This window comes from Roseibium sp. R5 (genome assembly GCF_055755305.1).
This window is the reverse complement of the sequence record NZ_CM146910.1, coordinates 225534-340632: the sequence shown is the minus strand read 5'-3', so window position 1 is coordinate 340632 and position 115099 is coordinate 225534. Positions and strand designations below refer to the sequence as shown.

Below are 115099 nucleotides of genomic sequence, written 5' to 3'. Positions count from 1 at the left end.
GGGACGCTCCGGCCACCGCGGTTGTGCCCGAGACAAGAATGCGGTTGCCGATCCGATGGGCCCGGCAATATCCGGCAATCTCCTCCCAATCAGAGCCTGTCAGCACATGTGTTGCATCCGGACGGTGAGGTGCCGGGGCTGCCGCATGAGCACGCGGCATTTCTGACAGGTGATGACTGAGATCACCGGAGGCCGTTAGAAATGGCGGGCGGCGGTATTCATCGCCGCAGTCCCCCGGGACCGGTGTTGTCTGAGAAAACGCGGCGTCCAACTTTGCGTGGTCTTCTTCATCGAGGGCGAAGGAGAACAGCTTTGCATTGTCTGCCATATGCTCGCTTTCACCGAGCCGGGCACCGACAATCACACCAGCGACGGCCGGTTGCTCCAGAACCCAGCGTGTTGCCACGTTTGCAAGTGAGACGCCATGTTTTTGCGCTATTGAACTGGCTGCTTTCAATATCGCCTGAAATCCGTCCCAGCCACCGGCAGCGTCGATGAAGCGCTTGTACTTCATTTTCGACCAGTCGGTGATGTCTGCGGGTTCAGGTTTGCCGAGCCAGCGATCCGACAGGAAGCCGCCACAAAGCGTGCCGTAACCAAGCAACCGGACGTCTCTTTCCGCGCAGAGATCGGACAACGGGCCAAGCGCCCGGCGGTCGATCATGGAAAACGAAACCTGATTGCTGACGAGCGGTATGCCGTCTGAAAGGGCGAGGCGCAGGTGCGCGGCATCAAAATTGGTGACGCCGAGCGCCTTGATCAGGCCCTCGTCCTTCAGTTTTGTCATTTCATGAAGGGCGTCCAGCCAAGCCGGGTGTTCAAAACTCCACCAATGAAACTGTAGGAGATCAACGCAGTCCGTGCCCAGTCGGTCGAGCCGTTCCTGAACGCCTGCGCGCACGACGTCGGCTGTCATCGGGCCCGGTTCCGGACACCATTTGGTGAAGACCTGGGGGCGGTCCTGTCCATCATGGCGCGCGAGGAGACGGCCGGAGATGATCTCAGCGCTGCCATAGTGATCGGCCATGTCGAAGGTGGAAAACCCGGCCTTCAGATAGGCTTCCAGGTGATCCGCACCTTTTTCAGGGTCAAGTTCCGATCCATTCTTTTCGATATCGGCGACCTGCCAGAGGCCTGTCAAAACACGGCTGATTTCCAGGCCGTCAGCTAGTCTCTGGCGCGGCGGATGGAGGGTCATGACTGGATCCTTCAGGTTTCCGGCAGGAGCAGCTTGAAACTGCGTTCAATGTCCAGGGCGAGAGCCTTTTGAGCGGCTGCCCGGTCTTTGGCACGCAATGCTGCGATGATCTCTTCGTGATGGATGTGTTCCGGGATTTCCGATGCGGCCTTTTCCTGAACGACGAGGTTCAAAAAAGCTCCGTACTGGAGCCACAGCGCCTCGACGAGCGGCAGGATGACCCGGGAGCGGGACTGCCGGTAAAGGCTGAAATGAAATTCGTAGTTTTGGGTGAGATCCGGTAACTCGCCTTCAGGCCGCGACCGCGCAATGATCGCCGCGAGGGTGTCGATCGCTGCATCATCCATGTGGTCCATGGCTTCATCGAGCAGGATCGCCTCAAGAGCCAAACGTGCGGACTTCAGCTCACGCATGCGATCGGCATCGAAAGGCGGCACCTCCAGCGTCCGGCTCGGTGTATCCACCAAAGCCCCCTCAGCCACGAGACGGCGCACGGCTTCCCGCACCGGCGTCATTGAGGTGCCGAGCTGATCAGCCAGTGTGCGCAGGCTTACACTTTCGCCCGGTGCAAAAACGCCGCGCGTGAAAGCGTCACGCAACTCTTCATAGACGCTTTCCCTCAGTTTCGACTGATCGATCCTGGCAATCTTTGGCTCGCTCATCCCTGTGCCTTTGGCCACGTTGGCTTCTTGTCTTGACAATCCGGTTTTGAGACATGGTATAAAATATCACAGATCACAAGCAAGGCGCCAAAACAAAAAAGTGGGGAGCGCGGTGGCGGAAGATTTTGACGGGTCAGACCGTGCGGCAGCGGCAGAGGCTGGCGACGGCTTCTGGCTCTATGACTTGAAAGTCGAGACGGTTCTGGACGGTCGAACACCTGTGTGTCGGCATGTCGAAGGCGAGAGTTTCGCGGTCGAGGGGGAAGCGCTGGTGTTCAAAGAGGGGCAGCGGGTGTCCATGTACGCGCTCGCTGCCGTTTTGCCTCTCCTTCCTGCCAAACAACGCCCGACAAGTCCAAACGACTGGATGAGCACGGACGCGGAAGTTGCCTGTCCAGATCCGCATTGCGGCGGGCGGTTCCGGATCACGCGGACGAAAAAGCGTTGGTTCAGTCACTCTGAGACAACAGGATTGCCGGATCAACGCAGCACACCTTACTGGCAGAAAGAGAAGGCGGAATGACAGCTGAAACCGCAGACCTCCGGCCTGGGTATGCCATCTCCCGTGTTATCAAAGGTGGATGGCAACTTGCTGGCGATCATGGCCCGGTTGATCCATCTGCCGCCATTGCGGATATGGAAGCCTTTCTTGACGCCGGGATCACATCCTTCGACTGCGCAGATATTTACACCGGCGTGGAAGAGATGATCGGTAGCTTTGTTTCAGATGTCCGGAAGCGGCGCGGCGCTGAGATTGCGGATCGGGTGCAGGTTCACACCAAACTGGTGCCGGATCTGGAGAGGCTTGCCGAACTCACCGCAGACGAGGTGGAAGCCATTGTCGACCGCTCGCTCCAGCGCCTGCAAATCGATCGTCTGCATCTCGTGCAGTTCTACTGGTGGGATACGTCCATCGGTGCGCCGGTCAAGGCGATGGAGACGCTCAAGCGCTGTCAGGAAAAAGGCAAGATCGCCCATCTGGGGGTCACCAACTGGGACGTCAAGGAAACTGCGCCTTATCTGGATGCCGGGATCGATCTGGTCTCGACACAGGTGCAGTATTCCGTTCTGGACCGCCGAGCTGCCAAGGTCCTGGCGCCATGGGGAGCGGCTCATGATGTCCAGCTTCTATGTTATGGCACGTTGGCCGGCGGGTTCTTGACTGAAAACTGGCTTGGAAAACCGGACCCGGGCTTTCAGTTCGAAAACCGCTCCCTGATTAAATACCGCCTTATCATTGATGAATTTGGAACCTGGGACAGGTTTCAAACCCTGCTTCTTTTGCTCAATGACATTGGACGTCGTCACAACGTGACTTTGAGTTCGGTTGCGACCCGCTGGGTGTTGCAGCAGCCCCAGGTCGCAGCGGCCATTGTCGGCGCGCGCTATGCGCGCCACCTGCCAAAAACCCTGGAGGTTTTCCAGTTTGAGCTGGATGCAGAGGATCTCTCGCGCATTGACGCACTGCTGCAAACGGCGCCGGGCCCACAAGGTGACGTGTTTGGGCTGGAACGAGACCGGAACGGGCGTCATGGCCGGATCATGAAATACAATCTCAACACCCGCCCGGACGATGCCGTGTTGGGGGCGGTCAATGGGTGAGCCGATTCTAAGACTGGCGGACGTCTCACGCGCCTTCGGCGATTTTCTTGCTGTGGATGGAGTGTCGCTGGATATCCGGAGCGGGTCGATCACTGGTCTCATTGGCCCAAATGGTGCCGGTAAGTCGACACTTTTCAACGTCGTCGCCGGAGACCTTGCGCCAAGTGCCGGCCGGGTGGTGTTTGATGGTCAGGACATTTCGAGCCTTGCGCCGGAACGCCGTTTCGCCGCCGGTCTTGGCAGGACCTTTCAGATCCCGCGCCCTTTCAAACGTATGAGTGTTCTGGAAAATGTCATGCTTGCGCCGCTGGATCAAAGCGGTGAGGGGCTGCTGGCTCCGGTTTTTGGCCGTGCCCGGATCCGCCGGGAGGAAGCTGCCATTCGAAAGCGCGCTCTCGAGATGCTTGACTTCGTCACACTCCGTCCGCTCGCGGACCAGCCGGCCGGCAAGATATCGGGCGGTCAGATGAAACTGCTGGAATTGGCTCGTGTCCTGATGGGCGATCCGAAACTGATCCTCTTGGACGAACCGGCTGCAGGTGTGAACCCGGCACTCACGGAAGTTCTGATCGGAAAAATCGAAGAGCTCAACCGGTCTGGAAAAACCTTCCTCATCATTGAACACGATATGGATTTCGTAATGCGCCACTGCGATCCGGTCATCGCCCTTGCCGAGGGACGCGTGGTCTTTCAAGGTTCAGCAGAAGAAGCACAGTCCAATCCTGTTCTACTGGACGCATATCTTGGAGCGCCGGTCGATGCCTGATGCTGTGCTCTCCGTCGACAATTTGACTGCCGGCTACGTTCCGGATTTGCCGATCTTGCGGGATGTGTCCTTGACCGCCGAACGGGAAAAACTGACGGTCATAATCGGCCCCAACGGGGCCGGGAAGTCGACCTTGATCAAGGCAGTTATCGGCCTTTTACCGGTTTCCAGGGGAAGTATCACAGCCAACGGTCAAGACATTACGGGCCTATCTCCTGATCGCATGACAAGCGCGGGCATCGCATATGTTCCGCAAACGGACAATGTGTTCAGGACGCTGACAATCCGCCAGAACCTTGATCTGGCTTTGCAAAGACACGCGCACGCTGCGGAAAAACTCTCAGACCTCTACGAGCGGTTCCCGGTTCTCGCAGACAAGCAGCGGGATAAGGCGGGGTCTTTGTCCGGCGGGCAGCGGCAGTTCCTCGCTGTCGCCATGGCATTGGCAGCAGATCCAGTTTTGATCCTGATGGACGAACCATCGGCTGGCCTTTCACCCAAGGCCGCCGAAGAGGTGCTTGACCATGCCAAACAACTCACGAGCTTCGGCGTGACCATTTTGCTGGTTGAGCAGAACGTCAAACAGGCTCTGAAACGGGCCGATCATTGTTATGTGCTTGCCGAGGGCCGAAACCAGATTGACGGGCCCGCAACGGATCTCTTGCAGGATCCTGCGCTCGGCCGGATCTATCTGGGCGGGGAAAGGCGGGTGCCGGCATGATCCAGCATCTCGTCGACGGTATCCTGGTCGGATCGTTCCTCTCGCTTGGCGCCATTGGCTTGACGATGGCCATGCACATCCTGCGCTTCGCGAATTTCTCTCACGCCGAGCTTTTGTCGATCGGCGCTTACTGCGCTTTGGTTTTTGACAAGGTGTTTGAGAGCCTCTTGCCGGTTCTCGCGGAAAAAATCGGTCCGCTGTCCATGACAGGTGCACTCGCCATTTCGATCGTCTTGTCGATGGCAATCACCGGGCTGTCCGCTGTCCTGATCGACCGGTTCATTTTCCAGCGAGTGCGGCAGAAGGGTGAAGAGCTCTCCATGGTGTTTGCATCCTTTGGCATGGCGCTCATCATCCGCAATATCATCGGTCTGGTGTTTGGCCTGTCGGCGGAGCTTTATTCCAAGGACATTGCCTTCGCGATGATCCTCTCGCGGGATCCGTTGCTTCTGGTCAAACCGGATCAGGTTTTTGTGCTGATTGCGGCTTTGATCCTGATGTTTGCCCTTCACATTGTCTTGTCGCGGACAACATTTGGCTTTTCCCTGCGCGCGGTCGCCGAAAACCCGAGCCTTGCTCAGGTGCACGGGGTCAATCTCAAACGCATGATCGCGGCTGTCTGGATAATTGGCGGCGGGCTCGGTGCGGTTGCCGGGATCTTCTATGGTCTCAGCTACCAAATCACGCCCGTCATGGGCCGGGATCTCGTTCTGCCGATATTTGCTGCGACCATCGTCGGCGGGATCGGCAGCGTATATGGCGCGGTGCTTGGAGGATTTATTGTCGGCATAGCATCAAACCTCGCGTTGGTGATCCTGCCCTCCGGGTACAGCCCGTCGGTGCCCTTTTTGATGATCCTGGCTGTCCTTCTGGTGCGCCCCAACGGTTTGTTCGGGGAGGCGCGGGCATGATCGGCGTCATTTCTTATCTGGTGTTCTTTTCAACCGTTGCCGCGATCCTCGCGATTGCCGTTTTGGGATTGAACCTTCAATGGGGCAATACGGGCCTGTTCAACGGCGGTGTTGTTGCCTCCTTCGGGGCAGGAGCCTACGGAACACTGATCCTTGGTGGCACGCCTCAAAATGGGCATTTGGGTGGTTTCGAGCTCTTTTATCCGCTCGCGCTCCTTGGCGGCATGATGTTCGCCGGTGTGTTGGCCTGGGTGGTCGGCAAACTCACCTTGCGTCTCCGGCATGACTATCTCGCGATCGCAACGTTCGGGGTGGCCGTTGCCTTTGAAAACGTCATGCGCAACGCAACGGCCGTTACCGGTGGGGCTCAGGGGATCAGAGGGTTCGAACGGCCGCTTCAAAGCCTAATCGGGAGTGGCTTCACCTATAATGCGGTGTTCCTCATCGCCGTTCTGATTTGCCTCGCCCTCGTCTATGTCTTTCTGGAACGCCTTACGGTTTCCCCCTTCGGACGTTTGCTCCGGGCTATCCGGGAGGATGAAACCGCAGCCCGGTCTCTCGGCAAATCACCCGATAATGTGAGGCTTGCAGCCTTCGTCACCGGATCCGTGATTATCGGGTTGGCGGGTTCGCTCTATGGAACATTCTATGCCTTTGTCAGCCCGCAGGATGTTTTGCCGATCCTGACGTTTCAGATCTGGGCGATGCTGATTGTCGGCGGAGCCGGTAACAATAAGGGGGCAATGGCAGGAGCGTTTTTGATTTGGGGTTCCTGGACGTTCTCGGGCTGGGCCCTGTCCCGCTTTGCGCCCGTCGAGGTTCAACTTTACACCGGTTCGATCCAGTTCGTTCTGATCGGCATGGTGATCGTCGGCATGCTGCTTTGGAGACCACAAGGTCTGTTCCCCGAGCGGCTGGTCGTTTCGCAACCCGGAGGAGGAAGCCGGGGAAAGACACAAGCAGAGGGACTAACATGAAAAAAGCACTAGTTTTTGCCGCAGTTGCCGCGGGCATGACGACGCTGAGTACCGGCGTTCAGGCTCAGGACTGCACCACAAAAATCGGCGCCGCATTGCCGACATCCGTCGACTGGGGACGGCCAATTGCCGAAGTGGCGCAATTTGCCGTTGATCAGGTCAATGAAGCAGGCGGCGCTGGTGGCTGTACCATCGAGATGGTCTTACGGGACACCCAGGTGGATCCAAAAGTTGGCGTCGATGCAGCGAAGGCGCTTGTTGACCTTGAAGGCGTCAAGGTTCTGCTCGGTGCCGTCTCTTCTGGTGTTTCCATGCCGATCCTGACCTCGGTCACGGTGCCTGCAGGTGTCATGCAGATGTCCTGCTGCTCCTCATCAACGGCGTTCACCAAGCTGTCGGAGGAAGGCAAGACCAACGGGCTCTGGTTCCGGACCTTTGCAACCACCGGCGTGCAATCTGCAATGGGCGCGAAGGTGGCTGCAGATAAGGGCTGGAAGTCGGTCGCCATTCTCTACAAGAACGATGACTGGGGCCAGGACATGTCCCGTCTGATCGCAGCAGACTTCGCAGCCGCGGGCGTTGAAGTGACAGCCAACGTTGCGATCAATGATGCCCAACCGTCTTACCGTGCCGAAGTCACGGAAGCTTTGACCAGCCAGCCCGATGCGCTTTACCTCGCCCTGTATCCTACGGAAGGCAAGTCAGCGGTTCGCGAGTGGATTTCGCTTGGTGGAACACAGAACATGATCCTGGCGAACTCTCTGAAATCTGATGAGTTCCGGGACAGCGTCGGCCTGCAATATCTCGGAAACGCGCTCGGCACAGATACGGCTTCACCGCGGGTCGAGAGCGCGGATGCTTTCAAGGCTGCATATGAAGCGAAATTCGGATCACAGCCGAACGGCCCGGGTCTGGCAAACAGCTATGACGCAGCAATGATCGCCTTGCTTGCGATGGAAGCGGCCGGCAAGGATGCTTCCGGTGCCGACATCGCTGCAGCGGTTGGCAAGGTGACGGATCCGAATGGCACGGCGATCACTGCAGATACCGCCGGGTTCAAGGCCGCAAAAACCACGCTCGCGGAGGGCGGCACCGTGATGTACCAGGGCGCGACCGGGAATGTCCGCTTTGATGCCAATGGAGACGTCTCCGCACCGGCAGTCGTTTGGAAGTTCACCGACAGCGGAACGGAAGAAGTTGAATATCTGTCCCTGACCGAAGTGGATGCTTTCATTGCATCCTTGAAGAAATAAGGTTTTCCAAATGTAAAGTTCGAAGCCAGGCTGCCCGGTGCAGCCTGGCTTTTATTGATGCCGGTCTCGTCAAGTTGCCAATACGGTGTTCACTGCTGCTTTGGTTGCGCTCACGACTGTGTTGACCTCTGCCTGGTTTATGCAAAGCGGTGGCGCAAATCCGAGAATGTCGCCTTGCGGCATGGCTCGGGAAATGACGCCATGTTTCAAGAGCTCACCGGCAAGGGTTGGGCCGATCTTTCGCGCCGGGTCAAAGAATGTCCTTGAAGATCTGTCTTCGACAAACTCAATCGCCATAAGAAGGCCTTCGCCGCGAATATCGCCAACATTCGGGTGATCACCGAGGGTATCTTGAAGGGCAGCCTTCATGTAAGTGCCCATGGCTGTCGCATTTTTCACGAGGCCAAGCCTGTCCACCAGTTCCAAGTTTGCGATACCTGCCGCCGCTCCAATCGGATGCGCTGAATAGGTCCAGCCGTGGCCGATCGGTCCGTTTTCATCCGTGCCTTGCTCCAGAACTTTCCAGACCTTGTCGGACACAATGGAACCGGACAACGGAGCGTAAGCAGACGTTAGGCCCTTGGCGATCGTGATGATGTCAGCTTCGATGGTGTAGTGTTCAGAACCGAACATCGATCCAAGCCTGCCGAAGCCGGTGACGACTTCATCGGCAATCAAAAGAATGTCGTGTTTCTTCAAAATGGGCTGGATTGCCTCCCAATAGCCCTGCGGCGGCGGAACAAGTCCGCCAGTCCCGAGCGCGGGTTCGCCGATAAAAGCGGCAATCGTTTCCGGACCTTCCCGCTCAATCATGGCTTCCAGTTCTGAAGCACAATGGGCCACGAACTCCGCTTCGCTCATGGCTGTGTCGGGGCGGCGGAAATAATAAGGGGCCTCCGTGTGAAGGACTTGCGCCAGGGGCAGGTCAAACTTCTTGTGAAAGAGTTCCAGACCGGTCAGCGACCCTGTCATCAGGCCAGAGCCATGATACCCACGCCATCGCGATATGATCTTCTTCTTTTCTGGCCGGCCCAAGATATTGTTGTAATACCAGACCAGCTTGATGTTGGTCTCGTTGGCATCGGACCCGCCCAGACCGAAGTAAACCTTCGACATGTTGTCGGGTGCACGGTCGAGGATCATCTTGGACAACGTGATCGAGGCTTCCGTGCCGTGACCGACATAGGAATGGTAGTAGGCCAGCTTCTTGGCTTGCTCCGCAATTGCATCTGAGATTTCAGATCGGCCGTATCCAACGTTTACGCAGTAAAGTCCGGCAAACGCATCAAGCAGTTTGGTGCCGTTGCGGTCCTCGATATAGACCCCTGAACCGGTTTCTACGATCCGGCTTGGCGCTTCACCGCGCGCGTGTTGGGCGAGGTGTGTTGAGGGGTGAAAGAAGTTTTCACGATCCCATTGATCGAGCGTGTCGTTTCGCAGCATCTTAGTCCTCATTTCTTTGAAGTTTTACGCCCAGTCCCGGCAGACGTATTTGATGTCCATGAATTCGGCCATGCCCATGCGCGCTCCTTCGCGGCCAAGGCCGGATTGCTTCATCCCGCCAAAGGGAATGGGCGCACCGGTCACCTTGGTGCGGTTGATTGCAACCATCCCGAATTGGAGTTGCCGGCTCGCCCGGTAGATCCGGCGCGGATCGCTGGTGTGGACATAAGCAATCAGCCCGTAGTCGGTCGCATTCGCGCGGGCGATGACGTCGTCTTCATCGTCAAAGGGGCAGATCGCGGCGACCGGACCGAAAGTTTCTTCCCGCATGATTAGGGCGTTAGCCGGAACGTCCTTCAACACGGTTGGTTGGAAAAAGAGGTCTCCGGCAGGATGGCGTCCACCGCCACATAAGACTTCGGCGCCGTTCTTCAGTGCATCGGCAATATGTGCTTCCTGTTTTTGGATGGCACCCAAGTTCATCAAAGGGCCGATATCGGGATCCGTGATGCCAGGTCCGACGGAAAGCTGCTGCGTGCGCTCTGTGAAACCCTGGCAGAATGCGTCGTAGATGGGCCGTTCCACAAAGAACCGGTTGGCGCCAAGACAGTCTTGTCCGGATGTTGCGAATTTCGCTGTGATCGCTTCGTCAATTGCACGCTCAAGGTCGCAGTCGGTGAAGATCAGAAAGGGGGCATGTCCCCCAAGTTCCAGAACGAGTTTTTTGATCGTGTCTGCGCTTTGCCGATAGAGCAGCCGGCCGATTTCCGTTGACCCTGTGAAGGAAACGACCCGAACGCGGGTGTCGTCCATCCAGGCAGGGACAATCGTCTCCGGTTTCCCTGTGATCACGTTGAAGACCCCGGCCGGAAAGCCTGCCCGTTCAGCAAGCTCGGCCAAAGCGAGCGCGGAATAGGGTGTTTCACACGATGGGTGAACGAGGACTGTACACCCTGCGGCCAAAGCTGCCGCAGCTTTTCGCGTGATCATTGCGTGTGGGAAGTTCCAGGGCGTGATCAGCGCGGCAACACCGGCCGGTTCCATCCAGAGTTCCACTTCTGCATCCGGCAGATGAGATGTGATCCCTTCAATGTTTGGGCGTTTTGCTTCTTCTGCATAAAACTCCACAAAGGACGCACCATAGTCGATCTCACCACGTGCTTCCGACAGAGGCTTGCCCTGCTCCAGTGTCATGAGCTGAGCCAGATCTTCCTTGTTCTCGATGATCAGTTCAAACCAGCGGCGCAGAATGCGCGCGCGATCTTGCGGCAAAAGTGCAGCCCAACCCGGAAACGCTCTCGTTGCGGCGTCGACCACAGCGGCGCTATCTCCAGCGGTCAGCCGGGCAACATCCCCGATAACTGCTCCAGTTGCCGGATCGGACACCTCAAAAGCAGCGTTGTCCGCGCCTGCCACCCAGTGTCCATCGACATAGGAAAAGGAGCGCAAGAGGCGCATGTCGGCCAAATTCGCTGAAACTGGTTTGTGCTGCAGAGCTAGGGTCATCGTTCTGGTCTCCGATTGCGTGAGCAAACGTTAGGCGGAGACCGGCAGATGAAAGTTCTGTATTTGGATGACGCGCAGGACGATTTATCTGTTTGGCGCCGGATTGCTTACAGGATCGTCTTGCAAGAGGCTGTGCAAGGGGAGTTGGGTGCGGGTTTTCACCGGTTTTGTAACCACATAGGTGTAATAGCGCGCCAGCCCGGTTTTCCCAGCGAGGAGTGTGTCGATGAGCCGTTGGTAGCTGTCGATGTCTCTGGTGACGATGTTGAGGATGTAATCCAGGCCGCCGCCGATCGCCCAGCAAGCAACGATCTCATCATGTAGATCAACCATGCGTTCGAACTGTTGAAAGCTCTCAGACCGGTGGTCTTCCAGCTCAACGGTTACGAACACCTCGATATGCGGTGCCACTTGTTTGAGTGAGATCTCGGCGCGGTATCCTGAGATAATCCCGTGCTTTTCAAGGCGCTTCAGCCTCTCCCAAAGTGGGGTGGGCGAGAGATTGACACGCTTGGCAAGCTCGGCTTTGGAAAGCCGACCCTCCTTGGAAAGGGTGGAGAGGATTTTCAGATCGCGATCGTCAAGTTTTAAGCTCATGCAGTGACCATGAGCATGCAGTCAGTGCTTGTCAATTGTCATGAAAAAGATAAGCTTAAAATCATGACAATATGGAATGCTCTACCAAAGAAGTTTGATCGTCCTGCCTACCGGTCCCTGGCGGACTGGATCAGTGCAGCAATCAAACGCGGAGACCTGGCAGGCGGCGAAAAACTGCCGCCGCACAGGGACCTATCCTACAAGCTTGCAATCAGTGTTCAAACCGTGAGTCGGGCTTATGATCTTCTGATCCGCCGCGGGCTTGTCAAAGGTGAGGTTGGCCGGGGGACTTATGTAAACGCGCGGCCGGTGGAGACGTCGCCGCCGTATCTTCCGCATCTCATTGGGGATCAGCTTGTCGATTTCTCAAACTTGAAGCCGGTCACTGGTCAGTTGCACATGAATTGTATGCGCCGGGCTCTCAGTGGTCTTTCGAGCGATATTAGCGAAAGCGCACTGCTCTCCTTCCGGCCAGCAACCACCTTGCGGCCCTATATGCCGGCAGCCGTCTCCTGGTTGGAGCGGTGCGGGCTGACTTGTTCTTCAGATCAGATCATCATGACGAATGGCAGCAGTTCGGCCATGGCGATTGCCTTGATGACGGCTGTCGACGGCAGCGAGCTGATCGCGACCGACGCAGTCTGTCACTACCCGCTTTCTAGACTGTCGCAGTACATGAACTTCAACTTGGCCGGTCTGCCGGTGGACGAAGAGGGAATTCTTCCCGCCGCACTTGATGAGATGTGTCGTCAAAAGGCCGTTAAAACATTGTTCCTGTTGCCGAATGGCTTGGGGCCGATGGCCTTGACCATGGGCTTGCAGCGGCGTGAACAGCTGGTCTCACTCGCGCAGAAGTACGATCTTTTGATCATTGAAAACGACGCTTGGGGGCCTCTGCAGCCGCGCCGGTTACCGCCGATTGCAGCATTGGCTCCAGAGCGTACATTTTACTTCACCAGCTTCACGAAGTGCCTTTTGCCTGGCTTGCGGCATGGGTATCTGGTCGCGCCAGAGGCGTTTGCGTCCGCGGCCTCTAATCGTCACTTGGTGATGGACTGGATTGCAACTCCGTTCATGGCTGAATTGGCCGCCCGGTGGATTGAAGATGGAACGGCTGAAGAGTTGCTGTTCTGGCAGAAAACGGCCCTCAAGCGGCGCAACATGTTGGCGCATGAGCTTCTGGAAGGTGTGCCATTCAACAAAAGCCCAAACGGATTGCACATTTGGCTGCCATTGCCGGACGGATGGGGCGAAGACAGCTTCATTGAAGCTGCACGTCAAAAAGGGATTGTAGTTGCTCCGGGTTCCGCTTTTGCCTTGCCGGGGGCAGCCGCGGCCCCCGGAGTGCGGATCTGCTTGGGCAATATGGCGGAAGACCAGTTCATTTTCGGAATGCAGCAGCTCGCTGCGCTGTGTCACAGCAAACCGGAAGCGGAGGTCTTCGTGCTGTAACGAAGTAAAATGATCAAGCTAATATTGTCATGATTTAATGTTTCGATTGACCTGATATTTATTGCGCTTCACTCTCATTCCCTGAGAAACACGGGAGCGGATAGTTAACAGCAGCTGGCCTGCAGATCGTCCTCTCACTTGGATCAGGTGATCAGCGTGAACCATTGTATCGATCGGTTTGATTTTTTGGCGGCCGCGGAGCGGATCAAGCCGCACGTCCGGCGCACGCCCATGGTGCCCTCCGAGAGTTTGTCTGAGAGAGCCGACGTGCCGGTTTTCTTGAAGCTGGAACACCTTCAGACGACGGGAAGCTTCAAACTGCGGGGCGCGACCAATGCAATCTCAAAATTGACTGCGGACCAGCGCAAAAAAGGTGTCGTGTGTGTATCTACCGGAAACCACGGCCGAGGATTGGCTTATGCAGCTACGAAGGCAGGGATTTCCTGTACGATTTGCATGTCGCGCCTGGTTCCGCAAAACAAGGTCGATGCGATCGCGAAACTTGGAGCCGATATCCGGATAACTGGCGCGTCCCAGGATGAAGCTCAGCTGGAGGCGGACCGCCTGGTTCTCGAGGAGGGCCTCGTACTTCTGCCGCCGTTTGATCATCCAGACATTATCAGCGGTCAAGGAACACTCGGACTGGAAATTCTGGAAGAGGTCCCGGAGGTTCAGACCGTTCTTGTCCCCTTGTCGGGCGGCGGTTTGATCGCGGGTGTTGCCGCTGCACTGAAGGCTGCAAGGCCTTCGGTGAAAGTTGTTGGGCTGTCCATGGAGCGGGGCGCGGCGATGGCGGCTTCACTGACGGCAGGTCGCCCGGTTCAGGTTACCGAAGAGCCCAGCCTCGCAGATTCGCTCGGCGGCGGCATCGGTCTCGACAATCAGTTTACATTTGAAACCACCCGAGAACTGGTCGACGACATTGTTCTGCTCACGGAGGCCGAAATTGCAGCTGGAATACGTCATGCCTACTGGCAGGAGCGTCAAGTCGTTGAGGGCAGCGGCGCGGTTGGGATTGCTGGGTTTTTAGCCGGAAAAGTAAATCCAATAGGGCCCGTCGCTGTCCTGCTGACTGGCTGTAACATCGATATGAACCTGCACCACCGGGTCATCTCCGGAGAGGACGTTGATCTCGCGAACAGTGAGGAAGCTTGACCCATGCCGCAAATCACCATCCTGACCGAAACAGAGCTGCGCACGGCGGTTCCGCTTAACAACGACGCCGTTGAGCAGATCGAGCGGGCTTTCGCGGCCCTGGCAAGTGGAAAGGTCGAGATGCCGCCGATCCTTTCCATGGAAATTCCCGACTTCAACGGCGAAGTTGATGCTAAAACAGCCTATGTTCCGGGCCTCGATAGCTTTGCTCTGAAAGTATCTCCCGGCTTTTTCGACAATCCAAAGATTGGTCTGCCGAGCAATTCTGGTTTGATGATCTTGTTCTCGGCACGGACCGGGTTCGTCGAAGCCGTGATGCTTGACAATGGGTATCTGACAGAAGTTCGAACAGCTGCTGCCGGTGCAGTTGCCGCGAAACACTTGGCGCCGGAACAGGCATCAAGCGCTTGTATTGTAGGGGCTGGACTGCAGGCCAAACTGCAGCTGCAGGCTCTGTGCCTTGTGCGTCCGATCAAACACGCAGCAATTTGGGCGCGGGACGTATCCAAGGCGCGAGTAGCCGCAGACGAGTTGGCGTCCCGTCTGGAAATCGAAGTCTCGCTGGTTTCGGACCTTGCAGGCGCTGTCGAAGCTGCCGATGTGGTCGTCACCACGACCCCGAGCACCGAACCGCTCATTAAGGCCGAATGGTTGCGTGACGGACACCACATAACAGCCATGGGGTCGGACCAGCACACAAAGAATGAATTAGAGCCGGCCTGTCTGACCCGGGCCGATCTTTATGTGCCGGACCGGCAATCTCAAACCGAGTTGATGGGAGAACTGCGGTCAGCTTTGGCGGCAGGCGCTGTCAGTGCCGGGGCAATCTTTAGCGAACTCGGAGACATCGTTGTGGGGCAGGCGAGGGGGCGTGCGTCCGATGCAGACATCACGATCTGTGACCTTACTGGAACGGGGGTGCAGGACACGGCAATTGCAACATTCGCCCGCGCGCAGGCACTGTCGCTGCAAGCGGGAACGACAATCGACACATAATGAGCCGGAGATCGTTTGATGATTGAACTTACGCTTCGTTTTTCGAGAGACGAGTACCAGCGCCGTGTCGACAAGACCCGCAAGGCAATGGACGCCGCCGGGCTGGAGCTGCTGATCGTTTCTGACCCGTCCAATATGAACTGGCTGACCGGATACGACGGCTGGTCCTTCTATGTCCATCAGGCGGTGTTGCTGTCGTTGGACGGCGAGCCGGTCTGGTTCGGCCGGGGGCAAGACGCCAATGGGGCGCTGCGCACCTGTTTCATGGATCCTGCCAACATCATCGGGTATCCGGATCACTATGTTCAGTCCACGGAGCGGCATCCGATGGACTACCTGTCTGCGAAGATTGAGGAGCGAGGCTGGGCGAACCTGAGTATCGGCGTGGAAATGGACAATTACTATTTCTCCGCAGCCGCGTTTGCCTCGCTGCAAAGGCATCTGCCGAACGCCCGCTTTCAAGATGCCAATGCGCTGGTCAATTGGCAGCGGGCGGTCAAGTCTGCGCCGGAACTCGATTACATGCGTATGGCCGGGAAAAAGGTGGAGAAAATCCATGCCCGCATTCTGGAGAAGGCGGAGCCGGGTCTTCGCAAATGCGATCTTGTGGCCGACATCTATGATGCGGGCTTGCGTTACGATGCCCTCTTGGATGCTGGTGGGGACTATCCGGCCATTGTCCCGCTTGTGCCCTCGGGAAGTGACGCTGCTGCCCCTCATCTGACATGGGATGACCAGCCGATGAAGGCCGGTGAGGGAACCTTCTTTGAGGTCGCGGGCGTTCACAACCGGTACCATTGTCCGCTTTCGCGCACGCTTTACCTCGGAAAGCCGCCGCAAAAGTTCCTTGATGCGGAAAAGGCCGTGTTGGAGGGACTGGAAGCGGGGCTTGAAGTCGCAATGGCTGGAAATCGGTGCGAAGACATCGCCCATGCGTTTTTCCGGGTCTTGAAAAAACACGGCATCACCAAGGACAATCGCACTGGTTATCCGATCGGACTGTCCTATCCCCCGGATTGGGGCGAACGGACCATGTCACTGCGCAGCGGGGATACATCCGTTCTGGAAGAAAACATGACCTTCCATTTCATGACCGGCCTCTGGATGGAAGACTGGGGATTTGAGATCACGGAAAGCATCGTCATAGGCACGAACGAACCGGAGTGCCTCGCCAATGTGCCCCGGCGCTTGTTTGTGAAGGACTGATCGATGACCGGAAATCCGATCAGCCCGACTATTCCGTTTGATCAAGATGGCATTCATCACGGCTTCTTGCGTCTTCCCTACAGCCGGGACGACTCGGCCTGGGGATCTGTGATGATCCCGATTACGGTTGTGCGGAATGGTGATGGTCCGACCGCTCTTTTAACCGGTGGCAATCATGGCGATGAGTACGAGGGGCCGATTGCGCTCCAGGATTTGGCAGCAACCCTAAAACCGGAGGACATTCAGGGCCGGGTCATCATAGTTCCGGCCCTCAACCATCCGGCCTTCCTTGCTGGGTCGCGGACGTCGCCAATCGACAAGGGCAATCTCAACCGCTCCTTCCCAGGAAGGCCGGAGGGAACCGTCACCCAGAAGATTGCCCATTTCATCGATACAATTTTGATCCCGATGGCGGATATCGTGCTGGATTTTCATTCCGGCGGCAAGACGCTGGATTTTGTGCCCTTTGCAGCGGCTCACGTTCTAGACAACAAAGACCAGCAGGCCGCGTGTGTCGCCGCTATGCAATCGTTCAACGCGCCGTACTCCACGACCATGTTGGAAATCGACAGTGTTGGTATGCTCGACACGGCAGTCGAGCAAAAAGGCAAGGTGTTTGTCACGACCGAGCTTGGCGGAGGCGGCACAGCGACGGCGCGATCGATCGGCATCGCCAAGAAGGGCGCGCGCAATCTTCTAAAACATGCCGGCATCCTGTCGGGTGAGCTGGAGTTGAGCCCGACTATCACGCTCGACATGCCGGATGGAGATTGCTTCGTATTCTGCGGGCACAGCGGCATGATGGAGCTGGTCATTGACCTGGGAGACGAGATCGCGGAAGGCGACGTCATTGCACGGACCTGGCCTACGGAGCGCACTGGTGCCGCTCCGATCGAGTATCGGGCCAAACGATCTGGCATCCTGATGGCCCGTCATTTTCCAGGGTTGGTGAAGATGGGAGACTGCCTGGCGGTCGTTGCAAAGGTGGTCTAGGGCCGATCATGGGGATGCACTTCCATTGAACAGCCCCACGCTCTCTATTCCGCCGCTTGCGCCATCTCTGGAAACAAGCCGGCCAAGCCCTCTGATGATGCTTCGCAAATCCCGCGCTCAGTGATCAGTCCTGTCACAAGCCGGTTGGGCGTCACATCAAATGCCGGGTTTCCGCCGGACGTGCCATCCGGTGTGACTTGCACAACGCCAATCGCGCCTTGGTCCAATTTTCCCTGGATATGGGTTGTCTCGCGCTCAGAGCGTTCTTCGATCGGAATTTCGGACACGCCGTCGCTCACGCTCCAGTCGATCGTTGGAGAGGGGAGGGCCACATAGAACGGCACATTGTTGTCGCGAGCAGCCAGTGCCTTGAGATAAGTCCCGATTTTGTTGCACACATCCCCGCGCCGGGTTGTCCGGTCTGTGCCAACGATGACCATGTCGACGAGCCCATGCTGCATCAAATGACCGCCGGCATTGTCAGTGATATAGGTATGCGGAACGCCGTGGCTCCCGAGCTCCCACGATGTGAGCGCTCCCTGGTTCCGCGGTCGTGTCTCGTCGACCCATACATGCAGCGGAATACCTGCGTCATGGGCCTGATACATTGGGCTTGTCGCAGTTCCCCAGTCGACGGTAGCAATCCAGCCGGCGTTGCAGTGTGTGAGCAGTCGGACGGGCTCGCCATCCGGTTTGTTGGCGGCAATGTCGCGGATCAGCTTCAACCCGTTTTCACCGATACGGCGATTGATCTCGACATCTTCGTCGGAGATGTCATGGGCAAGCTGTAGGGCGGCTGCCGCGCGCGCTTCTACTGGAAGCGGTTTGAGCGCGGTTCGGCATCTGTTTAGCGCCCAACGCAGATTGATGGCAGTGGGTCGCGTCTTTTCCAGGAATGTCCAGGCGGCGTCCAGATTGGCGTCAGAGGGATCATTGGCCATAGCCAGTGCGACGCCGTAAGCAGCGGTTGCGCCGATGAGCGGCGCTCCCCGAACGCGCATTTCAACGATAGCATCAGCGAACTCTTGCATGGTGCGCACGGGTTGCGTTTTAAACTCATGCGGCAACCAGCGTTGGTCGATGATCTGAAGGCAGTTCAACTCCGCATCCCACCACAACGAGCGGTACTGTGTTCCATTGACCTTCATCCGAGTTCCCTCTTATCCGGTTTTGGCCCCTGTGTGTCCTTTAAAGACAGTATGGGCTCGCCGCTGCAAGATCCGCAAATTGCTATTGCTACCGCCTTTAGCCCGGCAGCGATCACGTCGCAAGAAGGTGCGATCGTGTATTGATGCCGCGCTGCAACATTTCTGCATTGCATAAAAAATGACCTTGCGCATAATGCGGGCATGAGGGGCGGGCTATCCATACTTGTCATCGATGACAACAAGATCCGCGCATCCATCATTGAAGAGGGATTGCGCGATGCAGGGCATGAGAAAGTCATTCTCGTGCATCAGATGGAGGGGCTTGTCCGGCAGATCGCGGACATCAACCCGGACGTCATCGTCATTGATCTGGAAAACCCCAACCGCGACCGGCTGGAACACATGTTCCAGGTATCGCGGGCTGTACAGCGTCCGATTGCAATGTTTGTCGACAAGGCCGACAGCCAATCGATTGAGGCGGCAGTTGATGCGGGTGTTTCCGCCTACATTGTTGATGGGTTGAAGCGGGAACGCGTCAAGCCGATCCTGGATATGGCCATCAGCCGTTTCCGCGCATTTTCAAAACTTACCCAGGATTTGGAAGATGCCCGCAACGAATTGGCGGACCGGAAGACCATCGACCGCGCCAAGGGCATTCTCATGAAGTCGAAAAATCTCACGGAACAGGAGGCCTATGACCTCCTGCGTAAGACGGCGATGAACCAAAGCCGGAAGATTATTGAAGTCGCGCAAAGTCTGGTGATTGCCAGCGGACTGCTGGGGGACTGATGAATGCAGAAAAAAACGAAACGCCAGGGAGGGGCGGCTATCGGGGAGAGCAGGAGATTATGGGCACCAAACTAACGCCGGTGATTGCCGGGTTCATACCGCTGCTCGACAGCGCTGTGTTGGTGGCGGCAAAGGAAAAGGGCTTTGCCGAACGAGAAGGCATTGCGCTCCAGCTGATCCGTGAAACGTCCTGGGCGAACATTCGTGACCGCCTGGCGGTCGGCCATTTTGACGTTGCCCACATGCTCGCGCCGATGCCAATCGCGGCAAGCCTCAACCTGACCAGTCTGGCGGTCCCCATGCTGGCTCCCATGGTACTTGGTCTCGGCGGCAACGCCATCACTGTCGCGGCTTCCATCTGGCGGCAAATGGCAGATCTTGGCGCTGACCCGGACGGCGATCCCGCTTCTACGGGTGTGGCGTTTGCAAAGGTTCTCTCTGCCCGCAAAGAGAGAGGCGAGAGTCGGCTGAGGTTCGGCGTTGTTCATCCTTTTTCAGGTCACGCCTACGAGCTCCGGTATTGGCTCGCAGCAGCCGGACTTGATCCGGATCTTGATGTCGAAATCTCCGTTGTGCCACCGCAGTTGATGGCCGATGCCCTCGCTGCAGGTCAATTGGACGGTTATTGCGTAGGTGAGCCTTGGAACACCGCGGCAGTTCAAGCCGGTACGGGCCGGATTGCGACGTACAAACAGGCGATTTGGCCTGACAGCCCGGAAAAAGTCCTTGGTGTCACTCGGAAATGGGCAAATGCCGAGCCGGACACCTTGTCTGCGTTAATGCGCGCAATCTCTGCCGCGGCCGACTGGTGTGCACAGTCTGATCATCTGACTGAACTCGCGCAGCTTCTCGCAGGCCCGACGTATATCGATTGTTCTCCTGACCTCTGCGTGCCAGCCCTTGGCGGAGATATGAAGCTGGGTCAAAATACTCACAAGAGCATACCGGACTTTCTAACGTTTTCCGGCGGACTGCGCGCAGCGCCGTCCCCCGCACAAGGTGTCTGGTTCTTCAGCCAGATGGTACGCTGGGGGCAAGCGGCGGCTGATCCGGAAGCGGAAAGACAGGCCGCGGAAATCTTTTCGCCTGACCTTTATGAGGATGCGCTCGGGATTGGGCCGATTGGGAAGCCGCAAACCATCCGCTTGTTCGATATGTCCGAAGTGTGAAACTCCGATTTGGTCATCTGCAATTCGGTATGATCAAGGGCGGTCCTGCCATTCAACGCATCCTGTTGCGCTGCACAAAAAAACATCACCTGCCTTCATTTTCAGCCAAAACATGTTGCGCTGCCAAAAGATCATCTCTGTTCCTTAGGTCCATGTGCCTTTGATAAATATGACAAAATTCCGAAATGTCGTGTTTGGCACGCTTCCTGCTCACCAATAACACGAGGCCGACGTTGGCCTAACGATATTGCGCCCATTGGTGGGCGTTCAGGCAAAGCCGCCGATTTGACTTGCAGGTTCCTCCTCCCAAGGCCCGCAGGATCAGTCGGCGGCTTTTTGTTTGACCTTCCAATGCTGCATTGCAGCGCAAAAAGAACTGCGAGGGACAGAACGTGACACTCAGAGATACACTCAAATTCACCCGGCGGGCCGCGCTCGGCACTTTGTTGGCTGCAACTGCATTGGTTCCGGCGACCGGCGCCATGGCTGAAATGCTCGATGTCGAAAAAGACGAGCTGACCTTCGGCTTCATCAAACTGACCGATATGGCACCGCTCGCTGTTGCTTATGAGCTTGGCTATTTTGAAGACGAAGGGCTCTTCGTCACGCTTGAGCCGCAAGCAAACTGGAAAGTACTGCTCGACCGCGTCATCACCGGCGAATTGGACGGGGCGCACATGTTGGCCGGACAGCCGCTGGCCGCCACAATCGGTTTCGGCACCAAGGCGCACATCGTCACGCCGTTCTCCATGGATCTCAACGGCAACGGCATCACCGTCTCCAACGAAATCTGGGAAATGATGAAGCCGAACATCCCGACAATGGATGATGGGCGTCCACAACACCCCATCAGCGCATCTGCTCTGAAGCCGGTCGTTGACAAGTTCATCGACGAAGGCAAGCCGTTCAACATGGGCATGGTCTTCCCGGTTTCCACGCACAATTACGAGCTGCGCTATTGGTTGGCAGCAGGCGATATCCACCCGGGCTTTTATTCTGAAAGCGATATCTCCGGTCAGATCATGGGTGAGGCCTTGCTGTCCGTGACACCGCCACCGCAGATGCCGGCAACTCTGGAAGCTGGAACCATCTATGGCTATTGCGTGGGTGAGCCTTGGAACCAGCAGGCTGTCTTTAAGGGCATTGGTGTACCGGTCATCACCGATTACCAGATCTGGAAGAACAATCCGGAAAAGGTCTTCGGCCTGACCAAAGAGTTCACGGAAGAAAACCCGAACACCACGCTCGCAATTACGAAAGCACTCATTCGTGCAGCCAAATGGCTCGACGAGAATGATAACGCCAACCGTATGGAAGCCGTCGAGATCCTGGCCCGCTCCGAATATGTTGGCGCAGATGCTGAGGTCATCGCCAACTCCATGACAGGCACCTTTGAATTCGAAAAAGGTGACAAAAGGGAAATCCCGGACTTCAACGTCTTCTACCGCTACTACGCGACGTATCCGTACTACTCCGATGCCGTCTGGTACCTGACCCAGATGCGCCGGTGGGGCCAGATCACAGAGCACAAGCCGGACAGCTGGTATGACGAAGTCGCCAAGTCCGTCTACCTGCCAGACACCTATCTGAAAGCAGCCCGCATGCTGGTCGAGGAAGGTCATGTGGCCGAGGAAGACTTCCCATGGGACAGCGACGGTTACCGTGCTCCGACCCCGGCAGCCGACATCATTGACGGCATTGCCTACGACGGAAAGCAGCCGAATGCCTACATCGACAGCCTGCCGATCGGCCTGAAAGGCAAGCAGGTAGTCGACGGGAACGAAGTGGTCGGCGGTTAATCCCCGACTGTGGGAGCGGCGGAATGCAGCCCGCCGCTCCACCTCCCCAACACCAGAATTCAGACGTTAAGGGACGCCACCGATGGCCAATGCCGATACAGCTAGCTCCCCGGACCTTGCCCGGGCCGCCCGCAAGGAAAAACTTTTTACTTCGATCAATAAGGCCGGTGGCTGGCTGGATGCGCTGGGCTTTTCCTGGCTGGTCCCGCTCCTGAAAATCGCCGCTGGTGACAGCCCGAAAGAACAGATGGGCGAGTTGAAGCGGGTGCTCGTGATCCCGCTGATCGGTATACTGGCGTTTCTTGCTATGTGGGCAGCGCTCGCACCGCAAGTCCAGACATCCCTTGGCGCTGTGCCAGGGCCAGCGCAAGTTTGGACCCAAACGGTCAATCTTTGGGAAGACCATGTTCGCGAACGTGAAAAGGCGGACGCCTTTTATGAACGGCAGGACGCCCGCAATGCTAAGTTTGCCGCAGAAGGCAAGACTGATCGGATCAAGCACCGGACCTACACGGGCAAACCGACCTATATCGACCAGATCGGCACCTCCCTGAAAACCGTCGGTCTAGGGTTTCTGATCGCGACCATCATCGCCGTGCCCCTCGGCATTGCCTCGGGCCTGTCGCGCACCTTCAATGGCGCAATCAATCCACTCATTCAGATCTTCAAACCGGTTTCGCCGCTCGCCTGGTTGCCGATTGTTACGATGATCGTCTCGGCGACCTATGCCAATCCGTATGACTGGTTGTCCAAATCCCTTCTGATTTCGGCGGTGACAGTCACGCTGTGCTCCATGTGGCCGACGCTGATCAACACTGCGCTCGGCGTTGCCTCTGTCGACAAGGACCTCATGAATGTCGGCCGCGTTTTGCAACTCCCGACCTGGAAGACCATCACCAAGCTGGTTCTGCCGTCCTCTCTACCGTTGATCTTCACCGGTCTGCGTTTGTCGCTGGGTGTGGGCTGGATGGTTCTGATCGCAGCTGAAATGCTTGCCCAGAATCCGGGTCTTGGCAAATTCGTCTGGGACGAGTTCCAGAACGGGTCCTCCCAGTCGCTTGCGAAAATCATGGTTGCTGTTCTGACCATTGGTCTCATAGGGTTCATGCTCGACCGGCTGATGTTCGCCCTGCAGCGCGCCTTTACATTCTCAGCCAACCGGTAAGGAGACCCTGATGTCCTTTTTGGAAATCTCCGGCGTCTCGAAGTCTTACGGTGAGGGCGTCAGCCGCACCGATGTTCTGGACGACATCAATCTCAAGGTCGACGACGGCGAGTTCATTGCCATCGTCGGGTTCTCGGGAACCGGCAAAACGACCCTTATCTCTCTGCTTGCAGGCCTGATCGAACCGGACACCGGCGGGATCATCTTCAAGGGGAAGGAGATTGACGGACCGAGCTCGGACCGGGGTGTCGTCTTTCAGTCCTACTCCCTGATGCCGTGGCTGTCGGTCACTGGAAACGTCGCCCTCGCGGTCGACAGTGTCTTCAAGAAGAAGAGCGCCAGGGAGCGTAAGGAAATCTGCGACAAATACATCGAGATGGTCGGTCTGGCCCACGCCAAGGACCGCAAGCCGGCGGAGCTTTCCGGCGGCATGCGCCAGCGTGTGGCGGTCGCCCGGGCTCTTGCCATGCAGCCCGAACTCCTGCTGCTCGATGAACCGCTGTCCGCGCTCGACGCCTTGACCCGCGCCAAGCTGCAAGATGAATTTGCAGCGATCTGCGAGCAAGAAAAGAAGACCATCGTTCTCATCACCAATGACGTGGATGAGGCGATCCTGCTGGCAGACCGGATTGTTCCATTGAAACCCGGAACGTCCGCCACGCTTGGGCCGGAATTCAAGGTTCCGTTCAAACGTCCGCGGGACCGCGGTGAGCTCAATCATAATGACGACTTCATCAAGCTTCGGGCAGACATTACCGAATATCTGATGGCGGTTGGGGCCGAACGCGGTGCTGATCTGGAACGCGACATTGTCCTGCCAAACATCGTTCCGATCACCCAACGACTTAAGTCGGATGACAAGCTGCCGGCCGTCTATGAAAAAGCTGCCGAGACACTGAAAGACGAGCGCTTCCTGGAGTTCTCCCAGCTCAAGAAGGTCTATCCGACACCGAAAGGCCCACTGACTGTTGTCGATGGCTTCGATCTGAAGATGAACAAGGGCGAGTTCATCACGCTGATCGGCCACTCCGGCTGCGGCAAGTCGACGGTTCTGTCCATGGTCGCAGGTCTCAATCCGATCACCGAAGGCGCCATCATCCTTGACGGCACGCACGTCACACAGGCAGGGCCCGACCGGGCGGTCGTGTTCCAAGCGCCGAGCCTGATGCCCTGGCTGACGGCTTATGAGAATGTCGCCCTTGGCGTCGACAAGGTCTATCCGGACGCATCCAAGCAGGAAAAGCGCGACGTCATCGAATATTACCTGTCCAAGGTCGGTCTCGCCGATGCCATGCAAAAGCCGGCAGTTGATCTGTCCAACGGCATGAAGCAGCGGGTCGGTATTGCCCGCGCCTTTGCACTGTCGCCAAAACTGCTCCTACTCGATGAACCTTTCGGCATGCTCGACAGCCTGACACGCTGGGAACTGCAGGATGTCCTGATGGATGTCTGGAAGCGCACCCAAGTGACGGCGATCTGCGTCACCCATGATGTCGATGAAGCGATCCTGCTCGCCGACCGGGTGGTGATGATGTCGAATGGCCCGAATGCACGGATCGGCAACATCATGGAAGTGGATCTACCACGCCCACGGTCGCGCAAGGAACTGTTGGCTCACCCGGATTACTACGCCTACCGCGAAGAACTTCTCGACTTCCTTGAAGCCTATGAGGGCGGTGCGGATCCGAGTGAAGACCAACTCGAATCCATCCAGGAAAAACGTGCTGCGCGCATGGCCCGTCAAAAGGCCGCGATCGAAGCAGCGGAATGAAAGGGGGATGGCAACCATGACGAAACAAAAGCTTGTCATCATCGGCAACGGCATGGCGCCGGGCCGGATGCTGGAGCACCTGTTTGATCAGGACAAGGACGCCTATGACGTCACGATCTTCAATGCCGAACCACGGGTGAACTACAACCGGTTGATGCTGTCCCCGGTCCTCTCCGGTGAGAAGTCCTATGAAGACATCATCACCCATGGCGACGACTGGTACACTGAGCATGGCGTGACCCTGCACAAGTCGGCCCGCGTTTCAGAGATCGACCGTTCTGCCAAAACCGTCACATCGGAAAACGGCATCACAGTCGACTACGACAAGCTGGTTATTGCAACCGGATCCAACCCGTTCATCATCCCGCTGCCGGGCAAGGACCTCAATGGCGTCCTCACCTATCGCGACCTTGATGATGTCGATCAGATGCTGGATGCCGCAAAGGGCGGTGGCCGCGCTGTTGTGATCGGTGGCGGGCTGCTTGGTCTTGAAGCCGCAGCCGGTCTGAAGATGCAGGGCATGGAGGTCACGGTCCTTCACCTGATGCCGACGCTGATGGAACGCCAGCTCGATCCGGCTGCCGGCTTCCTGTTAGAGGAAGAATTCAAGCGCCGTGGCATTGATGTGCGCACCAAAGCCAACAGCCACGAGATCGTCGATGACGGTGCCGGGAACGTCAAAGGTATCCGGCTGGATGACGGAACTGAGATCGAAGCCAGCATCGTTGTGATGGCGGTTGGCATTCGCCCGTCAGCCGATCTTGCAAAGACGGCCGGACTGGATGTGAACCGCGGCATTCTCGTTGACGACACCATGCGCACAGCCGACCCGGATATTTATGCCCTCGGCGAATGCGTGGAGCACAATGGCCAGTGCTACGGCCTGGTTGCCCCGCTTTACGAGATGGCCGAGGTCATAGCGGACAATCTCCTTGGTGGCGCCTCCGAGTACTCTGGCTCGGTGACGGCAACAAAACTGAAAGTCACCGGCGTCGATCTTTATTCGGCTGGCGATTTTGCCGAAGGCGAAGGCCGTGAGGAAATCGTTTTACGTGATGCGTGCGCCGGGGTCTACAAGCGCCTCGTTTTGAAGGACAACAAGATCATTGGCGCGGTGCTTTACGGCGAGACAGCCGATGGCCCGTGGTTCTTCGATCTTTTGAAAAAACAATCAGATGTCTCGGAAATGCGGGAGACACTGATCTTCGGCCAGGCGTATCAGGGGGGCGCCCCACTGGACCCTACGGCGGCCGTTGCAGCCTTGCCGGATGATGCGGAAATCTGCGGCTGCAACGGCGTGTGTAAATCAAAAATCGTAGGCGCGATCACTGACAAGGGCCTAACCACCCTTGATGACGTTCGTGCCCACACCAAGGCTTCGGCATCCTGCGGAACCTGCACCGGATTGGTCGAACAATTGATGCAGGTGACCCTTGGCGAGGCATACAATCCGTCCGCTGTCACGCCGATGTGCGGCTGCACCCACCTCGGGCATTCGGATGTCCGCCGGCTGATCAAGTCCAAGGGATTGAAAACCATCCCCGCCGTGATGCAGGAACTGGAATGGACCTCTTCCGGCGGCTGCGCCAAATGCCGCCCAGCGCTGAACTACTATCTCGTCAGCGACTGGCCGGATGAATATGCGGACGACTATCAGTCCCGATTCATCAACGAACGCGTCCACGCGAACATCCAGAAGGACGGGACCTATTCCGTTGTGCCGCGCATGTGGGGTGGGATGACCTCCTCCAAGGAGCTGCGCGCGATTGCCGATGTCGTCGACAAGTTTAACATTCCCGCGGTGAAGTGCACCGGCGGCCAGCGCATCGACATGCTTGGCATCAAGAAAGAAGACCTGCCCGCCGTCTGGGCTGATCTTGGTAAGGCCGGTTTTGTCTCCGGGCAGGCCTATGCGAAAGGCCTTCGGACCGTGAAGACCTGCGTCGGAACGGACTGGTGCCGGTTCGGAACCCAGGACTCCACCGGGCTCGGCATCCGGATCGAGAAGTTCATGTGGGGCTCCTGGACACCGGCCAAACTGAAGCTGGCTGTCTCCGGGTGCCCGCGCAACTGCGCCGAAGCAACCTGCAAGGACATCGGTGTTGTCTGTGTCGACAGCGGCTTCGAGATCCACTTCGCAGGCGCGGCTGGGCTGGACATCAAGGGCACGGAAGTCCTCGGCCTCGTCAAGACGGAAGATGAGGCGCTCGAATACATCGTTGCGCTCACGCAAATGTACCGCGAGCAGGGCCACTATCTGGAGCGGATCTACAAATGGGCCAAACGCATTGGCTATGACGAAATCCGCCGTCAGATCATGGACGATCCTGACAAGCGCAGAGCTTACTTTGACCGTTTCGTCTTCTCCCAGAAATTCGCCCAGGTCGATCCGTGGTCGGAGCGCGTCTCCGGCAAGGACAAGCACGAGTTCAAGCCGATGGCAGTACTCACCCGGGAGGCGGCGGAATGAACGCGGAACTGAAGAATTGGGTCGCGATCGGCGACCTGACAGACATCCCGCGCGAAGGCGCCCGGGTGGTGAAAACCGATGCCGGCTGCATTGCTGTGTTCCGCACTGTTGATGACGAAGTCTTCGCACTGGACGACCGCTGCCCGCACAAGGGCGGGCCGCTCAGCCAGGGCATTGTCCATGGCACGTCGGTCACCTGTCCCTTGCACAACTGGGTGTTTGACCTGGCAACCGGTCTTGCAACGGGTGCCGATGAAGGCGCTGTCCCGGTGACGGCCGCTAGAGTCGAGGGCGGCAAGGTGCTCCTTGCCGCCGACGATCTGGCACGCCGGTTGGCAAGCTGACCGCGTCCATCCAATCAAAATTCGAGGAAAGCCCAAGGAGCCGCGCCCGATGACCGGCACATCAAAAGAAAAAACGGTCAAGACCACCTGCCCTTATTGCGGGGTTGGGTGCGGGGTGCTGGCAACTGTTAGAGAAGACGGATCGGTGGGAATTGCCGGTGATCCGGATCATCCGGCCAACTACGGCCGGTTGTGCTCAAAGGGTTCAGCGCTGGGGGAAACTCTATCGCTGGATGACCGGCTGCTTTATCCGGAAATCGGCGGCAAACGGTCCGATTGGGGCAGCGCGCTCACCCTTGTTGCCCGCAAATTCTCTGAAGCCATCGGAGATCACGGGCCGGACAGCGTTGCGTTTTATGTCTCCGGCCAGATCCTGACCGAGGACTATTACGTTGCCAACAAGCTGATGAAAGGCTTCATCGGATCTGCCAACATCGATACGAATTCAAGGCTCTGCATGGCCTCGTCCGTTGCCGGTCACAGGCGCGCGTTCGGCAGCGACACCGTTCCGGGAACCTATGAGGATCTTGAAACCTGCGATCTTCTGATCCTAGTCGGATCCAATCTTGCCTGGTGTCACCCGGTTCTCTTCCAGCGTGTCGAAGCGGCAAAGGCAAACAATCCGAACATGCGGGTCGTTGTCATCGATCCGCGCGAAACGGCAACCTGCGCCATCGCCGATCTGCACCTTGGCTTGAAGCCCGACACGGATGTTGCGCTGTTCAATGGCCTGCTGGCCTTCCTTGCCGAAACAGAAGCCCTGGATCGTAGCTATATCGCGGCCCATACGAACGGCTTTGAAGAGACACTCGCGGCGGCTGGTCCGTGTGAAATCAACCGGATTTCAGATGAAACCGGCCTGACGCCCCATGACATCGCGACCTTCTACACACTGGTGGCGCGGACGGAAAAGACGGTCACCCTCTACAGCCAGGGCGTCAACCAATCGGTCGTCGGGACAGATAAGGTCAATGCGATCATCAACACGCACTTGGCAACCGGTCGGATCGGCAAACCGGGAATGGGCCCGTTCTCGGCAACGGGCCAGCCGAATGCCATGGGCGGACGCGAGGTCGGCGGTCTCGCCAACATGCTTGCCGCCCATATGGCGATCGAGAACCCGGGGCACCGCGCGCTCGTGCAAGACTTCTGGCAGAGCCCGGTCATTGCATCAAAACAGGGGTTGAAAGCGGTTGACCTTTTCCAGGCGGCAAGGGACGGCAAGATCAAGGCGCTCTGGATCATGGCAACCAATCCGGTCGACAGCCTGCCGGACGCCGATGGGGTCGCCGAAGCGCTCAAGACCTGCCCGTTTGTGGTCGTCTCCGATGTAACCCGGGCAGCCGATACCGTCGCCTATGCCGATGTTCTTCTGCCTGCCGCTGCGTGGGGCGAGAAGGACGGTACCGTAACCAATTCCGAGCGGCGGATTTCACGGCAAAAGAAGTTCCTGGACCTCCCCGGTGAGACGAAACCCGACTGGTGGCAACTGGCTGAAGTTGCGCGCCGGATGGGGTTTGAAGGCGCGTTTCAATACGATGGTCCGGACGCTGTTTTCCGCGAACACGCGGCACTGTCCAATGCCGGAAACAACGGCTCACGGGATTTCGACATCAGTGCCCTGAAAGACATCTCGGCGGCCGAATTCGACGATCTGGAGCCCGTCCAGTGGCCGCAGGGCGGGGCAACCGTGCGCAATGGCGAAACGCGATTCTTTGCCAAGGGCGGTTTTTTCACACCGAACGGCAAGGCGAATTTCATTGCAGTCTCTCACAAGGACCCGCGCAAGCGCGAACGGCGGTTCCCGCTGGTTCTGAACACCGGCCGGATTCGCGATCACTGGCACACCATGACGAGGACAGGCAAAACGCCGCGCTTGTCTTCGCATATTGCTGAGCCTTTCGCCGAACTCCACCCGCAAGATGCACGGGAAGCCGGGATTACGGCGGCCGATCTGATTGAAGTCAAAAGCCCACACGGGTCTGCCGTTGTCCGGGCGCAGATCACCGATCGGGCCCAGAAAAGATCTTTGTTCGTGCCGATGCACTGGACCGATCAGGTGAGCTCCAGAGGTCGTATTGATGCCGTGGTGGCGCCGGAAACAGATCCGGTGTCCGGACAACCCGGTTCCAAATTCACACCCGTTGCCATCCGCAAACTGGAGTTTGCCTGGCATGGCTTCGCTGTCTTGCGAGACAAGCCGGATCAGCTCGATGCCGGATATTGGGCGATTGCACCGACGGAAGGCGGCTGGCGCATCGAACTGGCGGGCGACAGGTCCACCAATCCCGAAAAACTTGCTGGCCGCCTCCTTCCTGAAGACACAGAATTCCTGCGGTTTGAAGACGGCACAACGGGCGCGCTCAGGATCGCGGGCTGGACCGGCGCAAACCTTGCCGGAGCGTTTTTCTTTGCCCCTGATCCCGTCGCTGTTTCCCGTCCGTGGGCCTCTGGGTTGTTGACCGCTGAAACGTCCACCAAAGATCAAAGATTCCGGGTTCTTGCGGGCCGTCCACCGGCTGACCTTCCCGACAAGGGCGCAATCGTCTGTTCTTGTTTTCAAGTCGGCAGCTCGGAAATTGCCGCAGAAGCAGCCAAAGGCGCAACCACTGTCAAGGCCATCGGCGCTTGCCTGAAAGCCGGGACCAATTGCGGGTCTTGCCGCTCTGAAATCCAGACCCTGCTCGACGCTGTTGCCAAGGAGACACGTGAAGATGCCGACATCGCGCAAGCCAGCTGAACTGCGCCCCAAACGGCATGCGGCAAGGGTCGAGCCTTTGGCGAGCCTGCCGTTGTTCTTTCCGCTTGAAGGCCGCAAGGTGGTTCTCGCCGGAGGAACGGACGCAGCCGCCTGGAAGGCCGAACTTCTGGCCGCCAGCGGGGCTGAGGTGCACGTCTTTGCCGAAGAGCTCAGCGAGGTTTTTCAAACGCTTCTGGAGCGGGGCAGCGTGAAGGGCCGCTTTGTTCACCATGCCCGTCCGTGGAGCACGGACGTGATTTCAGGGGCAGCGCTTGCCATCGCCGATGCCCCCTCGGACGGCGCGGCACAGGCCTTTTATTGCGCCGCCAAGGCCGCAGGCGTTCCGGTCAACGTCATCGACAATCCGCCGTTTTGCGAGTTCCAGTTCGGCTCCATCGTCAACCGCTCACCGGTCGTCATCGGCATCTCGACAAATGGCGTCGCTCCGATCCTTGGTCAGGCGATCCGGCGGCGGATTGAAACGCTCTTGCCAACCTCGCTTCAGGACTGGGCAGCGCTTGCGGGCCGGATCCGGGCCCGCGTTCTGGAAAACCTCGCACCGGGAGCAGAGCGCCGCCGGTTCTGGGAACGGTTCACCGACATGGCCTTTTCCGGAAAGGCTGCCGAAGAAGAGGCCACAAGCCGTGATCTGGAAGACGTTTTCGGCGAAGCCGCTCACGTTGGCCAGGGCCGCGTGACATTGGTCGGTGCCGGACCAGGCGATGCGGAAAACCTGACCTTGAAGGCCATGCGCGCGCTTCAATCTGCGGATGTGATCCTGTTTGACGATCTGGTCGACGACAGTGTTCTGGAACTCGCGCGCCGTGAAGCCAAACGCATGCTGGTCGGCAAGCGCGGCGGACGGGAAAGCTGCCATCAGGAAGACATCAACGACATGATGGTGTCGCTTGCCGGTCAGGGCAAACACGTCGTCCGGCTGAAATCCGGCGATCCGATGATTTTCGGACGGGCGGGCGAAGAGCTGACAAGGCTGGCTGAGGAAGGCATTCCGGCGAGCGTTGTTCCCGGCATTACCGCAGCCTCTGCGATGGCCGCCGAACTTGGCGTCTCGTTGACCCACCGTGATCACGCTCAGGCCGTCCGTTTTGTAACGGCACATTCGCGTCAGGGCGAGCTCCCCGACACGGTCGATTGGAACGGGCTTGCCGATCCTGCAACAACCACTGTTTTTTACATGGGGCGCCGCATGGCAAGCCGGATCAGCGAGCGGTTGATTTCTGAAGGCCGCAAGCCGAACACGCCCGTCCGGGTGATGGCCAATGTTTCCCGGCAGAATTCAGCCAGCTGGTCAGGCGCATTGTCAGACCTCGCTGACGGAGTGGAGAGCTTGGCAACAGACGGCCCGGTATTGATTGCGGTCGGCGAAGTCTTTGCCAACGTTGGACAAACAGCCGAAGCAGCGCTGTATCATGAGATGGAACCCCGGGCGGCTGCTGCCAACTGAGTGGCCCTTAACTCATCTACAACGCTTGACTTTTGAGGCCTGCGAACACCCGGTCGATGACTCAGCCCTTCCCGTTTGAAAGGAAAGGTTCTAGCTTGGGCATCAGCCGGGGCGGCGGAACTGAGTTGCTCTTGGCTTTCAAGTCATTATCGATCCAGAAGGTCTCAGAGGCGGTTCATGACGCAGCTCCCAAATTCCCTTGAAGCCCGTGATGTTGCGGTTCAGCTTCATTCCTATGCAGATGCCCGGAAGCAAGAAGAGACCGGGTCACTTGTGATCGAAAAGGGCGAGGGGATTTACGTCACCGACATCAACGGCAAGCGCTACATTGAAGGCATGGCTGGACTTTGGAGTGTTGCCGTCGGTTTCGGCGAAAAGCGTTTGGTCGATGCTGCCGCCCGCCAGATGGAAAAGCTGCCCTACTACCACACATTTACTTATAAGACGCACGGACCGTCGATCGAGCTTGCCGAAAAACTGATCGAGATGGCGCCGGTGCCGATGTCCAAGGTCTACTTCACAAATTCCGGGTCCGAGGCCAATGACACGGCGCTGAAACTGATCTGGTACCGGTCAAATGCGCTGCGCCAGCCGGAGCGCAAAAAGGTAATCTCGCGGATGCGCGGATATCATGGCGTGACGATTGCGTCGGCCAGTCTGACCGGTCTTCCAAACAACCACCGCTCTTTTGATTTGCCCCTGCCGCAAGTCCTGCACACAACGAGCCCGCATTACCGCAGCCAGAAGAAAGACGGTGAAAGCGAGGCGGATTTTGCAAAGCGCTGTGCCCAGGATCTGGAAGATCTGATCCTCGCTGAAGGCCCTGAGACAATCGCGGCCTTCTTTGCAGAACCCGTCATGGGGGCGGGCGGTGTGATCGTTCCGCCGGACGGGTATTGGGAGGCGGTTCAGCCTGTTCTGAAAAAATACGGCATACTGTTTGTCGCCGACGAGGTCATTTGCGGGTTTGGCCGGACCGGAAACATGTTCGGGACCCAGACCTACAATCTGCAGCCTGACATCATGACCCTGTCGAAGGCGTTGTCATCCTCGTATCAGCCGATCTCGGCGCTCTTAATCAATGACAACGTCTATCAGCCGATTGCGGACGAGTCGCACAAGATTGGTGTCCTTGGTCATGGTTATACCGGTAGCGGGCATCCTGTTGCGGCAGCGGTTGCCCTGGAAAACCTGAAGATCATTGAAGAGCGCGATCTCGTTGGCAACGTGCGCACGATGGCGCCACTTTTTCAAAAGCGACTCGCCGGTCTGGCGCAAAACCCGCTGGTGGCTGAAACCCGGGGGATCGGGCTCATCGGTGCGGCAGAGCTTTATCACGAGGCGTTGGCGGAGACGCCCGGTGCCTTGGGCGCCCGGACAAATGCGGTGTTTCTCGAAAAGGGCCTGATCTCGCGTAACATGCTGGACGCCATGGCGTTCTGCCCGCCGTTGATCATCACCGAAAATCAGATCAATGAGATGTTCGACATTGCGGAGGACAGCCTCCAGGCGGCAGCGCTTCTATGACCGATTGGTCGATTGTCGGCACGATCAGCGGCACATCGGCCGACGGCATTGATCTGGCTGAGATCAAAACCGACGGACACCAGGTGAATGCGTTTGGCCCAGCTGAGACCATCAGATACCAGCCGGAAACGCGAATGCGTGTTCTGGAGGCTGCGGCGAAGAAAGGAACGGGCCGTGAGAATTGGCCGAACTTGGCTCGTGCCGTGACCGAAGACCATGTCGAGGTTGTTGGGGCATTTCTTGGGAAACACGCTTTGGTGCCCGACGCTGTCGTCTTTCATGGCCAGACCGTGTGGCACGATCCGGACGCAGGTGAGACCGTTCAGCTCGGTGACCCGCAACTGCTGGCGGACATCTTGAAGGTCCCTGTGATCGGCGACGTTCGTTTGGCGGATATGGCAGCTGGCGGTCAAGGCGCACCGCTTGTTCCGGTCTATCATCAGGCGCTCGCGCGATCTCTTGTCGGCGGTGAGCAGGAACCGATCTGCTTTTTGAACATCGGCGGTGTGTCCAATCTCACATTTATAGATGGCGATACCCTGCACGCATTCGACATTGGGCCGGGAAATGCGCTGCTGGATGATTGGATCCGGCGGCATGGGGCTGGTGACTATGATGCTGGTGGTGAGATTTCGGCAAAAGGCAAAGTTTCGGAAGACCGCCTTGCTGATGCTCTATCCCATCCGTTTTTGTCGGAGGCTGGACCAAAGTCATTGGATCGATATAGCTTTTCCGGAGATTTCGTTGAAGGATTGAGCCTTGAAGACGGCGCGGCAACACTTTTGGCGTTCACGGTCGGCACCATCTCAATGGCAGAAACACTTTTGCCAAAACGTGTAAAATCGTGGCTGGTCTGTGGTGGCGGGCGCCATAATCCCGTGTTACTCCGCCGATTACAGGATGAGCTGTCCGGTGACGTCGTTTCGGCGGATGTCTACAACATTGATGGCGATGCGCTTGAAGCACAGGCGATGGCGTTTTTGGGCGCGCGGTGGCTGGCCGGATTGCCGACAACCTTCCCGGAAACGACCGGAGCCAGTGGCCCGGTGATTGGCGGACGGCTCTACCACCCCGGAGAGTAAGTTCCGCTTTTCAAGAGGTTTTGGAGGCATCGTGAAGACAATCACGGAACCCGCGCGCGAAATTGACGTCATTCATGAAACCGATGTTCTAGTGGTGGGCTCTGGCCCGGGCGGCCTGTCTGCTGCACTTGGCGCCGCGCGCGCCGGCGTTGATGTGACGCTTGTGGAGCGTTTCGGCTGTTTGGGCGGAAACATCACGGCAGTGGGTGTCGAGGGCTTTGCCTGGTACCGTCACGAGAAGACCGTTGATACGGAGGGTGTCGGCCGAGAATTCGAAAGCCGTGCGCGCGAAGCCGGTGCAACTACCCCGGAACCGCAATCGGACAGCGACGCGATCGATGCTGAGGGCTTCAAGCTGGTCGCCGATAATTTGGTCGAGGAAGCCGGTATCCGGCCGATGATGCATCGTGCCTTTGCGGCTCCGATCATGGATGGCAACGAGATCAAGGGCATCATTACCGAAAGCAAGGCCGGCCGCGAGGCGATCCTCGCAAAGCGCGTGATTGATGCAACCGGCGATGCCGACATTGCCTACCGCGCCGGCGCTGAGACACAAAAAACGCCGGTTGAGGAAATGCAGGCGGCCTCCGTCATGTTTTCCATGAACGGTGTCGACAAGAAAAAGTTCATGGAGGCGGTCAAGGCCGATCCGCACACCTACAAGGACTGGGAAAGCGGCGAATGGACGGTGGAAACCACCGGCAAGGAGGACAAGATGTTCTCGCCATTCCTGAAGAAGCCGTTCAGGCAGGCTCTGGAAGCGGGCATCATTCCGGCTCATCTGCAGACCATTTCCGGGACCTGGGGCGCTGTCTATGACAGCGGTGATCTGACTTATCTCAACCTGGTGCACTTGCCGGAGTGTGACGGGACCGATCCGGATTCCATGACGCGCAACGAGATCGAGGGCCGCCGTCAGGCCATGCTTGCGGTTCAAGCTCTGAAGCGCTATCAGCCGGGCTGTGAAGACGCTAAGCTTCGGAATTTCGGGATGACCATCGGTATTCGGGACACCCGCAAGATCGGGGCTGTCTATGACATGACCGGCCACGATGTTCGCGAGCAGGGCCGGTTTGATGACAGCGTCGGCATCTTCCCGGAATTCATCGACGGCTACGGCATCCTGATCCTGCCGACCACGGGCCGCTATTTCCAGTTGCCGTACCGCACGATGGTGCCGAAGGGTGTCAAGAACCTGCTCGTTGCCGGGCGGGCTACCGGAGGCGACAAAGTCAGCCATGCGGCCACGCGGAACATGATGTGCTGCACGGTCACCGGTCAGGGCGCGGGCGTTGCCGCGGCAATTTCCGTGAAACACGGCATCGACCTGGATGCGATGGATATTTCCCTGCTGCAAACCGAATTGAAGCGTCAGGGCGTCCGGCTGCACTGAGCCCGATTCCAAAACGCCCAGTGCTCTCCTGTGCTGTCCCGGCCTCGCGCCGGGACCACAAAGCCATGGCCCCGGTTCAAGACCGGGGCAGCGCGTTTCATTCACACAGCGCGTTTCCGTGTTCTGCCGACCATCGTGCTTGGCATAAGCGCTTCCGCAGGCTATCAGATTTGGCATGAACGGATCTGAAATCTATCACCGGCTGATCGGCCTCATCGAAGAACGCACGCTCAAGCCGGGCGACCGGTTGCGCGAAGCCGATCTTGCCGAGAGTTTCGGTGTGTCCCGTACGCCGATCCGCGAGGGATTGAAGCGGCTTGAAGCGCAAGGCCTTGCCGTACATGAACCCAACCGGGGGATGGTGATCCCGACGCTCGATCACAACCAGATCAATGAAGTCTATTTCATGCGGGAGGTTCTTGAGGGAACAGCCGCGGGCCTTGCGGCAAAACACGCCTCGAAACCGGAAATCGAAATCCTTCAGGATTTGGTGGATGCGGACCGTAAACGGGTCACCGATACGGACAGCCTTGTCCGGTCAAACCGGGAGTTTCACAGGCGCCTGTGCCTTGCCTCGCACAACCGCTATCTCGTCGATCAGATCGAGCATTTGCGCCTGTCCCTGATACTCATGGCAGGAACAACGCTCGACACACCGGAGCGCCGTGAAACGGCTGTCGAAGAGCATGCGGCTGTTGTGACCGCCATTGCCGACGGCAACTCCGAGGCTGCTGAAGCTGCTGCCCGGCTCCACATCGCCCACGCCCACAAAACCCGTCTGCAGCAAATTTAGCGGCCTTTGGTCTTTGCGCTGACCTTCTCTGCAATGGATTGTTAGCGTGCGGATAACTTCAAGGAAGTTTGCCGTTTTGCACACTTGCGGTGAAGGTCTGTTTGTCCGCTCTGACTTTTTTCAGTGTATCGGTCATCGCATGCGCGGCCGTGTTATATTTGCCGCTCCATAGAATGATTTCAGCAATCACCGGCGCCAAATCGCGGGCCTTCTGCGTCAGCTGATAGACAAAGCTGCGCCGGTTTTCCGGATCCTGGTGTTTTATCACCATGCCGTTTTCTTCCAGATGTTTCAGCCGCTGGGCCAGAATATTTGTGGAAATACTCTCCCATCCATCCAGCAACTCGCCATAAGTTTGCGCCCCTTTAATGGCCATGTCGCGGATGATGAGCAGGGTCCATTGATCTCCGAAAACGTTCAGCCCAAACGCGATTGGACAGCCGGAGTCATATTTTTCGGAGTTTTTAGTCATGTGAAAAAAAGTAGCTAAAAAACTTGCAAAAAGCAAGTTAATCGCGCATATGGGATAACTTGCAAAAAGCAAGTGAATATGGAGGGCGAAATGAAAGCAGGAAATCAGCAGGACGAACCTATGGCTGAAACCGGGCTATCGCGGAGGGAAATGATCGTCGGGTCTGCAGCAACCGCTGTGGCCGCAAGCATGCAACCATCAATTACAATCGCGCAGGAGATTTCGAATATGACGCCAAAGGCATTTGTTTACACGGAAGTCGCGATCTCGGTCCCATTTGCCGATGCTCCGTGGCAAAAAATCAATGACGCCATTCGCGAGCAACCGGGTTTCTTGAACAAGACCTGGCTGCAAGGGCATTCGACCCAAACCATTGGCGGCTTTTATGCTTTCGACAGTATCGGCAATGCGAGAAAATTTGTGACCGGATACTTCCCGACAGAACCCCGATCGTTTGGGGTTGCGCACAACACCCGGATCTTCGACGCAGCTGTTGTGGAAGATGCCAGCCTTGATCTTGGCGCGGTGCATTTCGGTGGTTCCAGAGAACGCAAACCCGGCGCGTTCGTTTACACTGAACTTCAATTCTCCAAGCCGTTTGAGGAGTTTGACTGGCGGGCCCGGAACGGGGCGTTGAAGCAAGTCACGGGTCTGCAAAACAAGGTTTGGCTCAGTGGTTTTCAGACTAATACGCTTGGCGGTTTTGACGCATTCGAAACACAGGATCAAGCATTGGATTTCGCGATCAATCAGTTCCCTGAAACGGCGGCAGACGTGGGTTGCGCGTTTTACACAAGGGTGTTTGATGCCGCGATTACTGAGCAAGCCAGTCGCGAGATGAACTCACCGTACTACTTAGGATAAAGTATTCGGGAGTTTTATCAAAAACACCCAAAGATGCTCGAAAACAAAAAGAGCGATCAGCTTTGGGCGTGAAACCGTTTCAGGTTTAACGCCCGCTGATATAATCGCGCCGGGTCCGTCTGCTCCACGCCTTACCTGATTTCTTGCACTGAAATCACAGGCTTCAATGCATAAACCTGGGGCACTGGAGTTTGTTGAGCGCACCATGCATTGAAACCAGCGACCAGTTCAGCATTCCACGATGTTGACCGCCAGACCGCCTTTGGATGTTTCCTTGTATTGCTCCATCATGTCCATGCCGGTTTGGCGCATCGTCTCGATACAGCCATCAAGGGGAACAAAGTGCGAGCCGTCGCCGCGCAAAGCCAATGAAGCCGCCGTTACGGCTTTTACCGCGCCGAGTGCGTTGCGCTCGATGCATGGCACCTGGACGAGGCCGGCAATCGGGTCGCAGGTCATGCCCAGATGGTGTTCCAGGGCAATTTCAGCCGCATTTTCGATTTGCTCATTGGTGCCACCTAGTGCTGCGCAGAGCCCCGCTGCGGCCATGGCGGACGCTGAGCCGACTTCACCCTGGCAACCGACTTCGGCACCAGAGATCGAGGCATTCGACTTGATGATGCCGCCAATCGCTGCAGCTGTGAGCAGAAACGTGCGAATGCCATTGGCGTCCGCGTCGGGGCAATGGTCAAGATAGTAGCGGGTGACCGCCGGAATGACGCCAGCAGCGCCATTGGTCGGGGCCGTGACAACCCGCCCTCCGGCGGCGTTTTCTTCGTTGACTGCCATGGCATAGACACCCAGCCAGTCGACGACATTGTGTTCAAACGGAGGGTTTGAGCGGCCTTCTTTGAGAAGCTTTTGATAGATGTCAGCAGCCCGTCGCTTCACCTTCAAACCGCCTGGAAGGATGCCGGACTGAGTGATGCCGCGATTGATACAAGCGTCCATTGCAGACCAGAGTTTGTCGATGCCTGCCTCGACCTCTTCCTTTGTTTTGTCTGCACATTCATTCTGCAGTTTCATCTCCGCAATGCTCAGGCCATGTTCCTGGCCCATCTCCAGCATTTGTTTGGCGGAGGCGAACGGGAAGGGAACTTCCTGCCGGGCGAGCTCATTGACCGGTTCGTTGGTTGTCTTGCGTAGTTCTGCTTCGCTGGCGACGAAGCCACCACCGATAGAATAAAAGACAAAACTGTCGAGTACCGAGCCGTCGCTGCTAAGAAGATGAAAGGTCATGCCATTCGCATGGAGCGGCAACGAGGGGCCGTAGTCAAAGATCACGTCCTTTTCCGGATGGAACGGAAGGTCAAAGAGACCGTCGATCCGCAAGCGCTTATCTGAAGCCAGTTTCTCCAGCATCGGTTCGACTTGATCCGGGTCCAGCGTGTCCGGAGTTGCGCCCAACAATCCAAGGCACACCGCCTTGTCGGTGGCGTGTCCCTTTCCGGTGAATGCCAAAGACCCATGAAGCGTTACCGTGATCCGTGACGCCGACCGGCATACGGTCGGGTTGGCCCTCAGACGATCAACGTAGCGGTGAACCGCTACCATCGGTCCGACAGTGTGTGAACTGGAGGGGCCGATACCGATCTTGAAAATATCAAAAACGCTGATGAACATCGTTACAGAGTGCTCTTACCTTTGCCGGGAACCGGTTGTGTGACAGATGAGGCGCAAACTATCAGGTCTCACCGCCCAAAATGGCAGTATAACGAGCAATTCTGTGTTGATTGCGACATTTTCGAAACGACTGATTTTCCTGTGAACATCGGCTTGGGGAAACAGTTGTTCCGTTAGTTGCCCTTTGATAGCGTGCGGCTCCCAACAAATCACACCAACTGGTATAAGAGATCCATATGCAATCCCAGCACCCTTCTGACAAAAATGACGTCCTTCGCAAGAAGAAGGATGCATTCAAGATACCGGAAGGCGTGATCTACCTGGATGGGAATTCGCTTGGTGTCCTGCCGAAAAATGTCCCGGCCCGGCTTGCCGAAGTTGTCGAGCAGGAATGGGGAACGAGCCTCATCAAGTCCTGGAACGAATACAGCTGGTTCGATCTGCCACTGCGGGTCGGAGATCGAATTGGCCGGCTGATCGGCGCGCCTGAAGGCTCAGTTGTGGCGTGCGACAGCACTTCTGTAAATGTGTTCAAGGTGCTCGCAGCGGCTCTCTCTCTCCGGCCGGACCGGAAGGTGATCCTGTCCGACAACGGGAACTTTCCAACAGATCTCTATGTGGCGTCCGGCTTGTCCGAGTTGCTCGACAAAGGTCACGAGTTGAGGGTCGTCGCGCCCGAAGACATTGACGGCGCTATAACCGAAGAGGTCGCGGTTGTTATGCTGACGCAGGTCGACTACCGGACGGGCCGTTTGCACGACATGGCTGCGTTGACGGAAAAGGCTCACCAAGCGGGTGCGCTCGCGATTTGGGACCTGGCGCATTCAGCAGGTGCGATCCCAGTCGATCTGGAAGAGGCAAAAGCGGACTTTGCCATTGGATGCGGGTACAAATACCTCAATGGAGGACCTGGGGCACCAGCGTTTCTTTATGTGGCTGAAGGTCATCAGGACAAAGTGACATCCCCGGTCACGGGTTGGATGGGGCACGAGGCTCCATTTGCTTTCGATCTCGATTATCGCGCCGTCCAAGGTGTGAACCGCATGACGGTTGGAACGCCGGCGATCCTGTCGCTGTCCAGCCTTTATGCCGCTTTGGACGTCTTTGAAGATGTCGACATGGCTGACATCCGGAAGAAGTCCATCTCCTTGAGCGAATTGTTTATCAAGGAGGTAGAGGAGAAATGTCCGCAGCTGACACTGGCGAGCCCGCGCGATCCGGAGACCCGCGGCAGTCAGGTCTCGTTCCGATTTGAGGAGGGGTATGCTGCCATGCAGGCGTTGATTGCGCGTGGCGTGATTGGCGATTTCCGGGCACCGGATGTGATGCGTTTCGGCTTCACGCCGCTTTACCTGTCTCATCAGGACGTGGTCGACGCCGTTGCGATCCTTGCGGACATCCTTGAGACGGGAAGCTGGGACCGCCCGGAATTCAAGAGGCGGGCAAAAGTCACTTAGTCGGTATGTGCGCCTGACTTTCCAGGAAGCCCAAGAACCGGTCCTCCGGGACCGGTTTTGAATAGAGGTAGCCTTGGAACCGGTCGCAGCCGTTTTCTGTTAGCCAGTCTCTTTGTTCGACCGTCTCAACGCCTTCGGCGACCACGGTGGCGCCCAATGCGTCTGCAAGGGAGAGGATCAGTTTCACGATCGCCCCACCGTTCGAGATGTCATTGATGAACATCCTGTCGATTTTAATACCGTCGATCGGATAGTTATAGAGATATGCAAGGTTCGAATAGCCGGTGCCGAAATCGTCAATGACGATGCTGTAACCGATGATCTTGAGTTCGTTCAACGCGGTAAGTGCGTCCGGGATCTCGCCTAGAACGACATTCTCCGTAATCTCCAGGATGATTTTCGTAGGATCGCAGCCATAAATATCCGGCAAATCCATCATGAGCGCGGTGAATTCCGGATCGGACAACTGCCAGGGCGAGACATTCATTGAGATCGAGATGTCAAACCCGCGTTGCTGGAACCGAGTTTGTGCCTGCGCGACGCTCCTGCAGACCCACGCGCCGATCCGATTGATCAAGCCGGTGTCTTCGGCAAGCGGAATGAACTGATCCGGTGGAACAAGACCTTTTTCTGGGTGAAGCCAGCGGATCAACGCTTCGGCGGATACAGTTTCGCTGGAGGCGGTCAACGCGATCGGTTGGAAGTAGAGCGCGAACTCATCCTCTTCGATCGCTCGTTCCATATCTTTTTTCAGTGCAAGATTTTCATCCCGCCGGAGCCGCATCGCGTCATGAAAGCGGACGCATTTCTCCTTAGAGTCCTGCTTGGCCTGATAAAGGGCCAAATCTGCGTTCCGGATCAGGTTGTCGATAGAGCGGCCGTCCTCTGGATAATGTGAGTAGCCGATACTCAGACTCACACTGCGCGGGTGACCATCGATCATCTGCTGATAACTGAAGCTTCCGAGCAACGATTTGCCGAACCAGCCCGGACCTTCGGCCTCCGGGTCCTCAAGGTGACAGATGAGAAATTCATCGCCGCCCAGGCGAGCAACGATGTCCTGAGGACCTGCAATCTCTTTCAGACGGTTACCAACAAGCTGCAGCAAGGCGTCCCCGGCGGCGTGGCCCATCGTGTCATTGATGGCTTTGAAGTCGTCCAGGTCGACGAGATATAATGTAGCCGTCAAACCCTTTGTCGCCGCATCGGCGAGCAACTTTGACAAACGCTCAGTCAAATAGGTGCGGTTCGATAGTCCGGTGAGGGCATCATGGCTCGCCAGATACTGGGCCCGCTCCTTTGTTTCATGAAGCTCGGTAACGTCTATCTCACTGACTAGGTAAGCTGGCTGGCTGGTAACCGCATCGCTGCAAGGACGTACAGTCAGTTCATGCCATCGGTCGCCCTGGCTAGTGCGCACAAGCGCGACGAGGCGTGCATTCCGTTCTTTATCCAACCGCTCCTTAAGGTGCAGGATGTCTGCCGGATTTTGAAATTGCTGATAGAAGTTCGTTTCAAGATCCACGCAAGCAGCCCGTGCTGCTGTGTTCCGGTAAAGTGGAGAGCCGTCTTTCGTAAAGAGCGAGATCATCACGGTGGTGTGCATCAACGCTTCGGCGCTTCGAAGGGTTTCTGGCTGTTGTTCGTGATGGTCGCGCGCTTCGCACAGCATTGCCATGCGCCCGTCGTTTAGGATGATGCCACTTAGAGTGACCTGAAGAACCCGGGCTTTTCCTTTGGGATAAAGTGTCCAGATCTCGGAAACACTCACGTCCTTCTGAGTGAAGTCCTGCCGGTATTGTTTCAGCCGTTGGTCCACGGAATGAGACATGTCGGATGCCATATCTCTGGCCCGTAACTCTTCCAGACTTGGCGCGCCAGTGATTTCCAAAGCCTTTTTGTTGGCCCAAATTATTCTTTTTTCGTCGAAATCAAATATCCAAACACCGGTGTCAAGCCGGTCATAGATGCTTGTAATCAGGCGGGCATCGAACCTGAGATCGGTGATTGCTATTCCGGCATGTTCAGACTCATCTGTGGAGTGCCGCACAATCTTTTGGAGTTTAAGTTGATCGGACAGGGTCATTCTCCACGCCATGCATACGCATTGCAAACATCGTCCAACTCGACAGTTTAACCACCTGCAATCTAGGATTTAAAAACCAACATCCGCAGGACTGACAATGTCTCAAACCGGATGAGAGATGGCTTCTTGCTAAGCGGCTGTTCCTAATGGATGTATTTAATAATAGGTAAGAGTGGTGAAAATTCTCCTAACTCCATGATGTTAAATCGCAAAAAACAGTGTGCATGATTGGCGTTGTATCTGCACTAGTTGTGTTGACCGCAATTGAGCGTGCTTATCCTTGTTTTCCCGAACACTAGCCTCGGTCGCTGGTTTTTCGTTTTCCAGCAGATGCTTCTCGCTAAACGCGTATTCTCAAGACGGCAAAGGACCGTGGTGCTGCGGCTTGACAGCCCAGCGATTTCCCATCCAGGATTTGTATGAAACAATTGGGTCTCGGCTTTGCTATTTGATTTACGCCTGTTTGCTCTGTTCCCGCTGTCATATCTTTTGACTTGGCGTTGAATACGGATCAGCTGTACCAAAACGCCTCGATAATCGGAAAAACTTGCCTTTTCTGGTGCAAAGTGCGGTTTTTATGAGTTGATTGATCTGTCAATGAAGCTAGAAGGATTGGGGCCGCGCCAAGGAAGTATGGCGGCGGATCCTTTCGTGGATCTTGCGCGACAATCAAAGCGGCCAAAGGAAAATAAGAAAGACCGCTTGGGGGGCGGCGAGGAGCTTTGATGCTGGAGCTAGATCAGCTCGTAATGGATTTTAGTGGGTTTCGGGCGGTGAACGGCTGCTCGTTTCGGGTGGAAGAAGGCAGTATCACCGGTCTGATTGGCCCAAACGGTGCAGGTAAGACCACCCTGTTCAATCTGATCGCAGGTGCGCTGCAGCCTACAAGCGGCACGATCCGTTTTCTGGGCGAAGATGTGACGCCATTGGCCAGCCATGAACTGTTTCACAAGGGGCTGGTACGCACGTTCCAGATACCCCACGAGTTTCACAAACTTACAGCGCTTGAAAACCTGATGATGGTCCCGCCGTCGCAGCCGGGAGAAAGCTTGTTTTCGAACTGGTTGTCCTGGGGCAAGGTGAAGTCGACAGAAGCGCTGGTTGAGAAACGGGCCTACGAAACACTCGATTTCCTCGAGCTTTCTCATATCGCGCACGAGCCGGCAGGAAACCTGTCGGGCGGCCAGAAGAAGCTTCTTGAGCTTGGTCGGACAATGATGACCGACGCAAAGCTGGTTTTGCTTGACGAACCAGCCGCTGGTGTGAACCGGACCTTGCTGCGCAAACTAGAAAGCAAGATCGAGCTTTTGAACAAGGAGCGCGGTTACACATTCATCCTGATCGAACATGATATGGAAATGATTGAAAAGCTCTGCGATCCCGTGGTCTGTATGGCAGAGGGCAAAGTGCTGATCGAAGGTGATTTCCAGACAGTGCGTTCCAACCCGCAGGTTCTGGAAGCGTATCTTGGTGAGACGACAGGAGATGCCGCATGACAGCTCTCCTCTCAATGGAGGCCATCACTGGCGGTTACGGTGATGCCAATATCCTTGAAGACGTCTCGATGCATGTGATGGCGGATGAAATCGTCGTCATTGTTGGCCCGAATGGTGCCGGCAAATCGACGGCGATGAAATCGGTGTTCGGCCTGCTCAACATCCGCGGCGGTAAAATGATGTTCGATGGTGATGACATCACCGGATGGGCGCCTAACCGCATTGTTCAGCGCGGGATCTGCTATGTGCCTCAGGTGGACAACATCTTCCGCGAGATGTCGATCCATGAAAACCTGGAAATGGGCGGGTTCTTGAAAAAAGGCGACCTCTCGGCCGCTTATGATCGCGTGTATGCGCTGTTCCCCGACTTGAAGGAACGCAGCAAGACGATGGCGGGCAGCTTGTCCGGCGGCCAACGGCAAATGGTTGCGATGGGCCGGGCATTGATGCTGGATCCAAAGCTCCTGCTGTTGGATGAGCCGACCGCAGGTCTCTCTCCGAAATACATGGAGCAGATCTTTCAGATCTGCCGCGACGTCCGGGACACGGGTGTTGCCATTCTGCTCGTGGAGCAGCATGCAAAACAAGCGCTGGCATTTGCCAATCGTGGCTATGTGCTGGCAGCCGGTAAAAACCGTCATGAAGGCTCAGGGGCCGATTTGCTGGCTGACCGCGAGGTCGCCGAGATGTTCCTGGGGGGCTGAGCGGTATGGATTTGTTTGAACTTCTAAACTTTTACGTCATTCCAGGCATCGTGCTCGGATCGATCTATGCGCTTGGCGCGGTCGGAATCACGTTGATCTTCGCGATCCTGCGCTATGCGCACCTGGCGCACGGCGATTTGGCAACACTTGGTGCTTTCATAGCTTTGGCAGTGGTCACCACTCTTGGCGTGTCGCCGCTCGCAGCATTGCCTGTCGCGATCATCGCAACTGCCGCCGTGGCCGTTGGCATCGACAAGGTGTTTTATGACCACCTGAGAGAGCGCCCAAAGATCGTCACGGTGATGGCATCGCTCGGCATTGCGCTCATGATCCGGGCGGTTGTCCAGGTCGTCTGGGGTGTTGATACGGAAACCTATTCGCGCGGCATTGTCCGACCGGAAAACTACTTCGGTCTTCGGATCCGGGACCGCGAGATCTACACAGTGATCGCAATGCTGGCGCTGGTCGGCGTCCTCCATGTATTCTTGACCCAGTCCAAATGGGGCAAGGCCATGCGGGCCATGTCCGACAACCCGAACCTTGCGCTGCTGTCAGGGATCGACAACCGTAAGGTCATCATCCTGACATGGGTGATTGCCGGTGGTTTGTGCGCTGCCTCGGGCTTCTTCCTCGGACTGAACACTGAGCTGAAGTCCATGATGGGTTGGCACATGCTTCTGCCCATGTTCGCAGCGGCCATTCTTGGCGGTGTTGGACGGGTTGAGGGGGCTGTTCTTGGTGGTCTGATCGTCGGCATTGCCGAAGAGCTTTCCGTGCTGGTCATCCCGAGTGAGTATAAGGCTGCGATGGCCTTTGCGATCTTGTTGTTCATGCTGCTTGTGCGCCCGACCGGGTTGCTCAAGGGCAAGGTTCTTTAAGGGGAGGGCACAAGATGGAATTTCTGGGTCTTGTAAATTACGCTCTCTTCATGGCGATTTTCATTGCTATCTACGCCCTTTTGGCACTCGGCTTAAACATCCAGTGGGGCTTTGCCGGTCTGTTCAATGCCGGTATTGCGGGTTTCTTTGCCGTTGGGGCCTACACCTCGGCGATCCTGACAACAGAAGCCGTAGACGGCCGGATCGGCGGGTTCGATCTTCACTTTGTCATCGGTTGGATCGGAGCCATGATCGCTGCGGCGCTGGTGGCTTGGCCGATTGGGAAAATCTGTCTGCGCTTCCGTTCTGATTATCTCGCGATTGCCTCTATTGGGATTGCTGAAATCATCCGTCTGGTAATCAAGTCGGAACCGGCGCTGACCAACGGCGCGCGCGGCATTCCAGGGATCCCGCGGCCGATGAGTGACATTGGTTATATGGAATCTCAGGTCGCTTATCTCATCATCGTTCTGGCAGTCTTGATTGCCGCGTATGTGCTGGTCGAGCGTCAGTTCAACGCGCCATGGGGCCGGATGATGCGCGCGATCCGGGACAATGAAGATGCCGCCAAGGCGATGGGTAAGGATGTGGAATTCCGCCGCCTGGAAGCCTTTATCTTTGGCGCAGCGCTTATGGGGCTGGGGGGAGCACTGTTTGCGCACTTCAACCGCTCTATCACACCTGAGGCCATTGATCCGATGGTCGCAACCTTCTTGGTTTGGATCATGTTGATCCTCGGCGGGTCCGGCAACAACCGCGGCGCCATCCTGGGTGCAGCGGTGGTTTGGATCATCTGGTCGGTGTCCGAGATTGCAACAGATCGCCTGCCGCATGAATATGCGATCCAGGCCAAATATATCCGCTTGTTCCTCATTGGCTTGATGCTGCAGCTGGTGCTGCGGTTCCGGCCGGAGGGGCTGCTTCCAGAGCCGCTCAGGGGCGACCAGCGGAGTGCAAAAGGCGGTGCGGACCGCTAGGCCCGCGCCAGGGTGGCGCAACCCTAACGGGTTGTGCTACCCAAGACGTTCAAAAGACCCGGCAAAGACCGGTTAATGAGGAGGTACTTTCATGAAAACCAAGCTTCTGACGCTTGCTGCTGGCCTGATGACGGCAACAGCACTTGCCACCGTTCCGGCGAAAGCCGATGTGAAGATCGGCCTGATCGGCGGTGTCTCCGGCCCGATCGCAGCGATGGCTCCGGCCATGATCGACGCAGCGCAACTGGCTGTTCAGCAGGTCAACGAGCAGGGCGGTATCGGCGATGGCGAAAAGCTCGTCGGTGTTGTCGGCGATAGCGCGTGTAACCCGCAAGGCGGCACGGACGCTGCGACCAAAGCTGTCAATATCGAAGGCGTTGCTGGTATCGTTGGTCCGCATTGCTCCGGCGCCGTTCTGGCAGCAGCCGGTTCCGTCACCATTCCGGCTGGCGTAACCTTGGTCACACCGTCCGGTACGTCCCCGGAAATCACAAACCTTGAAGACAACGACTCGGTTTTCCGGACCGTTCCGTCTGATGACTACCAGGGCCGTGCACTGGCGCGTACTCTGAAAGACATGGGCTATGGCAAGGTTGCGGTTGCTTATCTCAACAACGATTACGGCACGGGTCTCGCAAACGCATTCAAGACCGAGTACGTCGATGCGCTCGGCGGTGAGATCACACAGTTCGCAGCGCACGAAGAAGGCAAAGCGTCCTACCGTTCAAACCTTGCTGAGCTTGCCAAGGGCGGCGCCGACACGCTGGTCATCTTCGACTACGGTGACGGCACTGGCCTCACCATCCTGCGTCAGGCTCTGGAAAACGGTTTCTTTGAAAAGTTCGTTGGCGGCGACGGCATGAAGTCCGACGCAGTCATCAATGAGCTTGGTGCAGAGAACCTCGCAAACTTTGTCTCTTCTTCTCCGGTCGGTGAAAAGTCTGACTCTCTGGACATCTTCAACGAAGCCTTCAAAGGCGTTGGTGGTGATCCGGACGCGATCTTTGCAAACACTTCCTATGATGCAGCTTTCTTGCTGGCACTGGCATTGGAAAAAACCGGTGGCAAAAAAGAAGGCGTTGGTGCTGCTCTGAGAGAAGTCTCCAACGGTGAAGGCGAAGCGATCCGTCCAGGTGAGTGGCAGAAAGCAAAAGAGCTGATCGCTGCTGGTACCGCGATCGACTATAAAGGCGCTGCTGGCGACCATAACTTCGACGCAAAGGGCGATGTTCCGGGCACCTTTGCTCTCTTTGAAGTTGGCGCTGACGGTTTCGAAGTTGTGTCCGAAATGAACTAAGCTTCTTCTTTTGAGAAGTGAGTTTTGTAAGCCGGCGGTCCGAAAGGGCCGCCGGTTTCGTTTGGACTCTGGTAAGCGAGAGTAAACGCTGTATAACCGCCGCTATGCGTGATCTGGATGTTCTTGTGCTCGGTGGCGGTGCCGCCGGATTGATGTGTGCGATTGAGGCGGCCAAGCGGGGCCGTCAAGTATTGGTCCTAGACCATGCCAAGCGGCCGGCAGACAAGATCAGGATCTCCGGCGGCGGCCGCTGCAATTTCACCAACCTGCATTGCTCACCGGCCAATTTCCTTTCCCAAAATCCGAGGTTCTGCGTCTCGGCCCTGAAACGCTACACCCAGCAGGATTTCTTGGGACTTGTCGAAAAACACCGGATCTCCTGGCATGAGAAAACGCTGGGTCAGCTTTTTTGCGACAACTCCGCCAAAGACATCATCCAGATGCTTTTGTCCGAGTTGGAGGCAGCTGGCGGTGTTTTGCAGTTGGAAACCTCAATCTCGGCCGTGAGCAAACCGGATGACCGCTTTTCCGTTGCAACATCGAAAGGCCCGATGCGGGCCAAGTCTCTTGTTGTCGCAACCGGAGGGCCGTCGATCCCGAAGATGGGCGCGACCGGATTTGGATATGACCTCGCCCGGCAATTCAGTCATGATGTCATTGCGCCACGCGCAGCGCTGGTGCCGCTGACATTTTCCGACGCCAACAAGGATTTGTGCGCTCGTCTGTCAGGCGTCTCGGTTGATGCAGAAGTCAGTTTCAAACAGACCACGTTCCGCGAAGGGCTGCTGTTTACCCATCGTGGTTTGTCCGGTCCGTCCATCTTGCAGATTTCATCCTATTGGGAAGAAGGCAGGCCGATCTCTGTGAACCTTCTTCCCGGGACGGATGTGTTTGACGTACTTCGATCACTGCGATCAGCGACCCCGAAACAGGATCTCAAAACCGGGTTGACCCAGTTGTTGCCATCCCGTCTGGTCGACGAACTGTCGCAGGCGTTTCAGTTGAAGGGCCGTTTGGCGGATTTGTCGGACAAGGTTTTGCGCCGCTGTTCAGAGCAGCTCAACCGCTGGCAGCTGACACCTGTTGGCACGGAAGGTTACCGGACCGCCGAAGTGACGCTGGGCGGTGTGAACACAAAAGAACTCTCCTCCAAAACCATGGAAAGCGCGAAAGTTCCCGGGCTTTATTTCATTGGCGAAGTGGTTGATGTGACAGGGCATCTCGGTGGCTTTAACTTTCAGTGGGCCTGGTCGTCCGGGCACGCGGCCGGTCAATTCGTCTAGATCTCAAAGTGCTTAACCAGCACAATATTCCGCATTGCACCATTTCTTGATGACCGTGCCTCATTTCTTGCTATAGTCGCCTGAAAGGGAGGGGCTCTTGAAGCGTGTGACGATCCATGATGTGGCTGAAGCGGCGGGTGTTAGCTTGGCTACGGTCGATCGGGTTTTGAACACGCGGCCCGGTGTGCGCAAGGCGACAATTGAAAAGGTTCGCCAGGCTGTTGAGAGACTGAACTATCAGCCGGATGTCTTTGCAGCGGGCCTCGCCAAGAAAAGCGCCTACCGGCTGCATTTCCTGATCCCGAACGGACCGAATGCCTTCATGGAAGACCTGACCCGGGAAGCCAGGGCGCATGCACGGTCCATGAGTGGCGCGCGTATGCAGGTGCATGTCGAGCCGATTGACGCCTTCGATGGTCACAGGGTGACCGGGACACTCGCCGTTCTCGACAAATCCGTTTGTGATGGTGTCGCCGTGGTCGCGCCCGCGTTTCCGGAGGTGCGCGCGGCTATTGATCGTTTGCAGGACCGCGGCGTCCCAGTCGTGACACTGGTGTCCGATCATCCGGCCTCCGCCCGGCAGCACTTCGTCGGCATCAACAATGTTGCTGCTGGCCGGACGGCTGGTCGGTTGATTGGGCGGTTTTTGTCGAAGGAGCCTGGAAAGATCGCGTTGATTGCCGGCTCTCTTGGGCTAAGAGACCACGCTGATCGATACACTGGCTGCCGGGAAGTGATTGACACTGAGTATCCGCATCTAGAGGTCTTGAAGGTGCGCGAAGGCCGGGACGACAATCGGAGAAACGAAGATGTGGTGCGCAAACTGCTCTCCGAACATCCGGACCTTTCTGCGGTCTACAACATCGGCGCAGGCAACAGGGGCGTGATTGCAGCAATCCGGGACAACGGCCGTGCGGACGATATTGTCTTTGTCGGCCATGAACTCACGCCTTACACCCGCCAGGCGCTTCGGGATGGAATTTTGGATGCCGTCATTGCTCAGGATCCTGGTCACGAAATCAGAAGCGCGATCCGGGTGCTCAAGGCACTTTGCGATGGGGTGCCGATCATCGAAGATCAGGAGCGCATTGGTATTGATGTTTTTCTCAAGGAAAATCTGCCGGAAGACGTTTAACTGGCTGCACGACTGAGCGGTCGAGTACATGAGGTGTCCCTGATTGCGGGAAATTTGCCATAGAAACCGCAAAACTTGGCCATTACACTCCAAATTTAGGATTGACCTTTTCAGTCCGCAGCCGCATATCTAACCCATGCGTTTGACACAACAGACAAACTATGCCGTCCGCGCACTTATGTATTGCGCGGTAAATCCGGACAAGCCGAGCCGGGTTGCAGATATTGCAGCCAGCTTTGAGATGTCCGAGACGCACCTGTTCAAGATCATGAAGGTGCTGGTCGATGCCAATTTGATCCGGACCATTCGTGGCCGGAACGGCGGTGTTATGCTGGCCCGCCCTGCGGAAGATATCTCTGTCGGCGAGGTTGTTCGGGCGGCAGAAGAGAGTTTTCTCCTTGCCGAATGCTTCGACTCAGGCCGAAAAGACTGTCCTTTGATTATGTCTTGCGGCTTCAATGGACTGTTGCATGAGGCGCTCGAGGCCTTTATGGAAGTGCTCGATGCAAAGTCCATTGCGGATCTCTCTGAAGACCGGTTTGGCATGCGCACGCTTCTAAACATCGAATCTACTGAACGTCCGGTCGCAGCGAACGCCTGATCATTTTCGACCTGCTTCAAACAAATAAAGCCGCCCAAAGGGCGGCTTTATTTGTCTGTTCTGTCGGTTTCCCTTTTGAACAAAGCCTAGCTGGCTGACCGCTGAGGGAGAGGAGAGGGCGGTTGGCTTGCCGGCATTTGGCACCCTGTCGAGACAGGGGACCTGTCTTCGAAGAACCAGAGGACGCGATTTCCAGTTCCTTTCCGATCAGGCATTGCCTTCATAGGAAAACTTGAGTATGAGTGTCAAGTATAAAGTGGAGTTAAAAACTCAGCTTATAAGAATCATTTCGAGACAGCGCTGATTTTGGCGAAAAACAGCGCAACTGATCACTCACCAAGAGATGGATGATAGCCATGACGCCTTCGACAAACAGCCGCAAACAACGTTTGTCCCTTTCCATGCCGGGCGCCCGGCCGGCATATACGAAGGTTCCGGTATCGAAGGGAAAACCGCAGCTCAAATCCGATGACCTGTTCAGTGGCACCCGGGAGATAAACATTCTCCACAATGACGACACCTATCGGTTGACCATTACGAAACAGGGTAAACTGATACTGACGAAATGATCTTAGTTCACCGCCATATCGTGTGTCGGGGCTGAGTAGATCGCGACGGGGCTACCGACGCCGCGTAACTCATGATCTCCCATCGGATCAAGGGCAGATTGTAACCCGGTCGGCAAGGCCGACCGGACTGGGTCGGTCAGGAGAAGCGTTTTTCCAAGCGGTTTGCAAAGTGATTCCACACGGCTTGTTTCATTTACGGCGCGGCCAATCACGGTAAAGTCGAGCCGCTCTTCGCCGCCAACATTTCCGAAAAACACCTCACCCATGTGAAGGCCAATCCCGATCTTAAGGGGATGCCAAACGGCTGGATCGGGGAGGCCTTCCGGAGGCGTTTCGTTGAATTCATCAATCGCTGACAGGACTGCCCGTGCCGCCTTGACCGCAGCGTCTGCCGCCGCTTCCCGGCCCAGGGCCTTTTGATCGAAAACCGCGAGAACGCCGTCCCCCATGAACTTCAGAATTTCTCCCCCGTGCGCCAGTACGGAGGTTGATACCCGGTCAAAATAGGCGTTGAGAATGGCGGTTACTTCAGGTCCGCTCATCCTATCGGCGAGTTGGGTGAAACCGCGCATGTCGCTCATGAAGACAACAGCATCGATTGCCTCGCCATCACCGCGTTTGATCTCACCGTCCAAGACCCGTTGACCGGCAATCGGCCCAAGATAGGTATCGGCGACGTTCCGGGCGATGCGCTGAACAATATGCCGTTCAACATGCAGCGCGAACAGTTCGATGACGGACCGTATCCGCTCTTTATCGCCATCTTGAAAACCGCCCTTGCGCGTGGTCGCGAGGGTCATGGCGTTATTCATGGCCCCGGCTGCGCTGAGGGGTATGGCGACGTAATTCGTGTAGCCCTGTTCAGCCAATTCCGTCATGATTGGAAAAGCGTTGAGACCCTCATCGGTCTCAAGATCCACTTTTACGAACTCCCCCTCTGCCATCACCTTGTACAGCGGGTTACGCGTAAAGGCTTCATGCTGGATGGCATTGGCATCTGCAGCGATTTCATCGCAAAAACCGTCAAGCGCGCTCCAGAACCAGGAAAACCCGATCACACGCGGGTGCAGGGTGCCAACATGGAGAGTGGCCCGGTCAATTCCGAGATTGGCTGCATGGCAACGCCACATGAACTCCTCGTACATCAACATCACGTCCTTGATGCTGGTCGCGTCATTCAAAAGCCAGCTTTTAACATCTTCGAGCGTCTGGTCAGACGGTGCGCAGGTTGCCCCCCGGCTGGAGCGGGCCAAAAGTTGTACACTCGCAGCATACGTTCTAGGAGAGGGATCGAGGGCGTGACGGGTCATGAATATCCGGTTGGTTCAAAGGCGGTGTCTATTATCTGGACGGTTTTGCTGGAAATTCAATTGGCAACAGACGCGCCTGCTGGCGGTCGAAACAAAAACTCCCCGTTCATTAAGAACGGGGAGCACACTGATTGAACAAAGCGTCGTCTGATTAGAAAGCGGCTTCGACACCACCCATTTCAACATAAACGCTTTTGATCTGGCTGTAATACTCGATCGCCGCGTGACCGTTTTCACGGCCCATACCGGATTTCTTGTAGCCGCCAAACGGCATTTCGATCGGTGTCAGATTGTAGGTATTGATCCAGCATGTGCCCGCCTGCAGTTGATCAATTACCCGATGCGCGCGTTGGATGTCTTTTGTAAAGACCCCTGCGGCCAGACCGAATTCGGTATCGTTGGCGCGGGCAATGACATCGTCTTCATTGTCAAAATCGAGAACGCTGAGCACCGGCCCGAAGATTTCTTCTTGTGCAATCCGCATGTCGTCCTTGACGTCGGCAAAGACGGTGGGTTGGACGAAATATCCGTCCGGAAGGCTTTCGACTTTGGCCGCGCCGCCACCGCAGACAAGACGTGCCCCTTCATCTTGACCGATCCGCATGTAGGACAGCACTTTATCGAGCTGTGCCTTGGAGACGAGCGGGCCGATGCTGGTCGCTTCATCCAGCGGATCACCGAGGACTGCATCGCCGGTTCTTTCGGCAAGACGTTTCAGGAATTGTTCCTTGATGGCGGTATGCACAAAAACGCGCGTACCGTTGGAGCAGATCTGGCCGGTTGAATAGAAATTCGCGTTGATCGCAGCTGATATCGCGTTTTCGATATCCGCGTCATCAAAGATGATCAGCGGTGACTTGCCACCGAGTTCGAGCGTTGTCTTCTTAAGGTACTCACCGGCGAGAGCTGCCACCTTTGCACCTGTCGGAACAGAGCCGGTCAGCGAGACTTTTGCAATATCCGGATGGGCCACCATCTTGGCGCCAACGTCGCCAAACCCCTGAATGACGTTGAAAACGCCGGCCGGAAGACCGGCTTCCGTCAACGCTTCAGCCAGCTTGAGAGCGCTGAGCGGTGTGACTTCGGATGGCTTGAAGATCATCGCGTTGCCGCAGACGAGGGCGGGTGCTGCTTTCCAGCACGCGATCTGGATCGGGTAGTTCCACGCGCCGATCCCGAAGCAAATGCCAAGCGGTTCGCGCTTTGTATAGGCAAAAGATCCGCCGAGATCGATATGTTCACCGGTGAGCGTTGCCGCGAGCCCGCCATAATACTCGAGGCAGTCAGCACCTGAGGCTGCGTCCGCGATTAGGGTTTCCTGAAGCGGTTTGCCGGTGTCCAGCGTCTCCAAAACCGAAAGCTCATGGTTCTTTTCCCGAAGGATCTCGGCTGCCTTGCGCAGGACACGGCCACGTTCTGCCGGAGGCGTTGCGGCCCAGACCTTCTGGCCTTCCTTGGCTGCGGAAATGGCTGCTGCGATGATGGCATCATCTGCAGGATGGATCTTTGCGATGACCTCGCCTGTTGCCGGGTAGAGGGAGTCAAAGGGCGTTCCGCTCTGGCTTTCCGTGTAGGCTCCGCCGATGTAATGGGACGCTTTCGGTTGGGCGCGCATGAAGGGCTCCTGCTTGTCGTGTCTTGGGTCCGGTTCGTACCGGATATGCGTTAGCGCTGGCTGGTTTCCCAAGCCGGGTTGATCCAGGGTTCCTGATTGGACGCAGGAAGCGGCGTCTTGCCAAGGATATGGTCAGATGCTTTCTCGCCGACCATCAGGGATGGCCCGTTCAGATTTCCATTGGTGATCTGCGGGAAGATGGAGCTGTCCGCAACACGCAATCCCTCCACGCCGATCACCCGGCATTCCGGGTCCACCACGGCCATTGGGTCATCTTTGGCTCCCATTTTACAGGTGCAGCTCGGATGATAGGCGCTTTCGACGTGTTCCTTGATGAAGGCGTTCAGGTCTTCGTCGGTCTGAACATGATCTCCAGGCTGGATTTCCTTGCCGCGGTAAGGCGCAAAGGCCTCCTGGCCGAAGATTTCGCGGGTCAGGCGGATGCAGGTGCGGAAGTCATCCCAGTCCTCTTCATGAGACATGTAGTTGAAAAGAATCGAAGGTTTCGAGCGCGGATCATTCGAGGTCAGACGGATCCGGCCGCGCGACTTGGATCGCATTGGCCCGACATGTGCCTGGAAACCGTGTCCTTCGGCTGCAGCTTTACCGTCATACCGGACGGCAAACGGCAGGAAATGGTACTGGATGTCCGGGTACTTCACACCCGCCTTGGACCGGATGAAGGCGCAGCTTTCAAACTGGTTGGACGCGCCAAGGCCATTCTTGAAGAACAGCCACTGGGCGCCGATTACGGCTTTGGAAATCAGGTTCCAATGTTTGTAGAGCGTGATTGGTTGGGTGCAGGCCTGTTGGAGGTAAAGCTCCAAATGGTCTTGCAGATTAGCACCGACGCCTGGACGGTCTGCAACCACATCGATGCCTAGTTCAGACAGGTGATCCGCAGGACCAATGCCGGATTGCATGAGGATCTTTGGAGAGTTAATCGCCGAGGCCGACAGCACAACCTCGCGAGCCGCATGGGCGATTTGGATTTCGCCCCCGACTTCAAACTCTACGCCCGTCGCCCGGCCGTTTTCGATTATGACCTTCCGGACGAAAGCGCCCTTGATGAGATCGAGATTTCCGCGGTTCAGAGCGGGCTTTAGATAGGCATTTGCAGCGGACCAGCGGCGGCCCTTGTGGACCGTCATTTCCATATCGGCGAAACCTTCCTGGCGTTCACCATTGTAGTCTTCGGTCACACCATAGCCGGCCTGTTCGCCGGCATCTTTGAATGCCCGGAAAAGCGGGTTCCATTTGCTGCCACGCTGGATGTGCATCGGGCCATCGGTGCCGCGCCAGCCGTCTTGGCCGCCGTGGCTGGTTTCCATCCGCTTGTAGTAGGGAAGGACATGACGATAGCCCCAACCTGCGGCACCCATTTCCTCCCATGTATCAAAGTCGCAGGCATGGCCACGCACGTAGACCATTCCATTGATCGAGGAGGAGCCGCCGATCACTTTACCGCGCGGTGTTGCGAGGCGCCGGCCATCCAGATGCGGCTCCGGCTCGCTCTCAAAACCCCAATCATAAAGGGACATGTTCATCGGATAGGAGAGGGCTGCGGGCATCTGAATGAAGGGGCCCGCGTCGGTTCCACCAAATTCCAGAACGAGAACACGGTCCTGCGGATCTTCGGACAGGCGGCTGGCGAGGGCGCACCCGGCCGATCCGGCACCAACGATGATGAAGTCGAACTGGTTCGTCATGACAAGTCTCCGGGCCGCGTCACTGAAACGGGCGCTGTGCGGTCGCGGCCGCAATCTGTGTTTCAACGTAGTCTTCAACCAAGGCGATGGCCGCCTGGCGGTCGGTTCTGCTGTCACTGAGCGCCTGGCGGATCCAGACGCCGTCAATCATGGAGGCGGTTCCCTCCGCAAGGCGAAGAGCATCTTCGCGCGGAACAAACGCCTTGAAGTTGTGCGTCAGGTTGGATGCAAGCCGCGCCGCGTAGATTTTTAACAGGCGCCGGTTGCTCGTTGTGGTGCGGGATTGAACATAAAAAGCCAGCCATGCAGCAATGACCGCAGGTTGAAACTGGTCCACGGCAAAGTTGCCCGCGATGATCGCCGATATGCGTTCCCTTGGCGTTGACGCCTTGCTCAGGCCTTCCTGAATTTCACGCCCCAACTCGGTAAGCAAGTGCCGCATCGTGGCTGCAAGTAATTGATCTTTCGAGCCAAAGTAATGATGGACAAGGCCGCCCGAAACACCGGCGCGCTTGGCGATTTGCGCCATCGTGACGTCGCTGTAACCGCGCTCATGAATAGCATCAACGGTTGCATTTATAAGGCTCCGGCGCCGCTCTTCTTCCATCCCGACTTTGGGCATTGTGCTCTCCAGATTTTCCTAATTCCTATTTTTAATTGATCGATCAATCAATGAAAACTTGCAAAATTCTCTCTAGAGTGTTTCCATTTCGGACATACCGGCTGCTAAGAGAGAGATGGCTCGGCAGAAATGCGGAGCCGCGAAGAAAAATTCAAGCGGCTGAGACCAGAGACTGAACTAAAAAGGGGAACTTCAAATATGAAACTCACAACCAAACTTGTAAGCGGTCTGGCTCTCGGATTGATGATGACCGGAACTTCCCTGGCCGCCGAGCCGGAGAGCTGCAAGACCGTTCGCTTCTCTGATGTTGGTTGGACCGATATCACCGCAACCACTGCGGCTACCACCGTTGTTCTCGATGCGTTGGGCTATGACACTGAGATCAAGATCCTGTCGGTTCCGGTAACCTACGCATCTTTGAAGAACAAGGACATCGACATTTTCCTCGGCAACTGGATGCCGACCATGGAAGGCGACATCAAGGCATACCGCGAAGACGGCTCTGTCGAAACCGTCCGTGCCAACCTTGAAGGCGCCAAGTATACGCTCGCCGTTCCGCAATACACCTACGATAAGGGCCTGAAGAGCTTCCAGGATATTGCGAAGTTCAAGGACGATCTGGATGGCAAGATCTACGGCATCGAGCCGGGCAATGATGGCAACCGTCTGATCATTGGCATGATCGACGAGAACCTGTTTGGCCTGGAAGGTTTTGAAGTCGTCGAGTCCTCTGAACAAGGCATGCTGGCGCAGGTGTCCCGCGCTGAAAAGCGTGACAAGGACATCGTCTTCCTGGGCTGGGAACCGCACCCGATGAATGCCAACTTTGACATGGCTTACCTCGAAGGTGGCGATGAAATCTTTGGCCCGAACTACGGTGGTGCAACGGTCTATACCAACGTGCGGGCCGGCTACACCAGCGAGTGCGCCAATGTCGGCAAGCTGCTCAACAATCTCGAGTTCTCTCTTGCGATGGAGAACGAGATCATGGGCGCAATCCTGAACGATGGTGAAGATCCGCAAAAAGCAGCCAAGGCATGGCTGAAAGCGCATCCTGCAACGTTCGAAGCTTGGCTTGACGGTGTCACCACATTCGACGGCGGAGAATCCATTGCTGCTGTCAAAGGCGACCTTGGTCTTTAACACCTGACAAACAGGCGCCGTGTCTCTCAGACCCGGCGCCTTTTCTTTGTCTGACACTTGAAAGTGGAGCGTCAGGTTGAACTGGCTGACAGATTACAAATTGCCGATTGGGCCATGGGCGCGGACCATGGTCGATTGGCTCACCGACAACGCCTATTGGGTGTTCGACGGCATCTCTGTGTTTTTGGAGACGCTGATCGACGGCATCTTGTGGCTGTTGCAAACCCCGCACCCGCTGGTCATCGTGGCACTTGCTGCAGGTGCGGGATATGCGGTTCACCGGAAGATCTCATTGGCGGCGTTCATAGCTGTTTCCCTGATGTTGATCATCAATCAAGGCTATTGGGAAGAAACCACAGAAACACTCGCCTTGGTGATTGCGGCCTCCGTGGTCTGTATGGCTGTCGGCATTCCCATTGGCGTGTATGGTGCGCATAATCCGCGGTTTTTTGCAGCCCTGCGGCCGGTCCTCGACCTCATGCAGACGATCCCGACATTCGTGTATCTGATCCCGGCCCTAATCCTGTTTGGGCTTGGCATGGTGCCAGGTTTGATCGCAACGGTGATTTTCGCTATTCCAGCCCCGATCCGGCTGACGCAGCTGGGTGTTTCCTCGACACCAACAGCCCTTCTTGAAGCTGGGGAAGCGTTTGGGGCGACGAAGTCGCAGCTGCTCTGGAAAATCGAGCTGCCATATGCTCTGCCGCAGATCATGGCCGGCTTGACGCAGACCATCATGCTGTCCCTGTCGATGGTCGTGATCGCTGCACTTGTGGGCGCTGACGGTCTCGGCGTGCCGACACTTCGCGCACTCAATACGGTGAACATCGCGCAAGGCTTTGAAGTCGGGGTTTGTATCGTCCTGATCGCGATTGTTCTAGACCGGTTTTTCCGTAAGGAAGAAGGAGGCAAATCATGAGTGCGTCTGAGAACACACCGGTTGTTTCCTTTAAGGATGTCGACATCGTTTTTGGCAACAATCCGCAATCGGCCTTACCTTTGATCGATGCTGGCAAGACACGGCAGGAGATCCAGAAGGAAACGGGTCAGATCCTGGGTGTTGCCGGAGCAACCTTCGACATTTTCGAGGGCGAAGTCATCGTTCTGATGGGTTTGTCCGGGTCTGGGAAGTCGACTCTCCTGCGCGGTGTGAATGGATTGAACCCCGTCATTCGGGGGGAAGTGCAGGTCCATGACGGTGAGCGTTACATAAATCCCGAGACATGTTCGGAAGCTGAATTGCGTCAGCTGCGCCGCAGCCGGATCGGCATGGTCTTTCAGCAGTTCGGTTTGCTGCCTTGGCGTACCGTCTCTGAAAACGTCGGATTTGGTTTGGAGCTTGCCGGTGTTGCGCAAAAAGACCGCGACGCGAAGGTGAAAGAGCAGCTCAAGCTCGTTGGTCTTGCCGGGTGGGGTGAAAAATACGTCCATGAACTGTCGGGCGGCATGCAGCAACGCGTCGGCTTGGCCCGGGCGTTCGCAACCGATGCCCCCCTTCTTCTGATGGATGAACCGTTCTCGGCTCTTGACCCGCTCATCCGCGACAAGTTGCAAGACGAACTTCTGGATCTTCAGAAGGAACTCAACCGGACCATCATATTCGTTAGCCACGATCTCGACGAGGCGGCGAAGATCGGATCTCGCATCGCAATCATGGAGGGGGGACGGGTCATCCAGCTCGGCACGTCGCAAGAGATCGTGAAGAAGCCGGCAACGCCCTATGTGGCCGATTTCGTAAGCCACATGAACCCGCTCAATGTTCTCCGGGCGCGCGATATTATGGTGCCGCCGGGAAGCATTCCCGGATCTATGGCCAATGCACCGACCTGCAAGGCCGACACGACCATCCGCGAGGTGGCACGTTTGAAGAAAGACAGCACGGAGCCGGTCGTCGTCCAGCGTGACGGCGCCGTAGTCGGTGTGATCGGTGAAAACGAGCTGCTTGAGTGTATGCTCTAGATTATTCTGCGTTCGGGCGAACGCCCGCAGATCTGGAACCAAAAACGGGGCCTGTTGGCCCCGTTTTCATGTTTGAGATTCGGCGCGATATCGCTGCCTGAAACTTAAAAAACCTCAGAGGAGTTCCAGCTGAGCTGCCTGTTTGCCGCGGCCGCGACGGTCATCTTCGGCAACGAAAGAAATCTTTGCGCCTTCAACCGGTGTTCCAAGACCTGCCTGTTCAAACGCCGTAACATGGACGAAAACGTCCTTGCCACCGCTTTCCGGGGTAATGAAGCCGAAGCCACGGTCGTGATTGAAGAATTTAATGGTGCCGTTCTCGCGCATGGAGAAGCCTTTCCGTAGTTTGTGCAGGCAGCCGTTCCTGGGGAACCGAGCCGATAAACGAGAAGTCAAAAAAGAAACGGAAAGCTTGGCAGTTCAGAGCAGCACCCAAAAGGATGCTGCCGAAGGCAGTCTCACCGGGTCTAGTATCATGTCCCGTACAACGCAACTTGCGCCGATATTTCAAATGTAAGGGCGTCGGTAGCCGCCGACAAGGGAAAGAAGCCAGTTATTCTCAAACGGACTTTTGGGTGCCGCAACATGCTCGGACTGTGAGCGAGTTTGGAGACTGACTGGATCAGCAAAACGGAAACCGCAGGGCTGTGATTGTGGTCACATCGCCAGAAACCGGCCCGGTCTAAGGTAACTTCATCAACTGAGGTGGAAGCGTAAGGCCTCAGGAGCTTGAAGGAGCAAGACCATGTTCAAGACTATTGTTACGACTTCCGCCGCAGTGACGATCGCCGCTGGTGCTATGATCTTCGCTGGTTCAAACACCGCTCAGGCCGGTAACGGTTGGGGCGTCGCCGCCGGGGTTGCCGGCGGCTTCGCAGCTGGTGCCCTTGTAGGGTCCGCGCTCTCGCAGCCCCGATATGCCGGGCCTCCAACCTATTATTATGCACCGCGCCGCGTGTATCGCCCGGCCCCGGTCGTGACCTATCGCCCATCCCCCTGGAGTAATGCGTGGTACAATTACTGCAGCAGCAAATACCGGTCTTTCAATCCGCGTACCGGTTACTACCTCGCATATTCCGGCAACTACCGGTTCTGCCGTTAACAGTTATAAGCTGGGCGCAATCACCAGCAGCCCCGTAGACTGGTTCGCCAATCTGCGGGGCTTATAATATGCGCATATTCAGGCGCCAGATTGCCTCTTCGCTGCACGCATGACAGTCTCAAGCTGATTGAGAAACCGGGACCGGTCTTGCTTGGTGAAGCTGGGGCCGCTCTCACGGATCTCACCGATTTCTCTAAGGTGCGTGTTGAGATCCCGCATGGCAAGCCGCATCCCGATGGCATCCTCGCGAAATGGTTTGCCGTTCGGCGATAAGACCTGCGCCCCGGTCTTCACGCAGCGAGCTGCCAGCGGAACATCTGCGGTGATGACGACGTCTCCGGGACCAGAGTGGTCCGCGATCCAGTTGTCGGCTTCGTCCGGTCCTTCGGGAACCACGACCCTTTCAATGAGATCTCCATCAGGCAGCCGCATCCAGCTGTTCGACACGAACACGATCCTGACTTTGTGGCGCTCTCCGACCCGGATTGTCTCGTCTTTGACCGGGCAGGCATCCGCGTCGACATAAAGAACGGTCATGTTCCAGGGGCCTCCGGTGACCTTGAGGTGAGATAGGTGGTGATCCCGTTGGCGGCTGCCAATCCCGACGCGAAACAGGCCTGCAGAAGATAACCGCCGGTTGGGGCTTCCCAGTCAAGCATTTCACCGGAGATAAACACCCCCGGCATTTTGCGCAGCATGAGATGTGGATCGACTTCCGCCAAGGCCACTCCGCCTGCAGAGGAAATGGCGCGGTCGATATCGTATGTGGCGGTACAGGTCACCGGAACGGTCTTGATCCGTGTTGCCAAATCTCCGGGGGCTTCCGGGAGGGGGCCACTTTCCCTGATGAGCGCCTGTTCTACCGGCTGCAAGCCGACCGTCTTTCTCAGAAATGTCGACATGGACTGCTTGCCCTGCGGGCGCCCGAGTTTTTCTTGCAACGCCTGATGAGTGAGTTGGGGGCGCAGATCGATCGAAATAGGCGCGGTCCCAGATTGATTGAGCTGCGTCCTGATCTCGGCAGACAAGGCGTAGATTGCCCCGCCTTCAAGGCCTTTTTCGGAAAGGATAGATTCACCCAGAACCGAATGCGGTCCGCAGGTAACTTTAATCCGTTTTAGCGGGTGCCCGGCAAACCGTTGTTGGATGAATGCGCTCCACGACACTTCAAATCCGCAATTGGCAGGTTGAAAGTCAACCAACTCAACCCCGGCGTCGCGCAAAACGGGAACCCAGGCAGCATCAGACCCAAGTTTCGGCCAGCTCGCCCCGCCAAGGGCTAGCAAGACTGCGCGGGCCGGCATTGGTGATGGTGCCTCGTTGTCTCTTGAAATCAACGCATTGCCATCTTGGGAGAACCCGCGAAACGCAGAGCGGGTGAGGAGGCGGACACCGCTGTCGTCCAAACGCCGAAGCCACGCACGCAGAAGCGGGGACGCTTTCATGGACTTAGGAAAGACACGGCCACTCGTCCCAACAAAGGTCTCTTGACCGAGCCCTTCGCACCAATCGATCAGGGCTTTGGGCGGAAAATCGGAGATAAGAGGTTTGATAAAGTTTTCGGCCTCGCGATACCGGCTGACAAACGTTTCCAACGCTTCGCTGTGGGTCAAATTCAGTCCGCCGCGTCCAGCCATGAGAAATTTCCGGGCCGGCGATGGCATTCGGTCCACCACAACGACGTCATACCCCTCGGCAGACAGGTGTTCGGCTGCAAACAGGCCAGCTGGACCAGCTCCGATGATCAATGCATCTATCATGCGGGCCTTATAATCCGAATGTATTTCTAAAAACCAGAACCGATTGATAAAGGCTCAAGTTGTAAAAGTTGAATTCGGTGTTCAATCTCAAGAATTTATTATTTGTCTTGTGAAATGCTTTCGGGAACGAACAGGTTATTTTTGTGGGTCGAGGTATTTGTTTAGGCACTAGGAGAGCGCACTTGGTGATGAAACGAGAAGAGATAATTGTCGTCGTGGATCCCGATGTCTCCGTGCAATCGGCCATGACAAAACTGTTCTCAGAGCATCACGCGCTTTCTTGTTTTTCAGACGCCGAAGCTGCGATCGAGTTTCTCAAAAAGCATCCTGCAACAGCGGTTGTCTTTTCTTGTTATAATTTCCCTGAATACGATGGCGTTGCTTTTTTAAGTGAATGTGCAGTCGTGGCGCCGCAAGCGGCCCGGATCATGCTCACACGTGAGGGATCGAAGGACGTTATCAAGAAGGCGCTCAATGAGGGCCACGCGTTCATGTATCTTGAGAAGCCCTGCCAAAGAGCGGAAATCATATCCGCTCTTGAGGCCGGCCTCTCTCATCATCGGCAATTGGCAAAAGAGCGGGCTCTGCTCGAGCGGACCTTATCGGGGTCAGTCAAAATGCTGATCGAAATGCTGTCCGTGTTCCACCCGGAAGCGTTTCGACGCACCCCGATCATTCGCCAGCAAGCGGTCCGGCTTGCCAAGGAGATCGGGCTTAAAAAGACATGGGAATTGGAAATGGCCGTGATGCTGTCGCCGCTAGGCGAAGCCATGTTGCCCAAGGAGATCCTGTCCCGGTACCGGGCAGCCCGAAACCTCAGCGATGAGGAGCGGTCCATTTTGGCAAAGGCCCCGGAACAGACGCGCGATCTGCTTCAAAACATCCCGCAGCTCGAGCGTGTGGCCGATTACCTTTATTTATCAGCCTGCGGCTATGACGGCTCCGGGTTCCCGGAAAACGGCCCGGAGGGCGACAAGATCCCGCTGGTGTCCAGGATCCTAAAGCTGCTCACCGACTTGTGGTACGCATCCCCTGAGGGGGGACCGGATGCTGCAGCTTTTGACGCGTTGATGATCAACTGGCGGCAATATGATCCGCGGCTTCTGGAATTGGCCAAAGAGATCCTTTTGAAAGAAAAGCCTGCGGAACAGAAAACTCTCTTTCAGCATTGCTACATCCGTTCACTCCGGCCCGGGGATATCCTTGTCGATGATGTGCGGACTGAAACATCTTTTGAGTTGGTTCTGGCCCGCGGGCATCTGCTCACCCCGACGATGATCCGGCGGTTGGAACACTTCAACAAAACCTCCGGTGTGCGGCAGCCGATCCGTGTGAGGCGATCCAAAGCAGCTGAACCGGTCCTCAACGAAACCGCTTGAAGCTATTTTCGGTTGGTCTTTTTCAACAGCTCGGCTTCATAGGCCTTGGCGACACGCAGAAAACGGCCGTGCGCATAGTTCATTGCCAGAATGAAGCCCCACCAGCCGTAATTGCGGTACTTCCGGACAAAATAACCTTTGCAGAAGCTGACCGGAAATTCGGTTAAGAGCCGGTATCTCGGTATTTTCCGGCCCCGGTCAAGCATGTCCTGAACCTGCATATCCGAATAGCGGTTGTATTTGCCGACGCTGAATTCCAGTGACCTGTCGGACCGGTGGGCCATGATACCTTTAAGGTCACCTACGGTAGCACCTTCCTGCGGCCGGACGGTGTCGTGAACGGTAGAGTCCGAAAAGCGACCCTTGCGGCGGTCATAAAGCCGGATTTGATTGTAGCCGTAGGCCCAAGGCGCCGGTTCCGTTTCATGGGGAAACGTATCCCGGATCATGATCCGCCATGCATCTGCATCCAGGTAACTCTGATCATCGAACTTAGCCCGGATCTCGGTCGCAAGTTCGGGTGTGATTTCCTCATCCGCGTCCAGGTTAAGCAGCCAATCGTTGCGGCATTGGTCTTCGCCGAAGCGTTTTTGCAGGCCATAGCCCTGCCACTTATGAAACACGACCCTTGCACCAAGGGCTTCGGCAACCGGCACCGTCTCATCTTCCGAGCCGCTGTCAATCACGATGACTTCATCGACCCAGTCGACAACGCTTTTGATTGCAGCCGAGATCCGGTCCGCCTCATTTTTCGCGATGATGAATGCGGACAATGGAAGGCGTTGGGTCATTGGATATCCGGGGTCGTTGCGCCTGCAATCCGGAACACATCCGGCGCGCTGTTTTAGCTGTGCTCGAATGGATTTTGAAGAGGTAACAGAGCCCGCTCTTTCAAAACGCTGAATTTGGAAACTGGAGGTGTAAGGGCAACACATTCGTGGCTGTAAAAAAATAGCCCCGCAAGGCGGGGCCAAAAATCAAATCAAAAAAGGACCAAAACAGTCATTTGCTCTGAACGAGACCGTAGATACTCAACTTCTGTGACAAACAAATGACCCGGCGGATACGGCTTTGGCATCCTGCAGGTAAAGCAGATTGGAGCGTTCCGTATTGGGATATCTAATATGTAATAAATATCTGAAATATATTATGAAAAATAATTTGAATGACGTTTAGGTCAATTTCTTCTTGCAAAGCAACATCGAAGCTGGGAGTGTAAGGCCAAATTGAAAGGCTCGGTCACCTTGTTAGCGCAGTTCGGAACACGAATTGAGCAACATGATCGCGCAGAGCTTTCGGGTTTGGAGGAAATGTCATGACTGCTGCAATGGTTGGATGGGCACATCTGCCTTTCGGGAAACACGCTGACGAAACAGTTGAAAGCATGATCGTGAAAGCGGCGACGGACGCCATTCACGATGCGGGCATTTCACCTGAAGACGTCGACGAGATTGTTCTTGGTCACTTCAACGCCGGGTTTTCCGCGCAGGATTTCACCGCCGCACTTGTCCTGCAGGCCAATCCCGCGCTCCGTTTCACCCCGGCTACACGGGTTGAAAACGCCTGTGCGACCGGTTCTGCTGCTGTCCATCAGGGCGTCCGCGCGGTGTCGTCCGGAGCAGCGCGGTTTGTGCTCGTCGTCGGTGTGGAGCAAATGACGACCACGCCGGGGCCGGAAATCGGCAAGAACCTTCTGAAGGCGTCTTACTTGAAAGAGGATGGCGACACACCGGCAGGATTTGCGGGTGTCTTCGGCAAAATCGCGGATTCCTACTTTCAGAAATACGGCGATCAGTCCGATGCTTTGGCAAAGATTGCTGCCAAGAACCACAAGAACGGTGTGGGCAACCCTTATGCGCAGATGCGCAAGGATTTGGGCTATGAGTTCTGCCGGGATGAGAGCGAGAAAAACCCGTTTGTGGCAGGCCCGCTGAAGCGGACCGATTGTTCGCTCGTCTCAGATGGCGCTGCGGCAATGGTCCTGACAGATCCGGCGACGGCGCTTGGCATGAAAAAGGCCGTTGCCTTCCGCGGTCTCGCCCATGTGCAGGACTTCTTGCCGATGTCGAAGCGCGACATCCTAAAATTCGAAGGTTGTTCAAAGGCCTGGGGGCAAGCACTTGGAGACGCAAACCTTGCGATTGACGATCTTTCATTTGTCGAGACCCACGACTGCTTCACCATTGCCGAGTTGATCGAATACGAGGCGATGGGACTGACCAAAGAGGGCGAAGGCTCACGCGCTGTTCTTGAGGGCTGGACGGAAATGGACGGCAAATTGCCGGTCAACCCGTCCGGCGGTCTGAAGGCCAAAGGCCACCCGATTGGCGCTACGGGCGTTTCCATGCATGTTTTGACGGCCATGCAGCTGACCGGGACGGCTGGCGATATCCAAGTGAAAAACGCGGAGCTCGGCGGTATCTTCAACATGGGCGGCGCAGCTGTCGCCAACTATGTCTCGATCCTTCAGTCAATGAAATAAGCCAAACATTTTTGTTGGACCGAACAAGCCGGCTAAGCGCCGGCTTGTTTTGTTTCTACTAGGCGCATACCCCGCCATGCTTTAGCCGAAGGCCCTCTTGCGTCGCCCTCGAACGCATGATTTGACCAACACATGAGAAAACCACAAAAAGGCGCGGTTGCCGCGGGTCATACTCTCACAGCTGAAGCTGGTGCAGAGATGCTGCGCGAAGGCGGAAGTGCCGTTGATGCCGCCATAGCCGCTTTGGCCATGGCCTGTGTTTGCGAACCGGTTCTTGCGTCTCCTGGTGGTGGTGGTTTTGCCATGATCCGGGATGGGAACACGGGAAAAACACAGCTCCTCGATTTCTTCACGCAAATGCCGCTTGAAAAGCGCGGTAACGCTGAGGATGGATTTCAGACGATCGAGGCTGATTTCGGACCGACCAAACAGACCTTCCATATTGGTCCGGCCACCGTGGCCACGCCCGGATTTCTGGATGGTCTTGATGCCTTAGCAAACCGAGGTGCACGCCTCACGCATCAAGAGCATTTTGCCCCGGCTATTGAGGCTGCCTCTTCCGGCTTCAATCTGACCGTATATCAATCGTATCTGTCCACCGTTGTTGCGCCTATCCTGATGGCAACAGAAGCCTCCCGCGCCTTGTTCGCGCCGGTAGGTCAGCTTCAAAGTGCAGGCGAAACCTTCGTCAATCCCGGGCTTGCCGAGACGTTCCGGGTTCTAGGCCAAACCAGCTGGCGCGACAGCAAAATAGCTGAAGCGCTGCTGGAAGAGCAGGCGGCCAACGGACATCTTTCCGAGGCAGATCTTTCGGCTTACCAGGTTGAAGAGCGGGAGCCGCTCGCTTTGAACGTGGGCGAAGCGCGCGTGTTTTTAAACCCGCTCCCAGCTGCCAGCGGCACTTTGATCCAATATGCTCTTCAACATCTCGGCGAATGTACGCCGGTGTCCCTCGCAACTGCGTTGAACGCTGCAGATGAAGCGCGCGTCTCAGCGCGGGGTGATCTCAGCGCACTCTTGAAGCACCCTTTGCGTCAGAACGGAACCACACACATTTCGGCTGTCGATGCAGACGGGAATGCGTGTTCGGTGACGGTCTCCAACGGAACTGGAAGTGGTGAGATCGTCAACGGGTTCGGCTTCATGCTGAACAACATCCTGGGCGAGGAGGATGTGAACCCTGGAGGGTCCGTTGGGTGGCCGGTGAATACCCGCCCGGCCTCCATGATGTGCCCGACACTTCTGGAGGTGCCGGATGGACGATTGATTGCGCTGGGTTCCGGCGGCTCAAGCCGTATCAGGTCGGCTATTTTCCAAGCCGTAGCGCGGCTGAGTTTTGGTGGCGCGACGCTGCTGCAAGCTGTTCAAATGCCACGTCTTCATATCGAGAACGGTCACCTGGATGTCGAAGCTGGATTGGAACAGTGTCAACTGGAAGACCTGATAGACGCGTTTTCAGATCACCGCATTTGGACGGAGCCAAACATGTTCTTCGGCGGCGTGCATGCGGTTCAAAAAACTGGAAACGGAGAGTTTGAAGGCATTGGTGATCGCCGCCGGGAAGGCTCTGCAGTCATAGTGGACTGAGTGGCTGTCCAACCGCCCAAGAGCCGGAAAATTCCGGCGCTCGAGCGCAATCCGTCGCCGTTACTGAATGGCCGCCATGGCGCGGCTGAAGCCGGTCAGCGGAACGTCGATCTTCTGGCGCTGGTTGGCTGAAGCGGCAAAGTCGATTTGCAGCTGCGCTCCGGCCTTCATCGCTTCAATCATGGCATCGGTTGCCGGGGCGCTGATATAGCAACCACGTTGATCGCATGTGCTGATGGTCATGTCGCCAATCTGTGTGCCATCAACGGTTAGTTTCACCTTTCCAGGTAGGTAAAACCCGAGCGGAGCCTGCATCTGGAAGACTGGCGCGGCGTTGTTCCCCGGATAGATGATATCTACCTTGAACAGAAGCTGACCGCTTTCCTTCACGCGAAGGCTCTGGCTGGCCTCGCACGTCAACGCCTCTGCGGACCGCGAGGCACCGGCACATCTTGTTTGCCAGAGTTCACCCTGCTCAGCCTGCTGGGCATGGATCGGCGCTCCCTGCAGAAGCACGATGGTGAGGGCCGCGGTAAGCGAAAGCGAAAAGCGCATGATTTTACTCACAGATTGGCGATTGGTTGGTCTTGGGAGAAGAAAACCGGCAAGTGCGGCGGGCTGAAATTGGCAGCCTCACTTGACCCTATAGCTCGTTTTTTCGACTCATTTGTTAGCCTGAAACGGGACTCAATTCCTAGCCCCCAGACCGGAAATTCCGACTGTCACAATCGATCGGCATCCATTGAATTAGGAAGGTGGCCGAGCTTTCTGCAGTAAAGCCATGCCCGAAGCCCGATCGGCGTATTTGGACAGTCCAATGAATGCGCGCATCGCCGAAGCGGCAAATCAGGAAAATCTTTTCCGCTATCCCCTTCGGCTTTGAAATCCCGTACCCGGCGCTTCTCTTCGCCACCCCTTACATTCAGGTCATCAAATTGGGATTGGAGACCCTTGCTGATGGCAAGCCGCAGATCACAGACAGAAAAAGCACGCAAAAAGCCGGAAGACCGGCTGGATGTCTTCCCGGCCTTCATGAAGGTCGCAGGCAGGCGTGTAGTCGTTGTCGGACACGGCGGCGAAGCTGCTGCCAAGGTGCGCCTTCTGGGCGAAACCAATGCGGAAATCGTTGTGGTCGGACAGGACGTAGATCACGAACTGCAATCCGCCGTCGATTTGTTCTCCGCGACCCATATCGCCGAAGACTTCAAGCCAAGACATCTGACCGATGCCGCCATGGTTTTCTCCGCAAGGGAAGACTGGGATTTGGACAAGGCTGTCATTGATGCGGCCCGGATCATGGGCGTACCGGCGAACGCGGTCGATAAGCCTGAAATCTGCGATTTTTACACCGGCGCACTCGTCAACCGGGCACCGATTGCCGTGGCGATCACATCTACCGGCGTCGGACCGGTTCTGGCGCGCCATATCCGTTCACGGATCGAAGGTATGCTGCCGCGCTCGACCGGCGCGCTTGCAAGGCTTGCCGAGAGTTTCCGTGATGCGGCGTCAAAAGTCATCTCCGACGGCAACCTGCGACGGAATTTTTGGGCCCGGTTTTTCTCCGGCTCAGTCGCAACCAATCTTTATGCGGGTAAGGCAGATGTTGCGCGTGCCGAAGCGCAGCGCCTGTTGAACAGCATGGCCGTTGAGCCGGGGTTTGTGTGGCTGGTGGGTGCCGGGCCTGGAGCTGAGGATCTTCTCACGCTTCGGGCTCAGCGCCTCCTGCAGGAAGCCGACGTCATTGTCCATGATGCCTTGGTCCCGGCCGATGTGGTGGCCATGGGGCGTCGGGATGCGGAACGGATTTCCGTCGGCAAGCGCAAGGGCGCCCACTCCGTGCCGCAATCCGAAATCTGCGATTTGCTGGTGAAGCTCGGATCGGAAGGCCTCAAAGTTGTCCGTCTGAAAGCCGGGGACCCGATGATCTTTGGCCGGGCGGCAGAAGAAATGGAGGCGCTCCGCGCCGGCGGGATCGGCTTTGAAATCGTTCCCGGTGTGACAGCAGCCTTTGCCGCCGCAGCCTCGGCGCAGATCCCGCTGACGTTGCGCGGTGTGGCCTCCAACCTGGTTTTTGCAACCGGCCACAATGCGAAGTCGGAAACACTGCCTGATTGGGCAGGTCTCGCACTGAAGGGCGCAACCATTGCTGTCTACATGGGGCGGACCGTTGCAGCGTCCGTCGCGGACCGTCTCATTGGCGCGGGCATGACCCCATCCACCCCCGTTGCGGTCATCGAGAATGCAGCGCATCCCGATGAACGTCAGTTTGCCGGTGATCTGTCAGAGCTTGCGGTCCTGTCGAACCGCGCTGAGATCGATGGCCCGGTTTTGATCGTGATTGGCGAGGCCGTTGGCCATGCCGCCCTTGAACAGGCCGAACCGCTTGCGCCGCAGTTTGTGCGCGCTGTTGCTGCGGCTTGAGGAGAGAAGTTTATGAAAGTGATTACAGCCAATCGCCTTCTGGATGGCGATGTCGTCTGGCTCGGAGAAAACGATGTTTGGGTCGAGCGTGTCACGCTGGCTCGAACCTTTGACGGCAAGGATGTTGTTGCCGAGGGCCTTTCCATTGGCGCAGCGGCAGAAAAAGACCAGAAGGTCGTCGGAGTGTACGAGATGGATGTGACCATTGAAGACGGCGCCATTGTCCCCGTGCGCTTGCGCGAACGTATCCGGGCGAAAGGTCCGACCACCCATCCCCAATTCGGAAAACAGGCTCAGGCCGTTTCCGCCTGACATGAGCACACGTGGCGGGCAGCGCCAGATCGAGCAGCGCCCGGCAGGAGAGACAGATGTACCGTTACGATGAATTTGACGCGAGTTTCGTCAACCAGCGCACCGAACAGTTCAAGGACCAGGTCCGCCGCCGCATGGCCGGCGAATTGTCTGAGGACGAGTTCAAGCCGCTGCGCCTGATGAACGGCCTTTACCTGCAGCTTCATACCTACATGCTGCGTGTTGCCATTCCCTATGGCACGCTGAACGGTCGGCAGATGCGCAAGCTGGCGCATATTGCCCGGACCTATGACAAGGGCTATGGCCACTTCACCACACGCCAAAACATCCAGTTCAATTGGCCGAAACTTGAGGACACTCCGAAAATCCTCGAAGAGCTGGCGGAAGTGGAGATGCACGCCATCCAAACCTCCGGGAACTGCATTCGGAACGTGACGGCAGATCATTTCGCCGGTGCTGCAGCCGACGAGATCGCAGATCCGCGTCCTTATGCGGAAATCTTGCGTCAGTGGTCATCGCTTCACCCGGAGTTTTCGTTCTTGCCGCGCAAGTTCAAGATCGCCATCACAGGCGCGCCGAACGACCGCGCGGCTGTTCAGGTGCATGACATCGGTCTGCAGTTGACCCGCAACGAGGCCGGTGAGATCGGCTTTGAGGTGTTTGTTGGCGGCGGCCTCGGCCGGACACCGATGATCGGCCGCAAGGTCCGCGACTTCCTTCCCGAAGAAGACCTGCTTGCCTATTCCGAAGCAATCTTGCGCGTTTACAACCGCTACGGCCGTCGGGACAACAAGTACAAGGCGCGGATCAAGATCCTTGTGCATGAAACCGGCCTGGAAGACCTGAAGGCGGATATCGAAGGCGAATTTGAAAAGATTCGCTACGGTGTTCTTCGTCTGCCGGACGAAGAAGTGCGCCGGATCGAAGCTTACTTCGCGCCGCCTCCGCTTGAGGTCGGGTCAGACATCTCGGCCAAGGTCGAAGTGCGCCGTGAGACGGACGCCGCCTTTGCACAGTTCCTTGCGCACAATCTCAATCCGCACCGCGTGCCGGGTTACACATCTGTGACCCTGTCGATGAAGCCGATCGGTGGCATCCCGGGCGACGCGTCCGATGCGCAAATGGATGTGATTGCGGATCTTGCCGAACGGTATGGACAGGATGAAATCCGGATCTCCCATGAGCAGAACGTAATCCTGCCGCATGTGAAACTGGATGACCTTCCGGCACTGTTCGACCAGTTGGTCGCAGCGGACATTGCCGAAGGCAACGCCGGGCTGATCACCGACATCATTGCCTGCCCGGGCATGGATTACTGCGCGCTTGCAACGGCACGCTCAATCCCTGTGGCTCAACGGATTTCCGAACGCTTCGGCACAGCTGAGCGTCAGGCCGAAATCGGTGAGCTGAAGATCAAGATTTCAGGCTGCATCAACGCCTGTGGGCACCACCATGTTGGTCACATCGGCATTCTCGGTCTGGAGAAAAAGGGCGAGGAATTCTACCAGGTCACGCTTGGCGGATCGGCGAACGAGAACGCATCCATCGGTGAAATCGTTGGCCGCGGGTTCTCCTCCGAAGAGGTCGTCGACGCGATCGAGACACTGGTCGACACCTATCTTGGACTTCGGTCCGGCAAGGACGAAACCTTCCTGGATGCATACCGCCGGGTCGGGGAGGCGCCGTTCAAGGAGGCCCTTTATGGCGCTGCATGAGACCTTCAGCCTCGGTGTTGATCCGGAACTCGGACTTCAGGCGGAAATTGCCGCGCTGAACGCCCAGTTCGAGGATGCCGTTGCGCAGGACATCCTTCAGGCGTCCATACGGCACCAATTCGCCGGGGAAATCGCTATGGTGTCCAGCTTTGGCGCAGATTCCGCGGTGCTCTTGCACATGGTTTCGCAGGTGGATCCATCCACGCCGGTTTTGTTCGTCGATACGGTGAAGCTGTTTCCGGCGACAATCCTTTACCGGGATGAGTTGGTTGCCAAGCTTGGCTTCACCGATGTGCGGACGTTCAAGCCATCCAAGGATGACCTTGCCGAAAAAGACCCTGCCGGCATGCTCTGGATGAGCGATACGGATGCATGTTGCCACATTCGCAAGGTGGTGCCGCTCGAGCGCGCGTTGCATGGTTTTGAAGCCTGGATTTCGGGGCGGAAACGCCATCAGAGCTCGACACGGTCTGAGCTGGATGTCTTCGAGATCGATGCCGGGCGGGTCAAGATCAATCCGCTCGCCGACTGGTCTGCGGCTGACATCCTGGACTATGCAAAGAGCCACGACCTGCCGCCGCACCCGCTTGTCGCCGAAGGCTATCCGTCCATCGGTTGCTTGCCCTGCACAAGCAAGGTGGCGCCGGGCGAAGATCCACGCGCGGGCCGCTGGCGCGGTCAGGACAAGACAGAGTGCGGCATTCATTGGCCGACCCATGGCAAGGAAATTGACGGCAGCGGCATTTGAGCTGCATCGCTGAGAGAGTTTGAGGACGCTTAGAAATGGCAACGATCTACAAAGACGGTGAATTCGTCGAGGAAACCTGGGTCAGGGCAGACAGTGAAACCGGTCCGGCTGCGGACGGGGGTTTGCTGGTCCCGGTGTCGCTGTTCCTTGAAGCGCCGGAAGCATACCTGAGCCGCGCCGGGAAAACGGCGTTGCTGGTCGAGGCCGGGGAAAAAGTCGGACTTGCCGCCGAATATCTGGACAGGTTTGCCTATGTCGCGGTGGCTTTTCCGAGCTTCGCCGATGGCCGTGGGTTCTCCACCGCCCGAGACCTGCGGGAGCACCTGAACTATCAGGGCGATATCCGTGCGGTCGGCAGCTATATTCTGGATCAGGTGCCGCTCGCCCGCCGTTGCGGCGTCTCAAGCTTTGAGATTTCCAAGCCAGAAGTTCTGAAAGCCCTGAAAGCTGGAGAATGGCCGGAAGTCACCAAGTACCTACAACCGGCTTTCGGCTCGATCGAAGAAATCCCGGAAGGCACCCGGCCTTGGGCCCGCCGCTCGCACCGGGATGTAGCCATCGCGGCGGAGTAGAGCGGCACCATCAAGTTGGAACCGACGGGCGGTAACATACCTTCAAATCAGGAGGGGTCTGGGTTTCGCAGCTGATGCCGTAGGATCGCCCCGATAACATCGGAGTAGTCATCTGTCCAAGGCAGCGTTCCACCGGAAGTCACCTTGTCCCAACGTGGATCGCTTGATAATGGCCCCAGTTGCTCGTCGGTTCTGGCTAAAACTACCGTTTTTGCCGGAAATATCTTTCTAGCGCGTTCAGTTTTGTCTCTCTCAAACTGAGCAGATCGGATTGCCAGTCCCTCTTGTTCGGCGATTGCCGCCAGAATCGATTCTAGCTCTAAATGACGGTTAGAGATATGCATGGCCAAAAGGCCATTGGGTGCCAGTTTGGAAAAATAGAGATTTAGCGCTTCGAGCGTCATCAGGTGAACTGGGATTGAGTCTGATGAAAATGCATCAATTAGCAAAAAATCAAAGTGCTGATCAGGCTCATGAGCAAGTGTAAGTCTCGCATCTCCTAGAATCTGTCGAGCATCCGGTGCGCAATCAGTAATGAATCTGAAGTATGAAGGGTTCGAGGCAATATCAATAACTGTTTTATCAATTTCAAATACAGTCCAACGCTCCTTCGACTTACTATGGCATAAGAAACTTCCGGTCCCGAGTCCGACAATGGCCCCCCGATTGATTTGACCGCCTAATTTTTTCCTTACAGCCTGCAGGACTTCGGCCATTTCTCCCGAGTGGTGGTAGTATGATAGTGCTTCGGGCGTGCCTTCGCCCACTTCAGACGCGAATGCCGATTTATGCGTTACACCGTGAACGGTTGTTCCATGAAGCATAAGGCGATATTGGCCATCCGAAGCAGAATTGACCTTAATCACGCCGAAAAACGATCGTTCGGAATATATGTTGTTGCCCAAGTGCAGACTAGTGATGGCAAGGGGTATCGCGGCAATAAGTAGCGAAAGTGCAGCAGACTGAGATCGTAATTGAACAAACGCAGCGAAGGTCACCATACCAATCAAGAGCACAAGGACGTGGGAGCGCTTCAATAAGGTGGAACTGATTTCAGACTGGAGTGCGAAAGAAAGCAAGGCTGCTAGGCCAATTCCAATCACAAGCCCTGCAAAAAGAGACTTTCCACTCGTCTTCCGCTTGTAGGGCAGCAAGAATATGACTGCCAACATAAGTAGTGGGAACTCTGCTACCCAGTCAAAAACGCGCGGAGCTATGAGACCCGCAAAGACGCCGCCGATAACACCGCCTAGAGACATCCAAAAATAAAAAGATGTCAGCTGCCTTACATCGGGACGACGACTATAAAGTAGGGTGTGACAGAACAAAGCTGCCAAGAAAAAACAAAGAAGAGTTAGGATCAGAGAGCCAACTATATTGGGTGTTGGAGTGAAAAAAATCACAAACGTCGCTATGATCAAAACCCACGGAAATACGTTTGACAAGAATTTTAAAGAAATTGGAGGTGATTGCCGAAAGGAAAGTACAAATGTCAATAAGAAAAGTGAAAGGGGAATAACCCATAAGAATGGTGCAGAAGCTAAGTCGATCGAAATAAAAGCGGTGACTGCAACTGTGAGGCCAGACGGTATCGCCGCGATGCCGACGATGAGTGCTTTTTGAACCACCGTCAAATTTTCTAAAGGTTGACTGCAGTTTGCCTGTTCAGGCAGAGAGCGAAAAGCCATGCTTGTCGGATTTAACCGCGGAAGCAAGTAGCTTGAGCACAGTAATATCCCAAAAAGAAGTATTGTATAGCCGCCAGCCCATAAGATAGCCTGATTTTTTAAAGTAAAATTTGGTTCTATCAGCAATATATAGATATAGAGCGAAAAAAAGCTTCCAATGTTGCTTGCTCCGTACAAGAAATACGGATCTTTAGCATGCGGGTGGCCCGACTTCGAGAACCATGCTTGGAGAAGCGGAGCGTTCGCTGCCACTGCGAAAAACGGTACGCCAATTGACGCGCCAAACAGACCGATCAACCAGAATTCTTGACCTGATTCTGGCGGCGTTTCCCAACCGTTTGTTATGCCGAGGGGAAGAAAGAGGAAGGCAGACGTAAGAACCAATGCGTGTATTGCAACCGCGTATTGAATGCCAACATAACGGGTGAGTAAATGCGCATAGGCATACCCGAGCAAGAGTACACTTTGAAAAAATATCATCGCCACAGACCAAACGCCGGGCGAGCCGCCAAGTTTCGGCAAAACAAGTTTTGAGAAGTACGGCTGAATGGCAAACAGAAGTAAGGCGCTCACGAACAATGTGACTGCGAAAATCGGGAGAACGATCAACGGAGTTTGGTTTTTTGAAGAATTTTCGTCAGAAAATCTATCGAACGGCAATGACATTGAATGGTGATCTCCTTATCGCCAACAATGCGTAGCGAAAATTCTTTAACATTCGTTCAGCAAAATTGAGACCGATCGGAATTTAGTATCTGAATGTTCTGAAGCATCTCAATCGGGGGCAGCGACTGGAACGGTGGGTTGTCACCGGGAGCTTGTGGGCAGTCCGATGGGTTTGGGGCACATTGATGCGGATCAAACATTAATTGGGAGTAGCAGATTCATCCGCGCTTCAGGACAATGAGTTTGCAACAGCTGAGGACGATCATGGCTTGAAATGGTTAATGACGTGGCATAGAGCGAAAAGCCAGCAGACTAAGACAATCATCTCAAGCCCTGATGGCCGTGGGTTCTCGACGGCCCGCGACCCGCGGGAGCACCTGAACTATCAGGGCGATATCCGTGCGGTGGGCAGCTACATTCTCGACCAAGTGCCGCTCGCCCGTCGTTGCGGCGTCTCAAGCTTTGAGATTTCCAAGCCAGAAGTTCTGAAAGCTCTGAAAGCTGGAGAATGGCCGGAAGTCACCAAATACCTGCAACCGGCTTTCGGCTCGATCGAAGAAATCCCGGAAGGCACCCGGCCCTGGGCCCGCCGCTCGCACCGCGACGTAGCCATCGCGGCGGAATAGCGGCGTGAACATTGAGCACTGATAAAAGAGACCGGGTCAGCGCTGCTGCCCCGGTCTTTTTATTCATTCAAAGCTCGCCTTAAAGGCTGCGCCGATCTCGGCTATGGCCTTGTTCCGGGCTTGGAACTCTGCCTCATTTTCGGTGACATAAACGGCAAGAGCGACGGGCGTGTGGTTGGGCGGCCAGATGATCGCAATGTTGCCGCGGGAACCATAGGCTCCGGCACCTGTCTTGTCCCCGATGCGCCAGTCATGCGGCAGGCCTGCACGGAGCGTAGCATCTCCGACCTTGTTCGCCTCTAACCATTCCATCAGGTGTTTGCGGGACGATGCACTCAACTCATCCGAAAACAGAACCTTGTAGAGAGACTGCGCTGCTGCCACTGGTGTGGTGGTATCGCGTGGGTCTCCCGGAGTTCCTTCGTTCAAGCTCGGCTCATAGCGGTCCAGGCGGGTGACGTCATCGCCTATGGAGCGCATGTAGGTCGTCACCCCGATCGGACCGCCAAGTTCCTCCAGAATGATATTCGCAGATGTGTTGTCGCTGATCGTGATGGTCGCCTCGCAGTGATCGGCGAGAGTCATATCCGCTGTGTTGATATGTTTTTCGGTGACCGGTGAATAAGAGACGATCATATCGCTGGTGATTATGGTGGGTTGATCGAGACTGCTCTGCTTCTTGTCGACCCGGTTCAGCAGTGCCGCGCAGGCGAAGGCCTTCATGGTGCTATTCATTGGGAACCGATCGTCGCCATTGTAGTTCCAGTTCAGCTCGCTGGCCGGATCGAAGACGGCAACGCCAATACGGGTGTTCAAACGGCTTTCAATCGCCTTGGCAGCTTTGGCAAGAGGCGCCGGATCGAACTCTGGTCCACCGGAATACGCTGATCCTTGAAAAGCCAGAAACAAAGCAGCTGCGCCCAACGTGAGCGCTTTGGGAAACGTCATGAGAAGTGTCCATTCGTTTTCAATGATGGGGCTCCAGCCGCGGTCCTGAAGCAATGCCGATCGGTAGAGAAGACTATGATCGCAGCTCAAGGGATCGACAAATGATGGTTTCTCTGGTTAGGCATGAGAAAAACTTAGCCTTGGATAAGCCTTCATGAATATTTCGCAATTGCCGTTGAACGCTCTTCGGGCGTTTGAAGCGTCTGCTCGCCTTGGAAGTTTCACAAAGGCGGGCATGGAACTGCGGGTATCCCAGACTGCTGTCAGCCATCAGGTAAAGTCGCTTGAGGCAATTCTGGGTGTGTCGCTGTTTGACAGATTGCCACGGGGCGTCGTGTTGACAGATGAAGGCCAGACACTTCTACCAGTTCTAAGCGATGCCTTTGGCCGAATGAGTGCAACGCTTAGCCGCTTTGAACATGGCAATTTTCAAGAGGTGCTCACGATCGGCGTGGTATCTACTTTCGCTTATGGCTGGCTGATTGATCGGCTCTTTGATTTTTCGCAGGCTTTTCCCGATGTCGATGTGAGGCTGAAGACCAACAACAACCGGGCCGATTTTCTTGAAGATGGCCTCGACTACTTTATCCGGTTTGGAGATGGGGCCTGGCACAGCACCAATGCGGTTCAGTTGATGAATGCGCCTTTGTCTCCGGTTTGCGCACCTTCAATGGCGGAAGCCCTAAAGTCACCCGCTGACCTAAAGGCTGCTCCGCTCTTGCGGTCGTACAGGTTAGATGAATGGAGCCGGTGGTTTGAGGCGGTAAAGGTCGAACCGCCGAGTATTAGAGGTTGGATGTTTGATTCATCGGTGACAATGGCTGCCGCTGCTGCGAAAGGCGCAGGTGTTGCGCTTGTACCCGTGACGATGTTTCGGGAGGAGTTGGAGACGGGCCGGCTAAACCAGCCATTCCCGCAAACAGTATCGCTTGGCCGCTACTGGTTGACCTGGTTGAAATCCCGCAATGAAACGCTGGCGATGCGTCAGTTTAGGGATTGGATCGAAGAGCAGGCTTCAGCTACCTGAAGCCTGCCCGATGGTGTCACCCCATCCACCCGTCGCGCTTCAATATGCGGTAGGTATCGTTCAGCGTTTTTTCGGCTGTTGCGACAAGATGATCCGCCTCTTCGTGGGACAGCACCAAAGGCGGTGAAATGATCATGCTGTCACGAACGGCGCGCATCACCATCCCATGCTCAAACGAAACATCGCGGCACAACGTGCCGGGCACGCCGACATCTGAGAACTTCTTGGTCGGGTTCTTTTTGTCCGGCACCAATTCCAGAGCGCCGACCAAACCGGTCATGCGCGCTTCGCCAACAAGTTCATGCTCGCCGAGTTTCAGCCAACGTTCCTTTAGGTGCGGACCAATATCGGTCTTCACCCGGTCCACCAGTCCTTCGCGTTCAATGATTTCCAAATTTGCGAGCGCAGCTGCAGCGCAGACCGGATGTCCGGAATAGGTATAGCCGTGGTTGAAGTCATCACCGGCCAGCATCAAGCCTTCGACGACGCGGTCAGAAACCAGAACACCACCCATCGGCAAATAGCCGGAGGTGAGCCCTTTGGCGATCGGCATCAGATCTGGCTTTACGCCGTAGTAGGAGGATCCGAACCATTCTCCCAAACGGCCGAAGCCGCAAATGACCTCATCCGACACAAACAGTATGTCGCGTTCCTCAAGGATGCGCTTGATCTCAGGCCAGTAGGTTTCCGGCGGGATGATAACGCCGCCCGCACCCTGAATGGGTTCTGCAATGAAGGCCGCGACCCTGTCCTCGCCAATCTGATCTATGGCTTCCTCAAGTTTGCGGGCCACATGAACGCCGAAGTCTTCGGGGCTCATGTCCTGTCCTTCGCCAAACCAGTAGGGCTGGTCGATGTGATGGACACCTGAAACGGGCAGATCCCCTTGTGCGTGCATGGCTTTCATACCGCCAAGGCTGGTGCCAGCGAGGGTCGAACCGTGATAGCCGTTCCATCGGCCGATGATCACCTTTTTGTCCGGCTTGCCCATCTTGTCCCAATAGGTGCGCACCATGCGGAACACAGTGTCGTTCGCTTCCGAGCCGGACGAGCAATAGAACACGGTGTTGATGTGATCGGGAGCAAGCTTGGCGAGTTTTTCCGACAAAGCGATTGCAGGTGGGTGGGTCGTCTTGAAGAAAGTGTTGTAATAAGCCAACTCGTTCATTTGTTTGGTGACGGCCTCGGTGATTTCCGAGCGGCCGTGTCCGACCTGCACGCACCAAAGCCCGGCCATGCCATCGAGGATCTTGTTGCCGTTGGAATCCGTCAACCAGACACCATCTGCGCTGGTGATCACCCGGCTGCCTTCGGCGTTCAGAGACTTCATGTCCGAAAACGGGTGCCAATGGTGTGCGGCGTCCAGTTCCTGAAGCGCCTTGGTCGGATAGATGTTGGAATGGGCAGTCATAGAAGGATGCTCCGGAAGAAGGCCAATCACACGTTCAGCAGAAGGTATTCCCGCTCCCACGGGCTGATTACCGACATGAAGGTTTCGAATTCTTCGTATTTGATGGCGCGGTAAGTGGCGACGAACTTCTCTCCGAAAACCTCGATCATGTCTTCCGAGTTTTCGAACAAGGTAAGGGCTTCCGGCAATCCGCGCGGCAGGGATTTGGTGAGCTCGGTGCAATCATCCATGCGCGGGGCATCGGGTTTCAGACCCTTGACGATCCCGAGATAGCCGCAGGCCAGAGACGCAGCGATTGCAAGGTAGGGGTTTGCGTCGGAGCCGGGGATACGATTTTCCAGGCGCCGCGCATCCGGACTTGAATACGGCACGCGCAGCCCGACCGTCCGATTGTCATAGCCCCAGTACACGTTGACCGGCGAGGTCGAGGTCTTTGAGAATCGGCGGTAGGAATTCACGAAGGGTGCCATGATTGGGGTGACTTGCGGCAGATACACCTGATGCCCGGCAATGAAGGACAGGAACGCCTCCGTTTCCATGCCGTTCTCGCCGGCAAAGATGTTCTGACCGGTTTCCTTGTCGATCACCGATTGGTGGATGTGCATCGCCGACCCGGGTTGGTTCGACATCGGTTTGGACATGAAGGTCGCATACATCTCATGCCGCAGCGCGGCTTCGCGGATGGTGCGTTTAAACAGGAAGACCTGATCTGCGAGCTCCAGAGGATTGCCGTGACGCAGATTGATTTCCATCTGCGCAGCGCCTTCCTCATGGATCATCGTGTCGATTTCCAGTCCCTGCTGTTCGGACAGGTCATAGATGTCGTCGATCAAGTCGTCGAATTCGTTGAGGGCCGAAATCGAATAGGATTGACGGCCGACCTCCGGACGGCCGGAGCGGCCTGTTGGCGGTTCCAGCGGATAGTCGGGATCGGTGTTGGGACGGACCAAATAGAACTCGATCTCGGGGGCAACAACCGGCTGCCAGCCTTTGTCTTCATAAAGTTTCAGAATGCGCTTCAGGACATTTCGCGGCGCCGTCTCCACGGGCGCACCTTCCCGCGTGTAGGCATCGTGAATGAGCTGTGCCGTCGGATCGCTTTCCCAAGGGACTGTTGTCAGAGTCGAATAATCGGCCCGGAAATAGAGGTCGCCGTCAGTCGGGTTGTGCTGGAAGCGCTCGTCGTCCTCCGGATAGTCGCCGGAGATCGTCTGCGCAAAGATCGAGGCAGGCATGGTCATGACAGGGCCGGAAAAGAATTTTTCCGTGGGCATCATCTTGCCTCGGGCAACGCCCGCCAGGTCCGGAACGATACACTCGATATCCTGAATGTTCCGATGGTTGAGCCAATCCCGCGCGGCATCAACGTTTGAAACACCGCGGAGACTTTCATCCTTGTGCGGGGTCGAATTGGCAGGTGGGGTATCAGTCACGCGAGGCTCCAGAAATTCTTGTCTGTGATCGGCGGAACCGAACAGCTGTAAAAATCACGAATTGGCCGCTGTTCAATGTCTATCTAAATGCCGTCAGGACTATTTTGTGATCACAAAATGACACAAGGTTGAGCCGGGATCAACTGGGCTCTTCGCCTTGGAGAATTTCCCGGCCAAGGAGGCCCATGCCATCAGCGATGTCTGCCGTGATCGCTTCTCTCAATGCTGAGGCGTCTTGCATCTCGATCGCATGAATGGCGGCCTTGTGCTGGTCGATCAAATTCACCGTGCCAACCCGCCCGTAGACGGTGCGCATGAAGGGGGCGAACTGGAGCCAGAGACTATCGATCAGCGGCAACAAAACACGGGAGCCGGACGCTCGGTAGATATGGAAGTGAAAGGCGTGGTTCAGCCGCATATAGGCTTCCGCATCGCCAGAACTCAGCCGCACGTCAATGTCGTCATCAATGCGCCTCAGTTCTGCAATGTCGTCGGAATTGAGGTAGGGCATGGCGCGGATGGCCAGTTCCGGCTCGAGCATGAGACGGGCCATCAACACCTCGTCAAACCGTTCTGGCGTCATGTCCGGAACCTGGATGCGCCCATTGGGTTTGACTTCAAGAGCGTTTTCAGCAGCCAGCCGTTGAAGCACCTCGCGCACCGGCATCGGGCTGACCCCGAGCTCTGCTGCAAGACCCCGCAGCGTTACCGCCTTTCCTGGAATAAATCGTCCGGTCAGCAGGCCAGATCGCACAGCGATATCCACTTGATCGCGGGTTGCGCTGCGCGCTGAAGCGGTCGTTTGGGTCTTCTCAGGACCTGCATTGAGTGCGGAGCGCCGGACCGGCAATAGTGATATCCTTCTATGTCGGATTTGCGAATTCATCGCGATTGTCTTGACAGTCTATCTAGAAAGTGATCACATTTTTTTCGATATCGCAATCATAAGCTGGTGGTCCAAAGAACCAACAAGGCCAGCAGAAACACAGGACGTAAATGAACGAGCTTCCTCACCAGATTCTGGAACATCCGGCGGAACCCGGTTGGAAGTCGGCTTTTGAAGCCTTTTTGGAAGAACACCCAGACTTGGATACACTCGAAGTTGTTCTTCCGGATACGAACGGGGTTCTACGCGGTAAATGGCTGCCCGGAAAAGCGCTGGCGAAAGTCTTCGAAGGCGGTGTCGCGTTTCCTTATTCCCTGTTCGGGCTGGACGTGTGGGGCCGGGAAGTCGAAGCGACCGGTATGCACCTGGAAACTGGCGACAAGGATGGTGTTTGCTGGCCGATCCCGGAATCTCTAAAGCTCGTTCCGTGGGCGGATCGGAAGACTGCTCAGGTGCTGTTGTCGATGTACGACCGCGATGGTGAACCTTTCCTCGCTGATCCGCGGCATGTTCTTGAAAACACCGTGGCGCAGATGAAGGAAGAGTTCGGCGTCACAGCCACATGTGCCTTTGAGCTGGAGTTTTATCTTTTCGAGGAAAGTGACGGGGATTGGACCGAGCAGCCAAAGCCCCTGTTCTCGACCCATCTCGGTCCGGCGCGGCAAAACATGTATGCGCTGTCTGATCTGGAAGCGTTGCTGCCTGTTGTTGATGACCTGCGAAAGGCATGCGAGGCGCAAGGCATTCCGGCAGACGCTGCTGTGTCGGAGGCCGCACCTGGACAGTTTGAATTGAACTTGCATCATCGAAACAACCCGCTTTTGGCTGCCGATGATGTCGTGCTTCTTCGCCGCCTTGTCGCCGGCGTTGCTCGAAAACATGAACTTAAAGCGTCCTTCATGGCCAAGCCGTTTGTGGAATGGCCCGGCAATGGCATGCATGTTCACGTCTCTATGGAAGATGACAACGGCAACTTGTTTGCAGATCCAGAACATGGCCGCGAGAGGCTCGGATATGCGATCAATGGCTTGTTGAAGACGATGCCGGAAGCTCTGTTGCTCTTCATTTCAACATTCAACGGGTTCCGGCGCATGCAACCGGGATCCTACGCCCCGGCATCAATCTGCTGGGGGTTTGACAACCGTTCTGTGGCTCTAAGGGTTCCCGCTTCTTCTCCAGAGGCCGCACGCGTGGAGCACCGGATTGCAGGCGCGGATGCCAATCCATATCTGGTTCTCACCGGGATCCTTGCAGGCATGATGGAGGGGCTGCGTCTGAAGAAAGATCCACCAGCGGCAGTAACGGGCAATGCGTATGAAAAGCGCAAAAAACGCCTGACGCCTTGGATGGACGAAGCCATTGATGCGTTTGAGGCTTCCAAATTGATGAAGAAGGCGGTCGGTCCTGAAATGCACAAAGTGCTGACGGAAATCAAACGGGAAGAATTGAACGAGTTCGGCCGTGAAATTTCCTCACTCGAACGACAGACATATCTGTAGGCAAACCGGAAAACGAACATAAGCTAAGCAGGCTTGCCCAAAATCGACTCTGGACAAAAATACCGTGCGTGGCAAAGTTCGCGTCAAACCACTGGGAACCGCAAACGGTTACCGCCGTTTGTAAAAAGATGACGGTCAACGTCCTCCGAAACAAAACAGGGGAACATGAATATGAAACTCAAGACTATGCTTCTCGCCCTAACTTCGCTCAGTGTGCTGGGTGGGGCGGCACTGGCACAAGACCGCACGGTCAATGTCTACAACTGGTCAGACTATATTGATGAGTCGATTCTGGAAGACTTCACCAAGGAAACCGGCATCAACGTTGTCTATGATGTGTTTGACTCCAACGAAGTGCTTGAGACCAAGCTTCTGGCTGGAGGTACCGGGTATGATGTTGTGGTCCCGACCGGCACGTTCCTGTCGCGCCAAATCCAGGCAGGTGTCTTCGACAAACTCGACAAATCCAAGCTGAGCAATATCGGAAATATGTGGTCCGATATCGAAGCGCGGGTTTCCAAATACGACCCGGACAACGCCTATTCCATCAACTACATGTGGGGCACAACCGGCCTTGGATACAATGTCGAGAAGGTAAAGGCTGCACTTGGCGAAGACGCACCGGTTGACAGCTGGGACCTGTTGTTCAAGCCGGAAAATGCCGCAAAACTCCAAGAATGCGGTATCCATGTTCTTGATGCGCCGACCGAATTGTTCCCGGCTGCGCTGAACTATCTTGGACTGGACCCGGACAGCAAGGACACCGGCGAAATTGAAAAAGCGACCGAGCTTTTGAAATCGGTACGGCCCTATGTCCAGAAGTTCCATTCCTCGGAGTACATCAACGCGCTTGCAAATGGTGACATCTGCCTGGCCGTCGGTTGGTCTGGCGACGTTCTGCAGGCCCGTGACCGCGCAGCAGAGGCCGACAATGGCGTAACCGTGGAATACGCCATTCCGAAGGAAGGCGCACTGATGTGGTTCGACCAGATGGCGATCCCGGCAGACGCAAAAAACAAAGAGGAAGCGCATGAATTCCTGAACTACATCATGCGCCCGGATGTGATGGCGAAGGCCTCGAACTACGTCTACTACGCAAACGGCAACAAGGCCTCTCAAGAAATGCTGAATGACGATGTCATCGGCGATCCGGCGATTTATCCGCCGGCAGAAGCTGTCGAAAACCTCTACACCGTGACGTCGTACCCGCCGAAGGTAAACCGCGTTGTGACACGGTCCTGGACCTCTGTGAAAAGCGGACAGTAACCCAAGACAACCACCGGACGGCATTTGCTGTCCGGTGGACTTTTTGTGTCTTAGTTATTCGTGGGGTGGGGGCTACCTTGGCTAAAAAGACGATCGGACCAGTGCGCCGCGAATTTGTTCCCTGGGAAGATCCAGAACAAAAGCCGTTTATCGAATTTCGCAATGTTACCAAGAAGTTTGGTGACTTTATCGCGGTCAACAATCTCTCACTCAAGATCTACAAGCGGGAGTTTTTTGCGCTCCTTGGCGGGTCCGGCTGCGGCAAAACCACGTTGATGCGCATGCTCGCCGGGTTCGAGACGCCCACCTCCGGTGAGATCTTTCTGGATGGCCAGGATTTGTCCGGCATTCCGCCGTTCCGGCGGCCATCCAATATGATGTTCCAGTCCTATGCGCTTTTCCCGCATATGAGCGTTGAGAAGAACATTGCGTTCGGCCTGGAGCAGGACAATCTACCGAAATCGGAAATTGATGATCGGGTCGCCGAGATGCTGCGGCTGACCAAGCTTGAGCAATTCGCCAAGCGCAAGCCTCACCAGTTGTCCGGCGGTCAGCGGCAACGTGTTGCTCTGGCTCGGTCTCTCGCAAAACGCCCTAAGGTCTTGCTGCTCGATGAACCATTGGGCGCGCTGGATCGCAAGCTGCGCGAAGAAACGCAGTTTGAGCTCATGGCGCTGCAGGAAGATTTGAAAATGACCTTCTTGATCGTAACGCACGATCAGGAAGAAGCAATGACGGTCGCCGACCGGATCGCTGTCATGGATCGCGGTGAACTTGTTCAGGTGGCAACACCCTCAGAGATTTATGAAGCGCCGAACTCCAAGTTTGTTGCCGACTTTATCGGCGATGTGAACTTGATCGAGGCGAAGGTTCTGGAGAAGGCCGATAACGGGACGCGTATGCAGGCGGTTGTTGGTGACTTTGCCATTGATACGGAGCAGACAACGGCCGCTTCTGTCGGAGATACAGTCTGGTACGCCATTCGACCGGAAAAGGTTCGGATTGCGCAGGGGCAGCCAGAAGGTTCGGTGACCAATCAGATTGGTGGGATCGTTTGGGACATCGCCTATCTTGGCGACGTTTCCATCTTCCATGCGAAGGTTGGTGAAGACGATCACGACATTTTACGTGCCACCAAGGCCAACATTTCGCGCATGGTCGAAAACCCGATTACATGGGATGAAAATGTTGTCCTGACATTTGACCGGGATGCCGGTGTAATCCTGACTGGATGAGGAGGGCGGCATGAGCAAAGCGGCATCTAAATCCAAACGGGGTCTCGGCGGCTGGGGGTTAATTGCAGTTCCTTATTTCTGGCTGCTGATTTTCTTCCTCGCCCCGTTTCTGATCGTCTTCAAGATTTCCCTGTCACAAGTCGCGGTTGCGATCCCGCCTTATTTTCCAACGTTCGATTTGGCCGAAGGCTGGCAGGCTTTTTGGGAAGGACTTAGCGAGCTCTCCCTGGAGAACTATGTCTGGCTGACGGAAGATGCCCTTTACTGGAAGTCTTACGTCTCCTCGGTCTACATTGCCGCGGTTTCCACACTCATAACCCTTCTGATCGGCTACCCGATTGCTTACGGTATGGCGCGGAGCCCGGAAGCTTGGCGGCCGACCCTTTTGATGCTGGTGATCCTGCCGTTTTGGACTAGCTTTCTCATTCGCGTCTATGCCTGGATCGGCATTCTCAAAAACGAAGGTCTTCTCAATCAGTTCCTGATGATGCTGGGCCTGATTGACGAGCCGCTGGTGATCTTGAACACCAATGCCGCAGTCTATATCGGCATCGTATACTCCTACCTGCCGTTCCTGGTGCTGCCGCTTTACGCCAGCCTTGAAAAGCTGGATGGCAGTTTGTTGGAAGCCGCAGAAGACCTTGGCTGCCCGCCATGGAAAGCCTTCTGGAAGATCACTGTTCCCTTGTCGCTTCCAGGTGTTATCGCGGGCTGTTTTCTTGTGTTCATTCCAGCGGTTGGTGAGTTCGTGATCCCGGACCTTCTCGGCGGATCGGAAACCCTAATGATCGGCAAGACGCTGTGGGTGGAGTTCTTTAACAACCGCGATTGGCCGGTATCTTCTGCAGTCGCAGTGATCCTCTTGCTGATCCTCGTGATCCCGATCGTTCTTTTCCAGAACCAGCAGCAGAAAATGGCGGAGAAGAACCAATGACGCGCGGCCCTTCCTGGTTCAATGTGACGTCGATCGTCCTCGGCTTTTCGTTTCTATACCTGCCGATCGTGTTGCTGGTCATCTATTCGTTCAACGAAAGCCGGCTGGTGACGGTCTGGGGCGGATTTTCCACCAAGTGGTATGTGGAACTCCTCCAGAACGATCAGTTGCTGGATGCTGCGTGGGTGACGCTGCGTGTTGCTTTTGTTTCGGCATCTGTCGCGACGGTGCTCGGCACGATGGCCGCATTGGTCTTGGTGCGTTCAGGGCGGTTTATGGGGCGCTCAATGTTTTCGGGCATGATCTTCGCCCCGCTTGTAATGCCGGAGGTGATCCTCGGGTTGTCGCTGTTGCTTCTGTTTGTGGCGATGGATCAGGCGCGCGGGTTTTGGACAGTGATCATAGCGCACACCACGTTTGCCATGTGCTACGTGGCCGTGGTCGTGCAATCGCGGTTGGTTGGGTTCGACAAATCCGTTGAAGAAGCAGCTGAAGATCTCGGGTGCCCGCCGGTCAAAACGTTCTTCCTGATCACGCTGCCGATCATCCTGCCCGGTGTCATTGCAGGCTGGATGCTGGCATTCACCCTGTCCCTGGATGATCTCGTCATTGCGAGCTTCACCACCGGGCCTGGTGCAACCACCTTGCCGATGAAAATCTATTCCCAGGTCCGCCTTGGTGTTACGCCGGAAATCAATGCGGTTTGTACGATCCTGGTCGTGCTTGTCTCGATCGGTGTGATTGCAGCGTCCATTGCCACCAAGCGGCAGCAGGTGCAAAGGGAACGCGATGAACGGGCTGCCTTCGGCGCGGACGGCTGAGGTTTATGCGCGCGGCGGGCGGAACAGGTAAATCACCAGCCAAACCGGCACCACGATAAACGCGCCGAGGATCATGTTTGGGATCGCCCAGTCCCGGAACTCCAGCATGTAAATCCACAATTGGATCGGGCTGAGGCCGATGGAGCCGAGCACATCTTCAGCCGTGATGTTGATGAACGACAATCCGGCGCCGACCAGCAGCGAAATCACCGCAATCTTAAAAAGGGTCGACAGGAATTGATACAAGGCGCCAGCGTCTTTCGTCGATAATCTTCGTTTGACCGTTAAGGAATTACATACCATATCCGGATCGGCACAAAACCATATCCATGGGTCAAGATGCTGTTCGCATACGACAATCCGCAAATAGGGTAAACCTTGGGATCTGAATGAGGGTTCATGTTTTTCGCTGCGATGCATCATTGCCCCTTGACCGAAGGAAAACTTGCAGCGAATGTGCCGCCGACGTGCGTTACGACACCAAACGGGAGTGAAAAATGAACAAAGTCTACCCGGACGCAAAGGCTGCCCTTGAGGGCCTGACCTTTGACGGAATGACTGTGATGGCCGGTGGCTTCGGCCTTTGCGGGATTCCGGAGAACCTTATTGTGGCTCTGCGGGAATCCGGCGCCCAAAACATCACCGCGATCTCCAACAATGCCGGCGTGGATGATTTCGGTCTGGGCTTGCTGCTGCAAACCCGCCAGATCAAGAAAATGGTGTCGTCCTATGTGGGCGAGAACGCAACCTTCGAAAAGCAGTACCTCAACGGCGAGCTGGAGCTCGAGTTCAACCCGCAAGGGACACTTGCCGAGCGCATCCGCGCTGGCGGTGCCGGCATCCCGGGTTTCTACACCAAGACCGGAGTGGGCACGCTGATTGCCGACGGCAAGGAGCACAAGGACTTCGACGGCGAGACCTACATCATGGAGACCGGTCTTGTGTCCGACGTGTCCCTGGTCAAAGCCTGGAAAGCCGACAAGGAAGGCAACCTGATCTACCGGAAGACCGCGCGGAACTTCAATCCGATGATGGCGACCGCCGGCAAGACAACTGTCGTGGAAGTGGAGGAGCTGGTTGAAGTCGGTGAACTCGACGCGGACAACATCCACACCGCCGGTATCTTTGTCGACCGCATCATTGTCGGCAGCCATGAGAAGCGCATCGAAAAGCGCACCACACGCGAAGCCTGATCGAGTTGAGGAGATAAAAACATGGCCTGGACACGTGACGATATGGCCGCGCGCGCGGCAAAAGAACTTCACGACGGCTTTTACGTCAATCTCGGTATTGGCATTCCGACGCTGGTTTCCAACTACATTCCGGATGGCATGCATGTCACTCTGCAGTCGGAAAACGGCATGCTCGGCATGGGCCCGTTCCCGACCGATGACGAGGTTGATGCCGACCTGATCAACGCCGGTAAGCAGACAATCACTGAATTGCCGCAGACGAGCTATTTCTCTTCTGCCGACAGCTTTGGCATGATCCGCGGCGGTCACATCGACTTGTCGATCCTCGGCGCGATGGAAGTCTCCCAGAACGGCGATCTCGCCAACTGGATGATCCCGGGCAAGATGGTCAAGGGCATGGGCGGTGCAATGGATCTGGTGGCTGGCGTCAAGCGCGTCGTCGTCATCATGGACCACACTTCCAAGGCAGGCGATCCGAAGCTTCTGAAAGAATGCACCTTGCCGCTGACCGGCGTGCGCTGCGTCGACCGGGTTATCACCGGCCTCGGTGTCTTCGACATCACACCGCACGGCCTGACGGTCGTCGAACTGGCGCCGGATGTTTCCCTGGACGAAGTCAAATCCAAGACCGAAGCGAACGTTGTCTGATAGTCAGAGATCGATTGTCCTCACTCTGCTGTCCCGGCCTCCGAGCCGGGACCTCAGGTATTGACGAGGCCCCGGATCAAGTCCGGCGCGGCAGATGTGAAAGTCAAAGATCTGGAAAACGCCCGCAGTTTGCGGGCGTTTTTGTTTGTTCACTCCGCCGCTGCGGCGGCGTTGCGCTCGGCGATGGGGCGGATCGCCGGGAAGTCCTGATCGGTCAGGGTTTCCTTGGTCAATAGCAACTCCGCACCGGCATCTAGCTCGGACCGGTGATCGTTCAGGATGGCTTTTGCTCTTGCGAAGGCCGCCTCCACCCGGGCGCGGATTGCCAAATCAATCTCCCGCTGGGTTTCTTCTGAAACATCCGCCCTGTCCGGCACCGGCTGGCCAAGAAAATTCTGCTGCGGGCTTGCGTAAACCCGGTTCCCGAGTCCGCCTTCCATGCCGTAGCGCATCACCATATCGCGGGCCACTTCGGTGACTTTTTGAAGGTCGTCCGACGCCCCGGTCGATATCTCGTTGAAGATGATTTCTTCTGCCGCACGCCCGCCCATCAAAACAGCCATCCGGTTTTCCAGGTCCTGCGTTGACAGTAGGAACCGGTCTTCGGTCGGTCGCTGCATGGTGTAGCCGAGCGCGCCGATGCCTCGCGGGATGATCGAGATCTTGTGCACCGGATCGCAGCCTTCAAGATTGGCGGCAACGAGCGCATGGCCCATCTCATGGAAGGCGACTGTCTTGCGTTCTTTTTCGGACAGAACCCGGCTGCGTTTTTCAAGCCCTGCAATCACGCGTTCGATGGCCTCGTTGAAGTCTTTCAGGGTAACGGCATCTGCATTTCGGCGGGTGGCAAGAAGGGCGGCTTCATTGATCAAGGTCGCAAGATCGGCACCAGAGAAGCCGACTGTCAGCTGGGCGACCTGATCAAGGTCCGTGTCCGGCGCGAGTTGGATCTTCTTGACATGGACATCGAGGATGGCCCGCCGCCCGCTTTTGTCGGGGCGGTCCACCAGCACCTGCCGGTCGAACCGGCCGGCACGCAAGAGTGCCTGATCCAGGATCTCCGGCCGGTTGGTCGCGGCGAGCAGAATAATGCCGCTTGAGGGATCAAACCCGTCCAATTCGGTAAGAAGCTGATTGAGGGTCTGTTCCTTTTCATCATTGGTGCCCATGGCACCGCTTGACCGGGCACGCCCCAGCGCATCGAGTTCGTCGATGAAAATGATGGCCGGGGCCGCCTTGCGCGCTTGTTCAAACAGATCCCGGACACGGGCCGCGCCAACACCAACGAACATCTCGACAAACTCGGAGCCCGAGATCGAGAAGAACGGAACACCCGCTTCACCGGCCACTGCACGGGCAAGCAACGTCTTACCGGTACCCGGAGGACCCACCAGGAGAGTGCCCTTTGGCACATGCGCGCCAAGCCGGCCGTAGGACTTCGGATCTTTCAGGAAATCGACGATCTCCTTCAGTTCCCGCTTGGCCTCATCAACCCCGGCGACATTTTCAAAGCTGACCTCAACGTCGGTCTCCACATAGACTTTCGCCTTGGACTTGCCGACGGTCATCATTCCGCCAATGCCCTGCTTTTCGGCGAACTTCCGGATGAAGAACATCCAAAGGCCGAAGAGCAGCAAAACCGGCAACACCCAGGAGAGAATGTCCCGGATGAGCGTGCTCTCGATCACGCCGGTGAACTTTACATCGTATTTCGTGAGTTCTTCAGCGAGCGGAAGTTCCACGCGGGTCGTCACAAAATACTGTTTGCCATCCTTCAATGGCTCCTTGAATTTGCCTTGAATGGTGTTTTCCTTGACGGAAATCTCCTCAATTTTCTTGTCCTTGAGGTACTGTTCGAACTGGCTATAGGGGATCTCTTCAATGGTCTTATAGGCCGTCCACCAGCTCTGAAAGGTCAGCACCAGCATCATTGCGATGAAGGCGTACCAAAGATTGATCTGGTGCTTCTTCTCCATGGGAAGGGAGTCCTCTAACCGTTGAATTTGACGATGCCCATTGGTGGGTTTCGGCACAAAGGTGTCAAGCCGGTTGGCGGTCCCTTTCCCCGCCAACCGGTATGATGCCCTGGTTTCGTTTGCCAGAAGCGGATGTGCAATCAGATACGCATACGGGGCACATCGTGCGGATCAAGCCGCAACTCAATGAGGATTGGCCCCTTGCGGTTTTTCAATGCATTGAGCGCGGTTTGCAGCTCGTCATCCGACCGGACTTCAACACCCGTTCCGCCTAGCGAAGTTGCGATCTCGGCGAAGGACGGCCACTGGAATGTCGTGAGGCTCGGGTCCATTTGACGATCGAGGAACTGGATGTGTTCAGCGCCATAGGCAGAGTCGTTTGCCACGATGATGATAAGGTCCAGCCCGAGGCGCACGGCCGTGTTGAACTCGTTGATGCCGCCCATCATGAAGCCGCCATCGCCAGTAAAAAGCATAACTGGCCGGTCGGGAGCAGCAACACCTGCACCAATGGCTTCCTGAAGGCCGAGGCCAATGGAACCGAAATTGGCCGTATTCACGAAGCTCTTTGGATCCGGGGCGGAGATGCGGCACCAGACTTCTGTCATGAATCGCCCGCCATCGGTCACAAGTATGCGGTCCTTTGGTAGCGCGGCTTCAAACCGCTCCAGGGCGCCGACATAATTGACGAATCCGTCTGCCGTTGTTTTCTTGTCCACCGGATGTGCGGTCAGCGAAGCGGTGTCGAGTTCGCGGGTGAAGCCACTTGCCGGGATTTCGGCCTCGTTGAGCCAATAAAGGATCGTTTCTGCGGTCAAACCAGCATCTGCAAGAAGCGCAGCGTCCGGGTGAAGCGCGCCGCCGATGGCCGTCGGTTCGACATCCACTTGCACAATCCGCTTGTCTTTCATCAGCTTGCCGCGATCCGTCGTGAAGTCGTGGAGTCCGGTTCCGAAACAGACAATGCAGTCCGTTTGTGCAATCAGATCGTAGGCGGCTGGCGTTGAGAGGGTACCAAAGATATCGATGTTGTATGGATGGTCCTTGAAGAGGCCCTTCGCTTTCAGGGTCGTTGCAAGCGGGGCTTCCAGCCGGTCAGCAAGTTTGATCAATTGGTCCCGTGCATCAATGGCCCCACCGCCGGCGAGGATCATTGGACGGCGTGCCGATGCGATCATACCAATGGCTTCATCCAGAATGCCGCCTTCGGCAACACCGCCCGGAGCGGTGAAGACGTTCAGGATATGCTTTTCATAAGCAGCTTCCTGCCACATGAAATCTGCCGGCATGTTCAAGATGATCGGACGGCGTTCCACCTGAGCGCGGTAGAAGGCCCGCGCGACATCCATGGCGACCGTCTCTGGCGTGCGCAGCTGCTCAAAACCTGCGCCCGTTGCCTTGATTAGTTCGCGTTGGTCAATGCCTTGCAAGTGCCGCGGGTTCTCAGCAGGCGTGTCCCCGGCAAACAAAACGATTGGTAAGTGGCCGCGGACACCTTCCGTGATCGCAGTAAGACAATTCGTAAGCGCGGGGCCGTGCGTTACCGTTGCAACACCAACGGATCCGCTCACATGGGTGTAGGCGAGTGCCATGAGAACCGAACTGCCTTCGTGAGCAGCTGGAACGAAGCGGCCACTGCAATCCCGCACAAAGCTGTCGACCATGAATAGATTGGCATCGCCCATCAGGCCGAACATGGTCTCAACTCCATGATCCTTGATCGCTCTGGCAATGGATTGATAGACGTGCAGCTTTGTCGTCACCGGTCGTACTCCTCATGAAATATTAGCTTACACATAAACGATTTGTTCTGCGGGAACCGTGCATTTGAGGACACTGATCGGGGTAATGTGCAGTCTTCGTGCATATTAGGGCGTAGGGCGCGGGAAACATGCGCTAGGCGCCTTTCCAGTCATTTGCTTCTGCTGGCAACCTGGAAACGAGGGAGAGAGGACCCGGTAGATCCTTCAAACCTGGTTTCAATGCGGAACTCAAAAACTGGAATGTTAGGTTCCGATTTTACTTGACCCAGCCTCAGATTTCTATACTTGAGAGCGCAGGTCATGTTTTGTCCTAACGAAATAACAGGGAGTGCCCAAATGCCTTCATTCCGTTCAACAGTATCCCGCGCCGGTCTGGCTGCTGCGTTGTTGATCGCATCATCCCCGCTTGCCTTGGCGACCGGTGAGCTGAACCTCTATTCTTCGCGCCATTACGACACAGACGAACGTCTGTACTCTGATTTCGAAGAACAGAGCGGCATCAAGATCAACCGCATCGAAGGTAAAGCGGATGAACTGTTGACCCGCATGGAAGCCGAGGGCCAAAACAGCCCGGCCGACATTCTGCTGACCGTCGACACGTCACGCCTAGAGCGTGCGAAGGGCATGGGCCTTCTTCAGTCCGTCGAGTCTCCTGTTCTGGAACAGCGCCTGCCGGGTTATGTGCGGGACGATGACAATCAGTGGTTCGGCTTCTCTCAGCGCGCGCGCATCATCTTCTACGACAAGGAGAAAGTTGCTGAGCCGCCGCGGACCTATCAGGATCTGGCAGATCCGAAATACAAAGGCATGATCTGCATCCGCTCATCGTCCAACGTTTACACGCAGACCATCACGGCCGCTCTGATTGAGCACCTGGGTGAAGAAGCCGTGAAAGACTGGGCAACAGCAGTTGTGGGCAACTTTGCCCGTGATCCTCAAGGCGGCGACACCGATCAGCTGCGCGGTATTGTGTCCGGTGAGTGCGCGATCGCCATGTCCAACACCTATTACTTCGGCCGTGCGCTTCGCAAGCCGGTCAAGGGTCTGTCTGACGATGTTGCGAAAATCGGCTGGGTCTTCCCGAACCAGGACACGATCGGTGCGCACATGAACTTGTCCGGTGGCGGTGTTGCCAAGCACGCCCCGAACAAGGAAAACGCCATCAAGTTCCTCGAGTATCTGGCATCTGATCAGGCACAGCAGTACTTCTCTGCCGGTAACGACGAGTATCCGGCTGTCCCGGGCGTCGGCATCAGCCCGTCTGTTGCTCAGCTTGGTTTCTTCAAGCCGGATGATGTGGATGCATCTGCAATCGCGGAAAACGTACCGGCTGCTCAGAAGCTTCTCAACGAAGCTGGCTGGAAATAACAGGTTCATCTGCGCAAGGCAGATGAGTTGAGCAAAGCCCCTTCGCGCAGCCGCGCGGAGGGGCTTTCTGTTGGATTTGACGGAGAATAAGGATGACCTTCGCGGTTCGCGATTGTAGTGATCGAGACACGCGTTCGGGCAGGGAATGGGGAGCGAGGTCAGACCGCAGTGGGCCGACTTGATTGGCGGCCCGGGCGCCGGGCCAGTGCTTTACAAAGCAGAATGACGGGGAGCAATCCGACAGCAACGATTACCAGCGACGGTACCGCGGCACCTGACAGGCGCTCATCGGATGCCAGTCTGTAGGCCTGAACGGCAAGCGTGTCGAAGTTGAAGGGGCGCATGATGAGTGTCGCAGGCAGCTCCTTCATAACGTCCACAAAAACGATCAGCATTGCTGTGAAGACAGTTGGACGCAGAATTGGGAAGTGGACGCTCCATAGCATGGTCATCGGAGACCGCCCGAGCGTCCGGGCAACGGCATCGGTCGTCGGGTGTATCGTTGACAGTCCGGCTTCGACCGTGTTGAGGGCCGCAGCCATGAACCGCACCATATAGGCCATGACGAGCACCGTGATCGTGCCGGTGAACAAAAGCCCGGTCGATATGCCGAACCAGTTGCGCATCAAACCGTCGATGCCATTGTCCAAGGCGGCAAACGGAACAAGCAGGCCGACAGCAATGACGCCGCCGGGAACCGCATAGCCAATCCGGCTGACATGCGCGGCTGACAGCGAGAGCCGGCCGGGATTAAGGCGGAGGTTGAACGCCACCAGCATGGCCGCAAGAACTGTCACAACAGAGGCAACTCCGGCCAAAATGATCGAGTTTGTTATGAAACCGATGTATCTGCTGGAAAACAGGTCCTGCTCGGAGGCGAAGCTCATTTCGAACAGGAGCACCAATGGCAATATGAAACCGAAAAACACCGGCGCACCGCAAGCGGCCATTGCTCCAACTTTTGCCCAGCCACTCAGCTGCGTTGGTGGCACGCGTTCGATCCGTTTGCCGGCGTTATGGTGTTTCGAAGCGCCGCGCTGCATTCGTTCCAGGATTGCGATGAACAAGGCGAATGTCAGCAGACACAGCGCCAATTGCGCTGCGCCTCCGCGGTCTGCAAGGGAAAACCAACTCGTATAGATGCCAGTCGCAAACGTCTGAATTCCGAAGTAGCTGACGGTTCCGAAGTCGGCGATGGTCTCCATAACCGCCAAAAGCACGCCGCCGGCGATTGCCGGACGGGCCATCGGCAGGGAAACAGTCCAGAAGGCGCCCCACGGGCCGCGGCCGAGGGACCGGGCGGCAAGCGTTGCCGTTGCGGATTCCTGTAAGAAGGCCGTGCGGGCCAAGAGATAGACATAAGGATAGAGCACCAAGGTCAGCATCAGCGCCGCCCCTTCTACGCTCCTAATTTCCGGAAACCAGTAGTCCCGGGGTCCCCATCCGGTGACATCGCGCAAAAAGGTCTGGACCGCGCCTGGATGATCCAGAAAGTCGGTATAGGCATAGCCCATGACATAGGCCGGAAAGGCGAAGGGAAGGGCCAGTGAGATCTCAAAGAAGCGAACCCCTGGAAATCGTGTCATCGTCACGAGCCAGGCCGTGCCCGTCCCGATGATTGCGGTAAAGATGGCCACGAGCACCATGAGGGCCAGTGTGGTCAGCGTGTACCGAAGCAGCACGGTGTCGATCAGGTGAGACAGGGTATCGAAGGAGCCAAGCGCTGCTGCAATTGCGACCGCAACCATCGGCAACAAGCACATTGCTCCGATGACGACTGTGCAGATGATCAGCGTTCGGCTGCCCATAGCAGACCGTGTTCTGAACCACTTCGTCGCCGACAAACTGAAGCTGATTGTGGAACTGGACAGGATCTAACCTCAGCCGGAAAGCTATTTCGTTACGTGAACCTGGCCAACCCTTTCGAGATTGCCGGTTCACGCAGCATTGGTTTCTAGGAGCCGAAGCCTCTCACGATGCCAATAACTGTGGTGTTAACTGGCAAATAAGAGCCAAAAGGTCAAGTTATGCTTAAACCCCATGGGCGTGTCATTCTGACAGCACCCGTTCGGTCGGAAATGTGATCTCGACCAGCGTCCCCTGATCCGGCGTGGAATCAATATGGAACTGAGCCCGGTTGGCTTCCGCCAATGCCTTGGTCAATGGCAAGCCCAAGCCGGTACCGCCGCCACGGCGGGCCGTATGGACCTGGCGGAACGGTTCCAACGCAGCGGCGAGTTGCTTTGGGTTCATCCCCGAACCGGTGTCACGGACACGGATGGAGACTTCGCCATTTGGTTCCAGTGTGGTCGACAAAATCACTTGTCCACCGGACTTGTTGTACTTGATCCCGTTGGAAAGCAGGTTCAACACGATCTGACGCAAGGAACGCGGATCGGCCACAATATTCGGCACCGCATCCGGCAGGCTAGCCCGAATGATGACCCGTTCCCGGTTTGCTTGCGGTTGCATGAGCGCGACGCACTCATTGATGATGTCGTTGGCGGAAACGGCTGAGAATTTAAGATCCTGTTTGCCGGCCTCGATCTTGGAAAGATCTAGAAGATCATTGATCAGGCTCATGATATGTGAGCCCGAAGTCCGAATGTCCTTCAGGTAATCCTTGTACCGGTCGTTGCCGATCGGACCAAACCGTTCTTCCATCATGACTTCGGAGAAGCCAATAATGGCGTTGAGTGGCGTCCGGATTTCGTGGCTGATCTTGGCCAGGAAATCAGATTTCTGGGAGCTGGCGTTTTCGGCCTGACGCTTGGCTTGTGTCAGTTCTTCTTCGGCGGTTTTCCATTGGGTGATGTCGCGCAGAACCACGCAGAATTTTGTGTCGTCCTTGTCGCCGATCCGGCCCATTGTCATGAACAGCGGGATCAGACCTCCGGTTGGTACTTTGCCCAAGACTTCCCGGCCATCATTCAAAATGCTGGCAACGCCGTTGCGCGCCAGACCGTCGAGATAATCTTCGGCGGAACGGTGGCTCTCCGGTGCCAGGAACTCAATGAACGGAGAACCAATCATCTCGCCGCGGCTCGCGCTAAATAGGGCTTCCGCGGATCCGTTGACCTTCAAGATTGTACCATGCTCATTCAGCACAAGAACGCCGTCGGTGGCCGTTTCGAGGATGGTTTCCATCTCGGAGATTTGCGTCCGGGCACCGTCCAGTTCGCTGCGGACTTCTTTGAAGAAATTGGGCGCTGTTCCTTCTGAAGCCGCCGGTGCAGGCTTGTTGGTCCGTTCGGTGATCGAAATCATGAGCCCGCGGCTTCCGTTCCAAGGTACGGAGTGCATGTGGGCATCTACCGAGCGTACGCCGCCATCCGCGAGCCTGACTTTCATGGTCTCGTCGACCTCGCCTTCCATGCCGTCGGCATCGGGGAGGTCTTCAGCTTCGTCAATGAAAAGCGCTTCCAGGCCGCCTGCTTCACTCAATTCACGGATCGATCGGTATCCCAAGATGCTCAGGAGTGCCTTATTTGCATAAAGGACGTCCCGGTCATGTGCGATGGCGATACCGATTGGCAGCCGGTCCAAAAGGCTCGGATCAATTGGTCCAGCTTCGGGCACCTCTGGCGGCAGGTCGGGCAGATCATCTTCGCGATTACCAGCTTCATCCGCATCCGGTTCATCCCAGCCTTCCAAATCGCCTTCCAGCCGGGCACCAAGTGCTTCGGCGATCTTCCGGAACGCCTGACGTTCCGGACGGGAGAGGCCGGACGTATCGACCGGGACAACACGCGGGTTGACCGTTGCAAGCGGGATCACGTTGTCGGAAGAAGGCTCTGGCTTCAGAATATCGGCGGTATCGGTTGCCTGTAGATCTTCCTCAAACTCGGCCGCGAGTTCTTCGGCTTCAAAGGCGGCAGTTTCTTCAAAAAACTCACGCTCTTCGTTTTCTTCCAGATCAGTGCTCAAGAGGCCAGCATCGAAGGTCGCCTCGTCTGTTTCATCGACTTCGGCAACAGCCTCAACATCTGCCACATCATCGACAGCCTCTTCGAGGTTGTTGCCGTCGGCGGCGACCGTTTTTTCAGCCGTATCTTTCTCATCTTCTGGGTTTGTCGCCGAGATTTCCGTTTCAGCCTCGGCAAAGAGATCTTGTTCCGCTGCGGGTTTGCGTTCTTTCTTGAATGACTTTTGAAGCGAGCGGACAGCCGTTTCGATCTCTGAGGCGTCGAGCGGGGCTGGCCCTGAAATACCTGAAGGTTCTGGCGCATCGTTAGATGCTTTGGCGCTCGTTGCGTCCAAAGCGGTCTCTACTACTTCATTCTGCGGCAGATCTGCGATCTCTGGTTCCTGCGCGTCCGCACTGTTTGGTTCGATCTCTTCTGACAGGCTAGTCGCACCGGCCTCGTCAGCTACTTTCTCTATGTCGCTGTCGATTTCCGGCGTTTCCAGGTCGAGATCATTGCCGGTCACGCCCTGTCGAAGCGCTGCGTCCATTTTCATGGCAGCTTCAAGAGGCGAGTTCTGCTCCTCTGCAGTATCGTCAATGGTCGTTTGTTCGTCCGGCAATGGCTCTTCCGATGAACTCGCAGACTGGCCGACTGCTTCTTCTGCCTTTTCCGGTGTGTTTGGTTCAGGGGAGCTTTTCGGTGTGGGGTCCGAGAAACGTGACAGAGAGCCAACCAACGCTGCCGCGCTCGCACCAATTGCCATCTTTCCGGCCAAGGCGTCCGGTTGTTTGGGCTTCAGGTCTTCTGCAGCGGGGACCGGTGAGGCTTCGGTTTTTAGGCTCTCGGCTTCTTCGACCGGACGCCCTTCATTGACATCGTGATGATCATCAAGCGGCTCAGTCTCATTTGATGCGTGAGTGTCTTCAGCTTCTTCGTCAGCCTCTGAGTGTCCGCCTTCCAACTGCTCATCAAACGCTGCCATTGCAGGGCTGAGCGCGGCGATCCTTGCGCCGGGTTTGGCATCAGCCGCTCGGCAAACACCGAACCCGCGGTAGCCTTCGAAAGTCCGGTTCCGATCAAAAGCCGGAAGCGCTGCCATATCAACGGGGACGCGCAGGGCAGCGTCTGTGACTGGCCAGTCTACTGTTTTGCCGCTCCATGTGTCACGGCGGTCAAGCGCTCTTGCGATGCTTCCACGTGGGTCGAGATCAAACCGGTTGGCAACCTCGGCCCAGGTCAGTCCGACAATATCCGAGCTGGCTGGTCCGACCACGTTGGCAAATTCATCAGAGAGGAACGTAAAACGCTGGTTGATGTCCATCTTCCAAGCAAAACGGACAGGACGCCGGCCAGGCTGGAACACAAAGTCAGATTCTTCTTCCGCGGCTGGGACGCTCTCTGGATCATTGGCACTGACGTCGAGATCTTCGGAAGCCTCCAACGCCTGCGGGCTGTCTATCAGGGCAGTTTCATTTGCATTATCTGCAGGTTCTTGTTCCTGGTCGTCCCCATCTGCGGGGGGCTGGACAGCCTCGGCTTTGTCAGCAGAGACCTCTGTGGCTAACTCAAGGCTATCTCGTGGTTCCGCAGTTACCTCTTCGGGATCTGCCACGGCCACGGAAGGCAGCGCTTCTGCAGCTTCCTCGAGTACATCGGCGCGAGTCCACACAGATCCTGCTGGGTCAGCCGGGACATCAACTTCATCTGAAGGCATGTTGAAGGGCGCTGCATCAACTTCTGGCTCTTCAACCTCCGGCGCCTCGATCGGCTCATTGTCCAACGCGATCAGTTTCTGGTCCTTGGAGAGTTGAAAAACCGCGCCATCGTGCAGTGAGCCATCAAGTTCAATCGGACCGAACACCGCGCGATGTCCGTCCAGCGGGGTCATATCCTCTGGGGTGCCGGTCAAAGATCCATAGTTCGCGGAGACAATGCCTCTGTCCGTGACGAAGACAGTTACGTCGGTATTGCTCACAAGCTGAGCGAAGGTCTCGACCGGGTCTTTCGTCGTCGAGAAGCCTTTGTCAGCGCAGATGATGAGGGCTGCAGCCGATCCGTCCTCAAGAACAACCTTTTTACACTGACAGGTGAGGAGCATCACGCGCAGGCCACGATAGAAGCGCAGCCGGTCGATGCTGAACCGATCTTCAAATCCGGAGGCTGCAATACGCGCAATATGCGGGCGGGCCGGGGAGCGCTCGAGCGAATTCAGGTTCGCCAATGCAGAAACGGAGTCTGCTGAGAAGAATGCTGCACCAGCGGCATTCGCCCACAAGACGCGCCCTCCGTCAGCGGACCATAACCAGGCAGCGCGCCGATCCGCCACAAGCTCGACCAGGTCGGTCATGCCTGTCAGGTCAAGAAAGGTACGGGTCTGATGGTCCATGCTCTGCTCCAAAGGATCAAGTGGCACCGGGCGCACGACGCAATAACCCAGCATTTTTCAGCAGCGTTAACACTCTGTTAATACCGGGAAACAGCGTCACCGTCCACGATAAGCATGGTTGCTAAAGGGGTTACATGAAGGCGTGGTTAATCGGCGCCTGCGAATTTGCGGCACTGCCATATGCGTGTTACGAATTTTTGGCATGGAAATATCTCACGAGATCACGTCCTATCCATTTTCGATATCCAAGGAGCGCAATGATGACTGCTGACAAAACCGGCTTTGAAGTGCCAGAACAGATGCGTGACTTTGCCGAAAAGAGCGTTGACCAGGCGCGCAAGGCTTTTGATGATTTCATGGGTGCCACTCACAAGGCCGTAACCAATGTTGAAGAGAGCGCCAACGTCGTTCAGGCCGGGGCAGCTGATGTCAACAAGAAGGCTCTTGGATATGCAGAAGAGCATGTAAATGCGGCCTTCAAGTTCGCGCAGGACCTGGTGAAGGCATCGAATGTCGAAGACATGATGAAGCTGCAGCAGGACTACCTTCGGACCCAGATGGAATCCCTTGGCGAACAAGCTCGTGAATTCTCCAACTCCGCGACGAAGGCTGTCTCTGACGCCACCAAGGCCGCTCAAAAAGATTAAGTCTCTCATGAGTGTGTGATGGAAGCTGGCGCAGATTATCTGCGCCAGTCAGGGCTGGTCCGAACCCGACTATATGTGATCGTATCGGAGCCGGCTCTGTCCCCGGCCTTTTCTTCGTGGCTCGTCCAGGCGATATGTGTTGACGCGTTTATTGCCAGCCATGCCTGCACCCGGTCAAAAAACTCCCGAAGACGCAACGGAAATTTTATTGTGCACTGCAAAAAAATATTGCAATGCAACAAAAGATGTCCTATGTAGGGGATGCGGATGACGACAGGGTCCGTCGGGAGATGACCGGCGGAAATCATATTCACCAATGATCGCATCCGAACTCTAGGAGATGAGATCATGACTGACACGACAACTGCTACCAAAACAGCTTCTAAAACCCGCGCAACCAAAGCAAAGGCTGCACCGGCTGCTGCTTTCCCGGATTTCGAAGCATTCGCAATGCCGAAAATGGAAGTTCCGGCTGCTTTCCGTGAAGCAACCGAGAAGAGCATCGAGAGCGCACGTGAGACCTACGCTAAGGTCAAGACTGCTGCTGAAGATGCAACCGATCTGATGGAAGACACCTTTGAAACTTCCCGTCAGGGCGTTGTTGAATTCAACCACAAAGCTGTTGATGCTGCCAAAGTTAACGCCGACGCTGCCTTCACTTTCATCAAGGACATCATGTCCGTGAAGACCCTGGCAGAAGCCATCGAGCTGCAGTCCACGTTTGCACGTCAGCAGTTCGACAGCCTCAGCGCTCAGAGCAAAGAAATGCAGGAACTGGCAACCAAGCTGGGCACCGACGTTTCCGCTCCGGTTAAAGAAGCTATGGAAAAAACCTTCAAAGACATGAAGGTAAACTAAGTCTATCGGCACATGGTGCCTGGACAGTGTATTGTGCCCGGAGCTGAAAGCTCCGGGCATTTGCTTTTCAACAAGCAAAAATTTCTGAAAATTGACGCTTGCCGGTCCGGCAAAACGGCGTTAGAAGACGCCCTTGAAATTGGTGGACGGAAGCTTCACACCGTGCCAATTTAAGGACCTTGTGCAGACGTAGCTCAGTTGGTTAGAGCGTCGGATTGTGGCTCCGAAGGTCGGTGGTTCGAATCCACTCGTCTGTACCACTTCTCTCCCACACACATATTCTTGCCGTCGATATCCTGATGGGACGCAGAACTCCCTTAACGGAAGCGTGTTAGCGTGCATCTGATATTTGAGATGCGGCGGTCACATGCGTGTCCGCCCGACAGATTTTCAGGGAGTGAGTTTATGGCGAAGGAACGGCTGGGATTGTGGAGCAGATTGATCCGGTTGCCGGGGAATTTGCTTCTAGCCTTGATTAACGCAACGGCCCTTCTGATCATTGTGGCGTGTGTGCTGGCTCTTCTCGTAATGAACAAGGTTGAGGAAACAGGAACCCGCGTTGCGGGGGCGGTCACCGGCGCAACACTGGCCCGGCTTCAAGTGACACCGGCTGAATTCAAAGACAATTTGGAAAGCCTGGACACCAGACTGAGCGAGATCTCCGAGCGCCTGAAAAATCGTGGAGAGGAATCTGATGCAGCACTCCGGCGTCAGCTCAGTGAATTGAACGCCAATTTGGTTGGCTTGCGTCAGGCCGCCGATGGCATCCGATCTGCTGGGCCGGACATTACCGCAGCCGCGTTTGACCAGGCGGGCGATCTTTTGACAGATTCGCTCTACACCTTACGCGGCTGCGGCGTCCCCACCAATGTGGTTATCCAGGAAGAGACTGGCATGCCCGTTCAAGGATCATCTAATTAAGGTCAGCCTTGAAAGACATCCGCCCATTCCGGATGTTTTTGCCTTTGCGCATTTACATACGGACACAGTGGAACGATTTTGATGCTGTTTTCACGCGCATCTGCCACGAGCCGCTCCACGAGCGCTTTGCCAACACCCATGCCGCGCATACTGTCGGGAACGCCCGTATGATCAGCAATAATCATATGATCACTGACAATCGAAAAGGTTAGTTCCGCCGGCTCGTCAATGCCGGCCACCGCTGCAACGTAGCGCCCCTTTGCGCTGTCTTTCGTCAGCGTGATTGTGATTTCGGCGGAATGCGACATCATGAACTCCTTGAAGATTGGCGCGCAGAGTACCTCTGCGCGCACTTTATAGCGTGTCGTGTTTAATTGAATGCAGACTGCTTCAGGTTTCGCGTACGAGACTAAGCCGAGTGGCAGCGAAACCTGAATCCGTTTGAATGCGACTTGCTCTAGGATGTAGGGCGGTTAAGCCGCCAAATCGAAGAGCAGGAACTCAGAATCTTGCTGAGCGCTCAAGGAGACGGCTCCTTGCTCCAGGAGACCGAGACCATCGCCGGCGTTGAGTTGTTGTCCGTTAACACTCAGTGCACCCTTGACGACCTGCAGCCAGACCTTTCTGCCCGGGCGGATATCAAATGCAAGACTGCGATCGGCGGAAAGGAGCGACCCATAAAGGTCGAGCTCCTGATGAATGACGAGCGATCCCTCACGGCCGTCACGGGACCCGATCAGCCTCAGCGCATTCTGTCGCTCTTCAATCGGGAACGCCTTTTGGTCGTAGCTCGGCGCGAGTCCATCCTGCTCGGGTACGATCCAGATTTGCAGGAAGTGGACGGGATCCGTGTCGGACGCGTTGTATTCGCTGTGGCGGACGCCGGTTCCGGCTGTCATGCGTTGCAGTTCGCCGGGGCGGATGACGGAGCCGGTGCCAATGCTGTCTTTGTGCTCCAACCCACCGGAGACAACATAGGAGATGATCTCCATGTTCTCATGCGGATGAGTTGGAAAGCCGGCAGACGGTGCGACACGGTCTTCGTTGATGACGCGTAGCGCTCCGAAACCGATGTAATTCGGGTCGAAGTAGGAGCCGAACGAGAAAGTGTGTTTGCTTTTCAGCCAACCGAAATCGACATCTCCGCGGGCGTCAGAGGCGCGGTATATCTGGGACATGGTGACGATCCTTTTCAAACTTTGGCGGGGATGTCCCGCGCTGCTGGGGCTAAGATCGTCATGAGTACTGTTTTGTACAATGAGCCGAGTGTTTAACGATTAGTCATCATTTTTTGAACAATCAAATGGATTGCTGATGGCATCACGCAATATCAGCGAGGGCCTGGTTTTCCCTTGCGATGGCTTTCACCCGCGCCGCATCCGGTTTGACGGTTCGGCCATCCGGAGCAAAGGCTTTTTTGAACGAAAACGCCCTGACGTTTGGCCCGTTGTCCATCAAATCTTCAAATCGGCTAACCGCTTCCGTCCAGTCCGGCTGGTGACCAGCCGGGATCCACCATAAGACATATTCCGGGACACCGGGTCTTGCGAGGTGCCATTTGCTGCCCTGCCGATAGGCGTCTCCATGGTGTCCGTGGTAAGTCGCCGCCATGAGGGCCTCGATTGTCTCCCAGACAGACAGAGTGGAGGGTGCCCAGCCGTCACCATTGCTGTTCTCCCAGCATTTGGGAAAGACCTGTGGTCCCCAGCTCATCGGCCCTTCCTCGCCCTCGTATCCTGAGCGCGCGACGAATCCACTCGTGCGGTCCATTTCCGCGAACGCACCGGGCTCGGCGTCACGAAACCCTTTGATCGCATCCGATTGATAGGGAGCGAGGAACTGATTGAATGTGTATACGGCCAGGTGATGCGACTGCATTAAATCTCCATTTTTGCGGGAGCATCAAAAGAGGCGCTATGCAAAACATCAATCGAAAATTGCGAGTCACTTAGGTGTTTCTAGACTGGTGTGTCCTGTCAACATCAAGAGTTCGTGCTCAATCTTGTGTCGCAGCCGGCGTAATTCTCCCTGCGAGCAGCTGTACTTTTTGTGCATCAGGATTCGTTCGCCGTCCCGCCGGATCAAAAGCCTGTTTGAAGGAAAAGGCGGACGCGCTCGGACCATTGTCCAATAGGCCTTCATACCTTCCAACAGCCTCTGCCCAGTCTGGTCTGTGGTCTTCGGGTACCCACCACAAAACGTAGGAGGGGATGTCTTTTGCCCGAATATGCCATTGGTGACCGAGCCGGTACGCATGGCCATGATAGCCGTGATACGTAGCCGCAATCAGTGCTTCGATTGAAGTCCAAAGCGAGAGGGTCACTGGGGCCCAACCGTCGCCGTTCAAATTCTCCCAGCACTTTGGCATGACCATTGAGCCCCAGCTCGCCGGTCCGTCTTCGCCACGATACCCGGAGCGCGCGATGAACCCCTCGCATTGTTCGACAGCCGCGAAGGCTCCAGGCTCGACGTCGCGATAGGCCTTGTTCCTGTCCGCAAGAAACGGCGCAGCCAATTCATTGAAAGTGTATACGGCAAGGATTCTGGACTGCATTTCAGCTCCGGTACTTAAGCTGGTTCCGGAAAGATATGGCGGGCAATTCAGAAGTGCCAGTGTTGATGCGTCGTACCGTACGAACCAGGCTCGGGATTCAAATGCATATCTATGCCGAACCGGAAACGCAGTTGTGGTCTTTTGTTTCTGACCAAGCTGACTATTGTGCGCGCTGCGGACCGTTTGACTTTCGGCGGGATTTTCGATCTCCGATATCCGCTCAGGAATACGACAAGGAGCCTACGTGGAAGATCTCAGTTTTGTTTCGCTCGCCTTGCTGGCGGGTGCGTTGCTTGCGACGGGCCTAGTCGCCGGGATTATCGCAGGCCTTCTTGGCGTTGGCGGAGGCATCGTGATCGTCCCGGTGCTCTATTACATGTTCACCGCTCTGAAGATCGATCCCGCGATCCTGATGCATGTGGCGGTCGGCACCTCTCTTGCAACTATTTTGGCGACTGGTACCTCTTCCGCGAGGGCACATTACAACCGCGGTAGTGTCGATATGGACCTGTTGAAGCGGTGGTGGTGGGCGATCGCGATCGGTGTAATTTCAGGTGCAATGATTGCCGGCAACATGTCCGGCGGTGCGCTGACCCTGGTGTTCGGCGTGGTCGCACTATTGGTCTCCGCCAACATGTTGCTGCGCAAAGAAGGCTCTGCACTTGCAGACAAACTGCCGGGATCTCCGATCAAGGAGCTGCTTGGTTTTCTCATTGGCGGTATCTCGGTCATGATGGGGATTGGCGGCGGGACCCTCGGCGTTCCGACATTGACATTGTTCAATTATCCGATCCGCAAGGCGGTCGGGACCGCGGCTGCCATTGGCCTCATCATCGCGGTGCCTGGTACACTGATGTCGATCTTTTTTGGCTGGGGTGCGGAAGGTCTTCCGCCCTTGTCGCTCGGCTATGTAAACCTGATCGGGTTCTTCCTGATCATACCGGCGTCAACCTTCGCCGCGCCGCTTGGGGCGAAAATTGCGCATGCGATTGATCCTTCCAAACTCAAACTGATCTTTGCCCTATTTCTCGGTTTCACCGGTCTTCGCATGATCTACGATGTCATGATGTGATACGGCGGATTCAGAAAATTTCTTGATCAAGTTGATGAACAACTTTCATTGGTTCTCTCTAAGCGGATCAGGGACAATGATGGACAGATGTTCACAAATGATCAGCGCTGGCTGGCAATAGGAATTTTATGTTGGAACGGAATGTCACGCTCAGCTTCAAGGGCTGTGTGCAGGGGGCTTTGCTGTGTATGCCGGGGTTTCCCGGTGTGGTCGCGCTAGGCATGGTTTTTGGAACCGTCGCGGCGCAAAAAGGCCTGACTTTTCTGGAAACGATTATGATCAATTCGCTGGTTTTTGCCGGCGCCAGCCAATTCGTAGCGATGGAAGTTTATAGTGATCCCCTGACCTGGGGCTCGCTAATCGCAATGGTCGGCGTGACCGCCGCCGTGAACATGCGGATGTTGCTCATCGGCGCAAGCCTGCGCCCGTGGCTCGGACAGGTGCCGGCCTACAAGACCTACCCAGCCCTCTATTTCCTGACCGATTTGAACTGGCTCATTTCTCTTTCCGAATACGAGAAGGGGACCCGCGACTGGGGCGTCTATCTCGGCAGCGGTTTGTTCACCTGGACTGTGTGGTCGATGTCTGTCATCCCCGGCTATTTCGCAGGAAGTCTGATTTCTGATCCCAAAGCGTTCGGCCTGGACGTCATTTTGCCTGCCTTCTTCGCCGCTCTTCTGGTGCCACTTTGGAAGGGAAAACGCCAGACCGTCAGCTGGCTGGTTGCAGGGGCAGTTGCCACCACGACATGGGCCCTGGTCGGCGGGTATTGGAGCATTTTTACTGGCGCAATAGCCGGAGCGCTGGCGGGGGCTTATCTCGATGACTGATGGCATGTTTTCCGCAGATGCAATGTTTATGCTGGCCGTGCTCGGTATGACCGTTGCGACATATACGTTGCGTGCCGGTGGGTATTGGGTCATGGGCCGTCTTCCTTTGACCCAGCGGGTTCGCCGTGGTCTCGAAGCTTTGCCCGGCGCGATCATCGTTTCGACCATCTTGCCGATCGTGTTGCAGGGCGGACTTGCGGTGGGGCTCTGCCTGATCGTTGCTGCAGCTGCACAGATCAAGCTTCGCAAGGAATACATTGCCGTTTTCTGCGCCGCGGCAGCCGCCGCCGGCATGCGGGCCGCCGGGATCTAGATCACAGACTTGGCACGCTCCAGCGTTATCTGCGCCGGTCCGCCGGCGTCGATCGTTTCCCAGGACAGGGTGCCGAGATCATAGGTCAGTTGCCGGTCGACAATTTCGGTCGTCGCATCCGATGCATCGCCGGACCGGGCGGCAACGCGGCTTTTGAGCGTATCGGGATCAGCGTCTAGCCAGATGCCGTGAAACTCGGATTCCACCCGGGCGGCTATGGTCTCAATCGCGGCACGCTCGTCCTCGGATGCAAAGACGGCATCAAAAATCGCAGAATGACCGGCAGCCAGCACGGTTTGAATATCGCTATCGATAGCTTGGTAAACCTTGTCTGAGGCTTCTTGCGTGTAGGCGCTTTGCGGGGCCTTTTCTGTTTCAGAAAGGCCGAGCAGACGTTTGCGTTTGACGTCTGTTCGCAGAACCCGCGCACCTGGCGCGCGGCCGACATCAGGCGCGAGCCCATAGGCAAGGGTGGTTTTTCCGGTGCCGGACAACCCGCCGACAGCGATCAGTTTTGTCGGCGTGGGCTCCAGGAAAGCCAAGGCATAGCCGAAGTATTCTTTCGCCTGGTTTTGCTGATGCTCTTTGGTGGCGGGATCGGCTTGATTAAGCGCGGAAGCCGCTGCGATCTTGGATCGGATTGCAGCGCGCATCATCATGTAGAAAGGCAGCGCGGCCAAACCTTCAAGATGTTCGGGCAGATTGCTCAAGTCCAAATACCGATTGAACACCCGATTGGCGGCCGTTCGTTGGCCACGCTCCCAGAGATCCATCAGTAAGAACGACAGATCGTACAAGACGTCATTCGTCGCGATGGCGTCGGAAAACTCCACGGCATCGAACAAGACCAATGCATCCTCGATCAGTACGATGTTTCGCAGGTGCGCGTCGCCATGACAGCGCCGGACAAAGCCCATATCCCCGCGTCTTAGAATCAGATCGTGAATTGAGGAGAGCGCGGTACGCGAAGCAAGCGTCAGGTGTTGAACGTCGTCCGGCGGGAACAGGTCCGGATGTTCTCGGAATGCCGCGTCATTTTGCTCTACGTAGGACGTGAGTTCTGCAAAGAAGTCACCGCCTTTGCGAAGCGGGGCATTTGCATGGGCTTCCACCATCATCTTGGAGAGCTTGTCACAAAGATCGTTGGAGAACTCGGTGGTTTTGGCCAGGATATCCAACTCGCTCCGGTGTTCGAACCGGTTCATTTCAACGGCCCATTCCACGGGCTCTCCGGTGCCATCCATGGCCAGTGACCCGTCCCTATGGCGTGTTATCGCTAATGCGCGCCGGTACACTTGCGGAGCATTTGCCTGATTGACCGTGATTTCCGCTTTGCAGGCCTCTTCGCGCAGCGCCAATGTCGAATAGTCCAGGAAAGGGAACTTTACAGCCCGTTTGACCTTGTAGGCCTTGGACCCCACGAGAAACACGATGTTCGCATGCGTGTCGATGCGAACGACATCCGGGCGCGCCGGATCGTCAGACGGAAGACTGTTAAGAAAGGCAAGCGCTTCGGTCTGTGTCTCTGCATGATCCATATCGGGTCCTTCATCTGTCAACGCGTAGTCTGCCGCTTGAGGGCGTTCACAGGTTTGATTCTTCTCAATGTCAGGCAACAGCGATGTGGCACATATAGACTTCAATGTCAGTACAAGGAGGGCACCATGAGCGACTTTCCAGCTTTGAAAAAGATCAGGCTGAACCTGGCCCGGACGAAAGAGTTCCCGCAAGGCTCGGCGCGCCATGGGTATGAATTCACGGCACCATTGGACGAGACCGGGCATATCGATGCTGGCCTCTGGAAAAAGGAGCGCGATCATTGCCGTGTCCGGCGGTTTTGGGGCGATGAAGTAGAGGAAATCGGTCACTTGATCCACCGCCCGGGCGGGTCTTGGGCGTTTCACTATGACATCGACGGCGACGACGATGACGAGGCGGGATACCGGTTTGGGACACACGCTTTCACACCGGGTGAATATGTGTCGATCAAGGATGAGGATGGGGACTTGCACACCTTCCAGGTCGTGACGGTTCAATCCATCTGATCACGGCACTTGTTGCGAACAATTACGAAAGAGCGCCATTTCCGGCGCTCTTTTTATTTTGAATGGGACTTAAGTTTCTTACCAATTGGAATGATCTTATTGCCAATTAATCTGATAATTCCCTCTCACCCGAATGTGTTTGTTACGCTATAGAATGACCATCAGTTTTTTAGGCTCGGGATAATGAACATGACACAGAAAACCGGTGGCCAATTGTTGGTGGACGCTCTTGAACGCCATGGTGCAGAGCGGGTCTATTGCGTGCCCGGCGAAAGCTACCTTGCCGTTCTGGATGCCCTACATGATGCGTCGATCCCGGTCACGGTCTGCCGTCAGGAAGGTGGCGCCGCGATGATGGCGGATGCACACGGCAAACTGACAGGCAAACCGGGGATCTGCATGGTGACGCGTGGCCCGGGCGCCACCAACGCCTCCGCGGGTGTTCATGTGGCGGCTCAGGATTCAACGCCGATGATCCTGTTCATCGGTCAGATTGAGCGCGGCATGCGCGAACGAGAAGCATTTCAGGAAGTCGACTACCGGCAAATGTTTGGCGGGATCGCCAAGTGGGTGGCCGAAATCGATCATGCTTCCCGTGTGCCTGAATTTATCTCCCGCGCGTATCACGTCGCGACCTCCGGCCGTCCGGGACCTGTCGTTCTGGCGCTTCCAGAAGACACGCTCGTTGAACTTGCCGATGCGGCTCAGCCACCGGCCTGGCAACAGGTCGAAACGCATCCGGGACCGTCTCAGATGGCGGACCTGCAAAAGCGTCTTTGGGAAGCGGAACGCCCGATTGCGATCCTAGGCGGAAGCCGCTGGTCCGAAGATGCGGTTGCAGCGTTCACCCGGTTTGCCGAGCGCTTTGATCTGCCGGTAGCCTGTTCCTTCCGCCGACAAATGCTGTTCGACAATCTGCATTCAAATTACGCTGGCGATGTTGGTATCGGGATCAATCCGAAGCTGCTGGCTCGTGTGAAATCCTCGGATCTCATTTTGTTGGTGGGGGGCCGCTTGTCTGAAATGCCGAGCCAGTCTTACACCCTGCTCGATATCCCGTCGCCGACCCAGCAGCTGGTGCATGTCCACGCCGATCCGGAAGAACTTGGCCGGGTGTACCGCGCTGATCTTTCGATCAATGCCAGCCCGATCGCGTTCTGCAAGGCGGTCGAAGGTCTCCAGCCGCCGGCCGAACTCAAAGGGGCAGGCGAAGCCGCCAAGGCCCACCAGGATTATCTGGAGTGGTCCGGTGCCCGTCCGCAGACGCCGGGCGATCTCCAAATGTCGGGTGTCATGGACTGGCTGGAAAATAACCTTCCTGAAGATGCCATTTGCACCAACGGGGCAGGCAACTACGCCACCTGGCTGCATCGCTTTCACCGCTTTCGCCGGTTTGGAACCCAAGCAGCACCAACATCAGGATCGATGGGCTATGGCCTGCCGGCAGCCGTTGCGGCCAAGCTGACATTTCCGGAGCGTGAGGTCGTTTGCTTTGCTGGCGACGGTTGCTTGCAGATGACGATGCAGGAGTTTGGGACAGCCTGTCAGGACGGCGCCAACATTATGCTGTTGGTGATCGACAACGGCATGTACGGCACCATCCGCATGCATCAGGAACGGACGTATCCGGGCCGCCCGTCCGCCACCAAGCTGGTCAATCCGGATTTCGCTGCGATGGCCCACTGCTACGGCGCTTTTGGCGAGACGGTACACACCACGGATGAATTCGGTCCGGCCTTTGAGCGAGCGCGTGCTTCCGGAAAACCGGCTATCCTGCATCTGAAACTGGATCCGGAGGCGATTACACCTGCCGCCAGTCTCAGCCAAATAAGGCGAGCTGCAGAGAAACAATAGTTTGCTGAAGCGAGGCCGACCGTTTGTGTATACTGATGCCTCGAGGAGTGCGAAACCGTAGACGCAATATGTGAGGATAGATGATGGACTTGAAACGCGGCTTCCTGATTCTATCCTTCTCAATGGTCTCGGTTATTGCGCTTCTTTACGGGATCGATCCGGCCTGGTTTGCCAGATCCTTCCTCGGGATTGCCGATCTAAGTCTAGATTTTGCCCACATTCTAAGAGCCGTAATGGGATTGTACTTGGCTTTGGGCATTTTCTGGCTGCTTTGCGCACTTACAAATAAACACAAAAACACCGCAGTTCTCACAACAATTGTATTTGCTGGCGGTTTGTTTGCCGGACGATTGCTGAGCCTTGCCGCAGATGGCATTCCCTCGCCATTGCTGGCATTTTATACCGCGCTGGAGCTTGCGATTGTGCCCATAGGCTGGTGGATTTACAAACGCCCTGATTGACAGGAGATTACCCTTAGCCGTCTTCAGGCAGATCAGTCACGGGCAACACAACGTTGGAGATCCCGGGATCGTCAAGGGACGTTGTGATCTTGAACCCCAGCGCCTGGCACATAGAGATCATCGAGGTGTTTTCCTTCAAAACCTCGCCCTTGATGGTTTGGATGCCGTCTGCTTTAGCGTAGCGGATGATCAGTTTCATAAGCGCCCAGCCAAGTCCGTAGCCCTTCAGGTCTGAGCGGACCATAACGGCGTATTCGCCGGTCTGGTGGTCGGGATCTGCGTGCAGGCGGACCACACCCAGAAGCGACCCGTCATCCGGATCAAGGGCGGTGAATGCCATGGCCCTGGCGTAATCAAGCTGTGTCAGACGGGCGAGAAACCGGTGGCTGAACTCCCGGACCGGCGCGAAGAAACGCAGGCGAAGATCTTCCGGTGAAATCTTCTCAAAGAATGCCTTGAACATGTCTTCGTCTTCCGGCCGAACAGGCCGGACGAAAATCTGCCGTCCGCCTTTCACGGTCAGCGTTTGTTCCCACTCCTTGGGGTAAGGCGCAATCGCCAGCCTTGATCCACCTGTCCGGCCCGGTTTTCTCTCCGGGTGGCACAGGGTCATACGGGCGTCCAGGGCGATCAATCCGCTCGGCAGCAACACCATTGGATTGATGTCGAGTTCCTGAATTTCCGGAATGTCGATCGTAATTTGAGAAAGTTTGACCAAAGCTTCTGCCAGAGCTGGTTTGTCGAGTGAGGGACGGGACGGGCCGCCGTCCAAGAGGCGTGAAATCCGGGTCCGGTCGATTTGCGCTTCGGCCAATTTGAGATCGAGCGGCGGCAGCTCAAAGGCGATGTCCTCGCTTTCTTCAATAGCCGTGCCCCCTTGGCCAAACACAA

101 protein-coding genes and 1 tRNA gene (2 of these 102 only partly in view) are annotated in these 115099 nt (G+C 56.3%); 68 read left to right on the top strand and 34 right to left on the bottom strand.

Annotated elements, in window-relative coordinates:
- A protein-coding gene (locus AC0J4F_RS01590) for an aldo/keto reductase (protein WP_473025221.1) crosses the window boundary here: on the bottom strand, nt 1–1198 show its 5' portion. The gene continues 272 nt to the left of window position 1, outside the view; only the first 1198 of its 1470 coding nucleotides appear in the window; it begins with the start codon at nt 1196–1198; its stop codon lies beyond the left edge, outside the window.
- Between the two features lie 11 nt (nt 1199–1209).
- Nucleotides 1210–1878, bottom strand: a complete 669-nt coding sequence (locus AC0J4F_RS01585) for a GntR family transcriptional regulator (RefSeq protein WP_473025220.1) — start codon at nt 1876–1878, stop codon at nt 1210–1212.
- 94 nt (nt 1879–1972) lie between these two features.
- Here AC0J4F_RS01585 and AC0J4F_RS01580 point away from each other — a divergent pair, with 94 nt between their 5' ends.
- From AC0J4F_RS01580 to AC0J4F_RS01550, 7 genes are read left to right on the top strand one after another with little or no spacing between them, the layout of a single operon-like run.
- Nucleotides 1973–2383, top strand: a complete 411-nt coding sequence (locus AC0J4F_RS01580; RefSeq protein WP_133948670.1) for a TIGR04076 family protein — start codon at nt 1973–1975, stop codon at nt 2381–2383.
- Nucleotides 2380–3462 (top strand): aldo/keto reductase, encoded by a 1083-nt coding sequence (locus AC0J4F_RS01575; protein WP_473025219.1) that lies wholly within the window; start codon nt 2380–2382, stop codon nt 3460–3462. Before AC0J4F_RS01580 ends, AC0J4F_RS01575 begins: the two co-directional genes overlap by 4 nt.
- Nucleotides 3455–4228, top strand: coding sequence for an ABC transporter ATP-binding protein (locus AC0J4F_RS01570; RefSeq protein WP_473025218.1), 774 nt, complete (start codon nt 3455–3457; stop codon nt 4226–4228). Before AC0J4F_RS01575 ends, AC0J4F_RS01570 begins: the two co-directional genes overlap by 8 nt.
- Entirely contained in the window at nt 4221–4949 is a 729-nt protein-coding gene (locus AC0J4F_RS01565) for a branched-chain amino acid ABC transporter ATP-binding protein (RefSeq protein WP_166672690.1), read from the top strand. Before AC0J4F_RS01570 ends, AC0J4F_RS01565 begins: the two co-directional genes overlap by 8 nt.
- Nucleotides 4946–5860 (top strand): branched-chain amino acid ABC transporter permease, encoded by a 915-nt coding sequence (locus AC0J4F_RS01560; RefSeq protein WP_473025217.1) that lies wholly within the window; start codon nt 4946–4948, stop codon nt 5858–5860. Before AC0J4F_RS01565 ends, AC0J4F_RS01560 begins: the two co-directional genes overlap by 4 nt.
- Nucleotides 5857–6837 carry a branched-chain amino acid ABC transporter permease gene (locus AC0J4F_RS01555; RefSeq protein ID WP_133948663.1) on the top strand — a complete coding sequence of 327 codons (981 nt, stop codon included), beginning with the start codon at nt 5857–5859 and terminating at the stop codon, nt 6835–6837. Before AC0J4F_RS01560 ends, AC0J4F_RS01555 begins: the two co-directional genes overlap by 4 nt.
- Entirely contained in the window at nt 6834–8090 is a 1257-nt protein-coding gene (locus AC0J4F_RS01550) for an ABC transporter substrate-binding protein (RefSeq protein ID WP_473025216.1), read from the top strand. Before AC0J4F_RS01555 ends, AC0J4F_RS01550 begins: the two co-directional genes overlap by 4 nt.
- Nucleotides 8091–8159: 69 nt before the next feature.
- Here the strand turns inward: AC0J4F_RS01550 and AC0J4F_RS01545 are convergent, their stop codons facing one another.
- The 3 genes from AC0J4F_RS01545 to AC0J4F_RS01535 form a co-directional block, all read right to left on the bottom strand.
- Nucleotides 8160–9533: an aminotransferase gene (locus tag AC0J4F_RS01545; protein ID WP_473025215.1), complete on the bottom strand. Its 1374-nt coding sequence runs from the start codon at nt 9531–9533 to the stop codon at nt 8160–8162.
- A gap of 24 nt (nt 9534–9557) precedes the next feature.
- Nucleotides 9558–11039: an NAD-dependent succinate-semialdehyde dehydrogenase gene (locus tag AC0J4F_RS01540; protein ID WP_473025214.1), complete on the bottom strand. Its 1482-nt coding sequence runs from the start codon at nt 11037–11039 to the stop codon at nt 9558–9560.
- An 84-nt stretch (nt 11040–11123) separates the two neighbouring features.
- Complete coding sequence (locus AC0J4F_RS01535) at nt 11124–11636, bottom strand: Lrp/AsnC family transcriptional regulator (protein WP_422019431.1); 513 nt, start codon at nt 11634–11636, stop codon at nt 11124–11126.
- A 63-nt stretch (nt 11637–11699) separates the two neighbouring features.
- On the opposite strand from AC0J4F_RS01535, the gene ehuR reads away from it, so the two are divergent.
- The 5 genes from ehuR to doeB all read left to right on the top strand — a co-directional run bounded on the left by ehuR (nt 11700) and on the right by doeB (nt 17438).
- Nucleotides 11700–13088, top strand: coding sequence for a MocR-like ectoine utilization transcription factor EhuR (ehuR, locus tag AC0J4F_RS01530; protein ID WP_473025213.1), 1389 nt, complete (start codon nt 11700–11702; stop codon nt 13086–13088).
- 156 nt (nt 13089–13244) lie between these two features.
- Nucleotides 13245–14243: a hydroxyectoine utilization dehydratase EutB gene (gene eutB, locus AC0J4F_RS01525; protein WP_473025211.1), complete on the top strand. Its 999-nt coding sequence runs from the start codon at nt 13245–13247 to the stop codon at nt 14241–14243.
- 3 nt (nt 14244–14246) lie between these two features.
- Entirely contained in the window at nt 14247–15239 is a 993-nt protein-coding gene (locus AC0J4F_RS01520) for a cyclodeaminase (RefSeq protein ID WP_473025210.1), read from the top strand.
- 21 nt (nt 15240–15260) lie between these two features.
- Nucleotides 15261–16445, top strand: a complete 1185-nt coding sequence (doeA, locus tag AC0J4F_RS01515; protein ID WP_473026393.1) for an ectoine hydrolase DoeA — start codon at nt 15261–15263, stop codon at nt 16443–16445.
- Nucleotides 16446–16448: 3 nt separating this feature from the next.
- Nucleotides 16449–17438: a N(2)-acetyl-L-2,4-diaminobutanoate deacetylase DoeB gene (gene doeB, locus AC0J4F_RS01510; RefSeq protein ID WP_473025209.1), complete on the top strand. Its 990-nt coding sequence runs from the start codon at nt 16449–16451 to the stop codon at nt 17436–17438.
- Between the two features lie 44 nt (nt 17439–17482).
- Here the strand turns inward: doeB and mtnA are convergent, their stop codons facing one another.
- Nucleotides 17483–18586 carry an S-methyl-5-thioribose-1-phosphate isomerase gene (mtnA, locus tag AC0J4F_RS01505; RefSeq protein ID WP_473025208.1) on the bottom strand — a complete coding sequence of 368 codons (1104 nt, stop codon included), beginning with the start codon at nt 18584–18586 and terminating at the stop codon, nt 17483–17485.
- Between the two features lie 201 nt (nt 18587–18787).
- On the opposite strand from mtnA, the gene AC0J4F_RS01500 reads away from it, so the two are divergent.
- The 13 genes from AC0J4F_RS01500 (at nt 18788) to AC0J4F_RS01440 (ending at nt 37093) form a co-directional block, all read left to right on the top strand.
- A complete protein-coding gene (locus tag AC0J4F_RS01500) occupies nt 18788–19375 on the top strand; it encodes an ANTAR domain-containing response regulator (protein WP_133948643.1) in 588 nt (195 codons plus the stop codon).
- Nucleotides 19376–19434: 59 nt separating this feature from the next.
- Complete coding sequence (locus AC0J4F_RS01495; protein ID WP_473025207.1) at nt 19435–20544, top strand: CmpA/NrtA family ABC transporter substrate-binding protein; 1110 nt, start codon at nt 19435–19437, stop codon at nt 20542–20544.
- Nucleotides 20545–20936: 392 nt separating this feature from the next.
- On the top strand, nt 20937–22343 hold the full coding sequence (locus AC0J4F_RS01490) for a CmpA/NrtA family ABC transporter substrate-binding protein (RefSeq protein WP_133948639.1): 1407 nt from the start codon (nt 20937–20939) through the stop codon (nt 22341–22343).
- An 82-nt stretch (nt 22344–22425) separates the two neighbouring features.
- Nucleotides 22426–23508: an ABC transporter permease gene (locus AC0J4F_RS01485; protein WP_306148318.1), complete on the top strand. Its 1083-nt coding sequence runs from the start codon at nt 22426–22428 to the stop codon at nt 23506–23508.
- Nucleotides 23509–23518: 10 nt separating this feature from the next.
- A complete protein-coding gene (locus tag AC0J4F_RS01480) occupies nt 23519–25279 on the top strand; it encodes an ABC transporter ATP-binding protein (protein ID WP_473025206.1) in 1761 nt (586 codons plus the stop codon).
- A gap of 16 nt (nt 25280–25295) precedes the next feature.
- On the top strand, nt 25296–27749 hold the full coding sequence (nirB, locus tag AC0J4F_RS01475) for a nitrite reductase large subunit NirB (protein WP_473025205.1): 2454 nt from the start codon (nt 25296–25298) through the stop codon (nt 27747–27749).
- On the top strand, nt 27746–28093 hold the full coding sequence (nirD, locus tag AC0J4F_RS01470; protein WP_473025204.1) for a nitrite reductase small subunit NirD: 348 nt from the start codon (nt 27746–27748) through the stop codon (nt 28091–28093). The genes nirB and nirD overlap by 4 nt, the downstream gene beginning before the upstream one ends.
- Nucleotides 28094–28142: 49 nt before the next feature.
- Nucleotides 28143–30833, top strand: coding sequence for a nitrate reductase (locus tag AC0J4F_RS01465; protein ID WP_473025202.1), 2691 nt, complete (start codon nt 28143–28145; stop codon nt 30831–30833).
- Nucleotides 30808–32298 carry a siroheme synthase CysG gene (gene cysG / locus AC0J4F_RS01460; RefSeq protein WP_473025201.1) on the top strand — a complete coding sequence of 497 codons (1491 nt, stop codon included), beginning with the start codon at nt 30808–30810 and terminating at the stop codon, nt 32296–32298. Before AC0J4F_RS01465 ends, cysG (AC0J4F_RS01460) begins: the two co-directional genes overlap by 26 nt.
- Nucleotides 32299–32475: 177 nt before the next feature.
- Nucleotides 32476–33825: an aspartate aminotransferase family protein gene (locus AC0J4F_RS01455; protein WP_473025200.1), complete on the top strand. Its 1350-nt coding sequence runs from the start codon at nt 32476–32478 to the stop codon at nt 33823–33825.
- Nucleotides 33822–34907, top strand: coding sequence for an anhydro-N-acetylmuramic acid kinase (locus AC0J4F_RS01450; protein WP_473025199.1), 1086 nt, complete (start codon nt 33822–33824; stop codon nt 34905–34907). The genes AC0J4F_RS01455 and AC0J4F_RS01450 overlap by 4 nt, the downstream gene beginning before the upstream one ends.
- Before the next feature lie 31 nt (nt 34908–34938).
- Nucleotides 34939–36300 (top strand): FAD-dependent oxidoreductase, encoded by a 1362-nt coding sequence (locus AC0J4F_RS01445; RefSeq protein WP_473025198.1) that lies wholly within the window; start codon nt 34939–34941, stop codon nt 36298–36300.
- Nucleotides 36301–36475: 175 nt separating this feature from the next.
- On the top strand, nt 36476–37093 hold the full coding sequence (locus AC0J4F_RS01440; RefSeq protein ID WP_133948623.1) for a GntR family transcriptional regulator: 618 nt from the start codon (nt 36476–36478) through the stop codon (nt 37091–37093).
- A 58-nt stretch (nt 37094–37151) separates the two neighbouring features.
- On the opposite strand, the gene AC0J4F_RS01435 is transcribed toward AC0J4F_RS01440, so the two are convergent.
- Nucleotides 37152–37601 carry a winged helix-turn-helix transcriptional regulator gene (locus AC0J4F_RS01435; RefSeq protein WP_473025196.1) on the bottom strand — a complete coding sequence of 150 codons (450 nt, stop codon included), beginning with the start codon at nt 37599–37601 and terminating at the stop codon, nt 37152–37154.
- A 54-nt stretch (nt 37602–37655) separates the two neighbouring features.
- Between AC0J4F_RS01435 and AC0J4F_RS01430 the strand changes: the two genes are divergently transcribed.
- Nucleotides 37656–38429, top strand: a complete 774-nt coding sequence (locus tag AC0J4F_RS01430; RefSeq protein WP_133948619.1) for a YdhR family protein — start codon at nt 37656–37658, stop codon at nt 38427–38429.
- 228 nt (nt 38430–38657) lie between these two features.
- Here AC0J4F_RS01430 and AC0J4F_RS01425 read toward each other — a convergent pair whose 3' ends face one another.
- Nucleotides 38658–40052 (bottom strand): L-serine ammonia-lyase, encoded by a 1395-nt coding sequence (locus tag AC0J4F_RS01425; RefSeq protein WP_473025194.1) that lies wholly within the window; start codon nt 40050–40052, stop codon nt 38658–38660.
- A gap of 236 nt (nt 40053–40288) precedes the next feature.
- Between AC0J4F_RS01425 and kynU the strand changes: the two genes are divergently transcribed.
- Entirely contained in the window at nt 40289–41509 is a 1221-nt protein-coding gene (gene kynU, locus AC0J4F_RS01420) for a kynureninase (RefSeq protein WP_473025192.1), read from the top strand.
- Here kynU and AC0J4F_RS01415 read toward each other — a convergent pair.
- Nucleotides 41502–43595, bottom strand: coding sequence for a putative bifunctional diguanylate cyclase/phosphodiesterase (locus tag AC0J4F_RS01415; protein ID WP_209002318.1), 2094 nt, complete (start codon nt 43593–43595; stop codon nt 41502–41504). The two genes, kynU and AC0J4F_RS01415, sit on opposite strands and share 8 nt — an antisense overlap.
- A gap of 725 nt (nt 43596–44320) precedes the next feature.
- On the opposite strand from AC0J4F_RS01415, the gene AC0J4F_RS01410 reads away from it, so the two are divergent.
- From AC0J4F_RS01410 to hemP, 9 genes are all read left to right on the top strand, one after another.
- Complete coding sequence (locus AC0J4F_RS01410; RefSeq protein WP_133948614.1) at nt 44321–45091, top strand: ABC transporter ATP-binding protein; 771 nt, start codon at nt 44321–44323, stop codon at nt 45089–45091.
- Entirely contained in the window at nt 45088–45795 is a 708-nt protein-coding gene (locus tag AC0J4F_RS01405; protein ID WP_473025191.1) for an ABC transporter ATP-binding protein, read from the top strand. Before AC0J4F_RS01410 ends, AC0J4F_RS01405 begins: the two co-directional genes overlap by 4 nt.
- 5 nt (nt 45796–45800) lie before the next feature.
- Nucleotides 45801–46673, top strand: coding sequence for a branched-chain amino acid ABC transporter permease (locus AC0J4F_RS01400; RefSeq protein ID WP_133948610.1), 873 nt, complete (start codon nt 45801–45803; stop codon nt 46671–46673).
- Nucleotides 46674–46687: 14 nt separating this feature from the next.
- Nucleotides 46688–47650 carry a branched-chain amino acid ABC transporter permease gene (locus tag AC0J4F_RS01395; protein WP_420338800.1) on the top strand — a complete coding sequence of 321 codons (963 nt, stop codon included), beginning with the start codon at nt 46688–46690 and terminating at the stop codon, nt 47648–47650.
- 91 nt (nt 47651–47741) lie between these two features.
- Nucleotides 47742–48947 (top strand): ABC transporter substrate-binding protein, encoded by a 1206-nt coding sequence (locus AC0J4F_RS01390; RefSeq protein WP_133948606.1) that lies wholly within the window; start codon nt 47742–47744, stop codon nt 48945–48947.
- A 104-nt stretch (nt 48948–49051) separates the two neighbouring features.
- Nucleotides 49052–50230 carry a BaiN/RdsA family NAD(P)/FAD-dependent oxidoreductase gene (locus tag AC0J4F_RS01385; RefSeq protein WP_133948604.1) on the top strand — a complete coding sequence of 393 codons (1179 nt, stop codon included), beginning with the start codon at nt 49052–49054 and terminating at the stop codon, nt 50228–50230.
- 97 nt (nt 50231–50327) lie between these two features.
- On the top strand, nt 50328–51365 hold the full coding sequence (locus AC0J4F_RS01380) for a LacI family DNA-binding transcriptional regulator (RefSeq protein ID WP_166672689.1): 1038 nt from the start codon (nt 50328–50330) through the stop codon (nt 51363–51365).
- A gap of 136 nt (nt 51366–51501) precedes the next feature.
- Nucleotides 51502–51966, top strand: coding sequence for an iron-responsive transcriptional regulator RirA (rirA, locus tag AC0J4F_RS01375; protein ID WP_082428869.1), 465 nt, complete (start codon nt 51502–51504; stop codon nt 51964–51966).
- A 356-nt stretch (nt 51967–52322) separates the two neighbouring features.
- Complete coding sequence (hemP, locus tag AC0J4F_RS01370) at nt 52323–52535, top strand: hemin uptake protein HemP (protein WP_040451480.1); 213 nt, start codon at nt 52323–52325, stop codon at nt 52533–52535.
- A 2-nt stretch (nt 52536–52537) separates the two neighbouring features.
- On the opposite strand, the gene AC0J4F_RS01365 is transcribed toward hemP, so the two are convergent.
- From AC0J4F_RS01365 to betI, 4 genes are all read right to left on the bottom strand, one after another.
- Nucleotides 52538–53845, bottom strand: a complete 1308-nt coding sequence (locus AC0J4F_RS01365; protein ID WP_166672688.1) for an adenylate/guanylate cyclase domain-containing protein — start codon at nt 53843–53845, stop codon at nt 52538–52540.
- Between the two features lie 151 nt (nt 53846–53996).
- Entirely contained in the window at nt 53997–55460 is a 1464-nt protein-coding gene (betB, locus tag AC0J4F_RS01360) for a betaine-aldehyde dehydrogenase (protein ID WP_133948603.1), read from the bottom strand.
- A gap of 50 nt (nt 55461–55510) precedes the next feature.
- The gene (gene betA, locus AC0J4F_RS01355; RefSeq protein WP_473025189.1) at nt 55511–57169 is read right to left on the bottom strand and encodes a choline dehydrogenase; all 1659 of its coding nucleotides are present in this window, start codon (nt 57167–57169) and stop codon (nt 55511–55513) included.
- A gap of 19 nt (nt 57170–57188) precedes the next feature.
- Nucleotides 57189–57791 carry a transcriptional regulator BetI gene (gene betI, locus AC0J4F_RS01350; RefSeq protein ID WP_473025188.1) on the bottom strand — a complete coding sequence of 201 codons (603 nt, stop codon included), beginning with the start codon at nt 57789–57791 and terminating at the stop codon, nt 57189–57191.
- Nucleotides 57792–57989: 198 nt separating this feature from the next.
- On the opposite strand from betI, the gene AC0J4F_RS01345 reads away from it, so the two are divergent.
- From AC0J4F_RS01345 to choV, 3 genes are all read left to right on the top strand, one after another.
- Nucleotides 57990–58934 carry a choline ABC transporter substrate-binding protein gene (locus AC0J4F_RS01345; protein WP_473025187.1) on the top strand — a complete coding sequence of 315 codons (945 nt, stop codon included), beginning with the start codon at nt 57990–57992 and terminating at the stop codon, nt 58932–58934.
- A gap of 76 nt (nt 58935–59010) precedes the next feature.
- On the top strand, nt 59011–59853 hold the full coding sequence (gene choW, locus AC0J4F_RS01340; RefSeq protein ID WP_133948595.1) for a choline ABC transporter permease subunit: 843 nt from the start codon (nt 59011–59013) through the stop codon (nt 59851–59853).
- Nucleotides 59850–60893 carry a choline ABC transporter ATP-binding protein gene (gene choV / locus AC0J4F_RS01335; RefSeq protein ID WP_133948593.1) on the top strand — a complete coding sequence of 348 codons (1044 nt, stop codon included), beginning with the start codon at nt 59850–59852 and terminating at the stop codon, nt 60891–60893. Before choW ends, choV begins: the two co-directional genes overlap by 4 nt.
- 114 nt (nt 60894–61007) lie before the next feature.
- Here the strand turns inward: choV and AC0J4F_RS01330 are convergent, their stop codons facing one another.
- Nucleotides 61008–61220: a cold-shock protein gene (locus AC0J4F_RS01330; RefSeq protein WP_133948591.1), complete on the bottom strand. Its 213-nt coding sequence runs from the start codon at nt 61218–61220 to the stop codon at nt 61008–61010.
- A gap of 418 nt (nt 61221–61638) precedes the next feature.
- Between AC0J4F_RS01330 and AC0J4F_RS01325 the strand changes: the two genes are divergently transcribed.
- Entirely contained in the window at nt 61639–61995 is a 357-nt protein-coding gene (locus AC0J4F_RS01325) for a BA14K family protein (RefSeq protein ID WP_166672687.1), read from the top strand.
- A 78-nt stretch (nt 61996–62073) separates the two neighbouring features.
- On the opposite strand, the gene AC0J4F_RS01320 is transcribed toward AC0J4F_RS01325, so the two are convergent.
- On the bottom strand, nt 62074–62532 hold the full coding sequence (locus AC0J4F_RS01320; protein ID WP_133948589.1) for a YaiI/YqxD family protein: 459 nt from the start codon (nt 62530–62532) through the stop codon (nt 62074–62076).
- Nucleotides 62529–63755, bottom strand: a complete 1227-nt coding sequence (locus tag AC0J4F_RS01315) for a TIGR03862 family flavoprotein (protein ID WP_133948587.1) — start codon at nt 63753–63755, stop codon at nt 62529–62531. Before AC0J4F_RS01315 ends, AC0J4F_RS01320 begins: the two co-directional genes overlap by 4 nt.
- Before the next feature lie 188 nt (nt 63756–63943).
- On the opposite strand from AC0J4F_RS01315, the gene AC0J4F_RS01310 reads away from it, so the two are divergent.
- Nucleotides 63944–65134, top strand: coding sequence for an HD domain-containing phosphohydrolase (locus tag AC0J4F_RS01310; RefSeq protein ID WP_133949652.1), 1191 nt, complete (start codon nt 63944–63946; stop codon nt 65132–65134).
- Between the two features lie 2 nt (nt 65135–65136).
- Here AC0J4F_RS01310 and AC0J4F_RS01305 read toward each other — a convergent pair whose 3' ends face one another.
- Nucleotides 65137–65925 (bottom strand): glycosyltransferase family 2 protein, encoded by a 789-nt coding sequence (locus AC0J4F_RS01305; RefSeq protein WP_133948585.1) that lies wholly within the window; start codon nt 65923–65925, stop codon nt 65137–65139.
- A 524-nt stretch (nt 65926–66449) separates the two neighbouring features.
- Here AC0J4F_RS01305 and AC0J4F_RS01300 point away from each other — a divergent pair.
- Together AC0J4F_RS01300 and AC0J4F_RS01295 are read left to right on the top strand one after the other, a co-directional pair.
- Nucleotides 66450–67616 carry an acetyl-CoA acetyltransferase gene (locus AC0J4F_RS01300; protein ID WP_473025185.1) on the top strand — a complete coding sequence of 389 codons (1167 nt, stop codon included), beginning with the start codon at nt 66450–66452 and terminating at the stop codon, nt 67614–67616.
- A 132-nt stretch (nt 67617–67748) separates the two neighbouring features.
- Nucleotides 67749–69203 carry a gamma-glutamyltransferase gene (locus AC0J4F_RS01295; RefSeq protein WP_473025183.1) on the top strand — a complete coding sequence of 485 codons (1455 nt, stop codon included), beginning with the start codon at nt 67749–67751 and terminating at the stop codon, nt 69201–69203.
- Nucleotides 69204–69263: 60 nt separating this feature from the next.
- On the opposite strand, the gene AC0J4F_RS01290 is transcribed toward AC0J4F_RS01295, so the two are convergent.
- A complete protein-coding gene (locus AC0J4F_RS01290) occupies nt 69264–69758 on the bottom strand; it encodes an invasion associated locus B family protein (protein WP_133948580.1) in 495 nt (164 codons plus the stop codon).
- Between the two features lie 402 nt (nt 69759–70160).
- Here AC0J4F_RS01290 and cysG (AC0J4F_RS01285) point away from each other — a divergent pair, with 402 nt between their 5' ends.
- The 5 genes from cysG (AC0J4F_RS01285) to AC0J4F_RS01265 are packed head-to-tail and all read left to right on the top strand — an operon-like array spanning nt 70161 to nt 74971.
- A complete protein-coding gene (gene cysG / locus AC0J4F_RS01285) occupies nt 70161–71624 on the top strand; it encodes a siroheme synthase CysG (protein WP_473025182.1) in 1464 nt (487 codons plus the stop codon).
- A gap of 12 nt (nt 71625–71636) precedes the next feature.
- Entirely contained in the window at nt 71637–71936 is a 300-nt protein-coding gene (locus tag AC0J4F_RS01280; protein WP_133948576.1) for a DUF2849 domain-containing protein, read from the top strand.
- A gap of 56 nt (nt 71937–71992) precedes the next feature.
- The gene (locus AC0J4F_RS01275; RefSeq protein WP_473025181.1) at nt 71993–73651 is read left to right on the top strand and encodes a nitrite/sulfite reductase; all 1659 of its coding nucleotides are present in this window, start codon (nt 71993–71995) and stop codon (nt 73649–73651) included.
- A complete protein-coding gene (locus AC0J4F_RS01270; protein ID WP_133948572.1) occupies nt 73638–74399 on the top strand; it encodes a phosphoadenylyl-sulfate reductase in 762 nt (253 codons plus the stop codon). Before AC0J4F_RS01275 ends, AC0J4F_RS01270 begins: the two co-directional genes overlap by 14 nt.
- A 35-nt stretch (nt 74400–74434) precedes the next feature.
- Complete coding sequence (locus AC0J4F_RS01265) at nt 74435–74971, top strand: DUF934 domain-containing protein (protein WP_133948570.1); 537 nt, start codon at nt 74435–74437, stop codon at nt 74969–74971.
- A gap of 47 nt (nt 74972–75018) precedes the next feature.
- Here AC0J4F_RS01265 and AC0J4F_RS01260 read toward each other — a convergent pair whose 3' ends face one another.
- Nucleotides 75019–77325, bottom strand: coding sequence for a fused MFS/spermidine synthase (locus tag AC0J4F_RS01260; RefSeq protein WP_473025180.1), 2307 nt, complete (start codon nt 77323–77325; stop codon nt 75019–75021).
- 203 nt (nt 77326–77528) lie between these two features.
- Between AC0J4F_RS01260 and AC0J4F_RS01255 the strand changes: the two genes are divergently transcribed.
- Nucleotides 77529–77951, top strand: coding sequence for a DUF934 domain-containing protein (locus tag AC0J4F_RS01255; protein WP_209002317.1), 423 nt, complete (start codon nt 77529–77531; stop codon nt 77949–77951).
- Between the two features lie 63 nt (nt 77952–78014).
- Here AC0J4F_RS01255 and bla read toward each other — a convergent pair whose 3' ends face one another.
- Nucleotides 78015–78899: a class A beta-lactamase gene (gene bla, locus AC0J4F_RS01250; protein WP_473025179.1), complete on the bottom strand. Its 885-nt coding sequence runs from the start codon at nt 78897–78899 to the stop codon at nt 78015–78017.
- 154 nt (nt 78900–79053) lie between these two features.
- Here bla and AC0J4F_RS01245 point away from each other — a divergent pair, with 154 nt between their 5' ends.
- On the top strand, nt 79054–79926 hold the full coding sequence (locus AC0J4F_RS01245; RefSeq protein ID WP_473025178.1) for a LysR substrate-binding domain-containing protein: 873 nt from the start codon (nt 79054–79056) through the stop codon (nt 79924–79926).
- A gap of 16 nt (nt 79927–79942) precedes the next feature.
- Here the strand turns inward: AC0J4F_RS01245 and AC0J4F_RS01240 are convergent, their stop codons facing one another.
- The 3 genes from AC0J4F_RS01240 to AC0J4F_RS01230 form a co-directional block, all read right to left on the bottom strand.
- A complete protein-coding gene (locus AC0J4F_RS01240) occupies nt 79943–81337 on the bottom strand; it encodes an aspartate aminotransferase family protein (RefSeq protein WP_473025177.1) in 1395 nt (464 codons plus the stop codon).
- Between the two features lie 26 nt (nt 81338–81363).
- Complete coding sequence (locus AC0J4F_RS01235; RefSeq protein ID WP_133948560.1) at nt 81364–82770, bottom strand: glutamine synthetase family protein; 1407 nt, start codon at nt 82768–82770, stop codon at nt 81364–81366.
- A 139-nt stretch (nt 82771–82909) separates the two neighbouring features.
- Complete coding sequence (locus tag AC0J4F_RS01230; RefSeq protein WP_209002316.1) at nt 82910–83620, bottom strand: GntR family transcriptional regulator; 711 nt, start codon at nt 83618–83620, stop codon at nt 82910–82912.
- A 146-nt stretch (nt 83621–83766) separates the two neighbouring features.
- Here AC0J4F_RS01230 and AC0J4F_RS01225 point away from each other — a divergent pair, with 146 nt between their 5' ends.
- The 5 genes from AC0J4F_RS01225 to AC0J4F_RS01205 all read left to right on the top strand — a co-directional run bounded on the left by AC0J4F_RS01225 (nt 83767) and on the right by AC0J4F_RS01205 (nt 89411).
- Nucleotides 83767–85155: a glutamine synthetase family protein gene (locus AC0J4F_RS01225; RefSeq protein ID WP_133948556.1), complete on the top strand. Its 1389-nt coding sequence runs from the start codon at nt 83767–83769 to the stop codon at nt 85153–85155.
- Between the two features lie 186 nt (nt 85156–85341).
- Nucleotides 85342–86421, top strand: coding sequence for a polyamine ABC transporter substrate-binding protein (locus tag AC0J4F_RS01220; protein WP_133949650.1), 1080 nt, complete (start codon nt 85342–85344; stop codon nt 86419–86421).
- Nucleotides 86422–86498: 77 nt separating this feature from the next.
- A complete protein-coding gene (locus AC0J4F_RS01215) occupies nt 86499–87656 on the top strand; it encodes an ABC transporter ATP-binding protein (RefSeq protein ID WP_473025176.1) in 1158 nt (385 codons plus the stop codon).
- A gap of 10 nt (nt 87657–87666) precedes the next feature.
- On the top strand, nt 87667–88590 hold the full coding sequence (locus tag AC0J4F_RS01210; protein ID WP_133948552.1) for an ABC transporter permease subunit: 924 nt from the start codon (nt 87667–87669) through the stop codon (nt 88588–88590).
- On the top strand, nt 88587–89411 hold the full coding sequence (locus AC0J4F_RS01205; RefSeq protein ID WP_133948550.1) for an ABC transporter permease: 825 nt from the start codon (nt 88587–88589) through the stop codon (nt 89409–89411). Before AC0J4F_RS01210 ends, AC0J4F_RS01205 begins: the two co-directional genes overlap by 4 nt.
- Before the next feature lie 3 nt (nt 89412–89414).
- Here the strand turns inward: AC0J4F_RS01205 and AC0J4F_RS01200 are convergent, their stop codons facing one another.
- The gene (locus tag AC0J4F_RS01200; RefSeq protein WP_040451504.1) at nt 89415–89657 is read right to left on the bottom strand and encodes a DUF6460 domain-containing protein; all 243 of its coding nucleotides are present in this window, start codon (nt 89655–89657) and stop codon (nt 89415–89417) included.
- Between the two features lie 251 nt (nt 89658–89908).
- On the opposite strand from AC0J4F_RS01200, the gene AC0J4F_RS01195 reads away from it, so the two are divergent.
- A complete protein-coding gene (locus tag AC0J4F_RS01195; protein ID WP_473025175.1) occupies nt 89909–90604 on the top strand; it encodes a CoA transferase subunit A in 696 nt (231 codons plus the stop codon).
- Nucleotides 90605–90625: 21 nt separating this feature from the next.
- Entirely contained in the window at nt 90626–91252 is a 627-nt protein-coding gene (locus AC0J4F_RS01190) for a CoA transferase subunit B (protein ID WP_133948546.1), read from the top strand.
- Between the two features lie 149 nt (nt 91253–91401).
- On the opposite strand, the gene ftsH is transcribed toward AC0J4F_RS01190, so the two are convergent.
- Together ftsH and AC0J4F_RS01180 are read right to left on the bottom strand one after the other, a co-directional pair.
- Nucleotides 91402–93228 carry an ATP-dependent zinc metalloprotease FtsH gene (ftsH, locus tag AC0J4F_RS01185; protein ID WP_473025174.1) on the bottom strand — a complete coding sequence of 609 codons (1827 nt, stop codon included), beginning with the start codon at nt 93226–93228 and terminating at the stop codon, nt 91402–91404.
- A 140-nt stretch (nt 93229–93368) separates the two neighbouring features.
- On the bottom strand, nt 93369–94991 hold the full coding sequence (locus AC0J4F_RS01180; RefSeq protein ID WP_473025173.1) for a thiamine pyrophosphate-binding protein: 1623 nt from the start codon (nt 94989–94991) through the stop codon (nt 93369–93371).
- A 336-nt stretch (nt 94992–95327) separates the two neighbouring features.
- Here AC0J4F_RS01180 and AC0J4F_RS01175 point away from each other — a divergent pair, with 336 nt between their 5' ends.
- Nucleotides 95328–96359: a Fe(3+) ABC transporter substrate-binding protein gene (locus tag AC0J4F_RS01175; RefSeq protein ID WP_473025172.1), complete on the top strand. Its 1032-nt coding sequence runs from the start codon at nt 95328–95330 to the stop codon at nt 96357–96359.
- Nucleotides 96360–96517: 158 nt separating this feature from the next.
- Here AC0J4F_RS01175 and AC0J4F_RS01170 read toward each other — a convergent pair whose 3' ends face one another.
- Both AC0J4F_RS01170 and AC0J4F_RS01165 read right to left on the bottom strand, forming a co-directional pair.
- On the bottom strand, nt 96518–98167 hold the full coding sequence (locus AC0J4F_RS01170; RefSeq protein WP_473025171.1) for an ABC transporter permease: 1650 nt from the start codon (nt 98165–98167) through the stop codon (nt 96518–96520).
- Between the two features lie 241 nt (nt 98168–98408).
- Complete coding sequence (locus AC0J4F_RS01165) at nt 98409–102653, bottom strand: PAS domain-containing sensor histidine kinase (RefSeq protein ID WP_473025170.1); 4245 nt, start codon at nt 102651–102653, stop codon at nt 98409–98411.
- Nucleotides 102654–102910: 257 nt separating this feature from the next.
- Here AC0J4F_RS01165 and AC0J4F_RS01160 point away from each other — a divergent pair, with 257 nt between their 5' ends.
- From AC0J4F_RS01160 to AC0J4F_RS01145, 4 genes are all read left to right on the top strand, one after another.
- Nucleotides 102911–103300, top strand: coding sequence for a phasin (locus AC0J4F_RS01160; RefSeq protein ID WP_133948536.1), 390 nt, complete (start codon nt 102911–102913; stop codon nt 103298–103300).
- Nucleotides 103301–103648: 348 nt separating this feature from the next.
- Nucleotides 103649–104158 (top strand): phasin family protein, encoded by a 510-nt coding sequence (locus AC0J4F_RS01155; protein ID WP_133948534.1) that lies wholly within the window; start codon nt 103649–103651, stop codon nt 104156–104158.
- Nucleotides 104159–104341: 183 nt separating this feature from the next.
- Nucleotides 104342–104418: transfer RNA gene (locus AC0J4F_RS01150), tRNA-His, on the top strand.
- A 145-nt stretch (nt 104419–104563) separates the two neighbouring features.
- Nucleotides 104564–105079, top strand: a complete 516-nt coding sequence (locus AC0J4F_RS01145; RefSeq protein WP_473025169.1) for a hypothetical protein — start codon at nt 104564–104566, stop codon at nt 105077–105079.
- Nucleotides 105080–105081: 2 nt separating this feature from the next.
- Here the strand turns inward: AC0J4F_RS01145 and AC0J4F_RS01140 are convergent, their stop codons facing one another.
- The 4 genes from AC0J4F_RS01140 to AC0J4F_RS01125 form a co-directional block, all read right to left on the bottom strand.
- Nucleotides 105082–105432 (bottom strand): GNAT family N-acetyltransferase, encoded by a 351-nt coding sequence (locus tag AC0J4F_RS01140; RefSeq protein ID WP_473025168.1) that lies wholly within the window; start codon nt 105430–105432, stop codon nt 105082–105084.
- Between the two features lie 120 nt (nt 105433–105552).
- Complete coding sequence (locus tag AC0J4F_RS01135) at nt 105553–106257, bottom strand: pirin family protein (protein ID WP_473025167.1); 705 nt, start codon at nt 106255–106257, stop codon at nt 105553–105555.
- Nucleotides 106258–106399: 142 nt separating this feature from the next.
- Nucleotides 106400–106957 (bottom strand): DUF3291 domain-containing protein, encoded by a 558-nt coding sequence (locus AC0J4F_RS01130; protein ID WP_473025166.1) that lies wholly within the window; start codon nt 106955–106957, stop codon nt 106400–106402.
- 118 nt (nt 106958–107075) lie between these two features.
- Complete coding sequence (locus AC0J4F_RS01125) at nt 107076–107633, bottom strand: DUF3291 domain-containing protein (RefSeq protein ID WP_473025165.1); 558 nt, start codon at nt 107631–107633, stop codon at nt 107076–107078.
- A 244-nt stretch (nt 107634–107877) separates the two neighbouring features.
- Here AC0J4F_RS01125 and AC0J4F_RS01120 point away from each other — a divergent pair, with 244 nt between their 5' ends.
- The 3 genes from AC0J4F_RS01120 to AC0J4F_RS01110 all read left to right on the top strand — a co-directional run bounded on the left by AC0J4F_RS01120 (nt 107878) and on the right by AC0J4F_RS01110 (nt 109848).
- Nucleotides 107878–108705, top strand: a complete 828-nt coding sequence (locus AC0J4F_RS01120) for a sulfite exporter TauE/SafE family protein (protein WP_055670350.1) — start codon at nt 107878–107880, stop codon at nt 108703–108705.
- Nucleotides 108706–108833: 128 nt separating this feature from the next.
- On the top strand, nt 108834–109535 hold the full coding sequence (locus tag AC0J4F_RS01115) for an AzlC family ABC transporter permease (RefSeq protein ID WP_473025164.1): 702 nt from the start codon (nt 108834–108836) through the stop codon (nt 109533–109535).
- Nucleotides 109528–109848 (top strand): AzlD family protein, encoded by a 321-nt coding sequence (locus AC0J4F_RS01110; RefSeq protein WP_166672684.1) that lies wholly within the window; start codon nt 109528–109530, stop codon nt 109846–109848. Before AC0J4F_RS01115 ends, AC0J4F_RS01110 begins: the two co-directional genes overlap by 8 nt.
- Here AC0J4F_RS01110 and AC0J4F_RS01105 read toward each other — a convergent pair.
- On the bottom strand, nt 109845–111386 hold the full coding sequence (locus AC0J4F_RS01105; RefSeq protein WP_473025163.1) for a bifunctional aminoglycoside phosphotransferase/ATP-binding protein: 1542 nt from the start codon (nt 111384–111386) through the stop codon (nt 109845–109847). The two genes, AC0J4F_RS01110 and AC0J4F_RS01105, sit on opposite strands and share 4 nt — an antisense overlap.
- Before the next feature lie 126 nt (nt 111387–111512).
- Here AC0J4F_RS01105 and AC0J4F_RS01100 point away from each other — a divergent pair, with 126 nt between their 5' ends.
- The 3 genes from AC0J4F_RS01100 to AC0J4F_RS01090 all read left to right on the top strand — a co-directional run bounded on the left by AC0J4F_RS01100 (nt 111513) and on the right by AC0J4F_RS01090 (nt 114208).
- Nucleotides 111513–111893 (top strand): hypothetical protein, encoded by a 381-nt coding sequence (locus AC0J4F_RS01100; protein ID WP_008193842.1) that lies wholly within the window; start codon nt 111513–111515, stop codon nt 111891–111893.
- A 189-nt stretch (nt 111894–112082) separates the two neighbouring features.
- Nucleotides 112083–113747 (top strand): thiamine pyrophosphate-binding protein, encoded by a 1665-nt coding sequence (locus tag AC0J4F_RS01095; RefSeq protein WP_473025162.1) that lies wholly within the window; start codon nt 112083–112085, stop codon nt 113745–113747.
- Nucleotides 113748–113827: 80 nt separating this feature from the next.
- A complete protein-coding gene (locus tag AC0J4F_RS01090) occupies nt 113828–114208 on the top strand; it encodes a DUF4345 domain-containing protein (RefSeq protein ID WP_473025161.1) in 381 nt (126 codons plus the stop codon).
- A 13-nt stretch (nt 114209–114221) separates the two neighbouring features.
- Here the strand turns inward: AC0J4F_RS01090 and AC0J4F_RS01085 are convergent, their stop codons facing one another.
- On the bottom strand, nt 114222–115099 hold the end of the coding sequence (locus AC0J4F_RS01085) for a bifunctional acetate--CoA ligase family protein/GNAT family N-acetyltransferase (RefSeq protein ID WP_473025160.1). The gene runs 1852 nt beyond the window's last position; the window shows 878 of its 2730 coding nt (coding positions 1853–2730); its start codon lies off the right edge, out of view; its stop codon occupies nt 114222–114224.

What these genes read in the sequence shown, in the direction of transcription:
- AC0J4F_RS01385 (WP_133948604.1), top strand. Translation starts at nt 49,052, where the DNA reads ATGCGTGATCTGGATGTTCTTGTGCTCGGTGGCGGTGCCGCCGGATTG.
- AC0J4F_RS01195 (WP_473025175.1), top strand. Translation starts at nt 89,909, where the DNA reads ATGAACAAAGTCTACCCGGACGCAAAGGCTGCCCTTGAGGGCCTGACC.
- AC0J4F_RS01125 (WP_473025165.1), bottom strand. Translation starts at nt 107,633, where the DNA reads ATGCAGTCCAGAATCCTTGCCGTATACACTTTCAATGAATTGGCTGCG.
- AC0J4F_RS01300 (WP_473025185.1), top strand. Translation starts at nt 66,450, where the DNA reads ATGACTGCTGCAATGGTTGGATGGGCACATCTGCCTTTCGGGAAACAC.
- bla (WP_473025179.1), bottom strand. Translation starts at nt 78,899, where the DNA reads ATGACGTTTCCCAAAGCGCTCACGTTGGGCGCAGCTGCTTTGTTTCTG.
- betB (WP_133948603.1), bottom strand. Translation starts at nt 55,460, where the DNA reads ATGCGCGCCCAACCGAAAGCGTCCCATTACATCGGCGGAGCCTACACG.
- AC0J4F_RS01245 (WP_473025178.1), top strand. Translation starts at nt 79,054, where the DNA reads ATGAATATTTCGCAATTGCCGTTGAACGCTCTTCGGGCGTTTGAAGCG.
- AC0J4F_RS01390 (WP_133948606.1), top strand. Translation starts at nt 47,742, where the DNA reads ATGAAAACCAAGCTTCTGACGCTTGCTGCTGGCCTGATGACGGCAACA.
- choV (WP_133948593.1), top strand. Translation starts at nt 59,850, where the DNA reads ATGAGTGCGTCTGAGAACACACCGGTTGTTTCCTTTAAGGATGTCGAC.
- AC0J4F_RS01480 (WP_473025206.1), top strand. Translation starts at nt 23,519, where the DNA reads ATGTCCTTTTTGGAAATCTCCGGCGTCTCGAAGTCTTACGGTGAGGGC.
- AC0J4F_RS01155 (WP_133948534.1), top strand. Translation starts at nt 103,649, where the DNA reads ATGACTGACACGACAACTGCTACCAAAACAGCTTCTAAAACCCGCGCA.
- AC0J4F_RS01310 (WP_133949652.1), top strand. Translation starts at nt 63,944, where the DNA reads ATGAAACGAGAAGAGATAATTGTCGTCGTGGATCCCGATGTCTCCGTG.
- AC0J4F_RS01535 (WP_422019431.1), bottom strand. Translation starts at nt 11,636, where the DNA reads ATGAGCTTAAAACTTGACGATCGCGATCTGAAAATCCTCTCCACCCTT.
- AC0J4F_RS01115 (WP_473025164.1), top strand. Translation starts at nt 108,834, where the DNA reads ATGTTGGAACGGAATGTCACGCTCAGCTTCAAGGGCTGTGTGCAGGGG.
- AC0J4F_RS01325 (WP_166672687.1), top strand. Translation starts at nt 61,639, where the DNA reads ATGTTCAAGACTATTGTTACGACTTCCGCCGCAGTGACGATCGCCGCT.
- AC0J4F_RS01315 (WP_133948587.1), bottom strand. Translation starts at nt 63,755, where the DNA reads ATGATAGATGCATTGATCATCGGAGCTGGTCCAGCTGGCCTGTTTGCA.
- mtnA (WP_473025208.1), bottom strand. Translation starts at nt 18,586, where the DNA reads ATGAAGGTCAATGGAACACAGTACCGCTCGTTGTGGTGGGATGCGGAG.
- AC0J4F_RS01575 (WP_473025219.1), top strand. Translation starts at nt 2,380, where the DNA reads ATGACAGCTGAAACCGCAGACCTCCGGCCTGGGTATGCCATCTCCCGT.
- AC0J4F_RS01095 (WP_473025162.1), top strand. Translation starts at nt 112,083, where the DNA reads ATGACACAGAAAACCGGTGGCCAATTGTTGGTGGACGCTCTTGAACGC.
- AC0J4F_RS01135 (WP_473025167.1), bottom strand. Translation starts at nt 106,257, where the DNA reads ATGTCCCAGATATACCGCGCCTCTGACGCCCGCGGAGATGTCGATTTC.
- AC0J4F_RS01540 (WP_473025214.1), bottom strand. Translation starts at nt 11,039, where the DNA reads ATGACCCTAGCTCTGCAGCACAAACCAGTTTCAGCGAATTTGGCCGAC.
- AC0J4F_RS01275 (WP_473025181.1), top strand. Translation starts at nt 71,993, where the DNA reads ATGTACCGTTACGATGAATTTGACGCGAGTTTCGTCAACCAGCGCACC.
- AC0J4F_RS01190 (WP_133948546.1), top strand. Translation starts at nt 90,626, where the DNA reads ATGGCCTGGACACGTGACGATATGGCCGCGCGCGCGGCAAAAGAACTT.
- AC0J4F_RS01110 (WP_166672684.1), top strand. Translation starts at nt 109,528, where the DNA reads ATGACTGATGGCATGTTTTCCGCAGATGCAATGTTTATGCTGGCCGTG.
- kynU (WP_473025192.1), top strand. Translation starts at nt 40,289, where the DNA reads ATGCAATCCCAGCACCCTTCTGACAAAAATGACGTCCTTCGCAAGAAG.
- AC0J4F_RS01175 (WP_473025172.1), top strand. Translation starts at nt 95,328, where the DNA reads ATGCCTTCATTCCGTTCAACAGTATCCCGCGCCGGTCTGGCTGCTGCG.
- AC0J4F_RS01330 (WP_133948591.1), bottom strand. Translation starts at nt 61,220, where the DNA reads ATGCGCGAGAACGGCACCATTAAATTCTTCAATCACGACCGTGGCTTC.
- AC0J4F_RS01265 (WP_133948570.1), top strand. Translation starts at nt 74,435, where the DNA reads ATGGCAACGATCTACAAAGACGGTGAATTCGTCGAGGAAACCTGGGTC.
- AC0J4F_RS01455 (WP_473025200.1), top strand. Translation starts at nt 32,476, where the DNA reads ATGACGCAGCTCCCAAATTCCCTTGAAGCCCGTGATGTTGCGGTTCAG.
- AC0J4F_RS01425 (WP_473025194.1), bottom strand. Translation starts at nt 40,052, where the DNA reads ATGTTCATCAGCGTTTTTGATATTTTCAAGATCGGTATCGGCCCCTCC.
- AC0J4F_RS01345 (WP_473025187.1), top strand. Translation starts at nt 57,990, where the DNA reads ATGAAACTCACAACCAAACTTGTAAGCGGTCTGGCTCTCGGATTGATG.
- AC0J4F_RS01465 (WP_473025202.1), top strand. Translation starts at nt 28,143, where the DNA reads ATGACCGGCACATCAAAAGAAAAAACGGTCAAGACCACCTGCCCTTAT.
- AC0J4F_RS01220 (WP_133949650.1), top strand. Translation starts at nt 85,342, where the DNA reads ATGCTTCTCGCCCTAACTTCGCTCAGTGTGCTGGGTGGGGCGGCACTG.
- AC0J4F_RS01290 (WP_133948580.1), bottom strand. Translation starts at nt 69,758, where the DNA reads ATGCGCTTTTCGCTTTCGCTTACCGCGGCCCTCACCATCGTGCTTCTG.
- AC0J4F_RS01545 (WP_473025215.1), bottom strand. Translation starts at nt 9,533, where the DNA reads ATGCTGCGAAACGACACGCTCGATCAATGGGATCGTGAAAACTTCTTT.
- AC0J4F_RS01205 (WP_133948550.1), top strand. Translation starts at nt 88,587, where the DNA reads ATGACGCGCGGCCCTTCCTGGTTCAATGTGACGTCGATCGTCCTCGGC.
- nirB (WP_473025205.1), top strand. Translation starts at nt 25,296, where the DNA reads ATGACGAAACAAAAGCTTGTCATCATCGGCAACGGCATGGCGCCGGGC.
- AC0J4F_RS01440 (WP_133948623.1), top strand. Translation starts at nt 36,476, where the DNA reads ATGAACGGATCTGAAATCTATCACCGGCTGATCGGCCTCATCGAAGAA.
- AC0J4F_RS01320 (WP_133948589.1), bottom strand. Translation starts at nt 62,532, where the DNA reads ATGACCGTTCTTTATGTCGACGCGGATGCCTGCCCGGTCAAAGACGAG.
- AC0J4F_RS01305 (WP_133948585.1), bottom strand. Translation starts at nt 65,925, where the DNA reads ATGACCCAACGCCTTCCATTGTCCGCATTCATCATCGCGAAAAATGAG.
- AC0J4F_RS01565 (WP_166672690.1), top strand. Translation starts at nt 4,221, where the DNA reads ATGCCTGATGCTGTGCTCTCCGTCGACAATTTGACTGCCGGCTACGTT.
- cysG (WP_473025201.1), top strand. Translation starts at nt 30,808, where the DNA reads ATGCCGACATCGCGCAAGCCAGCTGAACTGCGCCCCAAACGGCATGCG.
- AC0J4F_RS01130 (WP_473025166.1), bottom strand. Translation starts at nt 106,957, where the DNA reads ATGCAGTCGCATCACCTGGCCGTATACACATTCAATCAGTTCCTCGCT.
- betA (WP_473025189.1), bottom strand. Translation starts at nt 57,169, where the DNA reads ATGACGAACCAGTTCGACTTCATCATCGTTGGTGCCGGATCGGCCGGG.
- AC0J4F_RS01170 (WP_473025171.1), bottom strand. Translation starts at nt 98,167, where the DNA reads ATGGGCAGCCGAACGCTGATCATCTGCACAGTCGTCATCGGAGCAATG.
- AC0J4F_RS01165 (WP_473025170.1), bottom strand. Translation starts at nt 102,653, where the DNA reads ATGGACCATCAGACCCGTACCTTTCTTGACCTGACAGGCATGACCGAC.
- ftsH (WP_473025174.1), bottom strand. Translation starts at nt 93,228, where the DNA reads ATGGAGAAGAAGCACCAGATCAATCTTTGGTACGCCTTCATCGCAATG.
- AC0J4F_RS01395 (WP_420338800.1), top strand. Translation starts at nt 46,688, where the DNA reads ATGGAATTTCTGGGTCTTGTAAATTACGCTCTCTTCATGGCGATTTTC.
- AC0J4F_RS01555 (WP_133948663.1), top strand. Translation starts at nt 5,857, where the DNA reads ATGATCGGCGTCATTTCTTATCTGGTGTTCTTTTCAACCGTTGCCGCG.
- betI (WP_473025188.1), bottom strand. Translation starts at nt 57,791, where the DNA reads ATGCCCAAAGTCGGGATGGAAGAAGAGCGGCGCCGGAGCCTTATAAAT.
- AC0J4F_RS01295 (WP_473025183.1), top strand. Translation starts at nt 67,749, where the DNA reads ATGAGAAAACCACAAAAAGGCGCGGTTGCCGCGGGTCATACTCTCACA.
- AC0J4F_RS01560 (WP_473025217.1), top strand. Translation starts at nt 4,946, where the DNA reads ATGATCCAGCATCTCGTCGACGGTATCCTGGTCGGATCGTTCCTCTCG.
- ehuR (WP_473025213.1), top strand. Translation starts at nt 11,700, where the DNA reads ATGACAATATGGAATGCTCTACCAAAGAAGTTTGATCGTCCTGCCTAC.
- rirA (WP_082428869.1), top strand. Translation starts at nt 51,502, where the DNA reads ATGCGTTTGACACAACAGACAAACTATGCCGTCCGCGCACTTATGTAT.
- AC0J4F_RS01430 (WP_133948619.1), top strand. Translation starts at nt 37,656, where the DNA reads ATGAAAGCAGGAAATCAGCAGGACGAACCTATGGCTGAAACCGGGCTA.
- AC0J4F_RS01240 (WP_473025177.1), bottom strand. Translation starts at nt 81,337, where the DNA reads ATGACTGCCCATTCCAACATCTATCCGACCAAGGCGCTTCAGGAACTG.
- AC0J4F_RS01270 (WP_133948572.1), top strand. Translation starts at nt 73,638, where the DNA reads ATGGCGCTGCATGAGACCTTCAGCCTCGGTGTTGATCCGGAACTCGGA.
- AC0J4F_RS01495 (WP_473025207.1), top strand. Translation starts at nt 19,435, where the DNA reads ATGGGCACCAAACTAACGCCGGTGATTGCCGGGTTCATACCGCTGCTC.
- AC0J4F_RS01090 (WP_473025161.1), top strand. Translation starts at nt 113,828, where the DNA reads ATGATGGACTTGAAACGCGGCTTCCTGATTCTATCCTTCTCAATGGTC.
- AC0J4F_RS01160 (WP_133948536.1), top strand. Translation starts at nt 102,911, where the DNA reads ATGATGACTGCTGACAAAACCGGCTTTGAAGTGCCAGAACAGATGCGT.
- AC0J4F_RS01400 (WP_133948610.1), top strand. Translation starts at nt 45,801, where the DNA reads ATGGATTTGTTTGAACTTCTAAACTTTTACGTCATTCCAGGCATCGTG.
- AC0J4F_RS01260 (WP_473025180.1), bottom strand. Translation starts at nt 77,325, where the DNA reads ATGTCATTGCCGTTCGATAGATTTTCTGACGAAAATTCTTCAAAAAAC.
- AC0J4F_RS01450 (WP_473025199.1), top strand. Translation starts at nt 33,822, where the DNA reads ATGACCGATTGGTCGATTGTCGGCACGATCAGCGGCACATCGGCCGAC.
- AC0J4F_RS01485 (WP_306148318.1), top strand. Translation starts at nt 22,426, where the DNA reads ATGGCCAATGCCGATACAGCTAGCTCCCCGGACCTTGCCCGGGCCGCC.
- cysG (WP_473025182.1), top strand. Translation starts at nt 70,161, where the DNA reads ATGGCAAGCCGCAGATCACAGACAGAAAAAGCACGCAAAAAGCCGGAA.
- AC0J4F_RS01100 (WP_008193842.1), top strand. Translation starts at nt 111,513, where the DNA reads ATGAGCGACTTTCCAGCTTTGAAAAAGATCAGGCTGAACCTGGCCCGG.
- AC0J4F_RS01405 (WP_473025191.1), top strand. Translation starts at nt 45,088, where the DNA reads ATGACAGCTCTCCTCTCAATGGAGGCCATCACTGGCGGTTACGGTGAT.
- nirD (WP_473025204.1), top strand. Translation starts at nt 27,746, where the DNA reads ATGAACGCGGAACTGAAGAATTGGGTCGCGATCGGCGACCTGACAGAC.
- AC0J4F_RS01500 (WP_133948643.1), top strand. Translation starts at nt 18,788, where the DNA reads ATGAGGGGCGGGCTATCCATACTTGTCATCGATGACAACAAGATCCGC.
- AC0J4F_RS01105 (WP_473025163.1), bottom strand. Translation starts at nt 111,386, where the DNA reads ATGGATCATGCAGAGACACAGACCGAAGCGCTTGCCTTTCTTAACAGT.
- AC0J4F_RS01210 (WP_133948552.1), top strand. Translation starts at nt 87,667, where the DNA reads ATGAGCAAAGCGGCATCTAAATCCAAACGGGGTCTCGGCGGCTGGGGG.
- AC0J4F_RS01145 (WP_473025169.1), top strand. Translation starts at nt 104,564, where the DNA reads ATGGCGAAGGAACGGCTGGGATTGTGGAGCAGATTGATCCGGTTGCCG.
- AC0J4F_RS01280 (WP_133948576.1), top strand. Translation starts at nt 71,637, where the DNA reads ATGAAAGTGATTACAGCCAATCGCCTTCTGGATGGCGATGTCGTCTGG.
- AC0J4F_RS01570 (WP_473025218.1), top strand. Translation starts at nt 3,455, where the DNA reads ATGGGTGAGCCGATTCTAAGACTGGCGGACGTCTCACGCGCCTTCGGC.
- AC0J4F_RS01520 (WP_473025210.1), top strand. Translation starts at nt 14,247, where the DNA reads ATGCCGCAAATCACCATCCTGACCGAAACAGAGCTGCGCACGGCGGTT.
- AC0J4F_RS01410 (WP_133948614.1), top strand. Translation starts at nt 44,321, where the DNA reads ATGCTGGAGCTAGATCAGCTCGTAATGGATTTTAGTGGGTTTCGGGCG.
- doeB (WP_473025209.1), top strand. Translation starts at nt 16,449, where the DNA reads ATGACCGGAAATCCGATCAGCCCGACTATTCCGTTTGATCAAGATGGC.
- AC0J4F_RS01415 (WP_209002318.1), bottom strand. Translation starts at nt 43,595, where the DNA reads ATGACCCTGTCCGATCAACTTAAACTCCAAAAGATTGTGCGGCACTCC.
- hemP (WP_040451480.1), top strand. Translation starts at nt 52,323, where the DNA reads ATGACGCCTTCGACAAACAGCCGCAAACAACGTTTGTCCCTTTCCATG.
- AC0J4F_RS01225 (WP_133948556.1), top strand. Translation starts at nt 83,767, where the DNA reads ATGAACGAGCTTCCTCACCAGATTCTGGAACATCCGGCGGAACCCGGT.
- AC0J4F_RS01550 (WP_473025216.1), top strand. Translation starts at nt 6,834, where the DNA reads ATGAAAAAAGCACTAGTTTTTGCCGCAGTTGCCGCGGGCATGACGACG.
- AC0J4F_RS01365 (WP_166672688.1), bottom strand. Translation starts at nt 53,845, where the DNA reads ATGACCCGTCACGCCCTCGATCCCTCTCCTAGAACGTATGCTGCGAGT.